The sequence below is a fragment of the Pseudomonas sp. TH49 genome (assembly GCF_016650625.1).
GTDB lineage: Bacteria > Pseudomonadota > Gammaproteobacteria > Pseudomonadales > Pseudomonadaceae > Aquipseudomonas > Aquipseudomonas fluorescens_H.
Genome location: NZ_JAEKFL010000002.1, coordinates 2,231,380 through 2,346,722, shown reverse-complemented (window position 1 = coordinate 2,346,722; position 115,343 = coordinate 2,231,380). Strand labels below are relative to the sequence as shown.

Below are 115,343 nucleotides of genomic sequence, written 5' to 3'. Positions count from 1 at the left end.
GTCTTACCACAACGCGACACGCCCACTAGTATCAGATCGGCCTTGTCGTAATAGTGGGTGCGCGCGCCGTCGTCGTTATCGAGAGCGAAGTTCACCGCCTCGATCCGCTCCATGTAATTGGAGTTGTGCCCGATCGAATGCGACTTGCCGACGGTATAGGAAGAATGCTCGGTCAGTTCCTGCTCCAGAGGGGCGAGGAAGGTCGAGAAAATGTCGATCATGAAACCATTGGAGGTCGCGAGAATCTCACGGATGTCCTGATTGACGATGGTGTCGAAGATGATCGGGCGCATGCCGTCGGTTTCAGCGGCTTTGTTGATTTGTTGTACCATGGCCCGCGCTTTGTCCGCGTTGTCGATATACGGCCGCGTGACTTTGCTGAAGGTAATGTTTTCGAACTGCGCCAGAAGGCTTTGACCCAGGGTTTCGGCAGTGATGCCGGTGCCATCGGAGATAAAGAAAGCAGATCGTTTCATTTGCACCTTGGGCCTTAAGCTAGTCATCAATCTTGGATATGATAGGCGCGATTGCCGGCCGCCAATGGCCCGCATTCTCACTTATTTTCCAGGTCCAGGCCATACAGCCGGCCAACGCTCCCCCGAGCTGCCGGTTTCTGAGCTTTTCCAACACAGTTAGTGGAGAGATCACCTTGGTAGAGTACGTAGTTTCCCTCGATAAGCTCGGCAAACACGATGTTGAGCATGTGGGGGGCAAGAACGCATCCCTGGGCGAGATGATCAGCAACCTGGCGGGTGCCGGTGTGTCGGTCCCCGGCGGCTTTGCCACCACCGCGCAGGCCTATCGCGACTTTCTCGAACTGAGCGGCCTCAACGATCAGATCCACAAGGCTCTCGACGCCCTGGACGTCGATGACGTCAATGCACTGGCCAAGACCGGTGCGCAGATCCGTCAATGGATCATGGACGCCGAATTCCCTGAAAAACTCAATGCCGAGATCCGCACCGCGTTCGCCGCGTTGTCGGTTGGTAACCCTGATGTGGCCGTGGCCGTGCGTTCTTCCGCCACCGCCGAAGACTTGCCGGACGCCTCGTTCGCCGGTCAGCAGGAAACCTTCCTGAACATCCGTGGCGTGGAAAACGTTATCCGCGCCGCCAAAGAGGTGTTCGCTTCGCTGTTCAACGACCGTGCCATCTCCTACCGCGTGCACCAGGGCTTCGACCACAAACTGGTCGCCCTGTCGGCCGGCGTGCAGCGCATGGTGCGTTCGGAAACCGGTACGGCCGGCGTAATGTTCACCCTCGATACCGAATCCGGTTTCCGTGACGTGGTGTTCATCACCGGCGCCTACGGTCTGGGCGAAACCGTCGTACAAGGCGCGGTCAACCCCGACGAATTCTATGTGCACAAGGGCACGCTGGAAGCCGGTCGTCCGGCGATCCTGCGTCGCAACCTCGGCAGCAAGGCGATCAAGATGATCTACGGCGACGAGGCCAAGGCCGGTCGTTCGGTGAAGACCGTCGATGTCGACAAGGCCGAACGCGCGCGTTTCTGCCTGACCGACGCCGAAGTCAGCGAGCTGGCCAAGCAGGCGATGATCATCGAGAAGCACTACGGCTGCCCGATGGACATCGAGTGGGCCAAGGACGGTGACGACGGCAAGCTGTACATCGTGCAGGCCCGTCCGGAAACCGTGAAGAGCCGCACCCAGGCCAACGTCATGGAACGTTACCTGCTGAAAGAAACCGGCACCGTGCTGGTGGAAGGTCGTGCCATCGGCCAGCGCATCGGCGCCGGTAAGGTGCGGATCATCAAGGACGTCTCGGAAATGGACAAAGTCCAGGCCGGCGATGTATTGGTCTCCGACATGACCGACCCGGACTGGGAACCGGTGATGAAGCGCGCCAGCGCCATCGTCACCAACCGTGGCGGGCGTACCTGCCACGCGGCGATCATCGCCCGTGAGCTGGGGATTCCGGCGGTTGTGGGTTGCGGCAACGCCACCCAACTGCTGAAGGATGGCCAGGGCGTGACCGTGTCCTGCGCTGAGGGTGACACCGGTTACATCTTCGAAGGCGAGCTGGGCTTCGACGTCAAGAAGAACTCCGTGGACGCCATGCCGGAGCTGCCGTTCAAGATCATGATGAACGTCGGCAACCCGGACCGCGCCTTCGACTTCGCGCAACTGCCGAACGCCGGTGTCGGCCTGGCCCGTCTGGAATTCATCATCAACCGCATGATCGGCGTGCACCCGAAAGCACTGCTGAACTACGACGGCCTGCCGCAAGAAATCAAGGACAGCGTCGACAAGCGCATCGCCGGTTACGACGATCCGGTCGGCTTCTACGTCGAAAAACTGGTTGAAGGCATCAGCACCCTCGCTGCTGCGTTCTGGCCGAAGAAGGTCATCGTGCGGCTGTCGGACTTCAAGTCCAACGAGTACGCCAACCTGATCGGCGGCAAGCTCTACGAGCCGGAAGAAGAAAACCCGATGCTGGGCTTCCGTGGCGCTTCGCGTTACATCAGCGAAGCGTTCCGCGATTGCTTCGAACTCGAGTGTCGCGCACTGAAACGCGTGCGCAACGAGATGGGCCTGACCAACGTCGAAATCATGGTGCCGTTCGTCCGTACCCTCGGCGAAGCCAGCCAGGTGGTCGATCTGCTTGCCGAAAACGGCCTGGCCCGTGGCGACAACGGCCTGCGCGTGATCATGATGTGCGAACTGCCATCCAACGCGATTCTCGCTGAAGAATTCCTCGAATTCTTCGACGGCTTCTCGATCGGTTCCAACGACCTGACTCAGCTGACCCTGGGGCTGGACCGTGACTCCGGGATCATCGCGCACCTGTTCGACGAGCGTAATCCGGCGGTCAAGAAGCTGCTGGCCAACGCGATTGCCGCGTGCAACAAGGCCGGCAAATACATCGGTATCTGCGGTCAGGGCCCTTCGGACCACCCGGATCTGGCCAAATGGCTGATGGAGCAGGGCATCGAAAGCGTGTCGCTGAACCCGGATTCCGTACTGGAAACCTGGTTCTTCCTCGCGGAAGGTCAGGCCCAGGCCTGATCCATATGTGAACGGCCCGTTCCCCTTGTGGGAGCGAGCTTGCTCGCGAAGACGGAATAAGATCCGCCACAAATGTTGGCTGATACACCGCTTTCGCGAGCAAGCCCGCTCCCACAAAGGTCGGGGGCTTTGAGATTGAAGTAGGGCGGGCTCCTGTAGATGCCGCCCTTTTTTGTGCAAGAGCATTATGCAAAGCAGCAGCAACCTGTTTCCTGTCGCCCTGATCAGCGCCGAACGTCGCGGTGATCTGAGCGAAGATGTGTATCGATTGAAACCCGGCAACAGTCCCGACTGGTCCGTGGAAATCGCCGTGACCCGTCTGGGCATGGCCGATGACACCACGCCGCGCGGCGTGCCGGTGATTTTGCTGCACGGCAGTTTTTCCAATCGACGCTTCTGGTTTTCCCCCAAGGGCCTTGGGCTGGGCGCGTACCTGACGCGTCTGGGTTTTGATGTATGGATTCCGGAGATGCGCGGCCATGGCCTGTCGCAGCGCAACCAGGACTACCGCCGCAACCGCGTGGCTGACTACGCCCGGTACGATCTGCCGGCGATTGCCGCGTTCGTGCGCGAGCAGAGCGGGCAGGTGCCACACTGGATCGGCCATTCGCTGGGCGGCATTACCCTGGCGGCGGCGCTGGGTGGCGAATACCTTGGCGAGCCAGCCGTGGCTTCCGCGGCGTTTTTCGGCACGCAGGTCAGTCGCACGTACTGGCCGCTGAAGATTCCACCGGTGGAGTGGAGCGGGCGCTTCATTCTCAAGCGTTTCGCGCAGTTGTCCGGCTCACGCCTCAAGCGCGGCCCGGAAGACGAGCCGATCGGGCTGGCGCTGGAAAGCATGCGCTGGTACGGCTTGTTCGGGCGTTTTGGCGACAAGGACAAGGACTGGTGGGCTGGCCTGGCCGAGGTGCAGGTGCCGGTGCTGGCCGTGACGGCGGCGGGCGATCATCAGGATCCGGCGTGGGCCTGTCGCAAGCTGTTCGAGCAGATCGGCTCCGAGCACAAGCAATTCGTCAATCTGGGGCGTGAGCAGGGTTTCAGTGACAATTTCGGTCACGTCGAGATGCTGGTGAGCAAGGCTGCACAGGCCGAAGTCTGGCCGCTGGTGGCGCGCTGGCTGCAGGATCAGCAGACGCCATTGCTCGGCGACAAGCCGGATCTGGCGGCCGCGGGTTGAGGACAAGGGGCTGAAAAGGGCATTTCGCTCAGGTCGGCTTGCGGCTAAGATATGACGCATTGTGCGGTTCTGGTCATAAATGGTGGCTGTTTAGCTATTACGTTTCAGCGTATGTTCAGGTTCATTCAGCGAACATTGCATGAATCAGGGTAAACAGCGACTGCCGGAGCTCGTCTCAAAAGAATGCGGCATCCTAGATCGTCTTCCTTTAACAGGAGTTTCTCGATGAACCATTACCTCACGCCTGACCTGTGTGACGCCTATCCGGAGCTGGTGCAGGTGCTGGAACCGATGTTCAGCAATTTCGGCGGCCGTGATTCTTTCGGCGGCGAAATCGTGACCATCAAATGTTTCGAAGATAACTCGCTGGTCAAAGAGCAAGCCGAACTCAAGGGTGACGGCAAGGTACTGGTGGTCGATGGCGGCGGTTCGCTGCGTCGCGCGCTGTTGGGCGACATGATCGCCGAGAAAGCTGCGAAAAACGGTTGGGAAGGGCTGGTGATCTACGGTTGCATTCGTGACGTTGACGTCATCGCCCAGACCGATCTCGGAGTTCAGGCCCTGGCCAGCCATCCAATGAAGACCGAAAAACGCGGTCTCGGCGACCTTAACGTACCGGTGACTTTCGCCGGCGTGACGTTCCACCCGGGCCACTACATTTATGCGGATAACAACGGCGTGATCATCTCGCCGAGCCCGCTGAAGATGCCTGAATAAACAGCGGCAGAACAAAGGGATGCGGATGTTCGAGGAAGAAAACGCGCAGTGGGGGCTGGTGCATGCCCTGGTGCTGGACGGTAAGGGCGGTGCGCGTTCGATAGCCAGGACCGAGCTCGACGATCTGCAGCTACAGGCCCATGAGAGTCTGTGGCTGCATTGGGATCGTAGTCATCCGCAAACCCAGACCTGGCTGCGCAAATCCAGCGGCCTTAATGAATTCGCCTGCGACCTGCTGCTGGAAGAGAACACTCGGCCGCGCCTGTTGCCATTGCCCGATGCCGAACTGCTGCTGTTTCTGCGCGGGGTCAACCTGAATCCAGGTGCCGAGCCGGAAGACATGGTTTCGGTGCGGATTTTCGCCTCGGCGCAACGGGTCATCTCCCTGCGTCTGCGCCCGCTGCGCGCCACCGATGAGTTGTTGGCGCTGTTGAGCGAGGGCAAAGGTCCGAAAACGTCCTCCGAACTGATCCTGTATCTGGCGCAATTCCTCACCCACAAGGTGCAGGATCTGGTCACGTGCCTGTCGGAACTGGTCGATGAAGAGGAAGAGCGGCTGGATGCCGACGAACGGTATACCCCCGAGCATGGCTCGATTTTGCACATCCGCCGCCGGGCTGCCGGACTGAAGCGTTTCCTCGCGCCGCAGCGGGATATTTTCGGACAGCTGACGCGGATAAAACTGCCGTGGTTTGTCGACGATGACGCCGACTACTGGAACGAATTGAACAACAGCCTGACCCGCTATCTCGAAGAGCTCGAATTGACTCGAGAGCGCATGGGGCTTGTGCTGGAGGCTGAAGACCGGCGTTTGAACGTGCGCATGAATCGCACGATGTATCGCTTCGGCATCATCACCTGTATTTTTTTGCCGATGAGTTTTCTCACCGGTCTGTTGGGCATAAACGTGGGCGGAATTCCGTTCTCGAGCAGCCCTTACGGCTTCCTGATCGCCTGTCTGACGGTGTTGGCGATGGCCTTTGGTCAATGGTGGTTATTCCGCCGTTTGCGCTGGGTATGAATATGCAATATGTGACCCGACCAAATTTGCCCGCGTCTTTCACAGACATCACGAGAGGTGCGTATGCACGATCCGTTTGAACAGTCTTTGCGCGACATGCTCAACGCCTCGCCGTCCAGCCGTGACGACGATGCATGCCTGGGTCGCGTGCTCAAAACCGCCAACCGCCAGGTTGGCGCCGGTGATCTGTTCAGCCTGCTGGGCCGCTGGCTGCCCGCGCTGATGATCGCCCTGAATAATGGATCGGCCCACGTTTCGCCGGTTTCCCGTCTTCGTAAAACTACCGCTCGCACTGCTGATAAGGCTGATTGAATATGGAACTTGATCTCTGGACTCAGAGCCTCGTCACTGCAATGACTGCGTTGTGGACCAAAGTCGCTAATTTCATTCCGAACCTGTTCGGCGCATTGGTGGTGCTGCTGTTGGGTTTCGTGGTGGCCAAGCTGCTCGATACCTTGCTCTCCAAATTGCTCGCCAAACTGGGCCTTGATCGCCTGATGGGCGGCACCGGACTGACCAAGTTGATGTCGCGCGCCGGGCTTCAGGTGCCGATCTCGACCTTGATCGGCAAGATCGTCTACTGGTTCGTTTTGCTGATTTTTCTGGTTTCCGCGGCAGAGTCCCTTGGGCTTGAGCGAGTTTCAGCTACGCTGGACATGCTGGCGCTGTATTTGCCGAAAGTTTTCGGCGCCGCGCTGGTGTTGCTGGTGGGCGTATTGCTTGCGCAACTGGCCAACGGGCTGGTGCGCGGCGCGGCAGAAGGCGTAGGGCTGGACTACGCTTCAGGTTTGGGCCGAATTGCCCAGGGGCTGGTGATCATCATCAGCATCTCGGTCGCGATCAGTCAGCTTGAAGTCAAGACCGACCTGCTGAACCATGTGATTGTCATTGTATTGATTACCGTTGGTCTGGCGGTTGCGCTGGCGATGGGATTGGGAAGCCGGGAAATTGCCGGTCAGATTCTTGCGGGAATCTATGTGCGTGAGTTGTATCAGGTTGGGCAACAAGTGCGTGTTGGCGAGGTCGAAGGCCAGATCGAAGAGATCGGCACGGTTAAAACCACATTGCTGACCGATGACGGTGAGCTAGTCTCACTCTCCAATCGGATCCTGCTGGAACAGCATGTGAGTAGCCGCTAACCCGGCAAACCCTGCTAATGTATGCCGCCGCAAAATGCCCTGAGAGGGTAGCGGCGGACATTGACCTGACTGTCGGCACGACTTGTTTTGAATAAAGCCCAAACGCTATCCACGCGCTATGACCCCCGTGAGCTCTCTGATGAGGAGTTGGTCGCGCGCTCGCATACCGAGCTGTTTCACGTAACGCGCGCCTATGAAGAGCTGATGCGGCGTTACCAGCGAACATTATTTAACGTTTGTGCGAGATATCTTGGGAACGATCGCGACGCAGACGATGTCTGTCAGGAAGTGATGCTGAAGGTGCTGTACGGCCTGAAGAATTTCGAGGGGAAATCGAAGTTCAAAACCTGGCTGTACAGCATCACTTACAACGAATGCATCACGCAGTATCGGAAAGAACGGCGAAAGCGTCGCTTGATGGACGCCTTGAGTCTGGACCCCCTGGAAGAAGCGTCGGAAGAAAAGGCGCCGAAACCCGAGGAGAAGGGCGGACTCGATCGCTGGCTGGTGTATGTGAACCCGATTGACCGTGAAATTCTGGTGCTACGATTTGTCGCAGAGCTTGAATTTCAGGAAATCGCAGACATCATGCACATGGGTTTGAGTGCGACAAAAATGCGGTACAAACGTGCTCTAGACAAATTACGTGAGAAATTTGCAGGCATTGCTGAAACTTAGTTCAGCGCAAATATCTCTTACGTGTAGGCAAGTTCTGATAGACTTGCTGCCGAGTTGTCCCCCGGTTTGCGGGACTGCTTCACAATCACCAGATGGGGATTTAACGGATGAAACTGAAAAACACCTTGGGCTTGGCCATTGGTTCTCTTATTGCCGCTACTTCGTTCGGCGCATTGGCACAAGGCCAAGGCGCAGTTGAAGGCGAGATCAACTACAAGAAGCAGTACAACGACAGCGTTGACCATGTCGAAGACGGCTTCAACCCAGGCGCCAAAATCGGTTACTTCCTGACCGACGACGTCTCGATCAACTTCGGCTGGGATCGTAACAACCACACCCGTTCGAACGACGGTACCGGTAGCCAGAAACTGCGCGGCGACAACTTCGGTCTGACCGCTCAGTACCACTTCAACAACGCTGGCGACGCTCTGCGTCCATACGTTGAAGGTGGCGTTAAGCACGGCACCCTGACCAACGTTGCAGACGACGGTCACACTGGTCGTGACCAGTCGACTTTCCTGACTGCTGGCGCTGGCGTTAAGTACTACTTCGCCGAAAACTTCTTCGCCCGTGCTGGCGTAGAAGCTGACTACAAACTGGACAACGGCCGTTGGGACTACGCTCCATCGGTTGGTCTGGGTGTGAACTTCGGCGGTGGCGGCAAGCCAGCTCCTGCTCCAGTTCCAGCTCCAGAGCCAGTTGCAGAAGCTCCAGTTGAAGCTCCAGTTGCTGAAGTTGTTCGTGTTGAGCTGGACGTCAAGTTCGACTTCGACAAGTCGGTCGTCAAGCCTAACAGCTACGCTGACATCAAGAACCTGGCTGACTTCATGAAGCAGTACCCAGCGACCCACACCACTGTTGAAGGTCACACTGACTCCGTCGGTCCTGACGCTTACAACCAGAAACTGTCTCAGCGTCGTGCAGACGCTGTTAAGAAAGTTCTGACTCAGCAGTATCAAGTTGATCCGTCCCGCATCAACTCGGTTGGCTACGGCAAAACCCGCCCAGTTGCTGACAACAGCACTGAAGCTGGCCGCGCTGTAAACCGTCGCGTAGAAGCGCAGGTTGAAGCTCAAGCTAAGTAATTAGCTCGCCGCTTTGAGAAAAGCCCGGCCTAGGCCGGGCTTTTCTTTGTCTGCGATTTGGTGTTGAAGCCATAAGCCCGGCTATAATCGCCACCTCTTTTCGCCGCCCGAGTCATCGCCGCCCATGTACACCCTGGCCCGTCAGCTGTTGTTCAAACTTTCCCCGGAAACTTCCCACGATCTGTCGCTTGATCTGATCGGCGCGGGTGGGCGTTTGGGCCTCAACGGCTTGCTGTGCAAGAAGCCGGCGAACGTGCCGGTGACGGTCATGGGCCTGGACTTCCCTAACCCGGTGGGTCTGGCGGCCGGTCTGGACAAGAACGGCGCGGCCATCGACGGCTTCTCGCAGCTTGGTTTCGGTTTCGTCGAAATCGGCACCGTGACCCCGCGTCCGCAGCCGGGCAACCCGAAACCACGGATCTTCCGCCTGCCGGAAGCCGAGGCGATCATCAACCGCATGGGCTTCAACAACCTGGGTGTGGATAACCTGCTGGCGCGGGTCGCCGCGGCCAAATACACGGGCGTGCTGGGGATCAACATCGGCAAGAACTTCGACACCCCGGTCGAGCGTGCAGTGGATGACTACCTGATCTGCCTGGACAAGGTGTATGCCCACGCCAGCTATGTCACGGTCAACGTCAGCTCGCCGAACACCCCGGGCCTGCGCAGCCTGCAGTTCGGTGATTCGCTCAAGCAGTTGCTGGCGGATCTGGCCACGCGCCGCGCCGAACTGGCCCTGCGCCACGGCAAGCACGTACCGCTGGCGATCAAGATTGCCCCGGACATGACCGACGAAGAAACCGCGCAGGTTGCCCAGGCATTGATCGAAACCGGGATGGACGCGGTGATCGCTACCAACACCACCCTGAGCCGCGTTGGCGTCGAAGGCATGGAGCATGGTGACGAGGCGGGCGGTCTGTCCGGCGCTCCGGTGCGCGACAAGAGCACGCATACCGTGAAGGTGTTGGCGGCTGAGCTGGGTGGTCGTTTGCCGATCATCGCGGCGGGCGGGATCACTGAAGGCAAGCATGCGGCGGAGAAGATCACCGCGGGTGCGAGTCTGGTGCAGATTTACTCGGGCTTCATCTATAAAGGCCCGGCGCTGATTCGCGAATCGGTCGACGCCATCGCCGCCCTGCGCTGAGGTTTTCTGAGGGCTCTGTGGCGAGGGGATTCATCCCCGATCGGCTGCGCAGCAGTCGTAAAATTTGCTTCCGCCGTTCGCCTGGCACACTGGGGTGGATGGATTCGGGGCCGCTTCGCAGCCCATCGGGGATGAATCCCCTCGCCACAGGGAGCTGTATCGTCCGGGGCAGGCATAAAAAAGGGCTCCTCGAAGGAGCCCCTGGGCCGCAGCCCGCCGTCCGGGAAGGACGTGCATGGTAAGTCGCTATAAATTCAGATTGTCGTATTGCAATAAGTGCCCTGTGTTAGCCGACGGCGTGAAGTTCGTTGAGTCTGTGGATCCCCGCAGTGCCGGTCATACCGTCCCAGTTGTCGCCGCGTCCTTCTCGCCAGCCGTTGATCCAGGCTTGGCGTACCGACGGTAGAGTAAATGGGCAAAGCTCGCGGGATTTGCCACCAACGCCATATTGATATCCGCGCAAAAATGCTCTTTCCAACGGATCACGCTTAAGTCTTCTCATAGGGTGTTTCCCTCACTTGTTGACTGTTTTTGTCGCGTTGACCTCAACCGAGGTCTGGCAGAAAAAACTCTGCCGTTGGGCGGCTCGCTGCCGGCGTGGCGAGCCAAGGTGTTGACGCCGTTGCGACGTCAACCTGTGTCCAGTTCTAACCAATGAGTCACATTGAGGGAATGATCGTTTTGTCATAAGGACGTAACGAAAATAGTGCTACAGCCATAAGTAACGAGTGGTTTCATGAACGAATTTTCACCAAACCCCGGTATGATCGGCCCCGCGCTGGATGATGGGGTTAATCCTTTAGTGAGAATGACCCACGTTTACGCTCGGTTACTAAGCGACGAAGGGTCGCTTTAAGACTTTTTGTTTCATCAACTTTTTTATCTGTCCCGGCATCTAAGCTCTTTTAACCCGAGCAGCGGGGATGGAACGGCACACCTTCGTGCCACGCGGGCGCTCTTTTAGAAAAGCGCCTGATTGAAAACCGGATCGGCAATGCGTTGCCGATTCACTAGCCAAAGGCTCTGGAAATACCATGTCCGATCGTTTCGAACTCTTCCTCACTTGCCCCAAAGGCCTTGAAGGCCTGCTTATCGAGGAAGCCGTCGGGCTTGGCCTTGAAGAAGCTCGCGAGCACACCTCCGCCGTGCGTGGCATGGCCACCATGGAAACCGCTTATCGCCTGTGCCTGTGGTCGCGTCTGGCCAACCGGGTGCTGCTGGTGCTCAAGCGCTTCCCGATGAAAGACGCTGAAGACCTGTATCACGGCGTGCTCGACGTCGAGTGGCAGGATCACATGCTCTCCGACGGCACCTTGGCTGTTGAATTCAGCGGCCACGGTTCGGGTATCGACAACACCCACTTCGGCGCACTGAAAGTCAAAGACGCCATCGTCGACAAACTGCGTACCCCGCAGGGCGACCGCCCAAGCATCGACAAGCTCAACCCGGATCTGCGCATTCACCTGCGCCTGGATCGCGGCGAAGCGATCCTGTCCCTCGACCTTTCCGGCCACAGCCTGCATCAGCGCGGTTACCGCCTGCAGCAGGGCGCGGCGCCGCTGAAGGAAAACCTCGCGGCAGCGATCCTGATCCGTTCCGGCTGGCCGCGCATTGCGGCCGAAGGTGGCGCGCTGGCTGACCCGATGTGCGGTGTCGGTACGTTCCTCGTCGAAGCCGGGATGATCGCCGCCGACATGGCGCCGAACCTGCGCCGTGAGCAGTGGGGCTTCACCGCATGGCTGGGCCACGTCCCGGCGCTGTGGAAAAAACTCCATGAAGAAGCGGTTGAGCGCGCCGCTGCCGGTCTGGCCAAGCCACCGCTGTGGATTCGTGGTTACGAAGCCGATCCGCGCCTGATTCAACCGGGCCGCAACAACGTCGAGCGCGCCGGTCTGAGCGAGTGGATCAAGATCTATCAGGGCGAAGTCGCGACCTTCGAGCCGCGTCCGGATCAGAACCAGAAAGGTCTGGTGATCTGCAACCCGCCGTACGGCGAGCGTCTGGGCGACGAAGCCAGCCTGCTTTACCTCTACCAGAACCTTGGCGAGCGTCTGCGTCAGGCCTGCCTGAACTGGGAAGCGGCGGTGTTCACTGGCGCGCCGGATCTGGGCAAGCGCATGGGCATTCGCAGCCACAAGCAGTATTCGTTCTGGAACGGCGCGCTGCCGTGCAAGCTGCTGTTGATCAAGGTGCTGCCGGATCAGTTCGTCACGGGCGAGCGGCGTACCCCGGAACAGCGTCAGGCCGAGCGTGAGCAAGCGGCTTACGATCAGACCCCGAACGAGCCGCAAGAGCGCAAGTTCAACAAGAACGGCAACCCGATCAAACCGACGCCCGCCCCGGCGCCAGTGATCGAGCAGCCGCGCCTGAGCGAAGGCGGGCAGATGTTTGCCAACCGCCTGCAAAAGAACCTCAAGGCGCTGAGCAAGTGGGTCAAGCGCGAAGGCATCGACTGCTACCGCGTCTACGATGCCGACATGCCGGAATACGCCATGGCCATCGACCTGTATCACGACTGGGTGCACGTGCAGGAGTACGCGGCGCCGAAGTCGATTGATCCGGAAAAGGCCTCGGCGCGCATGTTCGACGCGTTGGCGGCGATCCCGCAGGCGCTGAACGTCGACAAGAGCCGCGTGGTGGTCAAGCGCCGCGAGCGTCAGAGCGGTACCAAGCAGTACGAGCGTCAGGCGGCGCAGGGCAAGTTCAATGAGGTCAGCGAAGGCGGCGTCAAGCTGCTGGTGAACCTCACCGACTACCTCGACACCGGTCTGTTCCTCGACCACCGGCCGATCCGCATGCGCATTCAGAAAGAGGCTGCCGGCAAGCGCTTCCTCAATCTGTTCTGCTACACCGCGACCGCCAGCGTGCACGCGGCCAAGGGCGGTGCGCGCAGCACCACCAGCGTCGACCTGTCGAAGACTTATCTGGACTGGGCGCGACGCAACCTGTCGCTGAACGGTTTCTCCGACAAGAACCGTCTGGAGCAGGGCGACGTGATGGCGTGGCTGGAAAGCTGCCGTGAAGAGTACGACCTGATCTTCATCGACCCGCCGACCTTCTCCAACTCCAAGCGCATGGAAGGCATCTTCGACGTGCAGCGTGATCAGGTGCAGTTGATCGATCTGGCCATGGCGCGCCTGGCTCCGGGGGGCGTGCTGTACTTCTCGAACAACTTCCGCAAGTTCCAGTTGGAGGAGAACCTGGCCGAGCGTTACGCGGTCGAGGAAATCAGCGCGCAGACCATCGATCCGGATTTTGCCCGCAACACCAAGATTCACCGCGCCTGGAAAATCACGGCTCGTTGACGCTTGATCTGGTTGGATCCACAGAGCCTTGATTTTAAAAGGCTCTTGGATCCGATCAGAGCTAGCCAAATTAATGGCTAATAGCTATAACTCAACTCATGGCCAATGGGGTTTTTCCCTGAAACAGTGGCGTCGTGAGTTGCCCCTATGTCGTTGCACCCCGTGCGCCCAAAGATACTGGGTTTTATCAGCGAAGAAGTCTCGGCCTGGCTGGTCGCGCTGCTGGTATTGCTCGCCGGCGGGATTCTCACGGGGCTGCTCGCCTGGGCCACCCTCACTCAGTTTCATCATCAACTGCATCAACGCTTTCAGCTGCTGGCCAATGAGCGTTACAGCCGCATCGAAGAACGTTTCCAGGATCAGGAGCAGCGCCTCGACGGCCTGCGCCGCTTCTTCGCCAACTCCGATTCGGTCTCCCGCAGCGAATTCGATGGCTATGCCAAACCTCTTTTATTACGCACCCAGGCCTATTCCTATGCGCCGCGGGTCAGCCGTGCCCAGCGCCCGGCGGTTGAGCAAGCGGTGCGCAACGAAGGTTTCAGCACCTTTACCTTTCGTGAACTGACCGCTGACGACCAACTGCAGGTAGCCGGTGATCGCCCCGAATATGTGCCGGTGATCTACACCCAGAGTCAGAGCCACTTGCCTACGCCACTGGGTTACGACCTGCTGGCGCAACCCCTGCGCCGGGCGACACTGGAGCGCGCCGACCGTACCGGGCACATGGTGGTGTCCCAGCCGTTACATCTGGTGGGCGTTGATCCGGCGTATGCCCGGGGCGTATTGCTGGTGGCGCCGGTCACTCGCGAAGGGGCACCGAAAAGTCCGCCGGAAGGCTATGTAATGGCGGTGATCAGCATGCAGCAGTTGCTGGCCGATGGGTTGCCCGAAGACAACCAGGATTTCCTCAGCGTACGCATTCTCGACCTGTCCACCGACGACCGGCATGAAGTGCTTTACGAGTCGGCCAACAAGGCGGGGGCCAGTGATCTGTCGGCCACGCAGTTGTTGCGCATGGCCGACCATGACTATCAGGTGGACATACAGCCCAGCGAAGCCTTTCTGCAGGCCAACCATTCGTCAATCAGCAGCCTGGTGGTGCTGGGCGCGCTGCTGAGTGTGTTGCTCAGCGCATTGCTCTATGTGTTGGTGAGCCAGCGTCAACGCGCCTTACGCATGGTCGAACTGCGCACACAGGAACTGCACGCCCGGGAGCAGGAATTGCGCGGCACCCACGGCCAGTTGCGCGGCGTGCTGAATGCCGCGACGCAGGTGGCGATCATTGCCACCGACCTGCGCGGGGTGATCAACACCTTCAACCCTGGCGCCGAACAGATGCTCGGCTACAGCAGCGCTGACGTGGTCGGCCATATGACGCTGGAAAACCTGCATCTGCCGCGAGAGCTGGCCGCGCGTTCGGCGGAGTTGAGTGCGCGTTACGGCAAGAGCATTCCGACCTGCCACGCGATGCTGGTCGAGGGCGGCGAGGTCGGCGGTCATGAGGCGCGCGAGTGGACGCTGGTACGCAGCGACGGCAGCCATCTGCCGGTGAACATGCTTGCCACCCCGGTGCTCGATGAGCAAGGACTGTGGGTCGGTCATCTGGCGATCTGCATCGACATCACCGAGCGCAAGCGTGTGCACGAAGCACTGGCGGCGCGCGATGTACTGCTGAAAAAACTCAGCGCCCACGTGCCCGGCGGCATCTATCAATTCAAGATGGAATTCGACGGGCGCTTCAGCGTGATCTACGCCAGTGACGGCATTCGCGAGATCTACGAGCTGGAGCCGGACGTGCTGCTGCTCAATGCCGAGGCGATTTTCACCCGTATCCATCCGCAGGACATCACCCGCGTGCGCACCTCGATCCGCGCCTCGGCGGACAATCTCAGCCCGTGGCGCGAGGAGTACCGCGTGCAGTTGCCCGAGCGCGGCCTGCGCTGGGTGCGCGGCGAGGCGACGCCGGAAGAACTGCCGGGCGGCGGCGTGCTGTGGCACGGCTACATCTCCGACATTTCCGATCTGAAGCGGGTTGAAGAGGAGCTGCGGGCGCTGTCGGTCACCGACTCACTGACCGGCATTCACAACCGCCGCTACTTCCAGGAACGCCTGACAACCGAGATGGCCCGGGTCGAACGTGGCGGCGGCGAGCTGTCGGTGATCATGCTCGACATCGATCACTTCAAGCGCATCAACGACCAGTACGGCCATGCCGTGGGCGACCGGGTGCTGCAGGCGGTGTGCGAACGCATCGCTCATCGCTTGCGCCGAACCGATGTGTTCTGCCGCCTGGGTGGTGAAGAGTTCATGGTGTTGTGCCCGGACATCGACGGCGAGCACGCGTACATCCTCGCCATGGAGCTATGGCAAGGCCTGCGCAGTGCGCCGGTGGATGTGGTCGGGGTGGTGACGGCCAGTTTCGGCATCGCCAGCTGGCGCCCGGAGGAGGGTGCGGATGCGCTGCTGCTGCGGGCGGATTCGGGGGTGTATGCGGCAAAGCAGGGCGGGCGCGATCGGGTCGAGCAGATGAGCTGAGCCTTGGCACGATCTACCTGTGGGAGCGGGCTTGCTCGCGAAAGCGGTGTGTCAGCCAGCAAAAATACTGACTGATCTGACGCCTTCGCGAGCAAGCCCGCTCCCACATTAGAGCGGCTGTGTTTTTACAGCGCCGAAGCCGTCTGCGGCAGGCGCGGCTGCTTGTACAGATCCAGCAGCACCTGATCCAGCACCGACGACGCGCCGAACGGGGCCTTGTCGTTGAGGATCGCCACCACCGCCCAGGTGTTGCCGTTGACGTCGCGGCTGAAGCCGGCAATTGCCCGTACGGTGTTCAGGGTACCGGTCTTGACGTGGGCTTCGCCGCGCATCGCGGTGGTCTTCAGGCGTTTGCGCATGGTGCCGTCCATGCCGGCAATCGGCAGCGAGCTGATGTACTCGGCGGCGTACGGGCTATGCCAGGCGGCTTGCAGCATGTTGGCCATCTCGCGGGCGCTGACGCGTTCGGCGCGCGACAGCCCGGAGCCGTTCTCCATCACCAGGTGCGGCGCGGTGATGCCTTTCTTCGCCAGCCACTGGCGAACCACGCGTTGCGCAGCCTTGGCGTCATCACCGTCGGCTTCGTTGCGGTACTTCTGACCGAGGCTCAGGAACAGCTGCTGCGCCATGGTGTTGTTACTGTATTTGTTGATGTCGCGGATGATTTCCGCCAGATCCGGCGAGTAGGCGCGGGCCAGCAGCTTGGCGCTGCTCGGGGTCGCGGCGAGGCGATCCTTGCCCTGGATGCTGCCGCCCAGTTCTTTCCAGATCGCGCGCACGGCACCGGCGGTGTAGGTCGCGTGGTCGAGCAGCGACAGATAGGTCTGCGAGCTGCAGCCCTCGCCCAATTGACCGGCGACGGTAACAGTGACGCTGCCGTCCGCCTGGGTCACCGGGTTGTAGCGCACGCCACCGGTGCACTGCTTGGAGTTGAGCGCCTTGACCGTGTTTTCGATGCGTACACTGGCAATCGGCGGTTCCACCGAGATCAGCACCCGGCCACTGTCATTACGTGCAACGAAGCGCAGGGCCTTGAGGTTGACCAGCAGCGAGTCCGGTTTGACCAGGAACGGTTTGTTCTCGTCGTTGCCGTCGTCGTTGAATTCGGGAAGTTGCGGCTGGATGAAAAAGCTGCGGTCGAGGATCAGGTCGCCGGTGACCTGGGTCACGCCGTTGGCGCGCAGGTCGCGCATCAGCAGCCAGAGTTTTTCCATGTTCAGCTTCGGATCGCCGCCACCCTTGAGGTACAGGTTGCCATTGAGGATGCCGCCGCTCAGGTCGCCGTCGGTGTAGAACTCGGTTTTCCACTGATGGTTGGGGCCAAGCATTTCCAGCGAAGCGTAGGTGGTCACCAGTTTCATGGTCGAGGCCGGGTTGACCGAGACGTCGGCGTTGTACACGGTCGGATTGCCCGGGCCGTCGAGCGGGATCATCACCAGCGACAGCGCGGTTGGTTGCAGTTTGCTGGCCTTGAGGGCTTTTTCGACGTTGGGGGTGAGGGCGGTGTTGATGGTGGCAGCGGCAACCGGCAGGGCCAGGGGCAGAAGAAGGCCGGCGAGAAAGAGAGGACGCAACGATTTGATCATATGAAATAGAACCCTGCAGAAGAGGGGGAAAATAACGAGGGCATGAATGAAAAAGCCCTCAGTGGTCATGAAAGTGTCGGCATTATGCCCCAAGGTGTAACAGCTTGTGCCTTGCCCGAGGCGGCCATTTCGTTATTTTTTTTACAGGCGGTCGGCCACCGCGCCCAGAGAGTCGGGCAATTGACCGCTTAAGCTGGTAAAGTGCCGGCCGTTATTACTTAAGAGGATTGTTCCAATGGCGACTAACCGTTCCCAGCGTCTGCGCAAAAAACTGTGCGTTGATGAATTCCAAGAGCTGGGTTTCGAACTGAACCTGGACTTCAAAGAAGACTTGTCCGAAGAAGCCATTGACGCTTTCCTCGAAGCATTCATCAAAGAAGCCATGGAAGCCAACGGTCTGGGTTATGTTGGCGGCGATGACTTCGGTCTGGTTTGCCTGCAGAAGCGTGGCTCGGTCAACGAAGAGCAGCGCGCTGCCGTTGAAGCCTGGCTGAAAAACCGTAGCGAACTGACCGGCATGACTGTCAGCCCGCTGCTGGACGTCTGGTATCCGGAAAAGCCGATCAACGCGGCTAAGTGATACTGAAAAAAACGGCGACCTGAGGGTCGCCGTTTTTTTTGGAAGATCAAAAGATCGCAGCCTGCGGCAGCTCCTACAGAGATCAGTGTAGGAGCTGCCGAAGGCTGCGATCTTTTGCTTTCAGGCTTTACGCCAATTCAGAATCAATAACGTCAAAACCCCCGCCACAATCCCCCAGAACGCCGAGCCGATGGAAAACAGCGTCAGCCCCGACGCCGTGACCATGAAGGTGATCAGCGCCGCCTCGCGTTCCTTGACCTCGGTCATGGCGATGCTCAGGCCATTGATGATCGAGCCGAACAGCGCCAGCGCGGCAATCGACAGCACCAGTTCCTTCGGCAGCGCGGCAAACAGCGCCGCCAATGTAGCGCCGAACACCCCGGCGATCCCGTAGAAAATCCCGCACCACACCGCAGCGGTGTAGCGCTTGTTGCGATCTTCATGGGCGTGCGGCCCGGTGCAGATCGCCGCGCTGATCGCCGCGAGGTTGATGCCGTGGGAACCGAACGGCGCCAGCAACAGCGAGGCGATGCCGGTGGTGGTGATCAGTGGCGAGGCCGGTACGTTGTAGCCATCAGCCCGCAGCACGGCGATGCCGGGCATGTTCTGCGAGGTCATCGCCACCACGAACAGCGGAATACCGATGCTGATGGTCGCGGCCAGCGAGAAGTGTGGAGTGGTCCACACCGGCGTCGCCACTTCCAGATGGAAACCGCTGAAATCCAGCAGCCCCATGAAACCTGACAGCGCAGTGCCGATCAGCAGCGCAGCCAGTACCGCGTAACGCGGCGACAGGCGTTTGACCACCAAATAGGTGAAGAACATCCCCAACACCAGCCCGGTGCGGTGCTGCGCGGCGACGAAGATTTCGCTGCCGATCTTGAACAGAATCCCCGCCAGCAGCGCCGCTGCCAGCGACGCCGGGATCTTTTTCACCAGGCGTTCGAAGCTGCCGGTCAGGCCGCAAATCGTCACCAGCACCGCGCAGGTGATGTAGGCGCCGATGGCCTCGCCATAGGTGACGCCGCCCAGGCTGGTGATCAACAAGGCTGCACCCGGTGTCGACCAGGCGATGGTGATCGGTGTGCGATAGCGCAACGACAGGCCGATCGAGCACACCGCCATGCCGATCGAGATCGCCCAGATCCACGAGGAAATCTGCGCGCTGCTCAAACCCGCCGCTTGCCCGGCCTGGAACATCAGCACCAGCGAACTGGTGTAGCCGGTCATCATCGCGATGAAACCGGCGACGATCGCCGAGGGCGAAGTGTCGGCGAGGGGGCGTAGGCGAGTGTAGGTGGCGTCGTTCATGACGGCGGTGTTCCTTATACAGATGGAGATGTCGTAGCAACGCTGAACCCTGTGGGAGCGGGCTTGCTCGCGAAAGCGGTGGGTCATTCAAGGCAGATGTCGCCTGACACACCGCTTTCGCGAGCAAGCCCGCTCCCACAGGGGGATTTTTGTTCTGGCAGCGGATTCTGCGATCAAGCCTAAACTCAATCGTAACGGATCGTTGCAATACAGCCGTGGACACAAACAGCCATACAGTCGTGTTGCCACCATCCATTGTGTACAATCGCGCTGTTTTTTACGCGATACTTGCCAGCGACCTACTGTGCCGTATTACAGTCACGGTCTATTCGCCGCAGTTCTCCCGACTCGAGTGCCCATGAACGAACAGTTGCAACCCCTCAAGAAACAACCGCGAGCAGGCAAAGCCGGCCGCAGCGGAACCCAGGACGATATTGTCTATGCGCATATCTTCGAGGCCATCCTCGAACAGCGTCTGGCGCCCGGCACAAAATTGAGCGAAGAAGCGCTGGGGGAAATCTTCGGGGTCAGCCGCACCATCATTCGCCGCGCGCTGTCGCGTCTGGCCCATGAAGGCGTGGTGCTGTTGCGGCCGAACCGTGGCGCGGTCGTCGCCAGCCCGAGCGTTGAAGAAGCGCGTCAGGTGTTCATGGCCCGCCGTCTGGTGGAGCGCGCGATTACCGAACTGGCCGTGCAGCACGCCACTGCCGAGCAGATCGCCGAATTGCGCCAGATGGTCAACGACGAACGCGACAGTTTTTCCCGTGGCGATCGCGGCGCCGGTATTCGTCTGTCGGGCGAATTCCACCTGAAACTGGCCGAAGCGGCGAAAAACGCGCCACTGATCAGCTTCCAGCGCAGCCTGGTCTCGCAGACCTCGCTGATCATTGCCCAGTACGAAAGCGGCAACCGCTCGCATTGCTCCTACGACGAGCACACCCAGTTGATCGACGCCATCGAAGCGCGCAATGGTGAGTTGGCGGTGGACCTGATGATGCATCACATGGACCACATCGACAGCAAGCTCAACCTCGATGAGGAAAGTGCGTCGGATGATTTGCATGCGGTGTTCTCGCATTTGTTGCAGACCAAGAAGCCTGGGCGCCCAAGCGCCAAGCTTTGACTGATACCGAGTCGCGGCCTTCGCGAGCAGGCTCGCTCCCACATTGGATCTTCAGTGAATATAAAATTTGGCATCGACTGAGATCCCCCGCGGGAGCGGGCTTGCTCGTGAATACGGTCTGACAGGCAACAAAAATCCCCCGGGGCTAACACCGCCGGGGGATTTTTTATGCCTCGGGAAAACTCAGCGCTGATGCACCAAAGCCCCTGCCGCATAAGTCTGCTGCACCGTGCGGTCATCCCCTAGCGTCATCAGCACGAACAACGTCTCGGCAATGTTGTTGGCCTGTTTCAGGCGATAGCTGAGCAGTGGCGTGGCGTTGTAATCCAGCACCAGGAAGTCCGCATCAGAACCCGGCTGCAGGTTGCCGATCTTGTCTTCCAGGCGCAGTGCCCGCGCACCGCCCAGGGTCGCCAGGTACAGCGACTTGAACGGACTCAACCGCGCGCCCTGCAGCTGCATGACTTTGTAGGCTTCGTTCAGCGTTTGCAGCAGCGAGAAACTCGTGCCGCCGCCGACGTCAGTGCCGAGGCCGACGTTGAGCTTGTGCTTCTCGGCCATCGGCAAGTTGAACAGGCCGCTGCCGAGGAAGAAGTTCGAGGTCGGGCAGAACGAAATGGCCGAGCCGGTTTCCGCCAGTCGCGCACATTCGTCGTCGCACAGGTGTACGCCGTGAGCGAACACCGAGCGCTCGCCGAGCAGTTGGTAGTGGTCGTAAACGTCGAGGTAACCCTTGCGCTCCGGGAACAGTTCCTTGACCCACTCGATTTCCTTGAGGTTTTCGCTGATGTGGGTCTGCATGTACAGATCCGGGTATTCGGTCAGCAGTTGGCCGGCGAGGGTCAGTTGCTCCGGGGTGCTGGTCGGGGCGAAGCGCGGGGTGACCGCGTAGTGCAGACGACCCTTGCCGTGCCAGCGTTCGATCAGCGCCTTGCTCTCGACGTAGCTCGATTCGGCGGTGTCGGTCAGGTAGTCCGGGGCGTTGCGGTCCATCATCACCTTGCCGGCGATCATCCGCAGATCAAGTTTCTCGGCGGCCTCGAAGAACGAATTCACAGACTGCGGGTGCACGCTGCCGAACACCAGTGCGGTGGTGGTGCCGTTGCGCAACAGTTCCTTGATGAAAATGTCCGCGACTTCATCGGCGTGGGCCTTGTCACCGAACTGGCTTTCGCACGGGAAGGTGTAGGTGTTGAGCCAGTCCAGCAGTTGCTCGCCGTAGGCGCCGACCATGCCGGTTTGCGGCAGGTGGATGTGGGTGTCGATGAAGCCCGGGGTGATCAGCGCGTCCTGATAGTGGGTGATCTCGATGTCCGCCGGCAGGGTTGGCAGCAGGTCGCTGGCGTGGCCGAGGGCGCTGATCTTGCCGCCATCGACCACCAGCAGGCCGTCCTCGAAATATTCGTAGGAGGCTTCGATCCCGACTTCGGCGGGGTCGGCGATGCTGTGCAGGATGGCGGCGCGGTAGGCTTTGCGAGTCAGAGGCATGAGGGTTCTCTAATCAGTTTGAGGCTTTGAGTTTGGCGGCCTGACTGCGCCGGGAAACGGGCAGCAGTTTGGCAATCGGTTCGGCGCTGGCGGTGTGCTGGCCGAAATTGGTGTTATAGGTGGCGATGATTTCGCCGGCGATGGAGATGGCGATTTCCACAGGCAGTTTGCCTTTGACTTCGCCGATGCCCATCGGGCAGCGCATGCGTTGCACGACGCCGCTGTCGAAACCGCGATCACGCAGGCGATGTTCGAACTTGGCCCGTTTGGTCTTCGAGCCGATCAGGCCGAAGTAGGCGAAGTCGTTGCGCTTGAGGATCGCGGCGGTGAGTTCCAGGTCCAGCTGATGGTTGTGGGTCATGACGATGCAGTAGCTGCCGACGGGCAGGTCATCGATTTCATCCACAGGCTCTTCGGCGACGATTTTACGCACGCCGTGGGGGATCTGTTCGGGGAATTCCTCTTCCCGCGAGTCGATCCAGCGCACCCGGCACGGCAGGCTGGCGAGCAACGGCACCAACGCGCGGCCGACATGCCCGGCGCCGAACACGGCGATTTGCGCTTGCACCTGGCCCATCGGTTCGAACAGCAACACGGTGGCGCCGCCGCAGCACTGGCCGAGGCTGGCGCCAAGGCTGAAACGCTCCAGATGGGTGTCCTGCTTACCGCTGGCGAGCATCTCGCGGGCGATCTGCATGGCTTTGTATTCCAGATGCCCGCCACCGATGGTGTCGAAGGTCTGTCTGGCGCTGACGACCATTTTCGAGCCGGCATTACGCGGGGTCGAGCCTAGTTCTTCGATGATCGTCACCAGAACACAGGGTTCGCCCTGGTTCTGCAGGTCGGCGAGGGCGTCGATCCAGTTGTACATGTTCACCTCGACATCTTCGTTGCCTGTTCGGGCCTCTTCGCGAGCAGGCTCGCTCCCACAAGGGAATGCATTCCAAAATGTGGGAGCGAGCCTGCTCGCGAAGGTCGCACCTCGGTCCTAGAGCGGAGCCAATTCGGTTTCAGCCTCGACCGCTTTCACAGCCTTGAGCTGACGCATCTGCTCACACCCCCACAACACCCGCTCCGGAGTCGCCGGCGCGTCGATCTTTGGCTGATGCTTATAGTCACCGAGGCTCGCCACCGCATCCTTGATCGCGCACCACGCGGCAATCCCGAGCATGAACGGCGGCTCACCCACAGCCTTGGAATGGAACACTGTGTCTTCCGGGTTCTTGCGGTTCTCGACCAGCTTCACCCGCAGGTCCAGCGGCATGTCGGCCACGGCCGGGATCTTGTAGCTGGCCGGGCCGTTGGTCATCAGCTTGCCCTTGTTGTTCCAGACCAGTTCTTCCATGGTCAGCCAGCCCATGCCCTGGACGAAACCACCCTCGACCTGACCGATGTCGATCGCCGGGTTCAGCGAGGCGCCGACGTCGTGGAGGATGTCGGTACGGAGCATCTTGTACTCGCCGGTCAGGGTGTCGACGATCACTTCACAGCACGCCGCGCCGAAGGCGAAGTAGTAAAACGGCCGACCACGGGCCTGGCTGCGGTCGTAGTAGATTTTCGGGGTCTTGTAGAAGCCGGTGCTCGACAGCGAGACCTGATTGAAATACGCCAGTTGGATCAGCGCTTCGAAGGTCATGATGTGGTCACGCACGCGCACATGGCCGTTGTGGAATTCCACATCTTCTTCGCTGACCTTGTAGTGCCGCGCAGCGAACTCCACCAGACGCTGCTTGATGATCTCGGCGGCGTTCTGCGCAGCCTTGCCGTTGAGGTCGGCACCGCTGGACGCCGCAGTCGGCGAGGTATTCGGCACTTTGTCGGTGTTGGTCGCGGTGATCTGCACCCGATCCATTTCTACCTGGAACACTTCGGCCACCACCTGTGCGACCTTGGTGTTCAGGCCCTGGCCCATTTCCGTGCCACCGTGGTTCAGGTGGATGCTGCCATCGGTGTAGACGTGGATCAGCGCGCCGGCCTGGTTGAGGAAGCTGGCGGTGAAGGAAATACCGAATTTCACCGGGGTCAGCGCCAGGCCCTTTTTCAGGATCGGGCTGTTGGCGTTATAGCGGCGGATCGCTTCGCGGCGCTCGGCGTACTGGCTGCTTTCTTCCAGTTCGGCGGTCATCTCTTCGAGCATGTTGTGCTCGACGGTCTGGTAGTAGTGGGTGACATTGCGCTCGGTCTTGCCGTAGTAGTTGGCCTTGCGCACCGCCAGCGGATCGAGGTTGAGGTGACGGGCAATCGCGTCCATCACTTCTTCGATCGCAACCATGCCCTGCGGGCCGCCGAAACCACGGTAAGCGGTGTTCGACGCGGTGTTGGTCTTGCAGCGGTGACCGTTGATGGTCGCGTCACCGAGGTAGTACGAGTTGTCCGAGTGGAACATCGCCCGGTCGACAATCGACGCCGACAGGTCTGGCGAGCAGCCGCAGTTGCCGGCCAGGTCCATGGCGATGCCGTGCAGGCGCCCGGAGCTGTCGAAACCGACGTCGTACTCGACATAGAACGGGTGGCGCTTGCCGGTCATCAGCATGTCTTCGACCCGTGGCAGACGCATCTTGGTCGGCTGACCGGTGAGGTGCGCGATCACCGCACACAGGCACGCCGGGCTGGCGGCCTGGGTTTCCTTGCCGCCGAAACCACCGCCCATGCGGCGCATGTCGACGACGATCTTGTTCATCGACACGTCGAGCACTTCGGCCACCAGTTTCTGCACTTCGGTGGGGTTCTGCGTCGAGCAGTAGACGATCATGCCGCCGTCTTCGGTGGGCATCACCGAGGAGATCTGGGTTTCCAGATAAAAGTGTTCCTGACCGCCGATGTGCAGCGTGCCTTGAATACGGTGTTCGGCGGTGGCCAATGCCGAAGCCGAATCGCCACGCTGATGGGTGTGGCTGTCGAGCACGAAGTGGCGTTTGCGCAAGGCTTCGACCACGTCCAGCACCGGTTCGAGATCCTCGTACTCGATGATCGCCGCCATCGCCGCTTTGCGCGCGGTTTCCAGGTCTTTCGCGGCCACGGCCAGCACTGGCTGACCGACGAATTGCACGTCGTCAATCGCCAGCAGCGGATCGCCCGGCAGCAGCGGGCCGATGTCTTTCAGGCCCGGTACGTCTTCGTGAGTGATCGCAATGCGCACGCCTTCGAAGGCGTAGCAGGGCTTGGTGTCGATGCTGATGATTTTCGCGTGGGCGCGGTCCGACAGCCGTGCGTAAACGTGCAGCTGATTGGGAAATTCCAGACGGTCATCGATGTACTGCGCTTCACCGGACACGTGCTTGGCGGCGCTATCGTGCTTGACGCTGCGGCCGACACCGGTGGTCAGGTCCTTGGCAAACAGTTCCGCCAATTCGGCTTGGGTCTTCTCTACGGCGTGATGGTTAGACATAAGCGGTCACCCGAGTCTCGATGTGCGGTGTTTGCAGTTCGATGAAGTATTTGCGCAGCAGGTTCTGTGCGCTGAGCAGGCGATATTCCTTGCTGGCGCGGAAGTCCGAGAGCGGCGTGAAGTCTTCGGCCAGTGCGGCGCAGGCGCGTTCGATCACGGCGTTGTTGAACGGCTGACCGAGCAGCACGGCTTCGCAATGGGCGGCGCGTTTCGGGATCGCGGCCATGCCGCCGAATGCCATGCGCGCGTCGGTGATCACGCCGTTTTCCACGCGCAGGTTGAACGCGGCGCAGACGGCGGAGATGTCATCGTCCAGACGCTTGGAGACTTTGTAGGCGCGGAAGCGCTGTTCGGCGGTGGCACGCGGGACGATGATCTTCTCGATGAACTCGCTTTCCTGGCGGGCGGTGACCTTGTAGTCGATGAAGTAATCTTCCAGGTTCAGCGTGCGCCGGGTTTCACCTTTGCACAGCACCACCTGCGCGCCGAGGGCGATCAACAGCGGTGGCGAGTCACCGATTGGCGAGGCGTTGCCGATGTTGCCGCCGAGGGTGCCCTGATTGCGGATCTGCAGCGAAGCGAAACGGTGCAGCAATTCGCCGAAGTCCGGGTATTCGGCCGTCAGTGCTTCGTAGCAGTCGGAGAGGGCGGTGGCGGCGCCGATTTCGATACGCTCTTCGAAGGTTTCGATGCGCTTCATTTCGGCGACGTTGCCGACGTAGATCATCACCGGCAGGGTGCGGTGGAACTGAGTGACTTCCAAAGCCAGATCGGTGCCGCCGGCCAGCAGTCGGGCTTGTGGGTAAGCGTCGTAGAGGTCGGCCAGATCGGCGACGGTCAGCGGCACCAGGCAGCGCTTGTCGCCACTGTTGAGTTCGCCGATATCGGTCGGGGCGATGGCTTTGAGGCGGGCGATGGTCTCGGCTTCGCGGGCATCGAACTGGTCCGGCTGCTTGCCACAGCAGGATTGCTCGGCGGCGGCGAGGATCGGCCGGTAGCCGGTGCAGCGGCAGAGGTTGCCGGCCAGCGCTTCGTGCGCCTTGGCCTGATCCGGTGCATCGCTGTTCTTTTGCAGGGCAAACAGCGACATGACGAAACCGGGAGTGCAGAAGCCGCACTGCGAGCCGTGGCACTCGACCATGGCTTTCTGCACGCTGTGCAATTCGCCTTGGTGTTTGAGGTCTTCGACGCTGATCAGTTGTTTGCCGTGCAGCGACGAAACAAAGGTCAGGCACGAGTTGAGGCTGCGATAGCGAATGTGTTCGCGGCCGTCGTCATCCGTTTGCAACTCGCCGACCACCACGGTGCAGGCGCCACAGTCGCCGCTGGCGCAGCCTTCTTTGGTGCCGGATTTGCCCACGTGTTCGCGCAGGTAATTGAGCACGGTCAGATTCGGGTCCAGGGCGTGCTCGCTACGGAGTTCCTGGTTAAGTAAAAACTGGATCACGGAAGGCCTCGCAGACTCATTATTGTTGTTAACCGACTTCAACCGAATTTAGCAGGTCTGACTTTTCGGTCAATGGTTTTCTGACTTAAAGGTCAGGAAAAGCGGTTTTGTCGATTAACCCGCACTCTATTGAGTATTGACCCTGAGCGGATCCACTGCTTTTTTGCTTGAATCGTGCCAAAAAGCGCCGTGCGGGCACTCCGCCATGTACTTGCATTTGCGCTACACTGCGCCGCTTGTGCAGATCGAAGAGTTTGAAGGACAACCATGACGTTCAAGGCGCCGGACAGCCTCGCCGAGCAAATCGCTCACCACCTCGCCGAACGCATCATTCGCGGCGAAATGAAGCCGGGAGAGCGCATTCAGGAACAGAAGGTCACGCTGGCCCTCAATGTCAGCCGCGGATCGGTCCGCGAAGCCCTGCTGATCCTCGAACGCCGCCACCTGATCGCGATCCTGCCGCGACGTGGCGCCCATGTCACCGAACTCACCGCACACAAGGTGCAGAGCCTGTGCACGCTGATGAGCGAGCTGTACATCCTGCTCGGCAATGCGGTCGCCAATGGCTGGCAGACCCAGGCCGACATGGCGCCGTTCGTGCAGATCCAGCAGCGCCTGGGCGCCAGCTACGAGCGTCAGGACATCCGCACCTTCGTCGACGACAGCTTCGCCGTGATGCGCGCTGCGTACCCGTTTGCCAACAACCCGTACCTGCAAGAGACCGTCGAGAACCTGCAGCCGGCCATGAGCCGTGCGTATTTCCTCGCCCTCGAACAGCGCAAGGCCGAAATGAGCGAGTTCCTAGAACTGTTCGAACGCCTGCTGGCCGCTGTCCTCGCCCGTGATTTGCCGCAGATCCGCATCGTGCTGACGGCTTACGCCCAGCGCAGCTGCGATCTGGTGGTTTCCGCCCTGACGGTTGCCTGAGCGTGCGGCTAAAGTGCATCAAACTGGCGGGGTTCAAGTCCTTCGTCGACCCGACCACGGTGAACTTCCCCAGTAACATGGCGGCGGTCGTCGGGCCGAACGGTTGCGGCAAGTCGAACATCATCGACGCCGTACGCTGGGTGATGGGCGAAAGTTCGGCGAAAAACCTGCGTGGCGAGTCGATGACCGACGTCATCTTCAACGGCTCGACCAGTCGCAAACCGGTGAGCCAGGCGAGCATCGAGCTGGTGTTCGACAACTCCGCCGGCACGCTGTTGGGCGAATACGCGGCTTACGCGGAGATTTCCATCCGTCGTAAGGTGACCCGCGACAGCCAGACGACTTATTACCTCAACGGCACCAAATGCCGTCGTCGCGACATTACCGATATCTTCCTCGGCACCGGTCTGGGCCCGCGCAGCTACTCGATCATCGAGCAGGGGATGATCTCCAAGCTGATCGAGTCCAAGCCTGAAGACTTGCGCAACTTCATCGAAGAAGCGGCGGGCATCTCCAAGTACAAGGAGCGCCGGCGCGAGACCGAAAACCGCATCCGCCGCACCCACGAAAACCTGGCGCGTCTGACCGACCTGCGCGAAGAGCTCGAACGCCAGCTCGAACGCTTGCACCGTCAGGCCGAATCCGCCAGGAAGTATCAGGAATACAAGAGCGAAGAGCGTCAGCTCAAGGCGCAACTGTCGGCCCTGCGCTGGCAGGATCTGAACGATCAGGTCGGCCAGCGCGAGTCGATCATCGGCACGCAGGAAGTCAGTTTCGAAGCGCTGGTCGCCGAGCAGCGCAATGCCGATGCCGCCATCGAGCGCCTGCGCGACGGGCACCATGAACTGTCCGAGCGCTTCAATCTGGTGCAGGGGCGCTTTTATTCGGTCGGCGGCGACATCGCCCGGGTCGAGCAGAGCATCCAGCACGGCCAGCAACGCTTGCGCCAGTTGCAGGACGATCTGAAAGAAGCCGAGCGCGCGCGCCTTGAAACCGAATCGCACCTGGGTCACGACCGCACACTGCTGCTGACCCTTGGCGAAGAGCTGGACATGCTCACTCCCGAGCAGGAAGTCACCAGCGCCGCCGCCGAAGAAGCTGCTGCTGCGCTGGAAGAAGCCGAGCTGACCATGCACGGCTGGCAGGAGCAGTGGGACACCTTCAACCTGACCGCCGCCGAACCCCGGCGCCAGGCCGAAGTGCAGCAGTCACGGATCCAGCAGCTGGAAACCAGCATGGAGCGTCTGGCCGATCGGCAAAAGCGTCTGGCTGAAGAGCGCGACTTGCTTTCCGCCGACCCGGAAGACGCGGCGATCATGGCGCTCAACGAGCAGCTCGCCGAATCCGAAGCGACCCTCGAAGATTTGCAGACCAGCGAAGAAGCGCAGGTCGAAAAGCTGGAACAGCTGCGTCAGGAACTGCAGCAGGCACTGACCGCGCAGCAACAGGCGCAGGGCGATTTGCAGCGCCTCAACGGGCGACTGGCCTCGCTGGAAGCCTTGCAGCAAGCCGCGCTCGATCCGGGCACCGGCACTGCCGAATGGCTGCGCGAACAGAATCTCGCCGAACGCCCGCGTCTGGCCGAAGGGCTGAAGGTCGAGGCCGGTTGGGAGCTGGCGGTGGAAACCGTGCTCGGCGCCGATCTGCAAGCGGTGCTGGTGGACGACTTCAACGGCTTCGATCTGTCCGCGTTCACCCAAGGTGATCTGCGCCTGCTCAGTCCAGCCAGTGATGGTGTGCGAGTGGCGGGCAGTTTGCTGGACAAGGTTGAGGCGCAGATCGATCTGTCGCCGTGGCTCGGCCAGGTCAAACCGGTCGACAGCCTCGAACAGGCGTTGGCCCTGCGCGGCCAGTTGAGTGCCGGGCAAAGTCTGATCAGTCGCGACGGTTACTGGGTCGGCCGACACTTTCTGCGCGTGCGTCGCGCCAGTGAAGCCGAAAGCGGCATGCTCGCCCGTGGCCAGGAAATCGAGACGCTGCAGGCCGAGCGCGAAGAGCGCGAAGCCACGGTCGAAGCCATGGAAACCCGTTTGCAGACCCTGCGTGCGCAACAGCGGCAGCAGGAAAACGGCCGTGAGCATTTGCGTCGTTTGCTGCAGGACGAAGCGCGTTCCCAAGGTGAATTGAAAGCCCAGTTGTCCGCCGGTAAAGCCAAGGCCGAACAACTGATGCTGCGCCGCACGCGGCTTGATGAGGAACTGATCGAACTCGGCGAGCAGCGCGAGCTGGAACACGAACAAGTCGGCGAAGCGCGCATGCAATTGCAGGAAGCGCTCGACGCCATGGCGCTGGACACCGAGCAGCGCGAGTTGCTGCTGGCTCAGCGCGACAGCCTGCGCGAACGCCTCGATCGCGTGCGTCAGGAAGCCCGGCAACACAAGGATCACGCCCACCAACTGGCGGTCCGCCTCGGTTCGTTGCGCGCGCAACATGATTCCACGCGCCAGGCGCTGGAGCGGCTGGAAATGCAGGCTGAGCGCCTGACCGAAAAGCGTGAGCAGTTGAGCCTGAATCTGGAGGAGGGCGAGGCACCGCTGGAAGAGCTGCGCCTGAAACTCGAAGAACTGCTCGACAAACGCATGACCGTCGACGAAGAACTGAAGACCGCGCAGATCGCGCTGGAAGACGCCGACCGCGAACTGCGCGAAGCGGAAAAGCGCCGGACCCAGGCCGAGCAGCAATCGCAAATGATCCGTGGCCAGCTCGAACAGCAACGCATGGAATGGCAAGCGCTGACCGTGCGGCGCAAGGCGCTGCAGGATCAATTGCTCGAAGACGGCTACGATCTCAATGGCGTGCTCGCGACGTTGACGCCCGAGGCCAGTGAACGCGCCGCCGAAGAAGAACTCGAACGGATCAATGCGCGGATTCAACGCCTGGGCGCGATCAACCTCGCGGCCATCGATGAATACACGCAACAGTCCGAACGTAAACGTTATCTGGATGCGCAGGACGCCGATCTGGTGGAAGCACTGGAGACCCTGGAAAACGTCATCCGCAAGATCGACAAGGAAACCCGTAATCGCTTCAAAGATACCTTTGATCAGATCAATGGCGGTTTACAGGCACTTTTCCCGAAAGTTTTCGGTGGCGGGCGCGCGTATTTGGAACTGACGGGCGAAGATCTACTCGATACAGGGGTAACGATCATGGCGCAGCCGCCAGGGAAGAAGAACAGCACCATCCATTTGCTCTCCGGCGGGGAAAAAGCCCTGACCGCGCTGGCACTGGTTTTTGCGATCTTCAAATTGAATCCGGCGCCGTTCTGCATGCTCGATGAAGTTGACGCGCCACTGGATGACGCTAACGTTGGACGCTACGCACGATTGGTTAAAGAGATGTCGCAGACCGTGCAGTTCATCTATATCACCCACAACAAGATCGCCATGGAAATGGCCGATCAACTGATGGGCGTGACGATGCACGAGCCGGGTTGTTCGCGACTGGTTGCAGTGGATGTCGAGGAGGCGATGGCGATGGTGGACGCCTGAGTCAGCGTGGTGTCGGAAGGGTATTGATGTTCTGTAGGACTTTTTTACCGACTTCGACTTGCTGGCCAATCGACATATTCGCGCAAGCCAATGTGACAGACGGTGTAAAGTTGTCTTTGGTCGTGCTAGTTTAATGTCAATTTTTCGTATACGTGGGCAAAACGCCTGTCAGAACATAGAGTTGGCGCCACGTTTTAAAGCGGTTTGCAAAATGTAAACCCCTTATTTTTCAGCATTTTTTATAGAGGCACGGGATTACATGGAAATCGGTCTGCGCGAGTGGCTGATCGTCATCGGCATCATTGTGATAGCCGGTATTCTTTTCGATGGCTGGCGCCGTATGCGCGGCGGCAAGGGAAAACTGAAATTCCGTCTTGACCGAAGTCTGTCCAACCTGCCGGACGAGGACACCAGCGCTGAGCTGTTGGGCCCGGCCCGCGTGCTGGATACGCATAAAGAACCGCAACTGGACGAACACGATCTGCCGTCGGTGAGCATGCCGGCCCGCGAAGCTCGCGAGCCTCGCGAATCCGGTTCGAAACGTGGCAAGCGCGGCAGCAACGGTCCGGCCCAGGGCGACCTGAACCTCGACCTGGACCTGGACGGCGGCCCGAGCTTCAGCAGTCGTGATGACGACTTCGTCGAAGACATCAAGCCGTCGCCAGCGGTGGTCGACAAGGATCAGCCGCAAGCCGAAGAAGTGCTGGTGATCAGCGTGATCTGCCGCGACGCCGCCGGCTTCAAAGGCCCGGCCCTGCTGCAGAACATTCTCGAAAGCGGTCTGCGTTTTGGCGAGATGGATATTTTCCACCGTCACGAAAGCATGGCCGGCAACGGTGAAGTGCTGTTCTCCATGGCCAATGCGGTCAAGCCGGGCATCTTCGATCTGGACGACATCGACCATTTCAGCACCCCGGCGGTGAGCTTCTTCCTCGGCCTGCCAGGCCCGCGCCATCCGAAGCAGGCTTTCGACGTGATGGTCGCGGCAGCGCGCAAGCTGTCGCAGGAACTGAACGGCGAGCTGAAAGATGACCAGCGCAGCGTACTGACCGCGCAGACCATCGAGCACTACCGTCAGCGCATCGTCGAATTCGAACGCCGCGCCCTGACCCAGAAGCGCTAAGGCCAGGATCAAAAGATCGCAGCCTTCAGCAGCTCCTACAGAGGAACGCGATCCCTGTAGGAGCTGTCGAGTGCAACGAGGCTGCGATCTTTGAATGATGAAACTGGAGCAGCCTCGGCTGCTCTTTTGCTTTATGAGAGAACACCCATGACCGCCGCCAAAAACCGCATCCTAGAGCTGCGCGCTGAACTTGATCAGCACAACTACCGGTACCACGTCCTCGACGAGCCGAGCATTCCGGACGCCGAGTACGACCGGTTGTTCCACGAGCTCAAGGCACTGGAAGCGGCCAATCCGGAACTGATCACCAGCGACTCGCCGACCCAACGCGTCGGCAGCGTGGCGTTGACCGCGTTCACCCAGGTGCGCCATGAAGTGCCGATGCTCAGCCTCGGCAACGCCTTCGAAGAAACCGACATGCGCGAGTTCGACCGCCGGGTGACCGAAGGTCTGGATCTGCCGGCCGGTGATCTGTTCGGTGGCGGCGCCGTGGTGGAATACAGTTGCGAGCCGAAACTCGATGGCCTGGCGGTCAGCCTGCTGTATCAGGACGGCGTGCTGGTGCGTGGCGCCACCCGCGGCGATGGCACCACCGGTGAAGACATCAGCGTCAACGTGCGCACCGTGCGCAACATCCCGTTGAAGTTGCATGGCGAGGGCTGGCCGGCGACCCTGGAAGTGCGCGGTGAAGTGTTCATGTCCAAGGCCGGTTTCGAGCGACTCAACGCCTCGCAACTGGAAGTCGGTGGCAAGACCTTCGCCAACCCGCGCAACGCCGCTGCCGGCAGCCTGCGTCAGCTGGATTCGAAGATCACCGCCAACCGCCCGCTGGAGTTCTGTTGCTACGGCATCGGTCAGGTCTCCCACGATATTTCCGACACCCACATCGGCAACCTCAAGCAATTGCAGAAGTGGGGCATGCCGATCAGCCACGAGCTGAAACTGGCCAAAGGCATCGACGAGTGCCTGGATTACTACCGCGACATCGGCGAACGGCGTAACTCGCTGGCGTACGAAATCGACGGTGTGGTGTTCAAGGTCAACAGCATCGCCGATCAGCGTGAGCTGGGCTTCCGTGCCCGCGAACCGCGTTGGGCGATCGCGCACAAATTCCCGGCCATGGAAGAACTCACCGAACTGCTCGACGTGGAATTCCAGGTCGGCCGTACCGGCGCCGTCACTCCGGTGGCACGGCTGAAACCGGTCAAGGTCGCGGGTGTCACCGTGGCCAACGCCACCCTGCACAACATGGACGAAGTGGCGCGCCTGGGCCTGATGATCGGCGACACGGTGATCATCCGCCGCGCCGGTGACGTGATCCCGCAGGTGGTGCAAGTGGTCACCGAACGCCGCCCCGAGAATGCGCGTCCTGTAGCGATTCCGGAGAACTGCCCGGTCTGCGGCTCCCATGTCGAGCGCACGCAACTGGTCAAGCGCAGCAAAGGCAAGGAAACCATCAGCGAAGGTGCGGTGTACCGCTGCGTCGGCCGTCTGGCCTGTGGTGCGCAACTGAAGCAGGCGATCATTCACTTCGTCTCGCGCCGGGCGATGGACATCGAAGGCCTCGGCGACAAGAGCGTCGAGCAACTGGTCGACGAAGGTCTGGTCAGTTCGCCGGCCGATCTGTATGCGTTGAAGTTCGACGACATTGTCGATCTGGAAGGCTTCGCCGAAGTCTCCAGCAACAAGCTGCTGGCAGCCATCGAAGACAGCAAGCAACCGGGTCTGGCGCGATTCATTTACGCCCTCGGCATTCCCGATGTCGGCGAGGAGACGGCCAAGGTTCTGGCGCGCTCGCTGGGGTCGCTGGAGCGCGTGCAGCAGGCGTTGCCGCAAGTGCTGACCTACCTGCCGGACATCGGCCTGGAAGTGGCGCACGAGATTCACAGCTTCTTTGAAGACGCGCATAACCAGCAAGTGATCACCGAGTTGTTGGGGCATGGCCTGCAGATTCAGGATCAGGGTGAACTCGGCGCCGAATTTGCCGCCAGCACCACGCTCGGCGGCTTGCTCGACAAACTGCACATCCCTTCGGTTGGCCCGGGCGGTGCACAGAAACTGGCGGACAAATTCGGCTCGCTGCAAGCGGTGATGGATGCCGACTGGCTGGACATGCGCCAGGCGTTGCCGGAGAAGCAGGCCAATTCTGTTCGCGAGTTTTTTGCTGTGCCTGAGCACCGGCAAATCGCCGAGTCTGCCGAAAAACAGCTGCGTGATTTCGGTATGCACTGGCTGAGCGAGAAGAAAGTCGTCGAAGGCCTGCCACTGTCCGGCGAGACCTGGGTGCTGACTGGCAAGGTCGAGTTGATGAGCCGCGATGTGGCCAAAGAACACCTGGAAAGCCTCGGCGCCAAAGTTGCCGGCTCGGTATCGGCCAAGACCCACTGCGTGGTGGCGGGGCCGGGGGCTGGCTCGAAGCTGACCAAGGCCAATGAGCTGGGCGTGAAGGTGATGGATGAAGAGGCGTTTATCGCGTTCCTCAAAACTCACGGTATTTCTGCCTGATACCTTTTCGGTCGGCAGTCTGTTTTTGTGGCGAGGGAGCTTGCTCCCGCTCGGCGACGAAGTCGTCGCAAAACCACCATCCTCGGTGTTTCAGGATAAATGAGGTCGCGTGGTTTTGGGGCTGCTTCGCAACCCCGGCGGGAGCAAGCTCCCTCGCCACATCGGCAGTGTCACTCAGTAGCTGCGCTGTATTCGGGAACATTGTTGTCTTCAGGATGATCTAGTCTTGGCAAGCCCCAGGGAGAGATCGCCATGTACCGCTTTTTCGAGCAGCTCAGTTCTCGCATCGTCGCGCCGTTCATGGGCGAGTCTTCACGCAACAGCAAAATCTGGCCGTGCCGCTGCGGCCAGTCGCTGTTCTTTCGCAACAGTCAGTGCCTGGTGTGCAGCGCCATGCTGGGCTATCAGCCTGAAGAAAGTCGCCTGACTTCGCTGCAGCCGGGGCCGCAGGACGGTCGCTGGACACTCGATGCCGATCCCGGCGCCGGACTGTTTCGCCGCTGCGCCAACCTCGACACGCCCGCCGCGTGCAACTGGCTGCTGCCGGATAACGGCCGCGACAGCCTGTGCATCGCCTGCAGCCTCAATCGCACCATCCCCGATCTCTCGGTGCCGGAAAACCCCGAACGCTGGCGCAAGGTCGAAATCGCCAAGCGCCGACTGGTGGCGCAACTGATCACCCTCGGCCTGCCGGTCATCCCGAAAACCGTAGACGAAGCGACCGGCTTGGCTTTCGACTTCATCGGCGTCGACCTCGAAGGCAATGCGCCGATGACCGGCCACGCCAACGGCCTGATCACCCTCGACATCAAAGAAGCCGACGACGCTCATCGCGAGCAGGTGAGGGCGGCGATGCATGAACCCTATCGCACGCTGCTCGGGCATTTCCGGCATGAGGTCGGGCATTACTACTGGGACCGTCTGATCGCCAACGGCCCGTGGCTCGAGTCGTTCCGCCAGCTGTTCGGCGACGAGCGCGCCAGTTACGCCGAAGCGCTCGACCGTCATTATCAGCAAGGTGCCCCTCTGGACTGGCCGCAACACTACGTCAGCGCCTACGCGACCATGCACCCGTGGGAAGACTGGGCCGAAACCTGGGCGCATTACCTGCACATGATGGACGCGGTGGATACCGCGCTGGGTTTCGGCATGAGCGCGCGGGAAATGGATTTCGACTACCAGCCGTTCCCGTCCAGCACGCTGTACGACCCGGAGCACCCCGGCGGCGCGGCGTTCCTGTCGTTCGTCAACGCCTGGATCGAACTGGCGGGCATGCTCAACGAGCTGTCACGCAGCATGGGTCAGCCGGATTTCTACCCGTTCGTGCTACCGGCGGCGGCGATTGCCAAGTTGCACTTCATCCATCTGGTGATCCAGCAGGCGGGCGGCAAGGCGGATGAGGTGTTGCAGGCGCAATAGCAAGTGCTTGAAGCCCTTCATATTTTTAATCTGAAACCAACGGTTGTAACTTCGCTTCAGATAGGTACAATGGCGCGGCTCGCCGACAGGTGAGTGTCGTTATGGTGACCCCATCGGTCCCCCCGCAACGATTACCCGTGAACCTGGTCAGAGCCGGAAGGCAGCAGCCACAGCGGGAACATTGTGTGCCGGGGTGTGGCTGGTGGGGTTACCACCTTAACGAACAACCAACGCTTCAACAGAACTGCATGGGTTTCGCCCACTGCGGTTTTTTTATGCCTGCGATTCAAGCTGTCACGCCAGCCCCTGTGGGAGCGAGCCTGCTCGCGAAGGCTGCCCCCGATGCCTGTTCAGTCACCAAGGCTGAACAGTGGCATACTCCACCGTCTTGCTGCGCGCGTCGTTGACAAGTTCGCGCCCTGGCTACGAGGTTGTATGCACCCGGAACATCACGATTTATCCACCGCCGTGTACTTGCCTGTGACGGACGAGACCTGCGCGAGCCTGTTGCAGCCCGAGGGCGCGAAAATCCTCGGCGAGTTGACGGATGCGCAATTGGCCGCCGTGCTGGTCATCCAGAATCTGGCCCAGGCCGCCGAAAAGGATCTCACCGCCACGGCGGCGGAGAAGGTGCTGGCGCGGCTGATCGCCTGGGCGGTCGATGGCGGGGCAGGGCTGCTGTCCGAGGCGCAGCGGCTGTTCGATCCGCGCCAGTTGTACTTCGGCCTGAACGCCATCAGGGGATTGAACCTGCGTCTGCTGTTGGCCGAAGAGGTGTCGGCGCAGGATTACCTGCTGCCCGATGGCAAGTGGGACGACGAGTTCAAGACGCGTCACCACGCGGTCAACAATCCGTTCAGTCAGCAGATGATCAGCCCGGCGCACCGCGAGCGCTGGCTCAGCGCTGCGCAAGACAAACTGGTCAGAACCTTCCGCGCCAACCTCGATGAAGACCTGCACGTTCAAGGCTACGCCGGGATCGGCAAGAGCCATCTGGTCGGCGCGTTGACCGAGTGCCTGCGCCCAGAGAAAACCCTGCTGCTGGCACGCACCCCGGAAAAACTCGCAACCCTGTGCCAGCGCATGGGCGTAGGCAGTGAGCGCAAGCCCGGCATCACCTTTGAGGCGTTCGCGCGCGGGCTGATTTACGGGCGCAAGCCGCAGCCGGCAGGCGCCGCCGGCCGAGTCGCGAGCAAGCAGAGCCTGGCGCAGGAGCTGAACATCCTCGGCTTTCGCGAACATGACGCGCAAAGGACTCTCAACGTCTGTCTGGAAACCCTCGAACGCTATTGCCACTCCCGGGATTACAGCCTGTCGGCGCATCATCTGCCGTATTTCAAACTGTCCTTGTCCAGCCTTGAGTCCAAGGTGCTGCTGGAGTATTCAAGCCGCGTGTGGACTTACCTCGAGGCCAACCCGGCGTGGGGCCGGCAGAGCGGCTTTGAAGCCTTGTTGCTGATCAAACGGGCAAGCCTTGCGGGCTGCGTGGTGCCGCCGCGTTATACCCACGTGCTGATCGACGAGAGTCAGGACATTCCCGCTTCGCTGCTGCAGATTATCGAGCGCGGCCGGCAGGTGCTGATCACGCTGGGGGATGAGTATCAGCATGCCGAGCGCGATCTGGTGAAAAGAAAGCGTGAAGTGCGCCAGAGCGATATCACCTATTCGGTGCGCTCGGGGCGCAATGTCGAGCGTCTGGTCAATCCGCTGATTTCCCGGCACTCGGAAAAGAGCAAGGTGCCTTTCGAGGGCGCACGTGAGGCGGATGTCGGCATCGAGTTTTACCCACAGGGCTTTGTCCCGCCCGAAGGTTGTGTGGTGCTGACGGCATCCCCGTGGGACACCATGAAGTGGGCCATGCAACTGCACGATGCCAATTGCCTGTTCTGCTTCGCCGACATGCAGGCGCAGCGCGACCTCGAGCACTTCATGACCAGCGCCATCGAGTTGTTCAAGGTGGATTACTACAGTTCCACGCACAGCGAGAAGGGCCCGCATCGCTATTTCAGCGACTTGCCGAAGTGGCAACAGGTGCGCGAAGCCAATCAGTTCGACGAGGCGTTTCTGTGGGTCGAGGCCGAGCTGGAGAAAGGTTTCAAGGTCGCTGACCTGACCCGGCTCAACCGGATGATCGGCGGCCGCGGCAAGAGCTGTTTGCTGATGCAGGCGCAGGAGGCGGGCGGCATGGAGTTCGACCGCGTGCTGCTGACGCCTGAACTGCTGACCAATGTGCAGTTCAAGGACGCCTACCAATTCGACCAGCGGATCTGCGCCGTGTACATCGCCATCTCCCGCGCCCGGCAGCAGCTTTACCTGCCCTACGATGTGGTCGAGTGGATCGAGTTTCACGACTACCAGAAATTCCGCGAGTCGCACGGTTACTGAATAATTCTCCGTCGGAAATGTCCTCCTGTGGGAGCGGGCTTGCTCGCGAAGGCGGTGTGCCAGTTAACGCATCAGGTGACTGACACACCGCCTTCGCGAGCAAGCCCGCTCCCACAATGGGTTATGGGATGGCTTCAGCGGACCCGGTATACAACCGGATAATGTCATCAATCTCCCCCGACATTTTCATCCGCAACAACGTGCGCAGGATCCGCTGCACCGGCACCTGCGGGTCATTCCTCACATAGCAGCCGACCTGCTGCTCCTGCAGCACCGCCACCCCGTGCAGTTGCTGCGCGGGCAGCAGGCGCTGGTTGAACCAGTCCAGCGTCCATTGATTGCTCACCGCATAGCGGTAGCGCCCGGCCAGGAGTTTTTCCAGCACTTGTTCCTGATTGCGCGCGTCGTCGCGTTGCAGGCGATCGGCGTCGAACAGCGGTTGCAGGGTCGGGTAGGTGTAGCCGAGCACGGTGCCGATCGATTGGCGTGCAAGGTTCGCCGGATCGACGCGTGGTGGTTGATCCTGGCGGCTGATCAGCAGATCGCGCTGGAACAGCAGCGGAATGCTCCAGATGTAATCGCCGGACTGATTCGGCAGCCACGATTGTGCGGCATAGCAGCGCACATCGACTTCACCGCGCTCCATGGCACTTTGTACTCGGGTGCGCGGCAGGACGTGGAATTCGGCGGGCACGCCGACCTGCGTCGCGAGGCTGAGCATGATGTCGTGGAGGATGCCCTGGGTCGGGCGGCCGTGGTCGATCTGCACCATCGGCATCGCCCAGCTGTCGGCCACGACAAAGCGCAGCGGCGGTTCGGACGCGCTCACGCTCAGACTGATCCCCAATAATGCTCCCAAGGCCCAACGCATAAATGCTCCGATGAGTCCCGATCCCGAGCCGATATTTCCCCGCCAACAGCAGCTTAGCCAGATTAGACGAGCACACCGGATGCAATTTTGCCCTTGCTCCGCTAGCATTAGCCGCTTCAGCTTCCTTCGTTGCGACGGTTTTCGATGAGTTATCAGGTTCTTGCACGTAAATGGCGTCCGCGCTCGTTCCGCGAAATGGTCGGCCAGACCCATGTGCTCAAGGCTCTGATCAATGCCTTGGACAGCCAGCGGCTGCACCACGCGTACCTGTTCACCGGTACCCGCGGGGTCGGTAAGACCACCATTGCGCGGATCATTGCCAAATGCCTGAACTGTGAAACAGGTATCACCTCCAGCCCCTGCGGCGAGTGTTCGGTGTGCCGCGAGATCGATGAAGGGCGTTTCGTCGACCTGATCGAGATCGACGCCGCGAGCCGGACCAAGGTCGAGGACACCCGCGAGCTGCTCGACAACGTGCAGTACGCGCCGAGCCGCGGGCGCTTCAAGGTCTACCTGATCGACGAAGTGCACATGCTCTCCAGCCATTCCTTCAATGCGCTGTTGAAAACCCTTGAAGAGCCGCCGCCGTACGTCAAGTTCATCCTGGCGACCACTGATCCGCAGAAACTTCCGGCAACGATTTTGTCGCGCTGCCTGCAGTTCTCCCTGAAGAACATGACGCCTGAGCGCGTGGTCGAGCATTTGACCCACGTCCTCGGCGCCGAAAACGTGCCGTTCGAAGACGACGCCCTGTGGCTGCTGGGCCGCGCTGCCGACGGCTCGATGCGTGACGCCATGAGCCTGACCGACCAGGCCATCGCCTTCGGTGAAGGCAAGGTGCTGGCCGCCGACGTGCGGGCGATGCTCGGCACGCTGGATCACGGCCAGGTCTTCGACGTGCTGCACGCGCTGATCGAGGGCGATGCCAAGGCGTTGCTCGAAGCTGTGCGTCACTTGGCGGAGCAGGGGCCGGACTGGAACGGCGTACTCTCGGAAATTCTCAATGTGCTGCACCGTGTCGCCATCGCCCAGGCATTGCCTGAAGGCGTCGACAACGGCCATGGCGACCGTGACCGCGTGTTGGCGCTGGCGCAGGCGCTACCGGCCGAAGATGTGCAGTTCTATTACCAGATGGGCCTGATCGGTCGCCGCGACTTGCCGCTGGCGCCGGACCCGCGTGGTGGGTTCGAGATGGTCTTGCTGCGGATGCTGGCCTTCCGGCCCGCGGACACGGCGGACGCCCCGAGGCAACCGCTAAAGCCAGTGGGGGTCAGCCAGGCCACAGTTGATTCCGCAAACTCAGTGGCTGCCGCGCCTGAACCTGCGCCGGTAGTCGCTGCGGCTGTTGCGCCTGCACCGGTTGTTGCGCCAGCGCCAGCCCCGGCTCCTGAGCCAGCGCCTGTGGTGTCCGCTGCGCCGGTACCTGCGCCAGAACCAGAACCTGAGCCAGTCGTCGCCGAAGCGGTAGTCGACCTGCCGTGGAACGATCCGGTCGAACCCGAGCCACAGCCCGAGCCGGTGCAACAACCAGCCGTCGAACCGGTGCTGGAAACCGCCGCCGAGCAGCCCGAGTTGCCGCCGATGCCGCTGCCGACCCCGGACAGCGTGGTGCCGGATGCACCCGAGTGGGCCGCGGCGCCGATTCCCGAGCCGTCGGTCGCCGACGTCGATGCCGCCACGCCGGGCATGGACCTCGACGACGAGCCACCGCTGGACGAAGACTACATCGAGCCGGACATGGATTCGGCCTACAGCTACCTCGACGACCTGGCCAGCGAACACACCGCTGAGCCGGCCCCGGAACCCGAGCCGGAGCCTGCCGCTGCACCGGCCACCGGTCTGGCGTTGCAATGGCTGGAGCTGTTCCCGCAACTGCCGATTTCCGGCATGACCGGCAGCATCGCCGCCAACTGCACGCTGATCGCGGTCGATGGCGACCATTGGCTGATGCACCTGGACCCGGCGCACAGCGCGCTGTTCAACGCCACGCAACAGCGGCGCCTGAACGATGCGTTGAACCAGTTCCACGGTCGCACGCTGACCCTGACCATCGAGCTGATCAAGCCCGAGCAGGAAACCCCGGCGCAGGCCGCGTCGCGGCGCCGGGCCAACCGTCAGCGCGAGGCGGAGGAATCGATCCACGGTGATCCGTTCATCCAGCAGATGGTCCAGCAGTTCGGTGCGGTCGTGCGACACGATACTATTGAACCTGTCGATGCCTTGGTCGCCCAAGGTTAATAACTGAGGGCGTTCGGCGTTAGGCGCCGGGCGCTGTTTTGATCCAAGTACTTTTGAGGTGATTCCCATGATGAAAGGTGGCATGGCCGGCCTGATGAAGCAGGCACAGCAGATGCAGGAAAAAATGGCCAAGATGCAGGAAGAACTGGCCAACGCCGAAGTCACCGGCAAGGCCGGTGGCGATATGGTCACCGTGGTGATGACCGGTCGTCACGACGTGAAAAGCGTCAGCATCGACCCAAGCCTGGTTGAAGGCCTGAGCGAAGATGACAAGGAAATGCTCGAAGCCGTGGTTGCTGCCGCCGTCAACGACGCCGTGCGCAAGATCGAAGCCAACAGCCAGGAAAAAATGGGCAGCATGACCGCCGGCATGAACCTGCCAGCGGGTATGAAACTGCCATTCTGATTCGCCTTCGCGGGTTGGATGAGCTACACAAAATGCCAGGCATTGCGCCTGGCATTTTTGTTTCTGCCTGATTGTCATGTGCTGGCAGGGCTGACGCCTTCGCGAGCAAGCCCGCTCCCACATGTTGAAATGCATTCCCCTGTGGGAGCGGGCTTGCTCGCGAAGGCGTCGACTCGGACCAACTGAAGAAACATCGAACCCACCGCCGCCGCCAAAGGTCTGCTCCCTATACCCCCGAATTCCCAATCACAGGAGACGCTGACATGTCCGACCCTCTGACCCTCAATCAACGCTTCGTCCTCGCCTCGCGCCCGGTTGGCGCGCCGACCCCGGAAAACTTCCGTCTGGAGCGCGAAGCGTTGCCGGACCTCGAAGACGGGCAGGTGCTGCTCAAAACCCTGTACCTTTCGCTGGACCCGTACATGCGCGGACGCATGAGCGACGCGCCGTCCTACGCCGCGCCGGTACAAATCGGCGAAGTGATGACCGGTGGCGCTGTCAGCCGTGTCGAGGATTCGCGTCATCCAAAATTCCACCCGGGCGATCTGGTGGTCGGCCTTACCGGCTGGCAGAGCCACAGCATCAGTGACGGGCGCAACATCATGCCGATCCCGTCCGGCCTGCCGAGCCCGTCGATGGCCCTCGGTGTGCTGGGCATGCCGGGGATGACCGCGTACATGGGGCTGATCGACATCGGTCAGCCGAAAGAAGGTGAAACCCTGGTGGTGGCTGCCGCGTCCGGTGCCGTCGGCTCGGTGGTCGGTCAGGTCGCGAAGATCAAGGGCCTGCGCGCGGTAGGCGTGGCCGGTGGCGCCGACAAATGCAAATACGTGGTCGAGGAGTTGGGTTTTGATGCCTGCATCGATCACAAGGCGCCGGACTTTGCCGAACAACTGGCCAAGGCTTGCCCAAAAGGCATCGACATCTATTACGAGAACGTCGGCGGGCATGTGTTCGATGCCGTGGTGCCGCTGCTCAACCCCAAGGCGCGGATCCCGCTGTGCGGGCTGATCGCCGGTTACAACGCCTCCGAAGCGCCGAAAGGCCCGGATCGTCTGCCGATGCTGCAACGAACGCTGCTGACCAAGCGGGTGCGAATTCAGGGCTTCATCGTTTTTGATGACTACGGCGATCGTCAGCCGGAATTCATCAGCCACATGGTGCCGTGGGTGCGCGACGGCAAGGTCAAATTCCGCGAAGACGTGGTCGAGGGCCTGGAGCAGGCGCCCGAGGCGTTTATCGGTCTGCTGGAAGGGCGCAACTTCGGCAAACTGGTGGTGAAGGTTGCCCAGGACTGAGCATTTGACGCTGGCCGGAGGCGCGGGTATAAACCGCGTCTCGTTGTTTTGTCGGACTTTTTACCCATGAGCTTCAGCCCTTTGATTCGCCAACTGATTGACGCCCTGCGCACTTTGCCGGGTGTGGGCCAGAAAACCGCCCAGCGCATGGCGTTGCAGTTGCTCGAACGTGATCGCAGCGGCGGCACGCGCCTGGCCCAGGCCCTGAGCCAGGCCATGGAAGGGGTGGGTCACTGCCGTCAGTGCCGCACGCTGACCGAAGACGATCTGTGCCCGCAATGCGCCGACACGCGCCGCGACGATACGCTGTTGTGCGTGGTGGAAGGGCCGATGGACGTGTATGCGGTGGAGCAGACCGGTTTCCGTGGTCGCTACTTCGTGCTCAAGGGCCACCTGTCGCCGCTCGACGGCCTGGGCCCGGAAGCCATCGGTATTCCGCAATTGATGGCGCGTATTGAAGAGGCGGGCACGTTTACCGAGGTCATCCTCGCCACCAACCCGACGGTGGAAGGTGAGGCGACCGCGCATTACATCGCCCAACTGCTCAGCAACAAAGGCCTGATCGCCTCGCGGATTGCCCACGGCGTACCACTGGGCGGGGAGCTGGAGTTGGTGGATGGCGGGACGCTGGCGCATTCGTTTGCCGGGCGTAAGCCGATTTCCCTCTGAGTCATAGGGTGTCTGAACAGACGCCTTCGCGAGCAAGCCCGCTCCCACAGTTGATCGAGTTCATTCAGATTGAATGCGGTCGAATGTGGGAGCGGGCTTGCTCGCGAATGGCGCACCTCGGTCTGACTGATTCACACAAACTTATTGAAAACCAAGCAAGCGCTCGGTTAACGTCGGCCAACCCTTCAGTGGAGTTCGCCGATGCCTGCCTTCCAGGAATACTTCGACCCCAGCCACCAAATGGTCCGCGACAGCGTCAGACGTTTCGTCGAGCGCGAGATCCTGCCGGACATCGATGCGTGGGAAGAAGCCGAAAGCTTTCCCCGTGAGTTGTACCTGAAGGCCGGGGCGGCGGGGATTCTCGGCATCGGTTATCCCGAAGCGCTGGGTGGCAGCCACGAAGGTGATGTGTTCGCCAAGGTTGCCGCCAGCGAAGAGCTGATGCGCTGCGGCTCCGGTGGTTTGGTCGCCGGCCTCGGTTCGCTGGATATCGGCCTGCCACCGATCGTCAAATGGGCCCGGCCCGAGGTGCGCGACCGTGTCGTGCCGTCAGTGCTCAGCGGCGAGAAAATCAGCGCACTGGCGATTACCGAACCCGGCGGCGGTTCCGACGTCGCCAACCTGCAAACCCGCGCCGTGCGTGACGGCGACGTCTACCGGGTGAGTGGCAGCAAGACCTTCATCACCAGTGGCGTACGCGCCGATTTCTACACCGTCGCAGTGCGCACCGGAGCGCCGGGTTTCGGCGGCATCAGCCTGCTGTTGATCGAGAAGAGCACCCCTGGCTTCAGCGTAGGCCGCCAGTTGAAGAAAATGGGCTGGTGGGCCTCGGACACCGCTGAACTGTTCTTCGATGATTGCAGGGTGCCTGTGGACAATCTGATCGGCGCGGAGAACATGGGCTTCGCCTGCATCATGGGCAATTTCCAGAGCGAACGGCTGGCGCTGGCGCTGATGGCCAACATGACTTCGCAGCTGGCATTGGAACAGGCGCTGAAGTGGGCGCGCGAGCGTGAGGCGTTCGGCAAACCGATCGGCAAGTTCCAGGTGATCAAGCATCGGCTGGCCGAAATGGCCACGGCACTGGAAGTATCGCGCGAGTTCACCTACCGCCAGGCGGCGAAAATGGCGGCGGGGCAGAGCGTGATCAAGGAGATTTCCATGGCCAAGAACGTTGCCACGGACACCTCCGACCGGATCACCCGCGAAGCGGTGCAGATTCTTGGCGGTCTGGGTTACATGCGCGAAAGTCTGGTGGAGCGGCTGTATCGGGATAACCGCATTCTGTCGATCGGCGGCGGGACGCGGGAGGTGATGAACGAGATCATCAGCAAGCAGATGGGGCTATAGGTTTTGCGGTGAGGCTGCAGGCCCCTTCGCGAGCAAGCCCGCTCCCACATTGGATCTGTGGCGTTCACAAATCCTCTGTGGGAGCGGGCTTGCTCGCGAAGGCGGCGGTACAGACGCCGCTTACTTGTCAGTCAAAGCAAACTGCGTCAGACAGAACGTCGGAATCCCCATGTCTTCCAGACGCTGCGACCCACCCAGCTCCGGCAGATCAATGATCGCCGCCGCTTCATGCACCCGTGCGCCCATGCGGCGGATCAGGTTGGCGGCTGCGATCAGCGTGCCACCGGTGGCAATCAGGTCATCGAACATCACCACCGAGTCGCCTTCGCACAGGCTGTCGGCGTGCACTTCGAGGAACGCTTCACCGTACTCGGTCGCATAACCCTCGGCCAACACGTCCGCCGGCAGTTTGCCCTGCTTGCGGAACAGCACCAGCGGCTTGTTCAACTGATAGGCCAGCACCGAACCGATCAGGAAACCGCGCGCATCCATCGCGCCGATGTGGGTGAAGTCGGCTTCCACATAACGGTGGGCGAAGCTGTCCATCACCAGGCGCAGGGCCTTGGGCGACTGGAACAGCGGGGTGATGTCGCGAAAGATCACGCCCGGTTTCGGGAAGTCGATCACGGGGCGGATCAGGGATTTGATGTCGAAGGAGTCGAAGACCATCGTCGAGGTGTCCTGGCAGGGCTGCAAACGGCGCAGTATACCCGCGGCTGAAACGCTTCGCTCAACCGCGGATCGAGATCAGCCTTCGAGCGAGCCGCCGGCCAGGGCGCAGAGCTGGATCGGGTCGAGGATGTGGATCTCTTTGCCCTCGGCGGCGATCAGTTCGTTCTGCTGGAACCGGGTGAACACCCGCGACACGGTTTCCACCGCGAGGCCCAGATAGTTGCCGATTTCGTTGCGCGACATGCTCAGGCGGAACTGGTTGGCCGAGAACCCGCGAGCGCGGAAACGTGCCGACAGGTTGACCAGGAACGTGGCGATGCGCTCGTCGGCGGTTTTCTTCGACAGCAGCAGCATCATTTGCTGGTCGTCGCGGATCTCGCGGCTCATCACCCGCATCAACTGACGGCGCAGCTGCGGCAGTTGCAGGGCCAGTTCGTCGAGGCGTTCGAAGGGGATTTCACAGACCGAGGTGGTTTCCAGGGCCTGGGCCGACACCGGGTGTTTCTCGGTGTCCATGCCGGACAGGCCGACCAGTTCGCTCGGCAGGTGGAAACCGGTGAGCTGTTCTTCGCCGCTGTCGCTCAGGCTGAAGGTCTTCAGGGCGCCGGAGCGTACTGCATAAACGGAATCGAAAGTGTCGCCCTGGCGGAACAGGAACTCGCCTTTTTTCAGCGGGCGGCCACGTTTAACGATTTCGTCCAGCGCATCCATGTCTTCCAGATTCAGAGAAAGTGGCAGGCAGAGAGGAGCCAGGCTGCAATCCTTGCAATGGGCCTGGTTGTGAGCGCGCAGTTTAACTGGCTCGGACATTTCTTAAATCCTTGTGGGAAAACACACATAAGCCGTAAGGGTAACCCACGGGAGGACATTCAGGCCAGTCTGCGGCGAGTTTGTCCCACGGGCGTAAAGCCGCAGGGCAAGTGGCCGATAAAGGGGTATCACCACGCATGCAAGGAATCGCTTCGATGGCTGCCATTGACACGCTGAACCCCGGTAACAGCGGCGTTGCGTCTGTGCCGAGCACCGCCAGGACGGTGTCCGGCGACGAGCAGAATGCCGACTCGGCGTCGCTGGCAACCCCGACCTTGGTCGAGGGTGTCAAAGTGTCGCTGTCCCATGCCTCGATCGAAAAATCCTTCAGCGTCGGTGGCGAGAACAGCGACATCGAAGACAGTGGCCTGCCGGAAAACGTCCAGCAATTGCTGAAGATGATCCGCAAACTGCAAAAGGAAATCGCCGAGAAGAAAGCCCGGATGGCGGCGGTCATGGCTGACAAGAGGCTGACCAACGAAGCCAAGGTCAACATGCTCGCCGCGCTGCGCGGTGCCATCGCCGCGCTGAATACCGGGCTGATCAGCGCCAATCTGGCCCTGTCCAAAGTCATGGACCAGTCCGGCCTCACCTCCGAGCAGAACCTCAAGCTCGGCTCACTGCTGACGAAAAACTAGATCACCCGCGAAAAGCGCTGCCGGTTCTGCTGTTCCAGATACGCGTCGAATACCATGCACACCGAGCGCACCAGCAGGCGTCCGGCCGGCAGCACCTCGATCCGCTCGCGTTCCAGATTGATCAGCCCATCGTTGGCCATGCCTTGCAGTTGCGGCCACAGCGCGCCGAAGTAACCCTGAAAATCGATGTTGAACGCCTGCTCGATCTCGGCGAATTCCAGGCTGAAATTGCAGATCAGTTGCTGGATCACCGCGCGGCGCAGGCGATCGTCGGCATTGCACACCAGGCCCCGGCTGGTCGCCAGTTGCGCGGCGGCAAGGGTGTTCTGGTACTGGTTCAGATCGCTGTTGTTCTGGCAGTAGAGATCGCCGATCTGGCTGATCGCCGACACCCCCAGACCAATCAGATCGCAATGGCCGTGTGTGGTGTAGCCCTGGAAGTTGCGCTGCAGGGTCTGTTCTTCCTGAGCGATTGCCAGCTCATCATCGGGCAGGGCGAAGTGGTCCATGCCGATGTAGCGGTAGCCGGCGGCGGTCAGTTGTTCGATGGTGCGCTGGAGCATTTCCAGTTTTTGCGCAGGGCTTGGCAGTTCGTGGCTGTTGATCCGCCGCTGCGGCATGAAGCGCTCCGGCAAGTGCGCGTAGTTGAACACCGAGAGCCGGTCCGGTTGCAGGCTGATGACTTCCTCGACAGTGCGCGCGAAGTTTTCCGGGGTCTGCTTGGGCAGGCCATAGATCAAGTCGATGTTGATCGAGCGAAATTGCAGGGTGCGCGCCGCGTCGATGACTGCGCGGGTCTCCTCAAGGCTTTGCAGGCGATTGACCGCGCGCTGCACCGCCGGATCGAGGTCTTGCAGGCCGATGCTGACCCGGTTGAAACCCAGTTCACGCAGCAGGCCCATGGTCGACCAGTCGGCCTCGCGCGGGTCGATCTCGATGCCGTAATCGCCGGAATCGTCATCCAGCAGATTGAAGTGTTTGCGCAGGTGCGCCATCAACTGGCGCAGTTCGTCATGGCTGAGAAAGGTCGGGGTGCCGCCGCCGAAGTGCAATTGCTCGACTTTCTGCGCCGGCTCCAGGTGGCAGGCGATCAACTGGATTTCCTGCTCCAGCCGCTGCAGATACGGTTGTGCGCGCCCGCGATCCTTGGTGATGACTTTGTTGCAGGCGCAGTAGTAGCAAATGTTCGCGCAGAACGGCACGTGCACATAAAGAGACAACGGGCGCAGCGCCTTGCGGCTGTCGCGCAGGGCATGGAACAGGTCGAAGGTGCCGACCTGGCTGTTGAATTGCACGGCCGTCGGATACGAGGTGTAGCGCGGCCCCGCCAGGTCGTAGCGGCGGATCAGATCAGTGTCCCAACGAATGGCGTCGAGCATGCGGGCATTCCCCCGGATAGGCTGGCAGTGTGGCGAGTCTATCGGGGTGCGGCGACGGGGCTCTTGATTTGCATCAACGGCGTATTGGTAATGACTGCTTTTGTGGCGAGGGGATTTATCCCCGATCGACTGCGAAGCAGTCGTAAAGCCTATGTACGCGGTGTCACTGGAGGAATGTCGGGGTGCGCTTCGCACACCATCGGGGATAAATCCCCTCACCACAATAAATCCTTCCCCACAATGAATCTTCTCAGGGCTGTGGTCAGGTCAGTGACCCATCAACCAATGTTGGTGAGGGCCAGGAAGCGTCCAGATCCCGAACAGAATCACCAGCAAGCCCCCGGCCATGCGCACGCTGCGTTTGCGCAGCAACGCCGTCACCCGCTCGGCCGCCAGCCCTGTGGCGAGCAGCACTGGCCATGTCCCCAGCCCGAACGCCAGCATCAACAGCGCACTGTCCAGCGCATTGCCCTGGCTCGCCGACCACAGCAGCGTGCTGTAAACCAGTCCGCAGGGTAGCCAGCCCCACAGCGCGCCGAGCAGCAACGCGCGGGGCAAACTCGACACCGGCAGCAGTCGATTGGCCACCGGCTGAATGTAACGCCACAAACCGCGACCCAGGCTTTCGAGGCGGGTCAGGCCGCTCCACCAGCCGGCCAGATACAGGCCCATCGCAATCAGCAGCAACCCGGCGAGGATGCGCATGAACATCGCCGCCGGGCTGTTCGCCACTGCCCAGCCAGCCAGGCCGATCAGCAAACCGGCGGTCGCGTAACTGAGGATGCGCCCCAGGTTGTAGGCCACCAGCAAACGAAACCGCCGGCTGCGCTGTTCCTTGGGAATCGCCAGCGTCAGTGCGCCCATCAGGCCGCCGCACATGCCCAGGCAATGCCCGCCACCGAGCAAACCGAGGATCAGCGCCGAGACCAGCAGGGGCGCCAGCTCAAGCATGGGGTGGGGCCTTGTCGTCCGGTTTGTCGGATTTGGCTTCGTCCACGGCGGCGGTGTGGTTCGGGTCCTGATCGTCGAACAGGATGCTGTGGGCCGGGCCGTCGAGGTCGTCGTACTGCCCGCTGTCCACCGCCCAGAAGAAGATGTACACGGCGATGGCCACGATCAGCAGGGCGGCCGGGATCATCACGTAAAGAGCTGGCATCGGTACTCCAGGGCCGTGCGGCTCAGGCCGGCAACGGGCGGGTTTCTGAACGGGTGCCGGCAACTGGCGCGCTCGGCAGGCGAGTCAGGCGCAGGGCGTTGAGCACCACGGTCAACGAACTGATCGACATGCCGACAGCGGCCCACACCGGAGTGATCCAGCCGAGGGCGGCGAACGGCAACATGAGGCCATTGTACAGCGCCGCCCACAGCAGGTTCTCGATGATTACCCGACGGGTTCTGCGCGCTAGCGTGAAGGCTTGCACCAGCGCGTCGAGACGGTTGGACAGCAGCACCGCGTCGGCACTGGTTTTCGCCAGATCCGTGGCCGAACCCATGGCCACGCTGATGTCGGCAGCGGCCAGCACCGGTACGTCGTTCACGCCATCGCCGAGCATCAACACCTTGCGTCCTTCTTGATGCAACTGTTGCAGCACCTGCAATTTGTCGTCCGGGCGCAGACCGCCACGGGCCTCGTCGATACCCAGTTCCGCGGCGACGCTGGCGACCATCGGCGAGCTGTCGCCGGACAGCAGCAATGTGCGCCAGCCACGGGCCTTGCACGCGGCGAGCAGGGCGGGTGCGTCGTCGCGCAGGCGGTCGTCGAGAACGAACCATGCCAGCGGCCCTTGATCGTCTCCAAGCAGCAGCCATTGGCCCGGTTCATCCGGCATCGCCGGCACAGGTGCGCCGCTGAGGGCGCAGACAAATTCTGCCTGACCGATGCGCAAGCGCTGTGCGTCGATCAATCCTTCCAGCCCAAGCCCCGGCGTGCTGTGCACTTCCTCGGCGGCCAGTGGCGCACGCCCGAAGGCGCGGGCTATCGGGTGTTCCGAACGGTTTTCCAGAGCGGCGGCCAGGCTCAGGCACTGGTCGCTGTTCAACGTGCCCAGTGGGCGAATCGAACGCAAAACCAGTCGCCCTTCGGTGAGGGTGCCGGTCTTGTCGAAGATCACCGTGTCGATCTGGTTGAGGCCTTCCAGCACGTGGCCGCGCGTCAGCAACAGGCCGAGTTTGTGCAGGGTGCCAGTGGCAGCGGTCAACGCCGTCGGGGTCGCCAGCGATAGCGCGCAAGGGCAGGTCGCGACCAGCATCGCCAGGACGATCCAGAACGCCCGTGACGAGTCCAGCTGCCACCACAACAGGCCGATGGCCGCCGCTGCAATCAGCGACAACAGCAGGAACCATTGCGCGGCACGGTCGGCGATTTCCGCCAGCCGCGGTTTCTCGGCCTGGGCGCGATCAAGCAGGCGGACGATGGCCGACAGGCGTGTGTCCTGACCCAGCGCCAGCACCTCGACGGTCAACGCGCCTTCGACGTTCAGCGTACCGGCGGTGACCGCATCGCCGAGGGTGCGCGGTTGTGGCAGGTACTCACCGGTCAGCAGCGATTCGTCGATGCTCGACTGGCCGTCGAGGATCTTGCCATCCGCCGGCAGGATCGAACCCGGTTGCACCAGCACCCGGTCACCCAGGCGCAATTCGCTGAGCAGAATGCGTTCGCTCTGGCCATTGGCGTCGAGGCGCAGGCACGAGGCTGGCAGCAGGTTCACAAGCTGCGCGGTGGCAGCGGCGGTGCGCTCGCGGGCGCGACGCTCCAGATAGCGCCCGGCGAGGAGAAACAGCGCGAACATCCCGACCGCATCGAAGTACAGCTCGCCGACCCCGGTGATCGAGGTCCAGATCCCGGCGATGTAGGCACTGCCGATCGCCAGCGACACCGAGACGTCCATGGTCAGATGCCGGGTGCGCAAATCGCGCATGGCGCCCTTGAAGAACGGCGCGCAGCTGTAGAACACGATCGGCGTGGTGAGGAACAGCGCGACCCAGCGCAGGATCGTGTGCAGTTCGGGGCTGAGGTCGATGTTGAATTCCGGCCAGGTCGCCATGGTCGCCATCATTGCCTGGAACCACAGCAATCCGGCGACGCCGAGTTGGCGCAGCGCCAGACGGTTTTCGCTGGCCAGTTGTTCGCTGGCGCGGTCGGCCTGATACGGGTGGGCGGCGTAACCGATGTGGCGCAGTTCGGCGAGGATCTGGCTCAGTGGCAATTGCGCATCCGCCCATTGCACATGCAGGCGATGGTTCGACAGATTGAGCCGCGCCTCGGCCACGGCCGGCAGAGTGCGCAGGTGTTTCTCGATCAGCCAGCCGCAGGCGGCGCAACTGATGCCTTCCATCAACAGGGTGGTTTCGGCGAGTTCGCCCTCATGACGGACGAAAGGTTTTTGCACGTCGGCGCGGTCGTACAGCGCCAGTTCATCGGTCAATTGCACCGGCAGTGCTTCGGGGTTGGCCGAAGCTTCGCTGCGATGCTGGTAATAGCTTTCCAGACCACCGGCGACGATGGCTTCGGCCACAGCCTGACAGCCGGGGCAGCAGAACTCGCGGGACTCCCCGAGCACGACGGCGGTGAAGCGGCTGCCCGACGGGACGGGCAGAGCGCAGTGGTAGCAGGGGAGTGGGGTGGTCATCAAATTTTCACTAGTACCGCTGAATCAACACCATCCCTGTAGGAGCTGCCGAAGGCTGCGATCTTTTGATCTTGCTTCTAAAAAACAAAGTCAAAAGATCGCAGCCTGCGGCAGCTCCTACACAGGATTATCGGTTTACTTCTTCAGGTCTTCGGCGCCCTGCAGCGGTTCGTCACCGAGCAGCAGATCCTTGTCATGGCTGACCTGTTCCTCTTCAAACATGCGCCACACGTGGTCGTCCTGAGTGCCCAGCAATTCGACAAAACGCCGGCCATCGACCTTGTCGCCCAACTGACCGATGTAACGGCCGGTTTCGGTTTCGCTGCGGGTCAGGACGATCTTGCGATCCTTCTCCGGCTGGGTCGGCGAGATCAGGTTCAGTTCCAGGGTTTTCGGCTGGCTGTCACCGCTCAGGCGCAGATCGACTTCGCCAGTGACGTCATCCAGATGCACGTTGGCGCGCATTTTCAGATTCTGCGCCAGCAGTTCGCGATCCAGTGAACGATTGATGCCTTTGCCGGCCTCGTAGTAGTTGTCGTTGACCAGGTTGTCCGGGTTGTTCACCGCAATGGTCACCATCGACAGGGTCAAGGTCACCGAACAGGTCAGGATCCCGATGATGATCCATGGCCAAAGGTGCTTGTACCAAGGGCTTGCGGCGTTTGCTGCGGGCATGTTCAGTTCTCTCAACGGGTTTGTGGGCCGATGAATCGGCTCTTGGCTTCAACGTGGACGCTATCATCGTCGGCATCCTTGAGGATGAATTTCACCTCGTTGGTACTCGACGGCAATTGTTCCGGTGCGCTCGACAGCTCCACCGGCATGCTGAAGATTTCGCCGGCCGGCACCTTGATCTCGCGTTTGCCTTGCAGGCGCAGATCCGGCAGACCGGCGGCCTCCAGCACGTAGGTGTGGTCGCGCTGATCCTTGTTCATGATCTTCAGGCTGTAGACGTTTTCGATCCGGCCTTCGGCGTTTTCGCGGTACAGCACGCGGTCCTTGCTGACGTCGAACCCGACCAGTGAGCGCATGAAGAACGCGGTGACCAAAAGACTGATCATCGCCAGCAGCACTACCGCATAGCCGATCAGGCGTGGCCGCAGTTTATGGGTTTTCTGTCCGGAGAGGTTGTGTTCGGTGGTGTAGCTGATGAGGCCGCGCGGGTAGTCCATCTTGTCCATGATGGCGTCGCAGGCGTCGATGCACGCGGCGCAACCGATGCACTCGATCTGCAGACCGTCACGAATGTCGATGCCGGTCGGGCACACCTGAACGCACATGGTGCAATCGATGCAATCGCCCAGCCCCAGGGCCTTGTAGTCGACACCTTTCTTGCGCGGGCCACGGCTTTCGCCGCGACGCGGATCGTAGGAAACGATCAGCGTGTCCTTGTCGAACATCACGCTCTGGAAGCGTGCGTACGGGCACATGTAGATACACACCTGTTCACGCAGCCAGCCGGCATTGCCGTAGGTGGCGAGGGTGAAGAACCCGACCCAGAAATACGACCAGCCATCGGCCTGGCCGGTGAAGAACTCGAACACCAGTTCGCGGATCGGCGAGAAGTAGCCGACGAAGGTCATGCCGGTGACGAAACCGATCAGCAGCCAAAGCGAATGCTTGGCGAGTTTGCGCAAAAACTTGTTGCCGCTCATCGGCGCTTTATCGAGCTTGATGCGCTGGTTGCGGTCGCCTTCGGTGACCTTCTCGCACCACATGAATATCCATGTCCACACGCTTTGCGGGCAGGTATAGCCGCACCAGACGCGGCCTGCGTAGACGGTGATAAAGAACAGGCCGAACGCCGCGATGATCAGCAGGCCGGACAGCAGGATGAAATCCTGCGGCCAGAAGGTCGCACCAAAGATGAAGAATTTACGCTCCGGCAGGTTCCACCACACCGCCTGATGCCCGCCCCAGTTCAGCCACACCGTACCGAAATACAGCAGGAACAGCGCGGCGCCGCCCACCATCCGCAGATTGCGGAACAGGCCGGTGAAGGCACGGGTGTAGATTTTTTCTCGGGAGGCGTAAAGATCGACGCTGTTGTTCGCGTTTTTGCTCGGTGGTGTGACGTCGTGTACCGGAATCTGGTTGCTCATCATTGCATCCCACGGCAGTGGAAAAATGCCTCGGTCGATACGTGCCGACCGCGGTCAGAAAGGGGTGTTGCAGTGGCGCAATGATACGCCTGTCGCTCTGGCTCAAGGGTGCGACCTTTGGTCGCGTTGGGAAAAAAGCGTTATTGGTGTAGCGAATGCAGCAAAGCCTGATGCAGATCAATTGACTTGATGAGTATGGACAGTTTTCGCGCTGTCGCTCGCTCATTGTTCCCACGGATTGATCAGAGCGACACCGCTCGACTGGAAATCGCCGACGTTACGAGTGACGACCGTGAGCCCGTGCACCAGGGCAGTGGCGGCGATCAATGCATCGCTTTCATTGGTCTGGTCGGGCACATGCAGGCTGGCGCAGCGTAGTGCAACCGCAGCATCGACCGGCAGGATTCGTGCTTCGAAGGCCGGCATGACGTGACGCGTCAGCCAGCTGCGCAACAGCTTTCCTTGAGCAGGATCACGCCGTTCCATTCGTAGTACCCCGGTTTCCAGTTCTTTCAAGGTAATGGCCGAGATGTACAGGCGCGGTGCGATGACGCTTTTGGCCCAACTGACGACATTGGCATCGGCTTGCGGCTTGCGAAGTTCGGAAATCACATTGGTGTCGAGTAAATACATCAGGAAAGATCCACAGGACGATGAATGATGACTGCGCGCTCGGTTTCGAAATCGATGTCGGCAGCCTCCGGCATGACCAGCAAGTCGACAATGCTGGCGTGTGCACCGCTCAGTTTCTGAAATTCCTCAATGCTCAACAGTACGTGAGAGGCCTTGCCACGGTCGGTGATGATCACTGGACCCAGACGTGCAGCCTTTTTGGCGCCGCTGGTGTCCTGATTGAATTCACGGCTTGAGATGGTGGTGATTGCCATCATGGTAGACCTCTCGCAATACAGGTGTAGCAACGTTACTACTTCGCCTTCGGTGCGGCAATCGAGGAGGACCGGGCTCAGCCGTCCGTTGGTCGGTCCCTGGCTGGCGTCAGTCGAGCCGGCCTCGCCAAAGGTGGAGACCGGCTCGGGTTTATTCAGACCTGGCTTCAAGACTCAGGGAAGCCTGCCGCCGCCCAGACTGTCGAGGCTGCCGGTATTTCTGTGGGGTTTTGTGGTGTGGCGGGATTCGGGTTGCAACGGATTGCCCAGTGTCACGGCAATCGATTCCGCGGGGTGATCTGATGCTTCGATTGCGTGATTGTTATCAGCGAGGTTCTGATCATCCGAGAGACGGTTCTTGTCGTCATTCAACATAGTGGCTTCATCCTTGAAGTTGCTCCGATGCGGATCATCGGGCTGTGGAAGACCCTACAGAGCATTGTTGATCGAGTCCATCAGGCATGTGTCTCAAAGTATTAATCTCAATGACTTTACCGATGTTGCGGAAATATCATTAGTTAATTGAAGGCTTTTAATTTTTTATTGTTTTCGAATAGCTTTGCGGCTGTTCTGCAACGTATTAGTTGCAGGTTCATGTTTTGATGGTTAACTAAATATTGGAGTGTTATGAGAATCAAGGAAGTTAAAAAGCTTTTCGCGTGTCTGTGCCTGTTGTCACTGACTTCTTTGGCCAGTGCCAACGAAAGTGCGCCGCAACACATGGTATTCGCCTCGGATCCGCAATACCCGTGGACGGAAAAATCGGACAGTGGTGAAGATGAATCGAGCGCGGATTTCGAAAAGCGCGCGAAATGGTTGGTGGAAACCCAGTTCGCGAGTATTGCCCAGTTCCGCAACGAAATGGGCGGGCAGGCTGCAGTACCATTGATGATCAATGGTGACATGACCGCGTTCGGCCATGGCTGGCAGCGTTCTTATGTCGGATCGATGCTGAAGAAATACTTTGGCGATCACGTGCTCTACGGATTGGGTAATCATGATTATCAGAACAATGTGAATGACTGTTTCAGTGAGAACTGCGCCGCGGGCAGTATTGTTGATTACCGTGATCATCATGTCGATAAAGTCGACCAGTTCGATCTGGAAGTGAGCGGCAGTTTTCTGAACAAGCACTATCTGGGTAGTCTGGCTTATTCAAAGAATATCGGTGAAGTGCATCTGGTGCAGTTGAACAATGAGCCGACTTATGCGGTGAAGATTTCTCACGCGTTGAATCCGACCACATTCGACATCAGGGCGTCGCTGGACTGGCTGGAGAATGATTTGCGAATAGCGCGAGCGCAGGGCTACGCGATCATTATCAACATGCACAAACCCTATGAATGGAAAGGCAGTTGGGATCAGCAGAAGCGCTTTCGTGAAATGATTGAAAAGTATCAGGTGACGGCGATGTTCGCCGGCCACTTCCACGACGAGGGTGGTAGCCAGACCTATATGGGGAGCGTGCCGATGTTTCTCAGCGGTTCAGCTTCTCAGCAGACGTACCTGACCGCCACTTTTTCCAAGGATCGCAAGCAATTGGAGGTAAGTCTGGTCGAGGACAATCAGTGGCGCAAACGTACACCGGTGGCCACCGTGCCGGTGAAGTCGATCTGGGCCAGTGCCCCATAAAAAATCCCCCGCCAGAGCACTGGCGGGGGATTCTTCATTACATCAAGCCCTGGCTTTACTGCGCCTCGGCTTCCGGCGCTTTTTCACCGTGGGACAGGCTGTAAACGTAAGCCGCCAGCAGGTGCACCTTGTCGTTGCCTTGCAGTTGTTCCTGCGCAGGCATCTGGCCCTGACGGCCGTAACGGATGGTCTGCTGCAGTTGCGCGAAGCTCGAACCGTAGATGAACGCGGCCGGGTGGGTCAGGTTAGGCGCGCCCATCGCCGGGGTGCCTTTGCCTTCGGGACCGTGGCAGGCCACGCAGTTGGCGGCGAAGAGTTTCTGGCCGTTGGCCGGGTCAGCCTTGGTGCCTTCCGGCAGTTTGCGGCCATCGAGCTGGGTCACCACGAAGGCTGCGACGTCGGCTACGCCTTGTTCGCCAATGACTTCGGCCCAGGCCGGCATCACTGCGTGACGACCGCCCATGATGGTGGTCTTGATGGTTTCCGGCTCGCCGCCCCAACGCCAGTCGGCGTCGGTCAGGTTCGGGAAGCCATAGGCGCCCTTGGCGTCGGAACCGTGGCAGACCGAGCAGTTGGAGGCGAACAGACGGCCACCCATCTTCAAGGCTTGTGGGTCCTTGGCGACTTCCTCGATCGGCATTGCCGCGAACTTGGCGAAGATCGGACCGAACTTGGCGTCCGAGCGGGCCATTTCCTTTTCCCATTCGTGCACGCCGGTCCAGCCGGTCTTGCCGTTGGCGAACGCGGTCTGCTTGTCGTTATCGAGGTAGTTGTAGCCCGGCAGCAGGCCTTTCCAGTTGCCCAGGCCCGGGTACAGCACCAGATAACCCAAGGCGAACACGATGGTGCCCACGAACAGCATGAACCACCATTTCGGCAGTGGGTTGTCGTACTCCTCGATCCCGTCGAAGGAGTGGCCGACCGTTTCGTCCGTCTGTTCGCTGCGCTGGCCCTTGCGGGTCGACAGCAGCAGCCAGGTCAGGGCGAAGATCGTACCGAGACTGAGGACTGTGACGTACAGACTCCAGAATGTAGTCATTCTTTGTTACTCCTAGAAGCTTGCTCGACGTGCTTGATGGCTTCGGGATCATCCGCAAAAGGCAGCAAGGTTGCGTCTTCAAACTCCGACTTGCGCTTGGGGCTGAACACCCACAACGCCAAACCGATGAAGGCCACCATCACGACAACGGTGCCCAGGCCTCGAATCATCCCGATATCCATTAAGAATCACCGTTTGCTTTTGATGATGGTGCCCAGGCCCTGAAGGTAGGCCACCAGCGCGTCCATTTCGGTTTTGCCCTTCACGGCATCTTTTGCACCGGCGATGTCTTCGTCGGTGTAAGGGACGCCGAGCGTGCGCAACACTTCCATTTTCTTGGCCGTGTCTTTGCCGTCGAGCTTGTTTTCCACGAGGAACGGGTAAGCCGGCATTTTCGACTCAGGCACCACGTTGCGCGGGTTGTACAGGTGCGCACGGTGCCAGTCATCGGAGTAACGACCGCCGACACGAGCCAGATCCGGGCCGGTACGCTTGGAACCCCACAGGAACGGATGGTCCCAGACGCTTTCACCGGCGACCGAGTAGTGGCCGTAGCGTTCGGTTTCAGCGCGGAACGGACGGATCATCTGCGAGTGGCAGCCGACACAACCGTTGGCGATGTAGACGTCGCGGCCTTCCAGTTCCAGCGCCGAGCGCGGCTTCATGCCTTCGACCGGCTTGTTGGTGACGTCCTGGAAGAACAGCGGAACAATCTGGGTCAGGCCGCCAATGCTGACGGCGATGACCATGAAGAAGGCCAGCAGGCCAATATTCTTCTCGACAGCTTCATGCTTCATCAGTGAGCTCCAACGACAGCGATCTGGGCAGCGGCTTCGGCTTCAGCCGGGTTCGAGGCGCGCACGGTGCGCCAGACGTTGTAAGCCATCAACAACATGCCGCTGGCGAAGAATGCACCGCCCAGGGCACGGACGATGTAGCCCGGGTGGCTGGCCTGCAGCGCTTCGACGAACGAGTAGGTGAGGGTGCCGTCATCGTTGATTGCACGCCACATCAGACCCTGAGTGATGCCGTTGACCCACATCGAAGCGATGTACAGCACGGTACCGATGGTCGCGAGCCAGAAGTGCGCGTTGATCAGGCCGACGCTGTGCATCTGCGCACGACCGAACAGTTTCGGGATCATGTGGTAGATCGCGCCGATCGAAATCATCGCCACCCAGCCCAAAGCGCCGGCGTGTACGTGGCCGATGGTCCAGTCGGTGTAGTGCGAGAGCGAGTTGACGGTCTTGATCGCCATCATCGGACCTTCGAAGGTCGACATGCCGTAGAACGCCAGCGACACCACGAGGAAGCGCAGGATCGGGTCGGTGCGCAGCTTATGCCAGGCGCCCGAGAGGGTCATCATGCCGTTGATCATGCCGCCCCAGCTTGGCGCCAGGAGGATGATCGACATCGCCATGCCCAGAGATTGTGCCCAATCCGGCAGTGCGGTGTAGTGCAGGTGGTGCGGGCCGGCCCAGATGTACAGGGTGATCAGCGCCCAGAAGTGCACGATCGACAGGCGATAGGAGTAGATCGGACGTTCGGCCTGTTTCGGCACGAAGTAGTACATCATCCCGAGGAAGCCGGTGGTCAGGAAGAAGCCCACGGCGTTGTGGCCGTACCACCACTGGATCATCGCGTCGGTCGCACCGGCATAGGCCGAGTAGGACTTGAAGAAGCTGACCGGCAGGGACGCGTGGTTGACGATGTGCAGCATCGCGGTCACGACGATGAACGCGCCGTAGAACCAGTTACCGACATAGATGTGCTTGGTCTTGCGCTTGGTGATGGTGCCGAAGAACACCAGCCCGTAGGAGACCCAGACAATGGCCAGCAGAATGGCGAGCGGCCATTCCAGCTCTGCATATTCCTTGGTGGTGGTGTAACCCAGCGGCAAGGTAATGATTGCGCCGACGATCACCGCTTGCCAGCCCCAGAAGGTGAAGGCGGCGAGGCTGTCGGAGATCAGTCGCGTCTGGCAGGTTCGCTGCACGACATAGTAGGAAGTGGCAAACAGTGCACAACCACCGAAGGCGAAAATCACCAGGTTTGTGTGCAACGGGCGCAGGCGTCCAAAGCTCGTCCACGGCAGACCGAAGTTCAACTCCGGCCAGACCAGTTGCGAGGCGATGAAGACACCGAGCCCCATGCCAAGGATCCCCCAGACCACCGTCATGATGGCGAACTGGCGGACTACCTTATAGTTATAAGCAGTCGGACTGATTGCTGTGCTCATTCTAAGGTTCCACGGTTTGGGTGTTTTATTAGGATTAAAATCGGCCGCAAGTATGCAGAGAGCAGGGGGTCATTGCAACGCGCCATGACCTGGGTCAATGCTTTCCAACGCTGATTCTGCGGCCTTTCCATACGCCGCGTAAGGACAAAATTGGCCTCGGACAAAATGTCGCAGCGGACGAAAAAAGCGAGGGGTTCAGGTCAGTTGTAACGGGGTGTGTTCGAACGCGCTGATCGGGTGACGGACGGTCATCGACGCGACAGCCGGTATCTACCGGGCTTTGCGCCCTGTCAGTCAGGCGATTTGTCGAACACATCGCTCAAGGTCGACCTGGAACCGGCACGGGCCAGTCCGCATCGAGCAAGCGTAGACCCGAATCGGTGGATTCGAAAGGAGAGGGTGTGAAGGGGTGCGACAATGCGTCGCAAAGGGGCGGGATGCTGCCGCACCGAGAACGGTGCGGCAGATATGTACGCAATGCTTATTGCTTGTTGTCTTCAGTAATCAGTTTTTCTGTATTCAATCCATGGCTCAGGCTGTACACATAAGCGGCGAGCAGTTGCACTTTATCGTTGCCCAACAGTTCGTTCTGTGCCGGCATGTGGCCTTGGCGACCGTGGCGGATGGTCTGCTCAAGCTGCGTCAGACTCGTGCCATAAATAAATCCGGCCGGGTGCGTCAGATTCGGCGCACCCATGGCTTCAGTGCCGTGGCCGGTTGCCCCATGACAGGCTACGCAGGTGGTGCTGAACGCTTGCTGTCCGGCTTGCAGGTCAGCCTTGCTGTCGGCGGGCAGTGGCAGGCCGGCCAGTTCGTGACGCACATACGCCGCGACGTTCTTCACCCCGGCTTCACCCAGCACGTCGCCCCAGGCTGGCATTGCCGCCATCCGGCCACCCATGATGGTGGTCTTGATAGTCTCGGCATCGCCGCCCCAGCGCCAATCGCTGTCGGCCAGGTTAGGGAAGCCGAAAGCGCCCTTGGCGTCGGAACCGTGACACACCGAGCAGTTGGAAGCGAACAGCCGGCCACCCATTTTCAGCGCCTGCGGATCCTTCGCCACTTCTTCCACCGGCATGGCGGCGAATTTGGCGAAGATCGGCCCGAATTTGGCGTCGGCCTTGCTCATTTCCTTTTCCCACTCGTGGACGCCGGTCCAGCCGTCCTCGTAGCCGGGCAGGATGCCTTTCCAGTTGCCCAGGCCCGGATACAGGATCAGATAGCCCACGGAGAACACCAGCGTGCCGGCGAACAGCATGAACCACCACTGCGGCAGCGGGTTGTCGTACTCCTCGATGCCGTCGAAGCTGTGGCCCATGGTCTGGTCGACGCTGCCCTTGGTCTCGCCCCGACGCGTGCCGATCAGCAGCCAGGTCAGGCCGATCAGGCTGCCGATGGTCAGTACGCAGATCCACGTACTCCAGAAGGTGGTCATGGCCGGGTACTCCTTGGTTCAGATACTGGTTGGGTGTCGGGTTGCGGCTCGTCGGCGAACGGCAGCAGGCGCGCTTCGGCAAACTCCGGGGTGCGCTTGCGGTTGAACACCCAGATCGTCAGGCCGACGAAGGCGACGAACACCACGACGGTGCCGAGGCCGCGAATCAGCCCTGCACTCATTTCAATGATCATCGTGCTCACCTCTTGCTCTTGATCGCAGTGCCGAGCACTTGCAGGTAGGAGACGAGGGCGTCCATTTCGGTCTTGCCCTTGAGGCTGGCGACCGCGCCGCTGATGTCGTCGTCGGTGTACGGCACGCCGAGGGTGCGCATGGTCTTGAGCTTGGTTTCGGTGTGGCTGCTGTCGACCGCTTGCGTCACCAGCCACGGGTAGGCCGGCATTTTCGACTCAGGCACGACGTTGCGCGGGTTGTACAAGTGCGCGCGGTGCCAGTCATCCGAGTAACGCGCGCCGACCCGCGCCAGGTCCGGCCCGGTACGCTTGGAACCCCACAGGAACGGGTGATCCCACACGCTCTCACCGGCCACCGAGTAGTGCCCGTAGCGTTCGGTTTCGGCGCGGAACGGCCGGATCATCTGCGAGTGGCAACCGACGCAGCCTTCGCGGATATAGATGTCGCGGCCTTCCAGTTGCAGCGCGGTGTAGGGCTTCATGCCTTCCACCGGTTTGTTGGTGACGTCCTGGAAAAACAGCGGGACGATCTGGGTCAGGCCGCCGATGCTCACGGCGAACACCATCAGCAGCATCAGCAGGCCGACGTTCTTTTCAATTGTTTCGTGTTTCATGGCGGACTCCTCAGGCCATCTGCGCGGCAGCAACGACGTCAGCAGGCTGCGAGGCCCGCACGGTGCGCCAGGTGTTGTAAGCCATCAGCAACATGCCGCTGAGGAAGATCGCCCCACCCACCAGACGCACGATGAAGCCTGGGTGGCTGGCCACCAGGGTTTCGACGAAGGAGTAAGTCAGCGTGCCGTCCTCGTTGACTGCGCGCCACATCAGGCCCTGGGCGATGCCGTTGACCCACATCGAGGCGATGTACAGCACGGTGCCGATGGTCGCGAGCCAGAAGTGCGCGTTGATCAGGCCGATGCTGTGCATCTGCTCTTTGCCGAAGACTTTCGGGATCATGTGGTACAGCGCGCCGATCGAGATCATCGCCACCCAGCCGAGCGCGCCGGCGTGTACGTGGCCGATGGTCCAGTCGGTGTAGTGGGAGAGCGCATTGACCGTTTTGATCGCCATCATCGGCCCTTCGAAGGTCGACATGCCGTAGAACGCCAGCGACACCACGAGGAAGCGCAGGATCGGGTCGCTGCGCAACTTATGCCACGCGCCCGAGAGAGTCATCATGCCGTTGATCATGCCGCCCCAGCTCGGTGCCAGCAGAATCAGCGACATCACCATGCCCAGCGACTGCGCCCAGTCCGGCAGCGCGGTGTAGTGCAGGTGGTGCGGGCCGGCCCAGATGTACAGGGTGATCAGCGCCCAGAAGTGCACGATCGACAGGCGATACGAATACACCGGACGTTCGGCCTGTTTCGGCACGAAGTAGTACATCATCCCGAGGAAACCGGCGGTGAGGAAAAAGCCTACGGCGTTGTGGCCGTACCACCATTGCACCATCGCGTCGGTCGCACCGGCGTACACCGAGTAGGACTTGGTGAAACTCACCGGCAACTCAAGGTTGTTGACGATGTGCAGAATCGCCACGGTGATGATGAACGCGCCGAAGAACCAGTTGCCGACGTAGATGTGCTTGGTCTTGCGCTGCATGATCGTGCCGAAGAACACGATGGCGTAGGCGACCCAGACGATGGTGATCAGGATGTCGATCGGCCATTCCAGCTCGGCGTATTCCTTGGAACTGGTGTAACCCAGTGGCAGGCTGATCGCTGCCAATAGAATCACAAGCTGCCAGCCCCAGAAGCAGAACGCGGCGATTTTCGGCGCGAACAATTGCGTCTGGCAGGTGCGTTGCACCGAGTAGAACGAACTGGCGAACAGCGCACAGCCGCCGAAGGCGAAGATCACCGCGTTGGTGTGCAGCGGGCGCAGACGGCCGAAACTGGTCCAGGGCAAATTGAAGTTGAGTTCGGGCCAGACCAATTGGGCCGCGAGAAAAACCCCGAGCCCCATGCCGACGATGCCCCATACCACCGTCATAATGGCGAATTGGCGGACCACCTTGTAGTTGTAGGCGGTACTGATAGAAGTGTTCATGGTTCCCCATCCACGGTTCAGCCGAAGTGAGCGCGCGCAAGACGCCGCGAATCCTTCGCCTGGAGTTATAGGCAGACTAAAAGCGAGGCAAGCATGGACAAACAGCACAAGGCCAGTATTGACGGGGATCAATGGGCGCAGTGCGTGCGGGCTCATGGGTGGTTGTGGGATGCCGCTGTTGGCGAGGCTTCGGCGACTCTGATCCTGGCGCATGGGGCGGGGGCGCCGATGGACAGTGAGTGGATGGCGGATATGGCTGGGCGCCTTGCTGCATTGGGCGTGAACGTGTTGCGGTTTGAGTTTCCTTACATGGCGCAGCGGCGGGTGGATGGCAGTAAACGGCCGCCGAATCCGGCGCCGAAGTTGCTTGAATGCTGGCGCGAAGTGTTCACTGAAGTGCGACGTCATGTCGCTGGGGCTTTGGCCATCGGTGGTAAGTCCATGGGCGGGCGGATGGCCAGTCTTTTGGCTGATGAGTTGGGTGTTGATGCGCTGGTTTGTCTGGGGTATCCGTTTTATGCGGTGGGGAAACCCGAGAAGCCGCGGGTTGAGCATTTGGCTTCTTTGCGGACTCGGACTTTGATTGTGCAGGGGGAGCGGGATGCGCTTGGCAATCGGGACGCAGTCGAGGCTTATGATCTATCGCCGAGTATTGAGGTGTTTTGGTTGGCCTCTGGGGATCATGATTTGAAGCCGTTGAAGGTTTCGGGGTTTACGCATTCGGATCATTTGGCCAGTGCTGCGCGGAAGGTTGCTTCGTTTCTTCGATGAAATTTGGGTGTATATCCGTTGCTGCGGTCACGGCGGCTTAGGGTTCCGCCCTTACGGCGGGTCACTTTTTCCAGACGCCGAAAAAGTAACCAAAAAGGCTTGCTCCTGCGTTCGGCCCGCTCGCTGGGGCTCGGGGTCCCTTCGCTCCGGGATCGATCCGGGGGCAGCGCCTCCGGTTTGCTTCGCTGCACCTCCTCTCGCTGTGTTTGGCTGCGCCAAACGGTCGCTGCGCTCCCACCCCCGGATCAATCCCTCCACTCAGCCTTCCGACGTCGCCCGTGGATCAAGATCAAGATCAAGAGCGACAGCCGAGCTTGCGCTCATCCTGGAGTGGGGCGGCTGCGCCGCGTGCGGGTTGTACTTATCTTCCCTGTAGGAGCTGCCGCAGGCTGCGATCTTTTGATCTTGATCTTGTGGGAGCTGGCCTGTCAGAGATGACGGCCTACGACCCGACCATTCTGTTACTGATGCACCCGACCCAACTGTAGGAGTGAGCCTGCTCGCGATGGCGCCCTGACATCCAACTAATTCCTGACCAAATGCACTCAATTCATTGTGGGAGCTGGCTTGCCAGCGATGGTGGCATTACAACCGACCAATTCCTTACTGATGCGCCCGGTCCAAATGTGGGAGCGAGCCTGCTCGCGAAAACGGTCTGACAGACACCATAAAAAAACAGGGTGTTTGCGGATTTTTCTGTCGGTAAACGCAATCCTGCAGGCGCGTTTAAATCACACAAACCGTTACGCCACCGGACCTACAACACCTTGCGCCGTTACCTACGCGTACGCCAGAATCCGCCGGCTTACACGGCTATGGGCCGGGCTATATCGTTTCCCTGTCACTGAAAATCAGTGATCGGGTTTGGTAGCCCGTCTGTAATAGCTGTATGGCAACACCTATTCAGTCTCTTTCTTGAGGCTCGGTTTTATGGTGGTCATGCGTGGGGCTCATTCGTGAGCGCCGGGTTCCTATTGCAGCCGGTCTACCAACCCGCGTATGGCCGCCACCCATCGTTTGGTAGCGTGGGTGATGGCTCCTTGAAGTCTGCGATAGGAGTGACATCTATGTTCAAAGCCACGCCCAATCCACCAAAAACTGATCCAACCCCTCACCACCCAGAGTTTGAGTCGCAAAAGACAAAAGACGCCGCCGACCGCGCACTCGACTTTTACCTCGGCCCCGATATCCCGAAGTACTTCCCACCCAAGGCCCGCCTCATCTACATGGTCGATCCCACGCTCGATGACGAAACACTGCTCGTCGAAGCCAGTGAATCACTGTCATCAGCCAACGCCATGGCCGGCAATATCGCCAACTCGGTGAAAGGTCCGGAGCGCAAACCGCTGCTGGCATTGCAACAGGTGATCATGCTGAACGAGTTGTTGGTCAATCGACTGCTGGATAAGCTGAAGTTGTCTCAATAGTTTTGCTGGCCGTTATGGCCTCATCGCGAGCAGGCTCACTCCTACAGGGGATCGTCGCCGGGCACATGCTCTGTGATTACCGCAGATCAACAGTGGGAGCGAGCCTGCTCGCGAAAGCGGTCTGCCAAGCGCCATCAATTTCAAATAGGCAATAAAAAACCGGAAGCTTTCGCTAGCCGGTTTTCACGATCAAAAGATCGCAGCCTGCGGCAGCTCCTACACAGTTACTTGTAGGATCTGCCGCAGGCTGCGATCTTTTTGGATTTACTTTGTAATGGGTAGCCTGCCAGTGATCACAAATTTATCGAACACTTTCTGACCATCACGCGCGGCCTTTCGAACATCAAGGAATGTCAGTTCATCACGAACTTTCTGTTTGTGGGTTTTTTGCGTGGGGTACGTATTCATGCTGGCCGATCTACTTGATTGAGTAGCGATCGGCAAACGATAGAACTTGGCTGCACCGAGCACCAGTCGGCGCATTCTGGCGCAGTTGTAGGCAGTGTCTGCGTTGCTTGAGTGAGATCGTCGTTGGTAGAGAAGGCCTCTTCGCGAGCAGGCTCGCTCCCACAGGTGATTGTCGTCGTACGCAAAACTGTGACCCAACGCAGTTCCAATGTGGGAACGAGCCTGCTCGCGAAAGCGGTATCTCAAGCAGCATCAATTTCAGACAGACAACAAAAAGCCCGGACAGCTTTCGCTTTCCGGGCTTTGAAGATCAAAAGATCGCAGCCTTCGGCAGCTCCTACATTGGAATGCATGTTCCTGTAGGCGCTGCCGTAGGCTGCGATCTTTTGTTTTTAGCGGTTAAACCGCTCCACCAACGAGTACTGCGTGTTGGCAGTCTTGGTCAGCTCTTCACTCAGCAACGCCGAGTTATGTGCCTGTTCCGAGGTCTGATCCGCCAACTCCGAAATATTGCTGATATTGCGGCTGATTTCTTCAGCAACAGCACTTTGCTCTTCGGTCGCCGCCGCAATCTGGGTGGTCATGTCGGTGATGTTGGCCACTGCTTCGCTGATGCCGACCAGTGCCTGATCCGCCTCCAGTACCCGCGCCACGCCTTCTTCGGCCTGGCGATGCCCGGCTTCCATGGTTTGCACGGCGCTGCTCGCAGTCTGCTGCAACTTGGCGATCAGGGCATGAATCTGCCCGGTCGATTCGCTGGTGCGTTGCGCCAGTTGGCGGACTTCGTCGGCGACTACGGCAAAACCACGGCCCATTTCGCCGGCACGTGCCGCTTCGATGGCGGCGTTGAGCGCGAGCAGGTTGGTCTGGTCGGCGATGCCTTTGATCACATCGACCACGCCGCCGATTTCGTCGCTGTCCTTGGCCAGTTGAGTGACGGTCAGGCCGGTTTCACCGACCACCACCGACAGGCGCTGGATGGCCTCGCGGGTTTCCCCGGCGATGTCGCGGCCGCGGCCGGTCAGGCGATTGGCTTCCTGCGTCGCGTCGGCAGTGCGCTGCACGTGGCTCGCCACTTCTTGCGTGGTGGCAGCCATCTGGTTGACGGCGGTGGCGACCTGTTCGGTTTCCACGCGCTGGCGTTCCAGACCGCTGGAGCTGTTGTGCGCCAGGGCGTCGGACTGTTTGGCCTGATCGGTCAGGTGCTCGGCGGTGTCCTGCAGACGGGTCAGGCAGGTTTTCAGGCGGGCTTCCTGGCTGAGGATCGACATTTCCAGACGCGCCTGCGCGCCACGGCTGTCGGTGTACATCTGCGCGATCAGCGGGTCGGAGGTGGTCTGTTCGGCCAGGCGCAGCAGGCGCTTGAGCCCGCGTTGTTGCCATTGCAGGCCCATCAGGCCCAGCGGTACCGACAGGCCGGCCGCGAGGGCGAAGCCCCAGTGCGAGTTCAGGGTCGCGCCGATCACGAAGCTCAGTTGGCTGACCAGAATGAACGGCAGCCAGTCCTGCAGCACCGGCAGCCATTTGTCGCTGGAAGGAATTGCCGACTTGCCCTGGTTGATGCGTTGGTAGAGCGCTTCGGCACGGCGGATCTGTTCGGCAGTGGGTTTGATCCGCACCGACTCGTAACCGACCACCTGATTGCCGTCGAACACCGGTGTCACGTAGGCGTTGACCCAGTAGTGATCACCGTTCTTGCAGCGATTCTTGACAATGCCCATCCATGGCAAGCCTTGTTTCAGTGTGCCCCACATGTGCGAAAACACCGCCGCCGGGACGTCGGGGTGACGAACCAGGTTGTGCGGCGCACGGATCAGCTCTTCACGCGAAAACCCGCTGATTTCGACGAAAGCGTCGTTGCAGTAGGTGATCACGCCTTTGGCGTCGGTTGTGGAAATCAACCGCTGCTGAGCCGGGAAAGTCCGTTCGCGTTGTGTAATGGGCTGGTTATTACGCATGGTTTTTCAATCCGCAAGGCTTTGAAAGGTTGTCGGCGCTGTCAGGAAATTATTGAAGTTTTTTTTCAGATATAAGTACGGCGTCGCAAAACCGCTCTTGCTTCAAGCGGCCAGCATCGGATAGGTGAACAGCGCAAAATGCAGCAGGTTCAGCCCGAAATGCGTGGCGATCGCTGCCGCCAATCCACCGAAACGGTAAGCCAGACCGTAGCCGACACCCGCCAGACCCGCGAGCAACACCCAGTGCCAGCCAGCACCCGCATGTGCCAGGCCGAAGATCAGCGACGCCAGCAGCAGGGCGAGATTGTCGCCGTGGGGCAGGTGCTTGAACAGGCGGCTCAGGCCTCCCTGTATATAGCCGCGAAACAGCGCCTCCTCGACCAGGGTCACCAGCAGCAGATTGTTCAGCAACCACAACCACGCCTGATCGGGCCACTTCGGCGCCCAGGCGATCATGCCGAACAGAAGCGCGCCACCCAGCGCCATTACGGCGCTCAACGTCAGGCCCAGGACGCTGGCGAACACCGTCAGACGCAGCGAGCGTGCCGCGACGATCCACGGGCAGGCCAGCAACAGCCAGAAGCCGAGCAAGGGTTTGTCAAGATTGAGGTACATCACGAAAGGCACAGCGTCGTCGGTGAAGCGCATCCGGGCGATGGCCCGACCGTTGTCGAACCCCGGCAACCAGTGCAGCGCCAGCGACAGGGCGAGGAAGATAAACAGCGCGTGTCCCAGCAACCGCGCCACCGGCACCTGCTGTTGGCGCACGGCGAAACCGGCCACCAGCAACAATCCGACCGAGATCAGCGCGAGCCAGCCGAGGTGGCCAATGCTCAGCGCCCACCCGTAACCGAGGCTGAGAAGCGCCAGATAGACCCATGGCAACGCCTTCATCGAAAGTCCTTGTGCAGAATTTTGTGGAAGGGCTTTCTACACGGGTGGGGGCGTTGGGACAAGTAAAGGTGTGGCGGGAGGTGGGGACAGGCTCCAAGCCTTAGGCCATCCACAAAACCCATTGTGGGAGCGGGCTTGCTCGCGAAAGCGGTGTATCAGACAACATCCATGTCGCCTGACACACCCTCTTCGCGAGCAAGCCCGCTCCCACAGTAGATCTGTGCGTGGCTGAGGAATCAGCGCAAATCGAGCTTCGCCGCAGCGCGCTCGGTGATTGCAGTACGCGTCTTCAACGACGCCGCTGCACGATTACGAGCCTCTTCGACGACAGCACTCGGCGCTGTCTGCGGGCTGCCCGACTCAAACGGCGGTGCCGGCGCATATTCCAGTTGCAGCTGGATCAACTGCGCCGCCTCGGCTCCCACCAGTTCTGCGGCCAGCACCAGCGCAAAGTCGATTCCCGCGGTAATCCCGCCACCAGTAAACAGATTGCCGTCGCGCACCACCCGGTCCTGCACCGCAATCGCGCCGAGTTTCGGCAGCAGTTCGTGATAGGCCCAGTGGGTGGTCGCGCGTTTGCCTTTAAGCAGGCCCGCCGCGCCCAGCACCAGCGAACCGGTGCACACCGACGTCACATACCTGGCCTGCGCCGCCTGACGTTTGATGAAGCCCAGCGTCTGCTCATCTTCCATCAAAGGCCCGACCCCGGCGCCGCCGGGAATGCAGATCACATCCAGATTCGGGCAGTCGTCGAAGGTGGTGGTCGGTTTCAGCAGCAGGCCGGTGCTGGCGGTGACCGGCACCAGATCTTTCCAGATCAGATGCACCTGCACGTCCGGCAGCGAGGCCAGCACGTCATAGGGGCCGGTCAGGTCGAGTTGCTGCACCTGTGGAAACAACAGAAAACCGATCTGCAACGTCATGGGGGATTTCTCCATTTGAGGGGTGGACGGCTTCACTGTAGGCGCGTAGGTTCTGGCGCATACGCCAATCACCCCACGAATTACGCCAAATGCCCAAAGTCATCCATGTACTCGCGTTTGCCAACATGCAGATTCTCGACGTCACCGGCCCGCTGCAAGTGTTCGCCTCGGCCAACGACATCGCCCGCCAGCGCGGCTTGCCCGTGCCGTATACGCCGTCGGTGATTGCCTGCGAGGGCGGGGCGGTGATGTCCTCGGCGGGGCTGGCGGTGCTCGCCGAGCCGTTGCCGCAAGACGCCAGCGACACGCTGATTATCGCGGGTGGTTGGGGGATCTATCCGGCATCCGAAGATGAGTCGCTGGTGGATTGGGTACGCGAGCACGCAGCGAAATGTCGACGCGTGGCCTCGGTGTGTACGGGGGCGTTTCTACTGGCGGCGAGCGGCTGGCTCGACGGACGTCGCGTGGTCACCCACTGGACCCGTTGCGAACAACTGGCGCAGCAGCATCCGAAGCTGCAGGTCGAAGCCAATCCGATCTTCATCAACGACGGCCCGGTCTGGACTTCGGCAGGCGTCACCGCCGGCATCGATCTGGCACTGGCGATGGTCGAGGAAGATCTGGGCAGTGATATTGCTCTCGACGTCGCCCGGCATCTGGTGGTGTTCCTCAAACGGCCGGGCGGGCAATCGCAATTCAGCGTGACCCTGGCCCTGCAGAATCAGGGCAATCGCTTTGATGAACTGCACGCCTGGATCGCCGAAAACCTCACCTGCGACCTCGGCGTCCCGACCCTGGCCGAACAGGCCGGCATGAGCGAACGCAGCTTCGTCCGCCACTACCGCGCCGACACCGGCCAGACCCCGGCCCGCGCCATCGAACTGATCCGCGTCGAAACCGCCCGCCGCCTGCTCAGTGACACCGGGCTGCCAGTGAAGCGAATCGCGGCCAATTGCGGCTTTGGCAGTGAAGAAACGTTGCGCCGCAGTTTTCTGCGGGCGATTGGCGTGACGCCGCAGGCGTATCGGGAGCGGTTTTCGGTTAGTGCTCCAGCAGGGTCGCTACTGTCTTGAGTCCGAAGCTATAAGGCAATCTCGGTTTTAGCTTTGGGGACAGATGTCTGACCAGGTTTGTATCCCAGTTGGTTTTCTATTTGAGCTTGGAATTGTTGGATGCTTTCCTCAACCAGATCATAGAACTGTTTGGCATATTCCAGAGCAACGGTCGAGGGCACAGCATCATTAGTGCTTGAGTGAAGCTCAAAGTAGAAGCGTATATCCGAAACTGCGTAACAAGCGCTCTCTAGTTTTTCGCGTACTTCAGTGGGTAGCACTGCCTCATAGGCACAAAGGTAATCGATGAGGGTGTCGCGATGTTTTTTAAAGTTGTCTGCGATATGTTCAAGGGCTTCGTCCCAATCTCCATCAGGGCAGCTTTTTTCTGGAAGAATTTTGCGAAAAAGACCTCTCAGCATGCTGAGCGCTTCTAGCTGGCGAACAAAGAAAACTTCCGAGTTCTTGAGGGTCGACTTGAGGCTTTCAAGTTCTTTGCTAAGCGTGGTCTTGTAAGCTTCTAGATGTTTGTTGAAATTGAGTTCCACAGCTTTTTGTATGCCTGTAGTAACCAATTTCTTAATCATGAATGCAACTCCAAGTGTGCCAATTCCTGAGCTGACAATAATCGACGTAATAATTTCAGAGTCCATGGTTCTGTCCTGTTTTCTGATGGTGGGCAACGATAACTTCGGAATTGAGACGATCAGTTCGCCTCGGCCTCATTCACCTGATTGAAATACTTCGCCCGATCCGGGGTAAACGTCACCCGCATTTTCGTCCGCGAGCAGGTCAGCGAACGTTCCTCACCCAGATCAATATCCAGATCCTCGCCCCGCAAGCCCTGCCACTGGGCGAGGTATTTCAGTGAGCCGTATTTCTCGTTTTTCTTCAGGCTGCGGCTCACGCCTCCTTTCCAGCCGAGTACCGGCAGTTCGCCGGCGAGGCATTGTTGCGCAAGGTCGGGGAAGCGCGTGGCGCGCTGGCGGCCGATTTCCCAGCATTTGATCAGGCCTTTGTCGGCGGCTTCCCAGAGTTGGGTGCGGGTCAGGCCGGTGCGCAGGGGCGTGGCAATGGGGCGATGGACATGCAGGGTCATTCTGGTTCCTTGAATTCGGGTTTTATTGGACAGCTCCGCTGTGCCCGTTGCGGTGGATGGTAGGGGGGGATGTAACAGCTGGCAACAGGGTATTTCAGGGTGTAAGTGCAGGTTACGGGGGAGGGATTTGACTGGGAGTTGTTTAGAAGAAGTAGGAACAAACCGCACAAACTGTGGCGAGGGGATTTATCCCCGATCGGCTGCGCAGCAGGCGCAAAGCCATGCATTGCGGTGCTGCTGAAGAAATGAGCAGGCAAAGAGCGGGGCCGCTGCGCAGCCCGTCGGGGATAAATCCCCTCACCACAGGGGATCTGATTCTGTTTATTTCTGTGTAGGGGTTAGCCCGGCGAAGCGCGCTGATGCGGCATATTTCCTACAGACACTGACGAAATTACGGCTGCCAAACACTCTTCTCCCCACTCAAACGCCGATCCAGAAAACTCGCCGCGCTGATCAGCGCCAGATGCGTCAACGCCTGCGGGGTGTTGCCCAGATGCCGGCCCTTGCTGTCGAACTCTTCGGCGTACAGCCCCAGCGGGTTCGCATAGCGCAGCAGTTGTTCGAACTCCAGGTGGGCCTTTTCCACCTGACCGGCCCGGGCCAGGCATTCGACGTACCAGAACGAGCAGGCAGCAAATGCGCCTTCGGTGCCGCTCAAACCGTCGATGTTGGCGTCATCGTTGCGGTAGCGATAGACCATGCCGTCGCGCACCAGATGCTTTTCGATCGCTTCCAGGGTCGACAGCCAGCGCGGGTCCTTGGCGCTGACGAAGCGCACCAGCGGCATCAGCAGCATCGAGCCGTCGAGCGCGGTGCCGCCCTTGTACTGGACGAAATGCCCGCGCTCCTCGTCCCAGAAGTTATCCCAGATGTCGGCGTAGATCGCCTGGCGGGTCTGGTCCCACTGGGCGAACGGTGCCGGCAGCGAGCGTTTCGAGGCCAGGCGAATCGCCCGGTCCAGTGCCACCCAGCACATCAGTCGCGAGTGCAGGAAGTGATGTTGCTCACCGCGCATTTCCCAAATGCCGACATCGGTGGTCTGCCAGGTCTCACATACCTGATCGACCACTTCACGCACATGTTTCCAGCCCTGATGGGAAATCGCGTCGCCGTACTTGTTGACCAGATACACCGCGTCCATCAGTTCGCCAAAGATATCGAGCTGAATCTGGTCGTACGCGCCATTGCCGATGCGCACCGGTTGCGCGCCGCCATGACCGGAGAGGTGGGAGAGTTCGGTTTCCGGCAATTCCTGACGGCCATCGATGGCATACAGGATGTTGAGTTTGGTTGACTGCCCATGACAATCGCTGACCCGCCCGCGCAGCCAGCCCATGTAGGCGTTGGCCTCAGCGACAAAGCCCAAGCGCATGAACGCGTAAACGGTGAACGAGGCGTCGCGGATCCAGGTGTAGCGATAGTCCCAGTTGCGCTCGCCGCCGGGGGTTTCCGGCAGACCGAAGGTGGCGGCGGCGAGGATTGCACCGTGCTTGCGCGAGGTCAGCAGTTTCAGCGCCAGCGCCGAGCGGTTGACCATTTCCCGCCAGCGCCCGCGGTAGTTGGACTGGCCGATCCAGTCACGCCAGAACTTCAGCGTGCGTTCCACGCACATTTTTGCGCCGTCATCCTTGAAGCGTGGATCGTCGGCCCCCCCGAGGAGGAATTCGGCGTTCTGATCCTGGTTCAAACTGAACGATGCGACGGCCGATTCGCCATCGATCTGCAGCGCCTGATCCGCCACCAGTCGCAGCGACGGCTGACCCTCGGCGCTGAAAATCACCGATTGTTCATCCATCTGCGCCCGGGTGTTGGCGCGGGCGTAGTCATGGCGCACTGCGCAGCGCATATGAAAGGTGGCCTGGCCGCTGACCACACGCACCCGGCGCATCAGCAGCGGCAGGTCATCGACACTGTCGCCGATCGGCAGCAGGTCGGTGATCTCCACCACCGCATGTTCGCTGAGCCAGCGGGTTTGCAAAACGTTGGTGTCCGGCAGGTAGATCTGCTCGCGCCGGGCATCGGGCAGATCCGGCGCGAGCTGGAAAATCCCCGCCTCGGGCGTGTCGAGCAGCGAACAGAAGATCGACGGACTGTCGAATTCCGGCCAGCAGAAAAAATCCACGCTGCCCTTGTCGTTGACCAGTGCGGCACTGCGCAGGTCGCCGATGATGCCGTGGGCGTCGATCGGGCTTTGTCGTTCAGGATGATGCTCAGCCATTGCCACGAAACTCCGGATAAAGACTCATACCGCCGTCGATGAACAGGGTGGTGCCGACGATGTAGTCGGCAGCGTCGGAAGCGAGAAACACCACCGCGTTGGCGATGTCCTCGACATCGCCGATGCGTCCGTAGGGGATCAGATCCAGCAGTTTTTCGCCGGCTGCGCCTTCGGTGGCGTCTTGGTTGATGGCGGTGCGAATCGCTCCCGGCGCGATGCTGTTGATGCGGATGCGCTGATGGCTGACTTCCTGGGCGAGGGTCTGCATCAACTGGTCGACGCCGCCCTTGGAGGCTGCGTAGTTGACGTGCCCGGCCCATGGAATGCGCTGGTGCACCGAACTCATGTGAATGATCTTGCCGGCGGCGCGGGACACGCCTTCACGCACGCCTTGCCGGTTGAAAATCCGCAGCGCGGCGCGGGCGCAGAGGAACTGGCCGGTGAGGTTGACGCCGATCACCGTGTTCCAGTCTTCCAGCGTCATGTCCACCGCCGCGGCGTCCTTTTGCAGGCCGGAATTGGCCAGCAGAATGTCCAGCGAACCGAAGGCGTCCAGAGTCTCGGCGAACAACCGTTCGACCTCGTCCTCCTTCGACACATCGGCACCGATGGCCAGCGCCTGACCGCCATCGGCAATGATCTGCCGGGCCAGTGCTTCGGCGGGTTCCGCCTGACGGTTGTAATTGATGACGACTGCTGCACCGGCAGCGGCCAGGGCTTTGGCGGCGGCGTGGCCGATGCCGGAGCTGGCGCCGGTGATCAGGGCTACTTGTCGGGCGAGGGAAATCTGCATGCGAAGTCGTGCCTTGCGTGAGGGCCTATTTAGCTGACTGGTCGCAAGTGGAGAGAGTTCAAGAGCAAAGATCAAAAGATCGCAGCCTTCGGCAGCTCCTACATGGAAATGCGATCACCTGTAGGAGCTGCGGCACGCTGCGATCTTTTGCTCTTCAGGCCTTCACATTCCACCAACAATTCCCCGCTTCCTTGCTCATCAGCCTTTATGGCAACTTGGCGGCCCTTGATGAGGCAGTGTTCCATGGCAAACCCCTACCGCGAATTATTCACCGCCCCCGGCGCCCGGGCTTTTGTACTGGCCGGGATGGTCGCGCGCATGCCGATTTCCATGACCGGCATCGGCGTGATCACCATGCTTTCGCAACTGAAGGGCGGGTACGCGCTGGCCGGTGCGGTGGCGGCGACCTTTGCCCTGGCCACGGCGTTTTGTGCGCCGCAGGTCTCGCGTCTGGTGGATCGTTTCGGTCAGGGCAAGGTGCTGCCGCTGTCGGCATTGATCGGTGGCGGGGCGCTGCTGATGTTGTTGCTGTGCACCCGCTTGCAGGCGCCGACCTGGACGCTGTTCATCTTCGCCGCGCTGGCCGGTTGCATGCCAAGCATGTCGGCGATGGTGCGCGCGCGCTGGACCGAGATCTATCGCGGCCAGCCGCAATTGCAGACCGCTTATGCTCTGGAATCCGTACTCGATGAAGTTTGTTTCATCGTCGGCCCGCCATTGTCGGTGGGGCTGTGTGTGGTGGCGTTTCCCGAGGCCGGGCCATTGGCCGCGCTGTTGGCGCTGGCGGTCGGCGTAACGGCGTTTGTCGCCCAGCGCAGCACCGAACCGGCGGTGCACCCGCAGGAGTCGCAGCATCAAGGTTCGATCATTCGCTCGACCGACGTGCAATGGCTGCTGGCGTTGATGCTGGCCATGGGCGTCATCGTTGGCGTGATCGATGTGGTCAGCGTTGCCTTCGCCCAGCAGCAGGGTCAGCCGGCGGCGGCGAGCATCGTGTTGTCGGTGTACGCCATCGGCTCATGCCTGGCCGGTATCGCGTTTGGCGCGATGCGTTCGAAACTGCCGTTGCCGCGGCTGTTTCTGTACGGCGGTGTGGCGACGGCGGTGACCACGCTGCCGCTGTTGCTGGCGAGCAATATTTTCGGTTTGTCGCTGGCGGTGTTTGTCGCCGGGCTGTTCTTCTCGCCGACGCTGATCGTCGCCATGGCGCTGGTTGAGCGCATTGTGCCGCCGGCCAAGCTCACCGAAGGCCTGACCTGGCTGGTCACCGGTCTGAGCATCGGGGTGGCGATTGGCGCGGCCGGATCCGGCGCACTGGTGGACGCCTTCGGTGCGCGCAGCGGATTCTGGCTGGCGATCGCGGCCGGCGCGGTGGTGCTGGGTTCGGCTGTGCAGAGTTTCCGCCATTTGAAATGATCGGCATTCGGACTAATTCGCGCCACGCCTCATCCGTTCTCTTTTACAGATAACCCATTGAGGTAAACGCGGTGACAAAGCTGACACTGCTGTGCCTGCCCTATTCGGGCGCCAGCGCGATGGTCTATAGCCGCTGGCGGCGCCAACTGCCGTCATGGCTGCAATTGCAACCGGTGGAGTTGCCCGGGCGCGGTGCCCGTTTCGACGAACCCCTGCAAACTGACATGCGAGCCCTGGCCCGCCAGTTGGCCCGTGAGCACAAACCCGGCCTGCAAACGCCTTACGCCCTGTTCGGCCACAGCCTCGGCGCGCTGCTGGCGTGCGAGATGGCGCACGCCTTTCGCGAGCTCGGCGCGCCGGAACCGGTGGCGCTGTTCGCCTCCGGCACGGCGGCGCCGACCATGCGCAGCGACTACGATCGCGGGTTTGCCGAAGCGCGCAGCGATGAGGAATTGATCGATCAACTGCGCACCTTTCAGGGCACCAGCGAAGAAGTGCTGGCCAACCAGGAACTCATGAGCCTGACGCTGCCGGTGCTGCGCGCCGACTTCATGATGTGCGGACGCTTCAGTCCGGCGCAGCGGCCGCTGCTCAATTGCCCGGTGCATGTGCTGGGCGGCAAGGAAGACCGCGCGACCACCGAGCAACTGATCGGCTGGAGCAAGGAAACCCTGGGCAGTTTTTCCGTGGACATGATGACCGGTGGGCATTTCTTCATTCATGAGCACGAAGCCCGGGTGATCCGCACGATCAAGACGCATCTGGAAGTCCATCACCGGCGTCATGCGCAAGCGGCGGCACCGGCGTTTTGACGCACCGCTCACTATCGAGTGATTACAGGAGGCCAGTCATGGCTGTTGCTGTGGAATTTTCCGTTCGGCCGCTGCTGCCGCAACGAGGGCGCTTGCCGCTGTTGGTGGAGGCGACCGAGGCGGATACCGACCTGTTGGCGGTGTTCGATGAAGTGAAAGCGCTGGTCGATGAGCATCTGCTGCGCGATGGCGGGGTGCTGTTCCGCGGATTTCGTCTCGACGGCGCTGAACAGTTTCGTCAGTTCGCGGCCAGTTTCGGTCATCCGCTGTTGAACTACGAGTTCGGCTCCACGCCGCGCACCAACGTCACCCAAGGCGTATACACCTCGACCGAATACCCGGCGCACCAGAGCATTCCGCTGCACAACGAACAGGCTTACTCCCGCGACTGGCCGATGAAAATCTGGTTCTACAGCATGATTGCGGCGAAGTCCGGTGGCGAAACGCCGATTGCCGACAGTCGCGAAGTCTATCGGCGTATTCCGGTGGCCATTCGAGAGCGCTTTGTCAGCAAAGGTCTGATGTATGTGCGCAACTTCGGCAACGGTCTGGATGTGGCTTGGGAAGATGTGTTCAACACCGACGACCGCGAGGTCGTCGAGGCCTACTGCAAGGCCCATGGCATCCTTTGCGAGTGGAAGGATGACGGCGAATTGCGTACCCGTCAGACCTGTCAGGCGGTGGCGGTGCATCCGGTGACCGGCGATCACGTCTGGTTCAATCAGGCGCACTTGTTCCACATCTCCAACTTGCAGCCGGAAGTGCGCGAAAGCCTGTTGGACATCGTCGATGAGGAGGACTTGCCGCGTAACGTTTATTACGGTGACGGCTCGGCCATCGAAGACGAAGTGCTGGCGCAGATCCGGGCGGTGCTCGATGAATGCGCGATCAGTTTCCCGTGGCAGGAAGGCGATGTACTGATGCTCGACAATATGTTGTCGGCCCATGCGCGTTCGCCGTTCGAAGGGCCGCGCAAAGTCATCGTGGCCATGGCCGAGGGGCATTCCCAAGGCCCGCTCTGAGCCATTCGGGTGGTTGCCCGTGACGCTGCCGAAGCCGGTCTTGTACCGGCTTCGGCATTTTTGCGTCGGTGTGGGTAACTGCCGGGCCGCTGTTGCGCCAGTGCGCTAAATCATTGCGTTTGTCATTCGTTCTTGTTGATACGACCGGGCCTCCTGGTCACGCCGCCGATCAGCAAGGACCCAATGCATGAATGCCGCAGACGCACAGAAACTAGCCCGCCGCTTTATCGAACTGCCGCAGGACAAACGCCGTTTGTTTCTCGCCGGCATGGCCCGCGAAGGCATCGATTTTGCGCAGCTTCCCATGACCGCCTGTGACGGGATCGCCGAGCGTGAGGGCCTGTCCTACGCCCAGCAGCGGATGTGGTTTCTCTGGCAACTGGATCCGCAAAGTGCTGCCTACAACCTGCCGATGGCCGTGCGCCTGAACGGCGCGTTGCAGGTGCAAGCGCTGGAGCGGGCGTTCAGCCTGCTGGTCGCGCGGCACGAATGTCTGCGCACCACCTTCGGTCAGGTCGGCGAGCGTGCCTTCCAGCGTGTGGCCGAGCCGCAGGCGCTGCAACTGCCCCTCACCGATTTGAGCGCCGTGCCCGAACAGCAGCGCTGGCCGCTCGCGCAACAGCACATGATGGCTGAAGCCACGCAAGCGTTCGATCTGCAAAACGGCCCGCTGCTGAGCCTGCGCCTGTTGCGTCTGGCCGAGCAGGAGCATGTGCTCCTGCTGACCTTGCACCACATCATTGCCGATGGCTGGTCGATGAATATTCTCATCGACGAGTTCATGCGTACCTACGATGCGCTGGTGGCGGGGCGCGAACCATCGTTGCCGGCGCTGACCGTGCATTACCGCGATTACGCGCTGTGGCAGCGCAGCTGGCTGGAGGCGGGTGAGCGCGAACGGCAACTGGACTACTGGCGCGCACAATTGGGCGACGAGCATCCGGTCCTGGAGTTGCCGACCGACCGCGCTTATCCGGCGCAATCGAGTCACCAGGGCGCGCGTCTGGAAACGGTCATTGATGCGGCGCTGCGTCAGGAGCTGAAAAGCCTTGCCCAGCGTCAGGGCGTGACCCTGTTCGTGGTGCTGCTCGCGGCGTTCAAGACGTTGTTGCATCGCTACAGCGGGCAGACCGACATTCGCGTCGGCGGCCTGATTGCCAACCGCACCCGCAGCGAAACGGAAGGGCTGATCGGCTTCTTCGTCAACACCCAGATCCTGCGCAGCGAAGTCACCGCACAAACCCGTTTCACCGAGCTGTTGCAGCGTCTGCGCGAGGCTGCACTCGGCGCGCAGGTTCATCAAGAGCTGCCGTTCGACGCCTTGATCGAGGCCCTGCAGCCGGCGCGTAGCCAAAGCCACAATCCGCTGTTTCAGGTGATGTTCAACCATCAGCCGCTGGTGACCGACTTGCAGCATGTGCAGTTGGAATCGGGTTTGCAGGTGGGTTATCTGACGCAAGAGCAACTGGCCGGCAGCGCTCGGCAACATGCGGCCACCAGCGATTTGATGCTCGATACCCGCGAAGAAGGCGAGCAGCTGTTCGCCGCCTTCACGTACGCCACCGATATTTTTGATGCCGCGACCATCGCCGCGATGGCCGGGCATTGGCGCAACATTCTTGAATCCGTCTGCCGCGACCCGCAGCAGGTCATCGGCGAAGTCGCGCTGCTGGCAGATGCCGAGCGCGCGCAACTGATTCAGGCCACTGCTGCGGCGCCGCGTTTCGCCAGCGTGCAAAACCTGTTCGAGGCGCAAGTGGCACGTACGCCGCAGGCAACGGCCGTGATCCTCGCCACCGCGCCGTCACCGTCACTGACCTATGCCGAACTCAATGCGCGCAGCAATCGCCTGGCGCATCAGCTGCGCGCGCGCGGTGTCGGCCCGGACGAGCTGGTCGGTGTGGCGTTGGGGCGCTCGCTGGAGCTGGCGGTGGCGTTGCTGGCCGTGCTCAAGGCGGGCGGCGCCTATGTGCCGCTGGACCCGCAAACTCCGGCTGAACGGTTACGTCACGTGCTGGATGACAGTGGCTTGAAACTGCTGCTGACCGACAGCGCCAGCCTTGCCAGCCTGCCGGCGCTGGAGGCTGTCGAGTGCCTGTGCCTGGAGCAATTGTCCGGCGAGACTCCGGCCGACAACCTGTCGTTAACGGTCGCGCCGCAGAATCTTGCCTACGTGATCTACACCTCCGGTTCCACCGGGCGACCGAAAGGCGTGGCGGTCAGTCACGGTGCACTGAGTGAATTCATCGACCGCGCCATCGATTACAGCGACCTGCGCGAAGGTGACCGGGTCCTGCAGTTCGCCACCAGCAGCTTCGACGGTTTTGTCGAGCAGTTCTTCCCGCCGCTGTGCCATGGCGCCGCTGTGGTGCTGCGCGATGCGCCATTGTGGGACAGCGCAACGTTGCGTCAGGTGATTGTCGATCACGGCATCACCCTGGCAGACCTGCCGGCCGCGTACTGGTATTGGCTGGTGCAGGAATACGCGGCGCAACCGCCGGCCGGTTTTGGCGCGCTGCGACAGATCCACGTCGGTGGCGAGGCCATGGCGGTGGACGGTTTGCGTCTGTGGCAACAGGCCGGGCTGGGGCATGTGCGGTTGCTCAACACCTACGGGCCGACCGAAGCCACGGTGGTTTCGACGATTCATGATTGCAGTGCACTGACGGCAGACGCCGTGTCCTGGCGCGGCATCCCGATTGGCAAGGGGCTCGATGCCCGGCGTCTGTACGTGCTGGACGATGATTTGAACCTGCTGCCGCAAGGTGCGGTGGGCGAGTTGTACATCGGTGGCCCGGGCCTGGCCCGTGGTTATCACCGTCAGCCGATGCTCAGTGCCGAGCGCTTTATCGCCGACCCGTTCGCCGCAGGGCAGCGTCTGTACCGCACCGGAGACCGTGCCCGACTGCGCGCCGATGGCGCGCTGGAGTATGTCGGCCGAGTCGACCATCAAGTGAAGATCCGCGGTTTCCGCATCGAGCTGGGCGAAATCGAGTCGCGCCTGCAACAGTGCCCGGGCATTCGCGAGGCGGTGGTTCTGGCGGTGCCGCTCAGTGGCGGCCAGCAACTGGTGGCGTACGTGGTCGGCGAGCACGCCGTGCTGGAAAGCGCCGCCACCCAGTCGGCGTTCCGCCAGCAAATCCGCACCGCGCTGCAAGCCCATCTGCCGGACTACATGGTGCCGGGGCATTTGCTGTTGTTGCCGAATCTGCCGCTGACACCGAGCGGCAAGCTCGACCGCAAGGCCTTGCCGGCGCCGGATGCGAGCCAGTTGCAAGGCGACTATCGCGCGCCGCAAACCGACACCGAGCAGTGTCTGGCGCAAATCTGGGCCGAGGTCCTGCAAGTGTCGCGGATCGGTCTGGATGATCACTTTTTTGAACTGGGCGGCCATTCGCTGTTGGCCGCGCAGGTGATCGCACGCATCAAAACTCAATTGGGCGTGGTCTTGCCACTGCGCAGCCTGTTCGAAAAACCGTTGCTGGCCGATCTGGCGGCGGTGCTGGCGCAACAGGTGGACAGTGCAACGGATGACGACTGGTCCGACATGGATCAGTTCATGAATGCTTTGGAAGGAGAAGAAGTATGAGCGGCACCATGGCGGAGCGTATCGCTAAAAGATTCGTCGGCTTGCCGCTGGAGCAGCGTCGACAGTTTCTGGCCAGACTGCGCGAGGACGGCAAGGACTTCAGCCTGTTGCCGCTGCCGGTCAGTCGTCACGAGGTCACGCCGATTCCGTTGTCGTTCGCTCAGCAACGCCTGCTGTTTCTCTGGCAACTCGAACCGCAGAGCGCCGCGTACAACATGGCGGCCGGGCTGCGCCTGAAAGGACGTCTGGACGAATCGGCGCTGCAACGCTCTTTCGATCATCTGGTCGCGCGCCACGAAGTGCTGCGCACCGTGTTCCACACCGACGGCGATCAGCCGCAGCAGGTGATTCTCGAGCAGCAGCCGATCACTCTGGAACGCATTGACCTGACCCGCCTTGCGGCTTCGCAGCGTGAGCCGGCCTTGGCGCAACAGGTGCAGACAGTCAGCGCGCGGCCGTTCGATTTGCGCCATGGACCGCTGCTGCGTGCGAGTCTGTTTGCGCTGGCCGAAGAGGAATTCGTGCTGGTGGTGAGCATGCACCACATCGTCTCCGACGGTTGGTCGATGGACGTGATGGTCAAGGAATTCGTCCAGTGTTATCAGGCCTTCAGTCTTCAGCACGAGCCGCAGTTGCCGGCGCTGCCGTTGCAATACGCCGACTATGCGATCTGGCAGCGGCGCTGGCTGGAAGCCGGCGAGGGCGAGCGTCAACTCGATTACTGGCGTCAGCAGCTCGGTGAGGAACATCCGCTGCTGGAAGTGGCGCCGGACTTTGCCCGGCCCCTGACGCAAAGCTTCGCAGGCCAGACCCTGAGCTTTGATTTCGGTGCCCGGTTGTCCCTGCAACTCAATGCGTTTGCCCGCAGCAAGGGCATCAGTCTGTTCATGCTGGTGCTGGCGGGTTTCTCGCTGTTCCTCTCGCGTCAGGCCGGGCAGCGCGACATTCGCGTCGGCGTGCCGAATGCCAATCGTGGCCGTGCCGAAGTCGAAGGGTTGATCGGTTTCTTCGTCAACACCCAGGTGTTGCGTTGCGAGATCGATGAGTGCGGCAGTTTCGAAGACTTGCTGGCGCAGGTGCGCGAGGCGGCGTTCGGCGCGCAGGCGCATCAGGAACTGCCATTCGAGCAACTGGTGGACGAATTGGTGGCGGAACGAACCCTGGGCCACAACCCGTTGTTCCAGGCCAAGTTCAACCAGAACGTCGGTATGCAGAAACAGCGCTCGATGAACCTGCCGGGACTGAGCGTGGCCGAGTATCCGCTGGACAAGGACGGCACCCACTTTGATCTGGCGCTGGACATCACCGACGACGGCACGCTGATCCACGGCCAGTTGACCTATGCCAGCGACCTTTATCGCGTACAAACCGTCGAGGGCTTTGTGCCGGCATTACTCGGTCTGTTCAGCGAATTGCTCAAGGCACCGCAAGCGCCGTTGCACAGCGTCGCCACGCGGGCTCCGGTGGTGCTCGCAGCACCGGGCGAACCGGCGTTGTCAGTGTTGCAGCAGTGGGCTCATCAAGTGGCGCAACAGCCCGAAGCACTGGCTGCGCGCGACCTGCATCAGACCCTGAGTTTTCAGGCGCTGGACCAGGCCGCCAATCGTCTGGCCCATCATCTGCTGGCGCAGGGCATCAGCCCCGGCCAACCGGTAGCGGTGCTGATGGAGCGTTCGCTGGACTGGCTGACCTGTGTGCTGGCGATCTTCAAGGCCGCAGCGGTGTACATGCCGCTGGACGTGAAGGCGCCGAACGCGCGGTTGCAGCAGATGCTCGGCAATGCCGGCGCGCGCCTGCTGTTGTGCGCGCAAGGGGATGCGCGGGTGTCCGCGCTGGCGGTCGACGGTTGTCAGGGGCTCGCGTATGCCCCGCAACAGTGGCAGCAGGAGGCGGATCTCAGCCCGGTGGTGCCACTGTTTGCGCAGTCCCCGGCGTATGTGATTCACACCTCCGGTTCCACCGGGCAACCCAAGGGCGTGCTGGTCAGTCACGGGGCGCTGGGCAGTTACGTGCGCGCTGTGCTGGAGCGCCTGGCGCCGACGCCGGACACCAGCATGGCGCTGGTGTCGACCATTGCGGCGGATCTGGGCTTCACGGTGTTGTTCGGCGCGCTGTGTTCCGGTCGCCTGTTGCACGTATTGCCGGAAGAATTGGGTTTCGACCCGGATCGATTTGCCGAGTACATGGCTACGCATCAAGTGGGCATGCTGAAAATCGTCCCGGGGCACCTGGCGGCGTTGTTGCAGGCTGGCCGCGCCGCCGATGTGCTGCCGGCGCAGGCGCTGATCGTCGGCGGCGAAGCCTGCTCGCCGGCACTGGTGGAACGCGTGCGTCAGCTCAAGCCGGAGTGCCGCATCATCAACCACTACGGGCCGAGCGAAACCACGGTCGGTGTGCTGACCCACGAGGTCAGTGAGCTGGCGGCCGACGCGCGCAGCGTTCCGGTCGGCACCGCGCTGAGCGGTGCGCAGGTCTACATCGTCGACGATGTGCTGAACAATGTCGCCGATCAGGTGGCCGGCGAGTTGTACATCGGAGGTGACAGCGTGGCGCTGGGGTATCTCGGGCAACCGGGTCTGACTGCCGAGCGCTTCCTGCCTGATCCGTTCGGCGCCCCGGGTGCGCGGGTCTATCGCAGCGGTGACCGGGTGCGGCGCAATCGTCAGCAAGCGGTGGAGTTCATCGGTCGCGCCGACGATCAGGTCAAGGTGCGTGGTTATCGCGTCGAACCGGCGGAAGTCGCGCGGGTGCTGCTCGGCCTTGACGGCGTCAGTGAGGCGGCGGTGCTCGCCCTGGCCCTGGATGACGATCCGGCGCGCCTGCAACTGGTGGCGTGGTGTGTGCCGGCGGCCGCTGCGACCTTGCAGGCACACGCTCTGCGCGAGCAGTTGCAGGCGTGCCTGCCGGAGTACATGGTGCCGGCGCAGATTGTGCTGCTGGAGCAACTGCCGCTGACGGCCAATGGCAAACTCGACAAGCGTGCCTTGCCGGTGCCGGGCGTGGTCACGCAGCATTTCGTTGCGCCGGTGGGAGAGGTCGAGGAGAAGCTGGCGGCAATCTGGGCCGAAGTGCTCAAGCTTGAGCGCGTGGGCACCAGCGACAACTTCTTCGAGCTGGGCGGTGACTCCATCCTCAGCCTGCAGATCATTGCCCGGGCCAAGCGCCAGGGGATCAAGCTGAGCCCCAAGCAGCTGTTCGAAAAGCAGACCATTGGCCAGTTGGCTGCGGTGGCCAGGCTGATCGAAGCCAAACCGGTGGCGGCCACGGCGCCGAATCGTGGGCCGCTGCCGTTGTTGCCGATTCAGGCACGCTTCTTCGAGACCGACATTGCCCAGCGTCAACACTGGAATCAGTCGGTGATGTTGCAACCGACCAGCACCCTTGACGCCAATCACCTGCGCTCTGCGTTGGCGGCACTGGTCGAACAGCACGATGCACTCGCGCTGAATTTCCAGTGTTCGGGCGATACGTGGCAGGCACTGGCGCAGACCCAGCGTGATCCGGAGTTGTTGTGGCTGCGCGAGCTGGACAGTCTGGCGGCGTTGCCGGCACTCGCTGACGAAGCCCAGCGCAGCCTCGATCTGCAACAGGGACGCTTGCTGCGTGCGGTGCTGGTGAACCTGCCGCACGCTGAGCAACGCCTGTTGCTGGTCATTCATCACCTGGTGGTCGACGGGGTGTCCTGGCGCATTCTGCTGGAGGATCTGCAGCACGCTTACACCGCGCTCGCCGCCGGCACGCCGCTGGTTCTGGCGGGTAAAAGCACGTCGTTGCACAGCTGGGCCGAACATCTGCAGCGGTATGCGCAAAGCGAGGCACTGGCTGTCGAGAGCGACTACTGGCGCGCAACCCTGGAGGCGGGCGACGCACAACTGCCGCGAGATTTCCCGCAGGACAGTCAGACCCGTGCCGAGGCGGCCCGGGCCAGTTCGCGCCTGAGTCAGGCGCTGACCCACAAGCTGCTCAAAGTCGCTCCCGCGGCGTATCGCACGCAAATCAACGATCTGCTGCTGACCGCGCTGGCAAGGGTGTTGTGCGACTGGAGCGCACAGCCTTCGGTATTGATTCAGCTCGAAGGGCACGGGCGCGAAGATCTGTTCGACGAGGTCGATCTGAGTCGAACGGTCGGCTGGTTCAGCAGCCTGTTCCCGGTACGCCTGACCCCGGATGTGAATCCGGGTGCCTCCCTGTGTGCGATCAAGGAACAACTGCGTGCGGTGCCGGGCAAAGGCATCGGTTATGGCGTGCTGCGATATCTGAGCCGACGCGCCGAGCTGCAGGAATTGCCGCAGCCGCGCGTGACGTTCAACTATCTGGGCCAGTTCGACGGTGCCTTCAGCGCTGACGAGGGCGCGCTGTTCGTGCCAAGTGGCGAAAGCACCGGCGCCAATCAGGACGCCGCTGCACCGTTGGGCAACTGGCTGAGCGTCGATGGTCAGGTGTATGGCGGTGAGCTGGAGCTGACCTGGACCTTCGGCACGGGCATGTACCGCGCAGAAACCATCGCGGCGCTGGCCGAAGCCTATCGGTGTGAGCTGGAGCGTCTGATCGAGCACTGCTGCGACAGTGGTGAAGCAGGCGTCACGCCGTCGGACTTCAGTCTGGCGACCTTGACCCAGGCACAGCTGTCGACACTGCCAATCCCGGCCCGTGACATCGTCGATCTGTACCCGTTATCGCCGATGCAGCAAGGCATCCTGTTCCATAGCGTCAACGATCCGGACAGCCCGGCGTACACCAACCAGTTGCGTGTCGACGTGCAACAACTGGACGCCGAGCGCTTCCGTCAGGCCTGGCAGCACACCGTTGAGGCCCACGAGATTCTGCGCAGCGCATTCATCTGGCCGCAGGATGCCGCCGCGGCGGTGCAAGTGGTGCGGCATAACGTGCAAATGCCATGGCAGGTCGAGGATTGGCGTGGCCGGGCTGACCTCGGCGCAGCGCTGGAACAACTGGCCAGTGACGATCTTGCCAGCGGGTTCGACCTGACCGCCGCGCCGCTGTTGCGGGTGACACTGGTGCGCACCGACGAAGCGACGCATCACCTGATCTACACCTGTCATCACATCCTGATGGATGGCTGGAGCACCTCGCAGTTGTTCGGCGAAGTGTTGCAGCGCTACGCCGGTCTGGCCCCGGCCGCGCCCCAGGGGCGCTATCGCGACTACATCGAGTGGCTCGGCCAGCGTGATCAGCAGGCCAGCCGCGCGTTCTGGACGGCGGCGCTGGCCGACCTGGAAGAGCCGACGCGACTGGCCGGCGCCGTGTCGGGCGCGCCGCTGGCGGCAGTCGGTTACGCCGACCACGAGCATGTGTTCAGCGCGGCGTTGACCGCCGATCTGAACCGTTTCGCCCGCGAGCAGAAAGTCACTCTCAACACGCTGGTGCAGGCGGCGTGGCTGGTGCTGTTGCAGCGTTACACCGGCCAGGACAACGTGGCGTTCGGTGCCACCGTTGCCGGACGTCCCACCGACCTGCCGGGTGTCGAGCAGCAGATCGGCCTGTTCATCAACACCCTGCCGGTGGTGGCGGCGCCGTCCGCGGAAATCGTCGTCAGTCAGTGGTTGCAACAGGTGCAGGGCCTCAATCTGGCGCTGCGCGAGCACGAACATACGCCGCTCTACGACATTCAGCGTTGGGCGGGAACCGGTGCCGGGGCGTTGTTCGACAGCCTACTGGTGTTCGAAAACTACCCGATGGCCGAAGCCCTGCAACAAGGCCCGGCCACCGGTCTGACGTTCTCGGCGATTCGTCGTCAGGAACAGACCAACTACCCACTGACGCTGGTGGCGGTCACTGGTCGCGAGCTGAGTCTGGGGATCAGTTACGATCAGGCCAGTTTCGCCGCGACCACGGTCGCTGCCCTGAGTGCGCAGCTGGAAAGTCTGCTGACGCAGTTCCTCGCCGATTCCGCTCAGCCACTGGGCGGGTTGCAATTGCTCGCAGCGCCGCAGCGCGCAGAGGCGATCAATTGGGGCAAGGCTGCCGTCACCGCGCCGGACACTCGCACGGTGCTGGAACACATCGCCGCGCAACTGCAGCGGCAACCACAGGCGCAGGCTGTGGTGTTCGCCGAGCAATCGATCGATTACCAGAGCCTCGATGCCCGGGCCAATCGTCTGGCGCACAAACTGCAAACCTTGGGTGTCGGGCCGGAAGTGCGCGTGGGCGTGTGCATGCATCGCACCCCGGACATGCTCGTGGGCCTGCTGGCGATCCTCAAGGCCGGTGGCGCTTATGTGCCGCTGGATCCGGACTACCCGCAGGAACGTTTGCTGCACATGCTCGACGACAGTCACGCCGCCGTGCTGCTCACCGAACCCGCGGCGCAGGCGATGCTGCCTGAAGCGTTGAGTGCGCAGGTAGTGCTGGTGGATGAGGACGCGCTCTGCGAGTTCCCGTCTACCGCCCCGGTGGCGAAAGTGACGGCGCAGAATCTGGCGTATGTCATCTACACCTCGGGTTCCACCGGCAAGCCGAAAGGCGTGGCGATTACCCACGGCAACCTGTCGGCGCTGATTCAGTGGTCGGCGGGTGTGTATCGCGCAGAACAACTGCGCGGTGTGCTGGCGTCGACGTCGATCTGCTTCGACCTGTCGGTCTGGGAAATCTTCGTCACGCTGGCCTGCGGCGGTTGTCTGGTACTGGCGGACAACGCATTGGCACTGGCCGATCTGCCGGGCCGCGAACAGGTCACCTTGATCAACACGGTGCCGTCGGCGATTGCCGCGCTGCAACGTGCCGGGCAGATTCCGCGCTCGGTCAAGACCATCAACCTGGCCGGTGAACCGCTCAAGCAAAGTCTGGTGGATACCTTGTACGCGAGCACCTCGGTGCAGCAGGTCTACGACCTGTACGGGCCGTCGGAAGACACCACGTATTCGACCTTCACCCTGCGCACGGCACAGGGGCAGGCGAACATCGGCCGGCCGCTGGAAAACACCGTCGCGTACCTGCTCGACAGTCAGTTGCAGGTGCTGCCTGAAGGCGTGCCGGCCGAGCTGTACCTGGGCGGTGCCGGCGTGACCCGTGGCTACCTGATGAAGGCCGCGCTGACCGCCGAACGCTTTGTGCCGAACCCTTACGCCAGCAACGGCGAACGGCTGTACCGCAGCGGTGATCTAGTGCGCCAGGGCAGTGACGGCAACATCGAATACATTGGCCGCGCCGACCATCAAGTGAAGATTCGCGGGTTCCGTATCGAACTCAGCGAGATCGAGGCGCGGCTGTTGGAGCAGGCGGACATTGCTGAAGCGGTGGTGCTCGCCCAGGACGGTGCGGCCGGTAAACACCTGCACGCCTACGTCGTGCCAGCGCAGCCGGTGAGCGATCAGATCGCATTGGCGGAACGCTTGCGCAGTGCTCTGGCCGCGCGCCTGCCGGCGCACATGGTGCCGGGGCACTTGCACCTGATTGACGCCATCCCGCTGACGCCTAACGGCAAGCTGGATCGCAAGGCGCTGATGACCCTGGGCGACAGTCCGGCGCAGCAGCAGTATCAGGCGCCACAGACCGATCTGCAGTGGGAAGTGGCGACGGTCTGGCAGGAGGTGCTGGAGGTCGAGCGCGTCGGGCTGGCGGACAATTTCTTCCAGCTCGGCGGGCACTCGTTGCTGGCCACGCTGGTGGTGACCCGGATCAAGGAACGTCTGGGTGACAAGGTGCCGCTCAAGGCGTTGTTTGAAACCGATACCCTCAAGGCGTTCTGTGCGCGGATCGAGGCCCTGCGTGTCGAAATGTCGCCCGTTCAGGATGAATTGGCTAAATCCCTGGAGGCCCTCAAACGTCTATCCCTCGATGATCTGGAAAAACTGATTTCTTGAGAGGGAAAAACGCGTGCAAGAGTTAATCGAGTCGGTAGGACAACTTTCGGCTAAGCAAAGAAAGGCTCTGGCGGTTCTGCTCAAGCAGAAAGGCGTCAACCTCTTTGACATTGCCCCGGTTTTCAAGCGCACGGCTGAAGAGCCGTTGCTGCTGTCCTACGCCCAGCAACGCCAGTGGTTTCTCTGGCAGTGGGCGCCGCACAGCGCGGCCTACAACATTCCGACGGCCCTGCGTTTGCAGGGGCCGCTGGATGTATCCGCGCTGGAGCGCAGCGTCCAGGCGCTGATCGAACGACACGAAACCTTGCGCACGGTGTTCACCCAGGAAACCGGACAACCCTTGCAAGTGGTCCTGCCCGCAGGCGCCTTTGCACTGGAGATCCAGCAACTGAGCGCTGAGTCGGCGAACGACCCTGAAGCGTCCATTCAGGCGTTCGTGCAGACCCAGAGCCAGAAAACTTTCGACCTGGAGCATGGCCCGCTGTTGCGCGCGGCGTTGCTGCAGGTCACCCCGAATGACCATGTCCTGGTGCTGACCCTGCACCACATTGTTTCCGATGGCTGGTCGCTGCAAGTGATGATCGAGGAACTGGTGCAGCTGTACGCCGGTTTCAATCTCGGGCACGCCGCCGGTCTGCCGGCGTTGCCGATTCAATACGCCGATTACGCCCTGTGGCAGCGGCAGTGGATGGAGGCCGGTGAGCAAGAGCGGCAACTGGCGTACTGGCAAGAGAAGCTGGGCGGTGAGCAGCCGGTGCTGGAACTGCCGATGGATCGTCCGCGTTCCATCGAGCAAAGCTTTGCCGGGGCCAGTCACAACCTGATTCTCGATCCGGCGCTGAGCGATGCGCTCAAGGCGTTCGCCCGTCAGGAAAACGTGACCCTGTTTGTGGTGTTGCTGGCCTCGTTCCAGGCGTTGCTGCACCGCTACAGCGGGCAGGCCGACATCCGCGTCGGCGTGCCGGTGGCCAACCGTGGGCGGGTGGAAATCGAGCGTCTGATCGGCTTCTTCGTCAACACTCAGGTGCTCAAGGCCGACATCGACGGGCAGATGCCGTTTGTCGATCTGCTGCGTCAGGTCAAACAGACCGCGCAGGAAGCCCAGGCCCATCAGGACTTGCCGTTCGAGCAACTGGTCGAAGCGCTGGAGCCGGGGCGCAGCCTGAGCCACAGCCCATTGTTCCAGGTGATGTTCAACCATCAGGCCGAACGCCGCGCGAGCGTCGAAACCCGCCTCAACGGCCTGAGCATCGAACCGCTGGAATGGCAAAGCCAGACGGCGCAGTTCGACTTGACCCTGAACACCACCGAGCAGGCTCACGGCATCGAAGCCGTGCTCAAGTACGCCACGGATCTGTTCGACGCCGCGACCATCGAGCGCCTGGCGCAACACTGGAATGCGTTGTTGCGGGCGATTGTCGCCGAGCCGGGCCAGCGTATCGGGCAACTGCCGATGCTCGATGACGGCCAGCAGCAACAATTGCTCGCGCAGTGGAATCCGGCACGGCTGGAACAAACGGTCGAGCAGTGCATTCATCAAGTCATCGAAGCCCAGGCTGAACGTCATCCTGAAGCGATCGCGGTGACCTTTGACGGGCAGCGTCTGACCTACGCCGAGCTCAATCGCCGTGCCAACCAGTGGGCGCACGTGCTGATCGACCGTGGCGTCGGCCCGGACGTGCGCGTCGGTGTTGCCGTCGAGCGTTCGCTGGACATGATCGTCGCCATCCTCGCGGTGCTGAAGGCGGGTGGCGCGTATGTGCCACTGGACCCAGGTTACCCGGATGATCGGCTGAGCTACATGATCGCGGACAGCGGCATCCAATGGCTGCTGACCCAGGGTCATCTGCTGGCGCAATTGCCGGTGCCAGCGGGACTGACCTGCCTGGATCTGAACCAGCCAGTCGCAGGCAGCCGCGACAGCAACCCGGTGTGCCTGACCACGCCGGACAATCTGGCCTACGTCATCTACACCTCGGGCTCCACCGGCAAACCGAAGGGCGCTTTGTTGCCGCACAGCAACGTCATTCGTCTGTTCAGTGCCACTGAGCACTGGTTCGATTTCGGCCCGCAGGACAGCTGGACGCTGTTCCATTCCTACGCCTTCGACTTCTCGGTCTGGGAGATTTTCGGTGCGCTGCTCTACGGCGGCAAACTGGTGGTGGTGCCCCACGACGTCAGCCGTTCCCCGGAAGATTTCTACAGCCTGCTGTGCGATGAAAACGTCACCGTGCTGAACCAGACGCCATCGGCATTCAAGCCGTTGATGCAGGTGGCCAGCGAGTCGTCGCGCGATAACGCCCTGCGTTATGTGGTGTTCGGTGGCGAGGCCCTCGAAGTGCAGAGCCTGCGCCCGTGGTTCGAACGTTTCGGCGACCGCGCACCGACACTGATCAATATGTACGGCATCACCGAAACCACCGTGCACGTGACCTACCGGCCATTGTCGCTGGCCGACTTGCAGCAGAGCCACAGCAGCCCGATCGGCGAGCCGATCGTCGACCTGTCGTGGTACTTGCTCGACAACGCGCTGAACCTGGTGCCGCAAGGCTGCATCGGCGAGCTGTACATCGCCGGCGCCGGTCTGGCCCGTGGTTATCTGAATCAGGCCGGCATGAGCGCGACGCGCTTTGTTCCGGACCCGTTCAATCCGCAGGCCGGTCAACGCCTGTATCGCACCGGTGACCTGGCGCGGTTGCGCGGCGACGGTGTGATCGAATACATCGGCCGCATCGACCATCAGGTGAAGATCCGCGGTTTCCGAATCGAGCTGGGAGAAATCGAAGCGCAACTGCTCAAGCACCCTGCAGTGCGTGAAGCGGTGGTGCTGGCGGTCGATGGTCTCAGTGGTCAGCAACTGGCAACCTGGATCGTCGCCAACGAGGCGCTGGATGCCGAAGGGCAGGGCGCGCTGCGCGATTCGATCAAGGCACACTTGCGCGAATCGCTGCCCGATTACATGGTTCCGGTCAGTTGGGCGTTCCTCGAGCGTCTGCCGCTGACGGCCAACGGCAAGCTCGATCGCAAGCAACTGCCGCAGCCGGACGTCGCCCAGGTGCAGGAAGCCTACGCCGCACCGCGCAACGAACTGGAACAGCGTCTGGCCGATATCTGGCAGGACGTGTTGAAGGTCGAGCGCGTCGGCCTCAACGACAATTTCTTCGAGCTGGGCGGCGATTCGATCATTTCGATTCAGGTGGTCAGTCGCGCCCGTCAGGCGGGTATTCGCTTCACCCCCAAAGACATCTTCCAGCACCAGACCGTGCAGCGTCTGGCAACCGTCGCGCAACAGAGCGATGCGGTGCAGATGCAACAGGGCGAAGTGCTCGGCGATGCGGTTCTGACGCCGATTCAGCATTACTTCTTCACCAGCGACATCCCGGCGCGGCATCACTGGAACCAGTCGATCCTGCTGACCCCGGCCACGGCGCTGCAAGCGGCGCCGCTGGAACAGGCGCTGCTGCACCTGCAACGGCACCATGACGCGCTGCGCCTGCGTTATCGCCAGACCGGTGATGGCTGGCAGCAGAGCCATGCGCCGGCGGATCAGGCGCAAGCGTTGCTGCGCACTGTCACGCTGGATGACAGTGCGGCATTGCCGGCGCTGTGCCTGGAGTTGCAGCGCAGTCTCGATCTGCTCGACGGCCCGCTGATGCGTGCGGCGCTGGTCGATCTGCCGGACGCCAGCCAGCGCTTGCTGCTGGTGATCCATCACCTGGTAGTCGATGGCGTGTCGTGGCGGATCCTGCTGGAAGATCTGCAAACCGCCTATCAACAACTGAGCGGCGGGCAGGCTGTGGTGCTGCCGGCCAAGACCAGCGCGTTCAAGGATTGGGGGCAGCGTCTGCAAGCCCATGCCCGCAGTGCGGCGCTGGACAGTCAACTCGACTACTGGCGCGGGCAGTTGCGCGACGTCTCGGTCGAGCTGCCACTGGACAACCCGCAAGGCCAATTGAGCAACCGTTTCGAGCGCAGCGTCGACACCCGTCTGGATGCCGAACGTACCCGTCAGTTGTTGCAACAGGCCCCCGCGGTCTATCGCACCCAGGTCAATGATCTGCTGCTGACGGCACTGGCCCGTGTGCTGTGCCAGTGGACGAACTCGGACAGCGCGCTGGTGCAGCTTGAAGGTCACGGTCGTGAAGACCTGTTCGACGATGTCGACCTGAGCCGCACGGTGGGCTGGTTCACCAGCATGTTCCCGGTGCGCCTGACCCCCGGCGCCAGTCTCGAAGCGTCGATCAAGGGCATCAAGGAGCAACTGCGCGCGATCCCCGACAAAGGCATCGGTTATGGCTTGCTGCGTCATCTGGGCAGCGCCGAGGCCCAGGCGGCACTGAACGGGCTGGCGCAACCGAAAGTCACGTTCAATTACCTCGGCCAGTTCGACAACAACTTCGACGCCGACGCCCTGTGGGTACCGGCCACCGAAGACAAGGGCGCCGGTCAGGATGAAAACGCGCCGATGGCCAACTGGCTGACCATTGATGGCCGGGTCTATCAGGGCCAGCTGAGCCTGACCTGGACCTACAGCGGCGACGTGTTCGAAGAGGCGACGATCAATGCGCTGGCTCGCGCTTATGAAGTGGCGCTGGGCGAGTTGATCGACCATTGCCTGAGCCATTCGAGCGGTGGTTTGACGCCGTCCGATGTGCCGCTGGCCGGGTTGTCCCAGGCGCATCTGGACAGCCTGCCGATCGCCGCTCAGCGTATCGAAGACATCTATCCGCTGGCGCCGATGCAGCAGGGCATCCTGTTCCACAGCCTGTACGACGCCGATGCCAGCGCCTACGTCTACCAGATGCTGCTGGACATCGACGGCCTCGACGTGGCGCGTTTCCAGCAAGCCTGGCAGCGGGTGGTGGATCGCCATGAAGTGCTGCGCGCCGGGTTCATCTGGGGCCGCGACGGCCTCGATGCACCGCTGCAAGTGATCAATCGGCAGTTGACCCTGGAGATGCCGGAAGTCGATGTGCGCGGTGTGGCGGATCTGCCGGCGGTGCTTGAGGCTCGAGCGCAGGCCGACCGCGAGCGCGGTTTTGATCTGCAGAATCCGCCGCTGTTGCGCCTGTGCCTGTTGCGCACCGCGGATGAACGCCATCGATTGATTTTCACCTGCCACCACATTCTGATGGACGGCTGGAGCAACTCGCGGATGTTCGGCGAGGTGTTGCAGGATTACGCCGGTCACCCGGTGCCGAGTGCGCAGGGCCGCTACCGCGATTTCCTGGTGTGGCTGCAAGGTCAGGACAAAGCCGCCGCCCAGGATTTCTGGCGCGGGCAACTGGCTGCGCTGGAGGCGCCGACCCGTCTGGCTTCGGCCTGCCACGGTGCTACGGTGCCGGGTCCGGGCAAGCAGATGCATCGTCTGCATTTCGATGCGGCCTTCACCCGGCGTCTGAACGCGTTCTCGCGTCAGCAGCAAGTGACCCTCAACAGTCTGGTGCAAGCCGCGTGGCTGCTGGTGTTGCAGCGTTACACCGGGCAGGCCACGGTGGCCTTTGGCGCGACCGTGTCGGGGCGTCCGGTGGATCTGCCGGGCATCGAGCAGCAATTGGGGCTGTTCATCAACACCTTGCCGGTGATCGCCAGCCCGCAGGCGACAGTCAGCGTCGGCGACTGGGTGCGTAGCGTGCAGGACAAGAACCTGCTGCTGCGTGACTACGAGCAGACCCCGTTGCAGGACATCCAGCGTCTGGCCGAACTGAGCGGCGAAGCGCTGTTCGACACCTTGCTGGTGTTTGAAAACTACCCGGTCTCCGAAGCGCTGGAGGCCAATCCCGGTGGGTTGCGTTTCGGCGGTCTGGAACACCGCGAGCAAACCAACTACGGCCTGACCCTGATTGCCGGGGCCAGTGACGTGTTGAATCTGGACTTCAACTACCTCACCGAACACTTCGCCGAGCGCAGCGTGCTGGGTCTGGCGGCGCATCTGCAAGAGGTGCTGCGTCAGTTCCTCGAGGCGCCGCAGCGTTGCCTGGGCGAGATCGGTCTGTTGCCGCTGGCCGAACGTCAGACCCTGGCGCAATGGAACGACAATCACGCCGCCTATGCAGAGCAACGCCTCATTTCGCAGAGCTTCGAAGCACGGGTGGCGATGCATCCGCAAGCGCAGGCACTGAGTCATGCCGGTGTGGCGCTGAGCTATGCCGAACTCAACCGACGTGCCAATCAGTTGGCCCGTCATCTGCTGGCGCTCGGGGTCGGCCCGGAAATCCGCGTGGGCGTGGCGATGCCGCGTTCGGCGGAACTGGTGATCGGCCTGATGGCGGTGCTCAAGGCCGGCGGCACTTATGTGCCGCTGGACCCGGATTATCCGGCGGATCGGGTCGCGTACATGCTCGACGACAGCCAGGCGAAAGTCCTGCTGACGCAACAGTCGCTGCTGGCGCAATTGCCGCAGACCGATGCGCAAGTGGTGTTGGTCGAGGCCGGTGGGCAGGCGTTTGCCGGGCAGTCGCCGGACAATCTGCCGGCGCGGGGCGATAGCGCCAATCTGGCTTACGTGATCTACACCTCCGGTTCCACCGGCAAACCGAAGGGCGTGGCCATCGCCCATCGCAACGTGCAGGCGCTGATTCACTGGTCCGCCGAGGTCTATAGCGAAGACGACCTGCAAGGCGTGCTGGCCTCGACGTCGGTGTGCTTCGACCTGTCGGTGTGGGAGATTTTCGTCACCCTCGCGCGTGGCGGTTCGCTCGTCATGGCGCGCAATGCGCTGGAACTGCCGGACTTGCCGGAGCGTGATCAGGTGCGCCTGATCAACACCGTGCCGTCGGCGATTGCCGCGCTGCAACGCGCCGGGCACATCCCGCCCGGCGTGCGCATCATCAACCTCGCCGGCGAGCCGCTGAAGCAGGGCCTGGTCGACACGCTCTATGGCGAAACCTCGGTGGCCCACGTCTATGACCTGTACGGGCCGTCGGAGGACACCACCTATTCGACCTGGACCCGCCGCGAGGCCGGTGGTCAGGCGAACATCGGCCGGCCGCTGCTCAACACCTCGGCGTACATGCTCGACGGCCAATTGCAGGCGGCGCCGATTGGCGTGGCGGCCGAGCTGTATCTGGCCGGCGACGGCATCACCCGCGGCTATCTGTTCCGCCCGGGGCTGACCGCCGAACGCTTCGTGCCCAATCCGCTGTCGACCCGCGGCGAGCGCATGTACCGCACCGGCGACCTGACCCGCTTCACGGATGACGGCCGGATTGAATACGTCGGACGCATCGACCATCAGGTCAAGGTGCGTGGTTTCCGCATCGAACTGGGTGAAATCGAAGCGCGTCTGCTGGCCCAGGACAGCGTGCGCGAAGGTGTGGTGCTGGCGGTGGATGGCCATAGCGGTCAGCAACTGGTGGCGTATGTGGTGCCGAGCGACAGCGGCCTGAGCCTCAAGGAGCAGGACGATCTGAGTGAAGCGTTGCAGTTCGCACTCAAGGCGCATCTGCCGGATTACATGGTGCCTGCGCAGTGGCTGTTCCTCGAGCAGCTGCCGCTGACGCCAAACGGCAAACTTGACCGCAAGGCCCTGCCCGCGCCGGACGCCAGCCAGGCGCAACGTGAATACGTCGCAGCGTCGACGCCACTGGAGCAACAACTGGCCGACGTCTGGCAGGACATTCTCAAGATCGAACGCGTCGGCGTCACCGATAACTTCTTCGCCCTCGGCGGCGATTCGATCATCTCGATTCAACTGGTCAGCCGCGCGCGTCAGCAGGGGATTCGGTTCACCCCGAAAGACCTGTTCCAGCAGCAGACCGTGCAGAAACTCGCGGCTGTGGTCTCGGTGGATGACGACTCGGCAGGCGAGACCGCGATGGATTATCCATTGGCCCAACTGGATCAGGCGCAGCTCGACGCGCTGCCGGTACCGGCGCAGATGATCGAGGACGTTTACCCGCTGTCGCCCATGCAGGAGGGCATGCTTTTCCACACGCTGTCGGACAACGGCAGCAGCCTTTACGTCCAGCAGGTCAGCCTGCCGATCAAGGGCCTGGACGTGGAGCGCTTCCGTCAGGCGTGGGAATTCGTGATCGTCCGGCAGGCGATTCTGCGGACCAGTTTCCATTGGCAGGATGGCCTGGTGAAACCGTTGCAGGTGGTGCATCGCCACGCCCCGTTGCAGATGCAGGTGCTCGACTGGCGTGAACGGGAAACCAGCGAAGAGCTGATTGCCCAGTTCGCCAGCGATGACCGCGCGCTCGGTTTTGATCTGGCCGAGGCGCGTTTGCAGCGGATAACCCTGCTGCGCCTGAGCGACGATCAATACCAGATGATCTGGACCAGCCACCATATCCTGATGGACGGCTGGAGCAGTTCGCGCCTGTTCGGCGAGGTCTTGCAGTATTACGCCAAGGGCGAAATCATCGGCGAGAACGGTCGTTACCGTGACTTCATCGCCTGGTTGCAAGCGCAGGATCAGGATGCTCAGGAGCTGTTCTGGAAGGCGCGTCTGGCCGTGGTCAACGAGCCGACGGCGCTGAGCCAGGCGATGCATCCGCGCCACAGCGCCGATGTTTCCGGCCACGATGCGATCTACTCGAACTGGGACAAGGCGCAAACCGAACAACTGCTGCAGTTCTGCCGCGACCTGCGCATCACCCCCAACACCTTGATTCAGGGCGCGTGGCTGCTGCTGTTGCAACGCTACACCGGGCAGCAGACGGTCACCTTCGGCGCTACGGTGTCGGGACGTCCGGAAAGTCTGGCGAATGTCGGCAACATGCTCGGCCTGTTCATCAACACCTTGCCGATCATTCAGACGCCGCAAGCGCATCAGCGCGTGGCCGACTGGCTCGGCGAAGTGCAGGCCTATAACCTCGACATCCGCGATTACTCCCAGGCGCCACTGGCCGATGTACAGCGCTGGTCCAACCTCGGCGGCCAGGCCCTGTTCGACAGCATTGTGGTGTTCGAGAACTTCCCGATCGACGATCGCCTGCAAGAAGAAAACGACACCGACCTGACCTTCGGCAAATCCATCGGCCACGGCGTGACCAACGTGCCGATGGACCTCGCGGTGATGCTCGGTGACGAGTTGTCGATCGAATACCTGTATCTGCGCAGCCACTTCAGTGCCGAAGCGGTTCTGGGTATTCGCCAGACCATGGAAAACACCCTCGCGGCGATGATGGCTGCGCCGTACGAGCGCCTTGGCAACCTGCAGCGCCTGAGCCGCGAGCAATGGCAAGCGGCGCAGGCCTGGAGCGCCGAACCGGCGCACAACCATCAGGCAGCGTTGTTGCCGGAGTTGATCAGCCGCCACGCGCAACAACAGCCGCAGGCCATTGCCTTGCAATGCGCGGGGATGAGCCTGAGCTACGCCGAACTCGAGCAGCGCGCCAATCGTCTGGCTCACTGCCTGATCGAGCACGGTGCCGGCCCGGAAGTGGTGATCGGCGTCGCCTTGCCGCGCTCGCTGGAGATGGTGGTCAGCTTCCTCGCGGTGCTCAAGAGCGGTGCGGCGTACGTGCCGCTGGACATCGAGTACCCGCCGGAGCGTCTGGCGTACATGATCGAAGATTCGGGCATGGCGCTGCTGCTGACCCAGAGCAGCCTGCGTGCGACGTTGCCGGCGCCACAGGGTTTGCTGCGTCTGGAAATCGATCACCTCGATGAACGCCGCTATGCCGCTCACGCCCCCGAAAGCCGCGTTCACGAGCAGGGCCTGGCGTATCTGGTCTACACCTCCGGTTCCACCGGGCGGCCAAAAGGCGTTGCGGTGACCCAAGGCCCGCTGAGCATGCACTGCCAGGCGATTGCCGAGCTGTATGAAATGGATGCCAGCAGTTGCGAGCTGCACTTCATGTCGTTCGCTTTCGACGGCGCCCATGAGCGTTGGCTCAGCACCTTGTACAGCGGCGGTCGCCTGGTGATTCGCGACGGGTGCCTGTGGACACCGGAGCAGACCTACGAGGCGTTGCACGAATACGGCATCACCATTGCCTGCTTCCCGCCGGCCTACCTCAAACAGCTGGCGGAATACGCCGCCGCCAGTGGAATCGCGCCGCCACCGGTGCGCATCTATTGCTTTGGCGGTGACGCGGTACCGGATCAGACGTTCGAGCAGGTCAAGGCGGCGCTGCGTCCCGAATACTTCACCAACGGCTATGGTCCGACCGAAACCGTGGTCACGCCGATGCTCTGGAAAGTCCCGGTGACTCAGCATTGCGAAGCGGCGTATGCGCCGATCGGCCGCGCCGTTGGCGCGCGTTCGCTGTACGTGCTGGATGAAGACCTGAACCCGTTGCCGCCAGGTTTTGCCGGCGAGTTGTACATCGGTGGCTATGGCGTCGCCCGCGGCTATCACGGGCGTCCCGACCTGACCTGCGAGCGTTTCGTGCCGAACCCGTTCGCCGCGGGTGAGCGCCTGTATCGCAGCGGCGACCTGGTGCGCCTGCGTGCGGACGGCGTGGTCGATTACGTCGGGCGCATCGACCATCAGGTCAAGGTGCGCGGCTTCCGCATCGAACTGGGCGAAGTCGAGGCGAGTCTGCGACAGTTGCCGGCGGTCACCGATGCACTGGTGATCGCCCGGGACAATGCGTCGGGCAAACAGCTGATCGGTTACGTGGTGACCGAAGCCGGGCAGGACATGGGCGATGAACTCAAGGCCGGGCTGAGGGCGTCGTTGCCGGAATACATGGTGCCGGCGCAGATCGTCTGCCTGGACGCTTTCCCGGTCACACCCAACGGCAAACTCGATCGCAAGGCGTTGCCGGAGCCTGAGTTCAAAACCGAAGAATACGTCGCTCCGCGCAACGAGCAGGAAACCTTGCTCGCGCAAATCTGGGCTCAGGTGTTGCAGGTCGAGCAGGTGGGCATCTGCGACAACTTCTTCGAACTGGGCGGCGACTCGATTCTGAGCCTGCAGGTGATTTCCCGGGTGCGTAATCACCCGACGCTGAACATGGAGCTCAAACTGCGCGATCTGATGCGCTATCAGACCATCGCCGGCATCGTCGAACAGGAAGTGGCGAAGGAGGGTGGCCAGCCACCGGCGACGGACCTCACGCAGGTGGCAGCGGAGGGCACGTTCAACCTGCTGCCGATTCAGGAGTGGTTCTTTGCCGAGGACATGGCCGAGGCGCATCACTACAACCAGTCGCTGCTGCTGAGCGCGCGCCAGCCGCTGGATCTGGATGCGCTGGAGCAGGCGCTGGGCTGGATCGAAAAACATCACGACTCGTTGCGTCTGCGTTTCTCCCGCGAAGGCGGGCGCTGGGTGCAACGCTACTGTGAGCTCGATGAACAGGGTGAAGCGTTGCTCTGGCGTCGTGAAGCCGCGAACAGCGAGCAGGTCGAAACGCTGGCCAACCTCGCCCAGCGCAGCCTGAAACTCGACGCCGGGCCGGTCTGGCGAGTGATGCATGTCGCCATGCCCGAGGGGCAGGCGCGACTGCTGGTGGTGATCCATCACCTGGTGGTCGACACGGTGTCGTGGCGGATTCTGCTGGACGACTTGAAGGTCGCCTACGAAGCCTGCGTGCAAGGGCTGCCACCGCAGCTGCCGATTCGCACCAGCAGCTATCGCTCGTTTGCCGAGGCATTGCAGGCCCAGGCGCCAGTGATTGCCGAGCAGGAACTCGGCTGGTGGCTGGAGCAACTGGATCAGCCGGGTGTCGATCTGCCGTGCGACAACCCGCGCGGCAAAAACCTCGTGCGCCAGCAAGCGCAGGCGCGCCTCAAGCTGTCACGCGAGCACACCGAGCAACTGCTCAAACAGGCGCCAGCGGTGTACGGCACGCAGATCAACGATCTGCTGCTGTCGGCGCTCAGCCGCACTTTGTGCCGCTGGAGTCAGCAGCCGTCGGCGCTGATCCTGCTCGAAGGGCATGGTCGCGAAGACCTGTTCGAGACCCTTGACCTGAGCCGCAGTCTGGGCTGGTTCACCAGTATGTTCCCGGTACGTCTGCGTCCGGACAGCGAGGACATCGGCCGCTCGATCGTCGATGTGCAGGCGCAATTGGCAGCGGTTCCGCAGAAGGGCATCGGCTACGGCGTGTTGCGCCATCTGGCGGGGGCCGAGGTGTCTCGGCAACTGGCGGATCTGCCGCAGGCGCGCGTCACGTTCAATTACCTGGGGCAGTTCGACCAGAGTTTCGACGAGCAGGCATTGCTGGTGCCGGCACTGGAGGAGACCGGCGACAACTACAGTCTGAAGGCGAACCTGGGTAACTGGCTGGAAATTGTCGGCCAGGTCTATGACGGTCAGTTGGCCTTGCGCTGCATCTACAGCAGCCAGCGCTATCGCGCCGGGACCATGGATGCGTTGATGAACGATTACCAGCGCGAGCTGGAGGCGTTGATCGAGCATTGCATGGCACGCGCCGGCTGATCGCCGGGCACTCGGTCATTTTGGGGCGTTGCCGAGGCGCGCCCCTTTTTTGCTTATACAAGGATCTTAGCGATGTCGTTACACCCTGACCTGGAAGCCTTTCTCGACCTGGCCCAAGACAGCCAGGACGCCGGCCTGCCGGCCATGCACCAGATGACCCCGAGCGAGGCCCGTGCCACCTTCGAGCAGACCACCGCGCAACTGCGCTGGGCTGCGCCTTCGGATCTGTCGGTGACGCAGATCGACATGGCAGCCCGCAACGGCACGCCTTTGGCGTTGCGCCTGTATCGGCCGAACGGCGCCGTCACGCCGCTGCCGGTGCTGGTGTATTTCCACGGTGGCGGATTCGTCGTCGGCAGCCTCGATTCCCACGACGGTGTGTGCCGCGAGTTTTGCCAGCGCACGCCTTGCGCGGTTTTGTCGGTCGGTTATCGACTGGCGCCCGAGCATCGTTTTCCTGCGGCCCTGGAAGATGGCGAAGACGCCTTGTCGTGGCTGGCGGAAAACGCCACGAGCCTCGGCCTCGACACCACGCGCGTGGCGTTCGGCGGCGACAGCGCCGGCGCCACACTGGCCACCGTGCTGGCGATACAGGCAGTCGTACAACCGCAAACCGTAGCCATCGCGCCCAAGGCGCAGTTGCTGTGTTATCCGGTCACCGATGCTTCACGCCCCCACGATTCGCGTCTGCTGTTCGGTGAAGGTTACTTGCTGGAAAACGAAACGCTGGACTGGTTCTATCAGCACTACGCGCGCAGCCCGCACGACTGTCTGGACTGGCGTTTTTCGCCGTTGCTGACCGAGGATCTGCGTGGTGTGGCACCGGCTATTGTGCTGTTGGCCGGGTTTGATCCGTTGCTCGATGAGGGGCAGGCTTATGTCGATAAATTGCGTGATCACGGGGTGAGGGTTGAGCTCGAACATTGTCCGGGGTTGACCCATGATTTGCTGCGTATGGCTGCGGTCATGCCTGATGTGTTGCAGGTGCATGAAGATTTGAGCAGGGCGTTGGGGCGGTTGTTGGGGTGATGCTTTGGTTGGGGTGATGCCTTGGTTGGGGTGAATATCCGTTGCTGCGGTTACGGCCTCCTATGGTTCCGCCCTTACGGCGGGTCACTTTTTCCAGACGCCGAAAAAGTAACCAAAAAGGCTTTACCCTGACGTTCGGCCCTCGCCTGGGCTCGGGTTCCTTCGCTCCGGGATTCATCCGGGGGGCAGCGCCTACGGTTTGCTTCGCTGCACCTCCTCTCGCTGTGTTTGGCTGCGCCAAACGGTCGCTGCGCTCCCACCCCCGGATAAATCCCTCCACTCAGCCTGCCGACGGGCCCTGAGATCAAAAGCTTTACTCGAGCTAACGCTCATTGTGTTGAGTGGGGCGGCTTTGCCGCATGGGGTGCACGCTTTCTAAATTGTAGGAGTCAGCCTGCTGGCGATGGCGGCCTGACAGCCGACCGATCTCTTGCGGATGCACCCGGCCCAACTGTGGGAGCGGGCTTGCTCGCGAAGGCGGCCTGTCAGCCGACCAATCTCCAACTGAATACACCCAATCCCATGTAGGAACTGCCGAAGGCTGTGATCTTTTGATCCGCTTTGGCTTTGGCTTTGGCTTTGGCTTTTGATGTGGCTTTTGATCTTCAGCCCCTTCGGCAGGCCGAGCGTAGGTGTTCATCCGGGGGGTAGGCGCGCAGCGCCATGCGGCGAAGCCGCATACATCGAGAGGAGGTGCAGCGAAGCAAACCGGAGGCGATGCCCCCGGATGGGCACCGTAGCGAGGGAACACTGAGCCTCAGCGAAGTGCCGTACGCCGGGGGAAGCCTTTTTGGTTACTTTTTCGGCGTTTGGAAAAAGTGACCCGCCGTAAGGGCGGAACCGTAATCAGCAACACCCGCAGCAACGGATATGCCCCCAATCCCAACCCCCATTAATCCCAACCCCCAACACCAGACAGACAAAAAAAAGCCCCGCCAAAGCGGGGCTTTCTCACAACCAAAGCAATCAGAAGACAGCCTTGACCGACATCACGAAATTACGCGGATCACCATAAAAGTTACCGAAACCTTCGGTACCAATGGTCGAGTAATAACGCTTGTCGAACAGGTTGTTACCGTTGAGCGCGACCGACCAGGTGTCGTCGATCTTGTAGCCGATGCGACCGTTCCACACCGCATAACCGGCACCGTTGATGTTGCCACCGCCAATCGGCGAGACGCGATAGTTGCCGCTCTGCGCGTTGACGCCGGCACCGACGGTGACGCGATCCAGCGGGCCGGTCAGGCTGTAGTCACCCCAGACGCGCAACAGGTGACGTGGCACATAAGAGTTGTAGGCGGTGCCGTCCAGCGTGGTGTCGGCATCTTCCAGCACTTTGGTCTGGGTGTAGGTGTAGCCGGCCAGCAGTTGCAGACGGTCAATCACTTCACCGCTGACTTCCGCTTCGAAGCCCTGAGCGCGGACCTTGCCGGAGTTGATCGAGCAAGAGCTGTCTTCGCAGCGCAGATCATCCTGGGCCGCATCTTTCTGAATGGTGCGGAACAGGCTGAAAGAGCTGTTCAGACGACCGTCGAACCACTCACCCTTGATCCCCAATTCGTAGCTCTGGCCGATCAATGGCTTGAGGGTGCTGCCATCGATGGTCTTGTAAGCGCCTTGCGGGGTGAAGATGTCGGTGTAGCTGGCGTAGGCGGTCAGGTTGTCGTTGAGGTCGAACAGCAGACCGGCGAACGGCGTGACTTGGCCGGTTTCGGTGGACTTGGTGTTGACCGGTGTGCCTTCGCCGCGGAAGTACTGCACCGAGTCGGTGTCGGACTTGTACCAGCTCACCCGGCTGCCCAGTACGAGGGTCAGCGGATCAGCCAGTTTGAAGCGGCCGATGGAGTAAGCGCCGTATTGCTTGATGTGCATGTCCACCGGGCCACCACGGGATGCATTGGCCAGGTAATAGCTTTCATCCGGTTGCGGGATGTGGTGGTTCGGATCCAGCACGTTCTGACGTTGTGGCAACGCGGCCACTGCGTAGAAGTCGTCCTTGTTCGAACGGCTGGCGTTTACGCCGACGGTCAGTTCATGTTGCTGGCCGAACGCGTCGAATTTGCCGTCAACGTAGGTATCGAAGCCGTAGTCGACCTGGTCGTAATCGTAGGTGCTGCCCAGCATCAAGGTGCTGGACGAAGTGGCGCCGACCGGTACGGCGCCGCTCGGGAATGCGTATTCCATGTCCTGGGTGTTGCGCGAGTAGACGCCCGCGACCTTGAGCGACCAGTCGTCATTGAACTGGTGCTTGAGGTCAGTGAAGTAGGTGGCGCGTTTGCTGCGCTGGTTGTTCCAGGATGTGTTCAGGCAGGTCGAGCGCTTGAGGTGCAGGTCGGAGCCGTCGGCGTAACGCGGCAGGCCGCCCCAGCAAGGCGTGGCGTCGACGTCTTCCCAGGCGACGCCCACACCCAGGGTGGTGTCGGGGCTGAGGTCGAAGTCCAGGGCGCCGTAGTAGATCTGATCCTTGCGGCTGGCGACGTCATAGAAATATTGACGGGTCTGTTCAGTGACCACGGCGCGACCACGGATGGTGCCCGAGTCGTTCAGCGGGCCACCGGTATCGACCTGACCGCGATAGTTGTCCCAGGTGCCTGCCGACAGCGAGAGTTCAGTGTGGGCGGTATCGCCGCCGCGCTTGCGCACGAAGTTGACGCCACCGGCGGTGCCGCCGGCGCCTTTCATCATGCCGGCGGCGCCACGCAGTACTTCCACGCGGTCGTAGATTGCCATGTCGCTGTTGAAGCTGTCGGCCTGCACGTAGCTGCTGCCGATATCCAGCGGTACGCCGTCGTACTGATACTGGCCGCTCATGCGGAAACCGCGGGAGTAGAAATACTTGCCGCCCATTGGCGAGTCGTAAACGGTGATACCCGGGGTCTTCTCCATCACTTGTTCGATGGTGTTGAGGTTCTGGTCATCGAGCATCTTGCGCGTCATGACGGTGATCGACTGCGGTGTTTCTTTCAGCGAATGCGTGCCCTTGCCAATGGTCACGCCACCGGTGGTGTAGGAGTTGCTGCCTTCGGTGGTGGCGCTCATGCGTTGCGCGTTGACGTTGGTCGGCGCCAGTTCCATGGTATCGCCGGTGGCCGGGCCGAGCACGGTCACGGTGTTGCCGTCACGCTGATAGCGAATGCCGGTGCCTTTGAGGATCGCGTTAAGCGAATCATCACCCTGATAGCGCCCGCTGAGCGCGCTGGAGCGCAGACCTTGCAGGCTTTCCGGGCTGTAGATGATTTGCAGGCTGGTCTGTTGGCTGAGGGTCTGCAGAGCCTGTGCCAGTGGCTGGGCCGGAATGTTCAGTGTCCATTCCTGCGCCTGGACATACGGGGTGGCAGCAACGGTCAGTGCCAGACCGAGACCGGTGCCGGCCAGTCGCGAACGTGTGACGCCCTGCATCAACAGGGCTCGAGTCAGGGGGCGAAGCATGAAACGGGATGCGGACATGAGGTTAAGACCTTGGCAGGTATAGTTGTTAATGGTTCTTATTCATCTCATTAAGACGAGGAAGCCGCGGCAAACCGGAAAAGTATTTTTCCGGCCTGGCCGCGGCCCCGTGTTTCAAGCGCTCTGCAGTTCGCTTTTGACCTTTCCGGCCTCCATGCGCACCAGTTGGTCGGCAACGTCGAAGTAACGGTCATCGTGGGAAATCACGATGATGGTCTTGCCCAGGCGTTTGAGGTCGGGCAGCAACTCGGTGTAGAAAATCCGCCGGAACGTCGGATCCTGATCCGCCGCCCATTCATCGAATACCAGCACCGGGCGCTCTTCGAGCCAGGCATTCACCAGCGCCAGGCGTTTGCGCTGGCCGGTGGACAGATCGGTGGTGCTGAAGGCACCGTCGCGCACGCTGACCTTGTGCGCAATTTCCAGACGCTCGAGGTAGCGGGTGGCGTCCTGCGGCACCTGACGATCGCCCTGGATCAGGTCGTCGAACAGGTAGTAGTCGGCAAAGATCGTGGTGAAGTTCTGTCGGTAGTCATCGCGGTTGAGCGCAGTGATCGCTTGATCGTTGACGCGGATTTCACCCTCGGTCGGTGCGTACAGGCCGAGCAGCAATTTGATCAGCGTGGTTTTGCCACAACCGTTTTCACCGACGATGAACACGATGTCGCCTTGTTCGATGCGCAGGTTGACCGGCCCCAGACGGAACGGTTCGCTGCCTTCCACCGCCGGGAACGCGTAGCGCACGTTGCGCAGTTCCAGGCTGTTGACGGCTGCCGCTTTGCTGCCCGTGTCTTCCAGTAGCAGGTGCGGTTCCGGCGAGGAAAACTGTTCGCTCAGCTCGGCAATCCGGCGGAACGCAATCTGTGCGCGGCTGATGATCGGCAAGGTGCTGACCAGATGCTCCAGCGGGCCTTTCATGTACAGCAGCACTAGTACAAATCCACTCATGACCGCTTTGTCGCCGCTCGGCCAGAAGGATTGCAGCGCCAGAGCCATGCCGATCACCACGAAGAACAGCATCGAGCCGAACGACTTGGCGATGACGAAGGTGTTGATGGATTTGATCTGGGTGTCGCAGATCTTTTCCGCGGTTTTCTGAATGCCGGCGACAAACATGCGCTGGCGCCGCGGGCGGTGGATACGCAGCTCCTTGGCCCCTTCGGCAATCGCGTTGTAGTGCTTTTGCAGTTCGTCTTCGGAGTCGCGCGCAGCGTAGAACCCGCGCATGCCCTTGGCCCGGGCAATCGCCTGAATCGTGGTGCCGATGGCGATGGCCACCAGCATCATCAGGAACATCGGCCAGGACAGCATCGCCAGGTAACCGAGGCAGCCCAGGGTGACGGTCATGGAGATCGCCAGCGGCGCAAAGGCGAAGGCGAAGTCGCTGATGGTGTCGACGTCGTGGGTCAGCACCGGGATCAAGCGGTGACTGCGATAGCGTTCGATCTGGTCGATCGGCGCCGACAGCACTTTCTCCCCCAGTTCCTTGCGCAGCCTGGCAATGATGTGCTGGCCGACATAGTTGGTGCCGATGTCCGACAGAATCGTCGTCAGCAACGCCACGGCGCAGAGGCCGGCGAAGATCATGACCACCGTGCGGGTCAGGCCGTCATCGGAGTGCAAGGCATTGTTGATGGTCGCCAGCAGCACGGTGACGCTCAGGCCACCGATCATGCCGAGCACGATGGACACAGAGACGATCAGGCGGAAGGGCTTGAGCAGGGCGAACAATTCGTTGATCGCCCCACGCGTAGGCTTGGTCATGGAGGATTCCTGCTTCGGTGCGGAGGGAGTGCCGGTACTTAAGGAAAACGAATGGTCACGGAGTTTCTTTAAACGACCGCAGACGGGCTGCGGTCGTGGCGGGCAGGATTAGAGGTCACGCACTACGCGGAAACCGAGCCAGTCACCCTTGCTGGTCGGCCAGCTGCTGTTGCGGTTGCCGGAGCGGGAGAACACTGGCGCTTCGCCCCAGTCGTTGCCGCGCATGACCTGCCGTTCACAGTGTTCCTGCACCCACGGGCGCCCGTCGTCGGGTACCCCGGAATAGTCCTTGTGATAGCAATCGGCGGTCCACTCATAGACGTTGCCGTGGGCGTCGTAGACGCCGAAAGCGTTGGCCGGAAAGGTCCCGGCCGGCGAGGTGAAGTTGTAGCCGTCGGCGGCGCCATAGGTGTTGGCGTGTTTGGAAATCTGGTAGTTGTTGCCTTCATCGAACGGGAACGGGAAGGGCCCGGTGCTGCCGCCACGGGCGGCGTATTCGCGGATCGATTCGCTTTGCAGGCGATAGCTGTGGCCGGTCTTTTTCGACAGCCAATCGATATAGCCCTGAGCTTCGGCCACGTTCATGCACACCGCCGGGTCGCGCGCGGTCTGCTTGAACTCCGGTTTGCCGGCGGTGCAGCGGCGGCCCGGGCGATCATCGAAGTCGTAGGGCTTGTTGCCGGTATCGCGCACGTACGCGTCCCATTCGCCGACCAGTACCTGGAAACGGCTGATGGCGAACGGTTTGCTGAAGGTCACCACGTGGCGCGGACCTTCATCCGGCTCGCGGCCGACTTCGTCCTCCGGGGTGCCCATGGTGAAGCTGCCAGTGGGCAGCACCACCATTTCCGGGCAGTCCTTACAGTCCTTGAACACTTTGCCCGGAGCGGGCGGGGTCGCAGCCTGGGCGGCACCGGGCAACAGGCCGGCGCAGAGCGCGGTCAGGACCAGTGCGGGGAGGGCCTTGAAGGTGAATGGGGCGTGAGGCTTTTTCATGAGTCGTCTCTGTGAAAGGAAACCGGGGGCGAGCGCTCAGGCGCGCAGTTTTTTGCCGAGGATGTCCATGAACCGGTCGACTTCGGCTTCGCTGTTGAGCAGCCCGGGGGCGGTGCGGATCACCGGGCCGACATCGCGGCTGACGGCGTCGCAGATCACCCGCTGGTTCATCAGGTAGGCGGCGACCTCGTCGCTGTCCTGGCCCTTGACCCGGAAGAACGTGAAACCGGCAGAAAACTGCGGATCGAGCGGGGTCACTAATTCGATGTTCGCGTGCTCCCGCAAGCGCTCTTTCAGATAGCTGTTGAGCTGATGAATGCGTGCCTGAACGTCGGCCTTGCCCAGTTGCAGATGCAGCTTGAAGGCCTCGTCCAGTGCCCAGCGGTGTTCGAAAGCGTGGTAGCCGCCCGGGGTCATGGTGGTGGCGAACGTCGTGGCTTCGGAGAACGTCGGCACGCTCGGGCTGACGTATTTCACTTCTTCACTGCGGCTGCAGACGATGCCGGTGCCGCGCGGGCCGAACATCCATTTGTGGGTGCCGGCAATGAAAAAGTCGCAGTTCATCTGCGGGAAACTCAGATCATCGACGCCGAAGCCGTGCACACCGTCGACCACGTAAATCAATCGGTCCTGATCCTCGCGCTGACGGTTATGCTCATCGACCAGCCGCGAAATGTCGCCGATCGGCAACTTCACGCCACTGCCCGAATGCACCCAGGTCATCCCCAGTACGCGGGTTTCAGGGCGGATGTTGCGGTTGATGGTGTCGAGCACCTGATCCAGCGAAATGCTTTGCGGGTTTTCGAACAGCTTGAGTTTTCGCACCCGGGTGCCATCGCGGCGGGTGCGAAAATCGAGGATGTTGCGGGTCGAATAGTGCTCGTGCTCGGTGGTGAGGATTTCCTGATCCGGGCGCACATGCACGCCACCGTAAATCATCGCCAGGCCTTCGGTGGTGCTGCCGGTGAGGGCGATCTGGCTCGGTTTGGCCTGCAGGTATTTGCCGGCCCAGACCCGCACATTATCTTCGCGCTTTTCGGTGACGCCCAAATCCCAGTCCATGGCCAGGCCCGGGTTCAGATCCAGCGCTGCACGATGGCGTGCGATGGCCTCGCGCACGGGTTTGGGGTGGGAGGTGACCAGAAAGTTGGCGAAGTGAATCGCCTGCGGATCCTGATCGAACAACTGGCGCAGCTGCGTCCATTTGCTCCCGGAAGGCACGGCGGCGGGTGCGGCCATTGCTGGCGTAGCGAGCGTTGCGCCAAACGGCAGGGCGGCGGCAACCACGCCTGCCTGTTTCAGAAACGTGCGGCGGTCGGTCATGGCTGGGCGCTGTCCTGGCGGGAGATCAACGCAGGTTTGGCCGCTTTCTGCACCTGATCCCAGACGCGCATGAAGTTGCCGCCCCACAGTTTGGCGATGTCTGCTTCGGAGTAGCCGCGCTGGATCAGTTCGGCGGTGACGTTGCGGATCTCCCCGACGTTTTCCCAACCCTTGATACCGCCGCCGTCGTTGAAGTCCGAAGCGATACCGACATGGTCGATGCCGATTTTGCGCACGGTGTAATCGATGGCGTCACCGAGGTCCTTGAGGGTCGCTTTCGGTTCTTCTTCAAGGATCGCGTAGAGGCCGCTGGCGTACTGGCCGAGTTTCTGTTCGGACCAGGCAGTGATGATCGGATCGCCCGGCATCAGCGCCATGGCCAAGTTCGGCAACGGCGGCAGGTCGAAGCGCGCGCGCAGTGCGTTGAGTTTGTCCTGGGTGCCTTGGGTCAGCGGTTTGAGGTATTGCGAGAACCCGACCACCTGCACCACGCCGCCGCTGTTCTTGATCAGCTGCAATTCCTTGTCGCTGAGGTTGCGCGGAATATCCACCGCTGCCCGTGGCGCCGAGTGCGAAGCCACCAGCGGTGTGCGGCTCAGTTGCGCGACCTGTTCCAGGCCCTTGGTCGACATCTGCGAGACGTCGATGATCACGCCCAGATCGTTCAAGCGGTGCACCGCTTGCTTGCCAATGTCCGAGAGACCGTCGAGGGCATCGGGGGAGTCATTGAAAAACGGTAGCGGGCGCGACGAGTCGGCCCAGCTGTTGTTGCCGATGTAGCTGAAGCCGAACATGCGCATGCCGCGCCCGGCCCACAGGTCCAGTTTGCTCAGGTCGTTGCCCAGCGGGTAGGCGTTGAGCATGCTGATGAAAATCGCAAACTTGCCTTCGCCGTGCAGGCGGCGGAAATCATCCGGGGTGTAGGCGATGCCAACCTGATTGGGAAAGTCGCGGACCATCCCGGAAATGATTTTGTAGCGCACTTCCTGCTGGTTGCGCGCTTCCTCGACAAAGCCCTCGGTCGGGCGATGCGGCGCATTCGGGCCGTTCCACATTTCCGGCCAGCCGAACACGGTCAGTGCCGCGCCGGACAAGCGACCGCGATTGGCCTTGATCAGGTCGAACTGGCCCGAGCCGTCCTTGTCGGCTTCGTTGCCGTGCGCGCCGAAACTCAGGGGCACGGTGATGTGGCTGTCGAACGAGAGGATGCGATCCTGCAGCTCGGTTGCCTGTTTCATCACTTTGACCGGATAGCCGGGGTTGTCCCGAAACCAGTAATCCCAGGCCAGAAACCCTGCGCCGGCGCTGATCGCCAAGGCCAGCGGCAGGCCGATAAATAGAGCCTTTTTCGAACGCGGTTTTGTCATTGCCATCTCATTCAGGTTCGCCGTCGAAGTGCAGGCGCAGGGGCCTTTGCTATCTGGGAGGAACGAGTGACCGGACGGGTAATTTAGTGGTGCGGGTGAAAAGCGTTGATGGCGTGCTGCGATCTTTTGCCAGGGCCATAAATTTCCCCGGCGAGCAAACGTTCTAGCTTGGATAAAGCCTGCTTCATGGCTGACACAGGTAGGGCAATGACGATCTCTCGACGCTGGTTCATGGCGGGCATGGCACTTACGGGCGCCGCGCTGCCTGCCGCTTTTTATGCACATCGTGAGCTGACCCGTGAGGAGTTTCCGATCACACCGGGAGAGGCCACAGTGGATCTGGCCGACACGGCGGGTCAGCAGTTGGCGGACAACCTGCGCGGCGTGTGGGATATCCGTTTCAGCGGAGCCGCCGCAGGGCTGGACGGCCTGCCACACGAAGGTCTGGAATTGTTTCTCGACATTGCCCGTCGTGGCCGCGGCTTGCGCGGATTCCTCGATACCGGGGCCAATCTGCGTTCTGACGCGCCGGCGCGCTATCAGGTGGTTGGCGATCTGGCGCCGGGCAATGGCGCCGAGATGTACTGGCGGCTGCTGCGCACCGATGCGCCGCAAGCGCCGCCAGTCTATGAATTCAAAGTCAAACTGGACGAAGTCTGGGCGGCGTTCGGCAATGCCGGCAGCGGCACGCTTACCGGGCAGGTGTTGCGCCTGGATCGACCGTTGGGCTTGCCCGAGCTCGACAACCATTTCATCGCCATCAAACGACGCTTTCCCGAGGCTCGCGAGCGCACTGGATTGAACCCGACACTGTTGGCGTGGCTGGTCGCTCCGGAACATCGCTTGTTCCACCAGCTCTGGCATGCGACCCGTGACAAGTGGCACAAACTCTCGGAGAAAAAACGCGAGGCCCTACGCGGAATCGGCTGGCAACCCGGGCCGCGCGACAAGGAACGGGATGCCCGCGGGCCACGCAAGGATCGCAATGGTTCGGGCATCGACTTCTTCTTCATGCACCGGCACATGCTGGGTAAGGCCCGCTCGATGCAGGACTTGCCGTCGTGGCCGGCGTTCCCCATGCCGCAACCGGAACTGGAACGCGACCGTCAGGGCTTCGCCCGCTACTTCGACAACCACGACGGCAACGCCTTGCCGCCGACCTGGGTGACCGACGGCGATGATGAGTACACCCAGTGGGTCAGCGACATCAAGGCGGCCGAGACTTACCACAGCAATTTCCAGGTCTGGGAATCGCAGTACCGCGACCCGCGATACTTGTCGAAACTCACCCTTGGCCAGTTCGGCTCAGAAGTAGAGCTGGGCCTGCACGATTGGTTGCATATGCGCTGGGCGTCGGTGGCACGCGACCCGTCCAACGATATTCCGGTGCCGATGGCGCGCGATCAGGCGGATTTTGCCGCGCGTTGGTACGCCCCGGAAAACGACTTTCTCGGCGACCCGTTTTCCTCCCATGTGAACCCGGTGTTCTGGCGTTTTCACGGCTGGATCGATGATCGCCTCGAAGACTGGTTTCGCGCCCATGAGCGTTTTCACCCGGGCGAAGTCAGTCGCCTGGAGGTCAATGGCGTGCCGTGGTTTGCCCCGGGGCGCTGGGTTGAAGTCGACGATCCGTGGCTGGGGCCGGACACCCATGGCTGCAGTACCGTGCCGGGCCTGCAAATCGGCCGCTCGGTGGAGATGGACCCGGAAACCATGAAGCTCGCGCTGCGCATCACCTTTGGCGATGAAGACCACATGGCCGACCTGTTCCGCAAGGTGCCGCAGCGACCGTGGTACGCCCGACATTTGAAGGTGAAGGGGCGGCAACTCTAAGCGCAAAAAAATCGCAGCCCGGAGCTGCGATTTTTTTTGCCCTGAGGGATTGGTTGCGCCTGACCTGGCGCTTTCGCGAGCAAGCTCGCTCCCACAGAGATCTGTGACGCGCCCCATCACCCCTGTGGGAGCGAGCCTGCTCGCGAAGGCGTCGGGACAGTCGACAAGGGACGGTCAGATGACTTGCCAACCACCGCCCAACGCCTTGTACAAGGCAATGCTGGCCTGCAAACGCGACAGGCGCAGTTGCACGTTCATGTCCTGTGCCGCATACAGCGTGCGCTGGGTTTGCAGCACGGTGAGCAAGTCTTCGGCACCGGCCTGATAGCGACTTTGGGCGATGTCGAAAGCGGTTTGCGCCTGGCTCAGCTCTTCGCTTTGCCATTGCCGTTGTTCGTCGAGGCCGCGAATGCTGCTGAGGGCTTTTTCGACATCGGCGAAGCCATTGATGATTGCCCCGCGATACGTCTCCAGCAGTTCGTCCTGACGGGCCTTGGCCTTGTCGCGTTCAGCGCTCAGACGGCCATTGTTGAAGATCGGCGCGGTCAACCCGGATGACAGGTTATAGAACGTCGTGCGCAGCAGGTCCGCCGCCAGATCGGCGCCGGTGCCGAGGCTGGCGGTGAGGGTGACTTTAGGCAGCATGGCCGCCCTGGCCACGGTGACATCGGCTTGCGCGGCCGCGAGTCTGGCTTCGGCGCTGGCGATGTCCGGGCGCCGGCTCAGCAGATCGCTGGGCACGCCACTGGCGATGTTCGGCCACTGCAATTGTTCGAATGACTGTTGAGGTGAGGACAGCGTCTGCACCGGTTGGCCGAGCAGGGCGGCGAGGCTGATCAGTGCTTCGCGTGCCTGTTGCTGCACCAGCGGCAACTTGCGCTGTTGTTCGGCCACCAGGCTTTTCTG

At 61.4% G+C, this 115,343-nt stretch carries 79 protein-coding genes and 1 other RNA gene (2 of these 80 only partly in view); 39 read left to right on the top strand and 41 right to left on the bottom strand.

Translation table 11 applies throughout. The features are described 5' to 3' along the window. On the bottom strand, positions 1-476 hold the 5' portion of the coding sequence (ppsR, locus tag JFU48_RS27570; protein WP_003223283.1) for a posphoenolpyruvate synthetase regulatory kinase/phosphorylase PpsR. The gene continues 343 nt to the left of window position 1, outside the view; only the first 476 of its 819 coding nucleotides appear in the window; the start codon lies at positions 474-476; its stop codon lies off the left edge, out of view. A 173-nt stretch (positions 477-649) separates the two neighbouring features. Between ppsR and ppsA the strand changes: the two genes are divergently transcribed. The 9 genes from ppsA (at position 650) to JFU48_RS27525 (ending at position 9,986) form a co-directional block, all read left to right on the top strand. Next, positions 650-3,025 carry a phosphoenolpyruvate synthase gene (ppsA, locus tag JFU48_RS27565; protein ID WP_201138285.1) on the top strand — a complete coding sequence of 792 codons (2,376 nt, stop codon included), beginning with the start codon at positions 650-652 and terminating at the stop codon, positions 3,023-3,025. Positions 3,026-3,212: 187 nt separating this feature from the next. After that, positions 3,213-4,202: an alpha/beta fold hydrolase gene (locus JFU48_RS27560; RefSeq protein ID WP_201138284.1), complete on the top strand. Its 990-nt coding sequence runs from the start codon at positions 3,213-3,215 to the stop codon at positions 4,200-4,202. A gap of 225 nt (positions 4,203-4,427) precedes the next feature. Then, the gene (gene rraA, locus JFU48_RS27555) at positions 4,428-4,919 is read left to right on the top strand and encodes a ribonuclease E activity regulator RraA (RefSeq protein WP_003223289.1); all 492 of its coding nucleotides are present in this window, start codon (positions 4,428-4,430) and stop codon (positions 4,917-4,919) included. Positions 4,920-4,944: 25 nt separating this feature from the next. Next, positions 4,945-5,940 (top strand): zinc transporter ZntB, encoded by a 996-nt coding sequence (locus JFU48_RS27550; protein ID WP_003223291.1) that lies wholly within the window; start codon positions 4,945-4,947, stop codon positions 5,938-5,940. Between the two features lie 63 nt (positions 5,941-6,003). After that, on the top strand, positions 6,004-6,252 hold the full coding sequence (locus JFU48_RS27545) for a hypothetical protein (RefSeq protein ID WP_003223293.1): 249 nt from the start codon (positions 6,004-6,006) through the stop codon (positions 6,250-6,252). Positions 6,253-6,254: 2 nt separating this feature from the next. Beyond that, a complete protein-coding gene (locus JFU48_RS27540; protein WP_003223294.1) occupies positions 6,255-7,079 on the top strand; it encodes a mechanosensitive ion channel family protein in 825 nt (274 codons plus the stop codon). 87 nt (positions 7,080-7,166) lie between these two features. Further along, a complete protein-coding gene (sigX, locus tag JFU48_RS27535) occupies positions 7,167-7,757 on the top strand; it encodes an RNA polymerase sigma factor SigX (protein WP_011333251.1) in 591 nt (196 codons plus the stop codon). Between the two features lie 107 nt (positions 7,758-7,864). After that, on the top strand, positions 7,865-8,842 hold the full coding sequence (locus tag JFU48_RS27530) for an OmpA family protein (protein ID WP_201138283.1): 978 nt from the start codon (positions 7,865-7,867) through the stop codon (positions 8,840-8,842). A gap of 124 nt (positions 8,843-8,966) precedes the next feature. Beyond that, positions 8,967-9,986 carry a quinone-dependent dihydroorotate dehydrogenase gene (locus JFU48_RS27525; RefSeq protein ID WP_003223297.1) on the top strand — a complete coding sequence of 340 codons (1,020 nt, stop codon included), beginning with the start codon at positions 8,967-8,969 and terminating at the stop codon, positions 9,984-9,986. A gap of 286 nt (positions 9,987-10,272) precedes the next feature. Here the strand turns inward: JFU48_RS27525 and rmf are convergent, their stop codons facing one another. After that, entirely contained in the window at positions 10,273-10,488 is a 216-nt protein-coding gene (rmf, locus tag JFU48_RS27520) for a ribosome modulation factor (RefSeq protein WP_003223300.1), read from the bottom strand. 532 nt (positions 10,489-11,020) lie between these two features. Between rmf and rlmKL the strand changes: the two genes are divergently transcribed. Both rlmKL and JFU48_RS27510 read left to right on the top strand, forming a co-directional pair. Further along, positions 11,021-13,291, top strand: a complete 2,271-nt coding sequence (rlmKL, locus tag JFU48_RS27515; protein ID WP_103519957.1) for a bifunctional 23S rRNA (guanine(2069)-N(7))-methyltransferase RlmK/23S rRNA (guanine(2445)-N(2))-methyltransferase RlmL — start codon at positions 11,021-11,023, stop codon at positions 13,289-13,291. A 147-nt stretch (positions 13,292-13,438) separates the two neighbouring features. Further along, positions 13,439-15,826 (top strand): sensor domain-containing diguanylate cyclase, encoded by a 2,388-nt coding sequence (locus JFU48_RS27510; protein ID WP_201138282.1) that lies wholly within the window; start codon positions 13,439-13,441, stop codon positions 15,824-15,826. Positions 15,827-15,951: 125 nt separating this feature from the next. Here the strand turns inward: JFU48_RS27510 and dacB are convergent, their stop codons facing one another. After that, entirely contained in the window at positions 15,952-17,412 is a 1,461-nt protein-coding gene (gene dacB, locus JFU48_RS27505; RefSeq protein ID WP_103484611.1) for a D-alanyl-D-alanine carboxypeptidase/D-alanyl-D-alanine endopeptidase, read from the bottom strand. Between the two features lie 42 nt (positions 17,413-17,454). Here dacB and JFU48_RS27500 point away from each other — a divergent pair, with 42 nt between their 5' ends. Together JFU48_RS27500 and JFU48_RS27495 are read left to right on the top strand one after the other, a co-directional pair. Further along, positions 17,455-17,604 (top strand): hypothetical protein, encoded by a 150-nt coding sequence (locus JFU48_RS27500; RefSeq protein WP_158547265.1) that lies wholly within the window; start codon positions 17,455-17,457, stop codon positions 17,602-17,604. A gap of 43 nt (positions 17,605-17,647) precedes the next feature. Beyond that, positions 17,648-17,992 (top strand): YggL family protein, encoded by a 345-nt coding sequence (locus JFU48_RS27495; protein WP_003223308.1) that lies wholly within the window; start codon positions 17,648-17,650, stop codon positions 17,990-17,992. A gap of 120 nt (positions 17,993-18,112) precedes the next feature. Here the strand turns inward: JFU48_RS27495 and JFU48_RS27490 are convergent, their stop codons facing one another. Further along, complete coding sequence (locus JFU48_RS27490; protein WP_201138281.1) at positions 18,113-19,303, bottom strand: benzoate/H(+) symporter BenE family transporter; 1,191 nt, start codon at positions 19,301-19,303, stop codon at positions 18,113-18,115. A 358-nt stretch (positions 19,304-19,661) separates the two neighbouring features. Here JFU48_RS27490 and JFU48_RS27485 point away from each other — a divergent pair, with 358 nt between their 5' ends. After that, positions 19,662-20,426: a GntR family transcriptional regulator gene (locus tag JFU48_RS27485; protein ID WP_083366480.1), complete on the top strand. Its 765-nt coding sequence runs from the start codon at positions 19,662-19,664 to the stop codon at positions 20,424-20,426. A gap of 183 nt (positions 20,427-20,609) precedes the next feature. On the opposite strand, the gene guaD is transcribed toward JFU48_RS27485, so the two are convergent. The 4 genes from guaD to xdhA all read right to left on the bottom strand — a co-directional run bounded on the left by guaD (position 20,610) and on the right by xdhA (position 26,749). Beyond that, the gene (gene guaD / locus JFU48_RS27480) at positions 20,610-21,914 is read right to left on the bottom strand and encodes a guanine deaminase (protein WP_201138280.1); all 1,305 of its coding nucleotides are present in this window, start codon (positions 21,912-21,914) and stop codon (positions 20,610-20,612) included. Between the two features lie 13 nt (positions 21,915-21,927). Beyond that, positions 21,928-22,785, bottom strand: a complete 858-nt coding sequence (xdhC, locus tag JFU48_RS27475; protein ID WP_201138279.1) for a xanthine dehydrogenase accessory protein XdhC — start codon at positions 22,783-22,785, stop codon at positions 21,928-21,930. A 117-nt stretch (positions 22,786-22,902) separates the two neighbouring features. Continuing rightward, complete coding sequence (gene xdhB / locus JFU48_RS27470) at positions 22,903-25,302, bottom strand: xanthine dehydrogenase molybdopterin binding subunit (protein ID WP_201138278.1); 2,400 nt, start codon at positions 25,300-25,302, stop codon at positions 22,903-22,905. Then, on the bottom strand, positions 25,295-26,749 hold the full coding sequence (gene xdhA / locus JFU48_RS27465; protein ID WP_201138277.1) for a xanthine dehydrogenase small subunit: 1,455 nt from the start codon (positions 26,747-26,749) through the stop codon (positions 25,295-25,297). The genes xdhB and xdhA overlap by 8 nt, the downstream gene beginning before the upstream one ends. A gap of 267 nt (positions 26,750-27,016) precedes the next feature. Between xdhA and JFU48_RS27460 the strand changes: the two genes are divergently transcribed. The 7 genes from JFU48_RS27460 to JFU48_RS27430 all read left to right on the top strand — a co-directional run bounded on the left by JFU48_RS27460 (position 27,017) and on the right by JFU48_RS27430 (position 38,599). After that, positions 27,017-27,676, top strand: a complete 660-nt coding sequence (locus tag JFU48_RS27460; protein WP_045122360.1) for a GntR family transcriptional regulator — start codon at positions 27,017-27,019, stop codon at positions 27,674-27,676. Positions 27,677-27,678: 2 nt separating this feature from the next. After that, positions 27,679-31,167 (top strand): chromosome segregation protein SMC, encoded by a 3,489-nt coding sequence (gene smc / locus JFU48_RS27455; protein WP_003223321.1) that lies wholly within the window; start codon positions 27,679-27,681, stop codon positions 31,165-31,167. Between the two features lie 259 nt (positions 31,168-31,426). Continuing rightward, positions 31,427-32,290 (top strand): cell division protein ZipA, encoded by an 864-nt coding sequence (gene zipA, locus JFU48_RS27450; protein WP_103484605.1) that lies wholly within the window; start codon positions 31,427-31,429, stop codon positions 32,288-32,290. A 147-nt stretch (positions 32,291-32,437) separates the two neighbouring features. After that, positions 32,438-34,795, top strand: coding sequence for an NAD-dependent DNA ligase LigA (gene ligA, locus JFU48_RS27445; RefSeq protein ID WP_201138276.1), 2,358 nt, complete (start codon positions 32,438-32,440; stop codon positions 34,793-34,795). 252 nt (positions 34,796-35,047) lie between these two features. Further along, positions 35,048-36,214, top strand: a complete 1,167-nt coding sequence (locus JFU48_RS27440; protein WP_201138275.1) for a zinc-binding metallopeptidase family protein — start codon at positions 35,048-35,050, stop codon at positions 36,212-36,214. Positions 36,215-36,325: 111 nt separating this feature from the next. Further along, positions 36,326-36,422, top strand: an RNA gene (ffs, locus tag JFU48_RS27435) — signal recognition particle sRNA small type. Positions 36,423-36,649: 227 nt separating this feature from the next. After that, positions 36,650-38,599 carry a hypothetical protein gene (locus JFU48_RS27430; RefSeq protein WP_003223330.1) on the top strand — a complete coding sequence of 650 codons (1,950 nt, stop codon included), beginning with the start codon at positions 36,650-36,652 and terminating at the stop codon, positions 38,597-38,599. Between the two features lie 121 nt (positions 38,600-38,720). Here the strand turns inward: JFU48_RS27430 and JFU48_RS27425 are convergent, their stop codons facing one another. Beyond that, positions 38,721-39,470: a substrate-binding periplasmic protein gene (locus tag JFU48_RS27425; protein WP_201138274.1), complete on the bottom strand. Its 750-nt coding sequence runs from the start codon at positions 39,468-39,470 to the stop codon at positions 38,721-38,723. A 144-nt stretch (positions 39,471-39,614) separates the two neighbouring features. Between JFU48_RS27425 and dnaX the strand changes: the two genes are divergently transcribed. From dnaX to JFU48_RS27400, 5 genes are all read left to right on the top strand, one after another. Beyond that, entirely contained in the window at positions 39,615-41,708 is a 2,094-nt protein-coding gene (gene dnaX / locus JFU48_RS27420; protein ID WP_201138273.1) for a DNA polymerase III subunit gamma/tau, read from the top strand. Positions 41,709-41,775: 67 nt separating this feature from the next. After that, the gene (locus JFU48_RS27415; RefSeq protein ID WP_003223337.1) at positions 41,776-42,114 is read left to right on the top strand and encodes a YbaB/EbfC family nucleoid-associated protein; all 339 of its coding nucleotides are present in this window, start codon (positions 41,776-41,778) and stop codon (positions 42,112-42,114) included. Between the two features lie 263 nt (positions 42,115-42,377). Next, a complete protein-coding gene (locus JFU48_RS27410) occupies positions 42,378-43,412 on the top strand; it encodes an NADP-dependent oxidoreductase (protein ID WP_103484599.1) in 1,035 nt (344 codons plus the stop codon). Positions 43,413-43,478: 66 nt separating this feature from the next. Continuing rightward, positions 43,479-44,081 carry a recombination mediator RecR gene (gene recR, locus JFU48_RS27405; protein ID WP_003223341.1) on the top strand — a complete coding sequence of 201 codons (603 nt, stop codon included), beginning with the start codon at positions 43,479-43,481 and terminating at the stop codon, positions 44,079-44,081. 201 nt (positions 44,082-44,282) lie between these two features. Then, positions 44,283-45,431, top strand: a complete 1,149-nt coding sequence (locus JFU48_RS27400) for an acyl-CoA dehydrogenase family protein (protein WP_201138272.1) — start codon at positions 44,283-44,285, stop codon at positions 45,429-45,431. Positions 45,432-45,551: 120 nt separating this feature from the next. Here JFU48_RS27400 and JFU48_RS27395 read toward each other — a convergent pair whose 3' ends face one another. Continuing rightward, positions 45,552-46,100, bottom strand: a complete 549-nt coding sequence (locus JFU48_RS27395) for an adenine phosphoribosyltransferase (protein ID WP_003223345.1) — start codon at positions 46,098-46,100, stop codon at positions 45,552-45,554. Between the two features lie 78 nt (positions 46,101-46,178). Then, on the bottom strand, positions 46,179-46,913 hold the full coding sequence (gene fnr / locus JFU48_RS27390; protein WP_003223347.1) for a fumarate/nitrate reduction transcriptional regulator Fnr: 735 nt from the start codon (positions 46,911-46,913) through the stop codon (positions 46,179-46,181). Positions 46,914-47,068: 155 nt separating this feature from the next. Here fnr and JFU48_RS27385 point away from each other — a divergent pair, with 155 nt between their 5' ends. Further along, the gene (locus tag JFU48_RS27385; protein ID WP_201138271.1) at positions 47,069-47,551 is read left to right on the top strand and encodes a hypothetical protein; all 483 of its coding nucleotides are present in this window, start codon (positions 47,069-47,071) and stop codon (positions 47,549-47,551) included. Here JFU48_RS27385 and hemN read toward each other — a convergent pair. The 9 genes from hemN to JFU48_RS27340 all read right to left on the bottom strand — a co-directional run bounded on the left by hemN (position 47,548) and on the right by JFU48_RS27340 (position 55,923). Further along, a complete protein-coding gene (gene hemN, locus JFU48_RS27380) occupies positions 47,548-48,930 on the bottom strand; it encodes an oxygen-independent coproporphyrinogen III oxidase (RefSeq protein ID WP_003223350.1) in 1,383 nt (460 codons plus the stop codon). The two genes, JFU48_RS27385 and hemN, sit on opposite strands and share 4 nt — an antisense overlap. Positions 48,931-49,197: 267 nt before the next feature. Continuing rightward, on the bottom strand, positions 49,198-49,881 hold the full coding sequence (locus JFU48_RS27375) for a sulfite exporter TauE/SafE family protein (protein WP_201138270.1): 684 nt from the start codon (positions 49,879-49,881) through the stop codon (positions 49,198-49,200). Beyond that, on the bottom strand, positions 49,874-50,086 hold the full coding sequence (gene ccoS / locus JFU48_RS27370; RefSeq protein ID WP_103521523.1) for a cbb3-type cytochrome oxidase assembly protein CcoS: 213 nt from the start codon (positions 50,084-50,086) through the stop codon (positions 49,874-49,876). The genes JFU48_RS27375 and ccoS overlap by 8 nt, the downstream gene beginning before the upstream one ends. A 22-nt stretch (positions 50,087-50,108) precedes the next feature. Then, positions 50,109-52,559 (bottom strand): heavy metal translocating P-type ATPase, encoded by a 2,451-nt coding sequence (locus JFU48_RS27365; RefSeq protein ID WP_201138269.1) that lies wholly within the window; start codon positions 52,557-52,559, stop codon positions 50,109-50,111. Positions 52,560-52,694: 135 nt separating this feature from the next. Further along, positions 52,695-53,234 (bottom strand): FixH family protein, encoded by a 540-nt coding sequence (locus JFU48_RS27360; protein WP_201138268.1) that lies wholly within the window; start codon positions 53,232-53,234, stop codon positions 52,695-52,697. An 11-nt stretch (positions 53,235-53,245) separates the two neighbouring features. After that, positions 53,246-54,661 (bottom strand): cytochrome c oxidase accessory protein CcoG, encoded by a 1,416-nt coding sequence (gene ccoG / locus JFU48_RS27355; RefSeq protein ID WP_003223360.1) that lies wholly within the window; start codon positions 54,659-54,661, stop codon positions 53,246-53,248. Between the two features lie 222 nt (positions 54,662-54,883). Continuing rightward, the gene (locus JFU48_RS27350) at positions 54,884-55,294 is read right to left on the bottom strand and encodes a type II toxin-antitoxin system VapC family toxin (RefSeq protein WP_003223364.1); all 411 of its coding nucleotides are present in this window, start codon (positions 55,292-55,294) and stop codon (positions 54,884-54,886) included. Further along, entirely contained in the window at positions 55,294-55,548 is a 255-nt protein-coding gene (locus JFU48_RS27345; protein ID WP_177434682.1) for a type II toxin-antitoxin system Phd/YefM family antitoxin, read from the bottom strand. The genes JFU48_RS27350 and JFU48_RS27345 overlap by 1 nt, the downstream gene beginning before the upstream one ends. Before the next feature lie 174 nt (positions 55,549-55,722). Next, positions 55,723-55,923, bottom strand: coding sequence for a hypothetical protein (locus JFU48_RS27340; RefSeq protein ID WP_103485061.1), 201 nt, complete (start codon positions 55,921-55,923; stop codon positions 55,723-55,725). A gap of 252 nt (positions 55,924-56,175) precedes the next feature. Here JFU48_RS27340 and JFU48_RS27335 point away from each other — a divergent pair, with 252 nt between their 5' ends. Then, a complete protein-coding gene (locus tag JFU48_RS27335) occupies positions 56,176-57,180 on the top strand; it encodes a metallophosphoesterase family protein (protein ID WP_003223370.1) in 1,005 nt (334 codons plus the stop codon). A 55-nt stretch (positions 57,181-57,235) separates the two neighbouring features. Here the strand turns inward: JFU48_RS27335 and ccoP (JFU48_RS27330) are convergent, their stop codons facing one another. The 8 genes from ccoP (JFU48_RS27330) to ccoN (JFU48_RS27295) all read right to left on the bottom strand — a co-directional run bounded on the left by ccoP (JFU48_RS27330) (position 57,236) and on the right by ccoN (JFU48_RS27295) (position 64,136). Continuing rightward, positions 57,236-58,219 (bottom strand): cytochrome-c oxidase, cbb3-type subunit III, encoded by a 984-nt coding sequence (ccoP, locus tag JFU48_RS27330; protein ID WP_003223372.1) that lies wholly within the window; start codon positions 58,217-58,219, stop codon positions 57,236-57,238. Then, complete coding sequence (locus JFU48_RS27325; protein ID WP_003175465.1) at positions 58,216-58,401, bottom strand: CcoQ/FixQ family Cbb3-type cytochrome c oxidase assembly chaperone; 186 nt, start codon at positions 58,399-58,401, stop codon at positions 58,216-58,218. Before JFU48_RS27325 ends, ccoP (JFU48_RS27330) begins: the two co-directional genes overlap by 4 nt. Before the next feature lie 6 nt (positions 58,402-58,407). Then, the gene (ccoO, locus tag JFU48_RS27320; protein ID WP_003223378.1) at positions 58,408-59,016 is read right to left on the bottom strand and encodes a cytochrome-c oxidase, cbb3-type subunit II; all 609 of its coding nucleotides are present in this window, start codon (positions 59,014-59,016) and stop codon (positions 58,408-58,410) included. Then, positions 59,016-60,458, bottom strand: a complete 1,443-nt coding sequence (ccoN, locus tag JFU48_RS27315) for a cytochrome-c oxidase, cbb3-type subunit I (RefSeq protein ID WP_003223381.1) — start codon at positions 60,456-60,458, stop codon at positions 59,016-59,018. The genes ccoO (JFU48_RS27320) and ccoN (JFU48_RS27315) overlap by 1 nt, the downstream gene beginning before the upstream one ends. A gap of 481 nt (positions 60,459-60,939) precedes the next feature. Beyond that, positions 60,940-61,893 (bottom strand): cytochrome-c oxidase, cbb3-type subunit III, encoded by a 954-nt coding sequence (gene ccoP / locus JFU48_RS27310; RefSeq protein WP_003223384.1) that lies wholly within the window; start codon positions 61,891-61,893, stop codon positions 60,940-60,942. Further along, positions 61,890-62,087 (bottom strand): cbb3-type cytochrome oxidase subunit 3, encoded by a 198-nt coding sequence (locus tag JFU48_RS27305; RefSeq protein WP_095138674.1) that lies wholly within the window; start codon positions 62,085-62,087, stop codon positions 61,890-61,892. Before JFU48_RS27305 ends, ccoP (JFU48_RS27310) begins: the two co-directional genes overlap by 4 nt. 5 nt (positions 62,088-62,092) lie before the next feature. Beyond that, the gene (ccoO, locus tag JFU48_RS27300) at positions 62,093-62,701 is read right to left on the bottom strand and encodes a cytochrome-c oxidase, cbb3-type subunit II (RefSeq protein WP_003223389.1); all 609 of its coding nucleotides are present in this window, start codon (positions 62,699-62,701) and stop codon (positions 62,093-62,095) included. 10 nt (positions 62,702-62,711) lie between these two features. After that, positions 62,712-64,136, bottom strand: coding sequence for a cytochrome-c oxidase, cbb3-type subunit I (gene ccoN / locus JFU48_RS27295; RefSeq protein ID WP_201138267.1), 1,425 nt, complete (start codon positions 64,134-64,136; stop codon positions 62,712-62,714). 93 nt (positions 64,137-64,229) lie between these two features. On the opposite strand from ccoN (JFU48_RS27295), the gene JFU48_RS27290 reads away from it, so the two are divergent. Further along, positions 64,230-64,907, top strand: a complete 678-nt coding sequence (locus tag JFU48_RS27290) for an alpha/beta family hydrolase (protein ID WP_201138266.1) — start codon at positions 64,230-64,232, stop codon at positions 64,905-64,907. Positions 64,908-65,974: 1,067 nt separating this feature from the next. Further along, a complete protein-coding gene (locus JFU48_RS27285) occupies positions 65,975-66,334 on the top strand; it encodes a DUF6124 family protein (RefSeq protein ID WP_201138265.1) in 360 nt (119 codons plus the stop codon). A gap of 800 nt (positions 66,335-67,134) precedes the next feature. On the opposite strand, the gene JFU48_RS27280 is transcribed toward JFU48_RS27285, so the two are convergent. The 3 genes from JFU48_RS27280 to inhA all read right to left on the bottom strand — a co-directional run bounded on the left by JFU48_RS27280 (position 67,135) and on the right by inhA (position 70,517). After that, positions 67,135-68,700 (bottom strand): methyl-accepting chemotaxis protein, encoded by a 1,566-nt coding sequence (locus JFU48_RS27280; protein ID WP_201138264.1) that lies wholly within the window; start codon positions 68,698-68,700, stop codon positions 67,135-67,137. Between the two features lie 102 nt (positions 68,701-68,802). Further along, the gene (locus JFU48_RS27275; RefSeq protein ID WP_201138263.1) at positions 68,803-69,594 is read right to left on the bottom strand and encodes a CPBP family intramembrane glutamic endopeptidase; all 792 of its coding nucleotides are present in this window, start codon (positions 69,592-69,594) and stop codon (positions 68,803-68,805) included. Between the two features lie 236 nt (positions 69,595-69,830). Beyond that, positions 69,831-70,517, bottom strand: coding sequence for an isonitrile hydratase (gene inhA, locus JFU48_RS27270; RefSeq protein WP_201138262.1), 687 nt, complete (start codon positions 70,515-70,517; stop codon positions 69,831-69,833). An 89-nt stretch (positions 70,518-70,606) separates the two neighbouring features. Here inhA and JFU48_RS27265 point away from each other — a divergent pair, with 89 nt between their 5' ends. Then, positions 70,607-71,590: a GlxA family transcriptional regulator gene (locus JFU48_RS27265; protein ID WP_201138261.1), complete on the top strand. Its 984-nt coding sequence runs from the start codon at positions 70,607-70,609 to the stop codon at positions 71,588-71,590. An 8-nt stretch (positions 71,591-71,598) separates the two neighbouring features. Here JFU48_RS27265 and JFU48_RS27260 read toward each other — a convergent pair whose 3' ends face one another. The 4 genes from JFU48_RS27260 to JFU48_RS27245 all read right to left on the bottom strand — a co-directional run bounded on the left by JFU48_RS27260 (position 71,599) and on the right by JFU48_RS27245 (position 75,679). Further along, positions 71,599-72,222: a hypothetical protein gene (locus JFU48_RS27260; protein WP_201138260.1), complete on the bottom strand. Its 624-nt coding sequence runs from the start codon at positions 72,220-72,222 to the stop codon at positions 71,599-71,601. Between the two features lie 53 nt (positions 72,223-72,275). After that, a complete protein-coding gene (locus JFU48_RS27255; RefSeq protein WP_201138259.1) occupies positions 72,276-72,668 on the bottom strand; it encodes a hypothetical protein in 393 nt (130 codons plus the stop codon). Between the two features lie 391 nt (positions 72,669-73,059). After that, positions 73,060-74,886: a glycoside hydrolase family 15 protein gene (locus tag JFU48_RS27250; RefSeq protein WP_201138258.1), complete on the bottom strand. Its 1,827-nt coding sequence runs from the start codon at positions 74,884-74,886 to the stop codon at positions 73,060-73,062. Then, a complete protein-coding gene (locus JFU48_RS27245) occupies positions 74,879-75,679 on the bottom strand; it encodes a glucose 1-dehydrogenase (RefSeq protein WP_103484097.1) in 801 nt (266 codons plus the stop codon). The genes JFU48_RS27250 and JFU48_RS27245 overlap by 8 nt, the downstream gene beginning before the upstream one ends. A 243-nt stretch (positions 75,680-75,922) precedes the next feature. On the opposite strand from JFU48_RS27245, the gene JFU48_RS27240 reads away from it, so the two are divergent. The 7 genes from JFU48_RS27240 to JFU48_RS27210 all read left to right on the top strand — a co-directional run bounded on the left by JFU48_RS27240 (position 75,923) and on the right by JFU48_RS27210 (position 103,707). Continuing rightward, positions 75,923-77,095 carry an MFS transporter gene (locus JFU48_RS27240; protein ID WP_201138257.1) on the top strand — a complete coding sequence of 391 codons (1,173 nt, stop codon included), beginning with the start codon at positions 75,923-75,925 and terminating at the stop codon, positions 77,093-77,095. Positions 77,096-77,166: 71 nt separating this feature from the next. Beyond that, a complete protein-coding gene (locus tag JFU48_RS27235; protein WP_003223420.1) occupies positions 77,167-77,907 on the top strand; it encodes a thioesterase II family protein in 741 nt (246 codons plus the stop codon). Between the two features lie 38 nt (positions 77,908-77,945). Further along, positions 77,946-78,929, top strand: a complete 984-nt coding sequence (locus JFU48_RS27230) for a TauD/TfdA family dioxygenase (protein ID WP_103484099.1) — start codon at positions 77,946-77,948, stop codon at positions 78,927-78,929. Between the two features lie 187 nt (positions 78,930-79,116). Then, positions 79,117-82,518 (top strand): non-ribosomal peptide synthetase, encoded by a 3,402-nt coding sequence (locus tag JFU48_RS27225; RefSeq protein WP_201138256.1) that lies wholly within the window; start codon positions 79,117-79,119, stop codon positions 82,516-82,518. Further along, positions 82,515-90,341 carry a non-ribosomal peptide synthetase gene (locus JFU48_RS27220; protein ID WP_201138255.1) on the top strand — a complete coding sequence of 2,609 codons (7,827 nt, stop codon included), beginning with the start codon at positions 82,515-82,517 and terminating at the stop codon, positions 90,339-90,341. Before JFU48_RS27225 ends, JFU48_RS27220 begins: the two co-directional genes overlap by 4 nt. A gap of 13 nt (positions 90,342-90,354) precedes the next feature. Beyond that, the gene (locus JFU48_RS27215) at positions 90,355-102,678 is read left to right on the top strand and encodes a non-ribosomal peptide synthase/polyketide synthase (RefSeq protein WP_201138254.1); all 12,324 of its coding nucleotides are present in this window, start codon (positions 90,355-90,357) and stop codon (positions 102,676-102,678) included. Between the two features lie 72 nt (positions 102,679-102,750). Further along, entirely contained in the window at positions 102,751-103,707 is a 957-nt protein-coding gene (locus JFU48_RS27210) for an alpha/beta hydrolase (RefSeq protein ID WP_201138253.1), read from the top strand. A gap of 966 nt (positions 103,708-104,673) precedes the next feature. Here the strand turns inward: JFU48_RS27210 and JFU48_RS27205 are convergent. From JFU48_RS27205 to pvdM, 5 genes are all read right to left on the bottom strand, one after another. After that, positions 104,674-107,154 (bottom strand): TonB-dependent siderophore receptor, encoded by a 2,481-nt coding sequence (locus JFU48_RS27205; RefSeq protein ID WP_177434675.1) that lies wholly within the window; start codon positions 107,152-107,154, stop codon positions 104,674-104,676. Between the two features lie 114 nt (positions 107,155-107,268). After that, on the bottom strand, positions 107,269-108,918 hold the full coding sequence (locus tag JFU48_RS27200; RefSeq protein WP_003223435.1) for a cyclic peptide export ABC transporter: 1,650 nt from the start codon (positions 108,916-108,918) through the stop codon (positions 107,269-107,271). A gap of 108 nt (positions 108,919-109,026) precedes the next feature. Further along, positions 109,027-109,914: a dihydropyoverdine dehydrogenase gene (gene pvdO, locus JFU48_RS27195; protein WP_201138252.1), complete on the bottom strand. Its 888-nt coding sequence runs from the start codon at positions 109,912-109,914 to the stop codon at positions 109,027-109,029. A 36-nt stretch (positions 109,915-109,950) separates the two neighbouring features. Continuing rightward, positions 109,951-111,237, bottom strand: coding sequence for a pyoverdine-tailoring periplasmic protein PvdN (pvdN, locus tag JFU48_RS27190; RefSeq protein WP_201138251.1), 1,287 nt, complete (start codon positions 111,235-111,237; stop codon positions 109,951-109,953). Further along, the gene (pvdM, locus tag JFU48_RS27185) at positions 111,234-112,604 is read right to left on the bottom strand and encodes a pyoverdine-tailoring dipeptidase-like protein PvdM (protein ID WP_003223442.1); all 1,371 of its coding nucleotides are present in this window, start codon (positions 112,602-112,604) and stop codon (positions 111,234-111,236) included. The genes pvdN and pvdM overlap by 4 nt, the downstream gene beginning before the upstream one ends. Positions 112,605-112,811: 207 nt before the next feature. On the opposite strand from pvdM, the gene pvdP reads away from it, so the two are divergent. Continuing rightward, the gene (gene pvdP, locus JFU48_RS27180) at positions 112,812-114,437 is read left to right on the top strand and encodes a pyoverdine maturation tyrosinase PvdP (RefSeq protein WP_201138250.1); all 1,626 of its coding nucleotides are present in this window, start codon (positions 112,812-112,814) and stop codon (positions 114,435-114,437) included. 174 nt (positions 114,438-114,611) lie between these two features. On the opposite strand, the gene JFU48_RS27175 is transcribed toward pvdP, so the two are convergent. After that, positions 114,612-115,343: the 3' portion of an efflux transporter outer membrane subunit gene (locus JFU48_RS27175; RefSeq protein ID WP_201138249.1), read on the bottom strand. Its footprint extends 663 nt past the window's final position; only the last 732 of its 1,395 coding nucleotides appear in the window; its start codon lies off the right edge, out of view — the gene reads right to left on this strand; it ends in the stop codon at positions 114,612-114,614.

Coding starts and splice junctions, on each gene's coding strand:
- JFU48_RS27560 (WP_201138284.1), top strand. CDS start 3,213: ATGCAAAGCAGCAGCAACCTGTTTCCTGTCGCCCTGATCAGCGCCGAA.
- rraA (WP_003223289.1), top strand. CDS start 4,428: ATGAACCATTACCTCACGCCTGACCTGTGTGACGCCTATCCGGAGCTG.
- JFU48_RS27550 (WP_003223291.1), top strand. CDS start 4,945: ATGTTCGAGGAAGAAAACGCGCAGTGGGGGCTGGTGCATGCCCTGGTG.
- JFU48_RS27545 (WP_003223293.1), top strand. CDS start 6,004: ATGCACGATCCGTTTGAACAGTCTTTGCGCGACATGCTCAACGCCTCG.
- JFU48_RS27540 (WP_003223294.1), top strand. CDS start 6,255: ATGGAACTTGATCTCTGGACTCAGAGCCTCGTCACTGCAATGACTGCG.
- JFU48_RS27530 (WP_201138283.1), top strand. CDS start 7,865: ATGAAACTGAAAAACACCTTGGGCTTGGCCATTGGTTCTCTTATTGCC.
- JFU48_RS27525 (WP_003223297.1), top strand. CDS start 8,967: ATGTACACCCTGGCCCGTCAGCTGTTGTTCAAACTTTCCCCGGAAACT.
- rmf (WP_003223300.1), bottom strand. CDS start 10,488: ATGAGAAGACTTAAGCGTGATCCGTTGGAAAGAGCATTTTTGCGCGGA.
- rlmKL (WP_103519957.1), top strand. CDS start 11,021: ATGTCCGATCGTTTCGAACTCTTCCTCACTTGCCCCAAAGGCCTTGAA.
- JFU48_RS27510 (WP_201138282.1), top strand. CDS start 13,439: ATGTCGTTGCACCCCGTGCGCCCAAAGATACTGGGTTTTATCAGCGAA.
- dacB (WP_103484611.1), bottom strand. CDS start 17,412: ATGATCAAATCGTTGCGTCCTCTCTTTCTCGCCGGCCTTCTTCTGCCC.
- JFU48_RS27500 (WP_158547265.1), top strand. CDS start 17,455: ATGAATGAAAAAGCCCTCAGTGGTCATGAAAGTGTCGGCATTATGCCC.
- JFU48_RS27495 (WP_003223308.1), top strand. CDS start 17,648: ATGGCGACTAACCGTTCCCAGCGTCTGCGCAAAAAACTGTGCGTTGAT.
- JFU48_RS27490 (WP_201138281.1), bottom strand. CDS start 19,303: ATGAACGACGCCACCTACACTCGCCTACGCCCCCTCGCCGACACTTCG.
- JFU48_RS27485 (WP_083366480.1), top strand. CDS start 19,662: ATGAACGAACAGTTGCAACCCCTCAAGAAACAACCGCGAGCAGGCAAA.
- guaD (WP_201138280.1), bottom strand. CDS start 21,914: ATGCCTCTGACTCGCAAAGCCTACCGCGCCGCCATCCTGCACAGCATC.
- xdhC (WP_201138279.1), bottom strand. CDS start 22,785: ATGTACAACTGGATCGACGCCCTCGCCGACCTGCAGAACCAGGGCGAA.
- xdhB (WP_201138278.1), bottom strand. CDS start 25,302: ATGTCTAACCATCACGCCGTAGAGAAGACCCAAGCCGAATTGGCGGAA.
- JFU48_RS27460 (WP_045122360.1), top strand. CDS start 27,017: ATGACGTTCAAGGCGCCGGACAGCCTCGCCGAGCAAATCGCTCACCAC.
- zipA (WP_103484605.1), top strand. CDS start 31,427: ATGGAAATCGGTCTGCGCGAGTGGCTGATCGTCATCGGCATCATTGTG.
- ligA (WP_201138276.1), top strand. CDS start 32,438: ATGACCGCCGCCAAAAACCGCATCCTAGAGCTGCGCGCTGAACTTGAT.
- JFU48_RS27440 (WP_201138275.1), top strand. CDS start 35,048: ATGTACCGCTTTTTCGAGCAGCTCAGTTCTCGCATCGTCGCGCCGTTC.
- JFU48_RS27430 (WP_003223330.1), top strand. CDS start 36,650: ATGCACCCGGAACATCACGATTTATCCACCGCCGTGTACTTGCCTGTG.
- JFU48_RS27425 (WP_201138274.1), bottom strand. CDS start 39,470: ATGCGTTGGGCCTTGGGAGCATTATTGGGGATCAGTCTGAGCGTGAGC.
- dnaX (WP_201138273.1), top strand. CDS start 39,615: ATGAGTTATCAGGTTCTTGCACGTAAATGGCGTCCGCGCTCGTTCCGC.
- JFU48_RS27415 (WP_003223337.1), top strand. CDS start 41,776: ATGATGAAAGGTGGCATGGCCGGCCTGATGAAGCAGGCACAGCAGATG.
- JFU48_RS27410 (WP_103484599.1), top strand. CDS start 42,378: ATGTCCGACCCTCTGACCCTCAATCAACGCTTCGTCCTCGCCTCGCGC.
- recR (WP_003223341.1), top strand. CDS start 43,479: ATGAGCTTCAGCCCTTTGATTCGCCAACTGATTGACGCCCTGCGCACT.
- JFU48_RS27400 (WP_201138272.1), top strand. CDS start 44,283: ATGCCTGCCTTCCAGGAATACTTCGACCCCAGCCACCAAATGGTCCGC.
- JFU48_RS27395 (WP_003223345.1), bottom strand. CDS start 46,100: ATGGTCTTCGACTCCTTCGACATCAAATCCCTGATCCGCCCCGTGATC.
- fnr (WP_003223347.1), bottom strand. CDS start 46,913: ATGTCCGAGCCAGTTAAACTGCGCGCTCACAACCAGGCCCATTGCAAG.
- JFU48_RS27385 (WP_201138271.1), top strand. CDS start 47,069: ATGGCTGCCATTGACACGCTGAACCCCGGTAACAGCGGCGTTGCGTCT.
- hemN (WP_003223350.1), bottom strand. CDS start 48,930: ATGCTCGACGCCATTCGTTGGGACACTGATCTGATCCGCCGCTACGAC.
- JFU48_RS27375 (WP_201138270.1), bottom strand. CDS start 49,881: ATGCTTGAGCTGGCGCCCCTGCTGGTCTCGGCGCTGATCCTCGGTTTG.
- ccoS (WP_103521523.1), bottom strand. CDS start 50,086: ATGCCAGCTCTTTACGTGATGATCCCGGCCGCCCTGCTGATCGTGGCC.
- JFU48_RS27365 (WP_201138269.1), bottom strand. CDS start 52,559: ATGACCACCCCACTCCCCTGCTACCACTGCGCTCTGCCCGTCCCGTCG.
- JFU48_RS27360 (WP_201138268.1), bottom strand. CDS start 53,234: ATGCCCGCAGCAAACGCCGCAAGCCCTTGGTACAAGCACCTTTGGCCA.
- ccoG (WP_003223360.1), bottom strand. CDS start 54,661: ATGAGCAACCAGATTCCGGTACACGACGTCACACCACCGAGCAAAAAC.
- JFU48_RS27350 (WP_003223364.1), bottom strand. CDS start 55,294: ATGTATTTACTCGACACCAATGTGATTTCCGAACTTCGCAAGCCGCAA.
- JFU48_RS27345 (WP_177434682.1), bottom strand. CDS start 55,548: ATGGCAATCACCACCATCTCAAGCCGTGAATTCAATCAGGACACCAGC.
- JFU48_RS27340 (WP_103485061.1), bottom strand. CDS start 55,923: ATGTTGAATGACGACAAGAACCGTCTCTCGGATGATCAGAACCTCGCT.
- JFU48_RS27335 (WP_003223370.1), top strand. CDS start 56,176: ATGAGAATCAAGGAAGTTAAAAAGCTTTTCGCGTGTCTGTGCCTGTTG.
- ccoP (WP_003223372.1), bottom strand. CDS start 58,219: ATGACTACATTCTGGAGTCTGTACGTCACAGTCCTCAGTCTCGGTACG.
- JFU48_RS27325 (WP_003175465.1), bottom strand. CDS start 58,401: ATGGATATCGGGATGATTCGAGGCCTGGGCACCGTTGTCGTGATGGTG.
- ccoO (WP_003223378.1), bottom strand. CDS start 59,016: ATGAAGCATGAAGCTGTCGAGAAGAATATTGGCCTGCTGGCCTTCTTC.
- ccoN (WP_003223381.1), bottom strand. CDS start 60,458: ATGAGCACAGCAATCAGTCCGACTGCTTATAACTATAAGGTAGTCCGC.
- ccoP (WP_003223384.1), bottom strand. CDS start 61,893: ATGACCACCTTCTGGAGTACGTGGATCTGCGTACTGACCATCGGCAGC.
- JFU48_RS27305 (WP_095138674.1), bottom strand. CDS start 62,087: ATGATCATTGAAATGAGTGCAGGGCTGATTCGCGGCCTCGGCACCGTC.
- ccoO (WP_003223389.1), bottom strand. CDS start 62,701: ATGAAACACGAAACAATTGAAAAGAACGTCGGCCTGCTGATGCTGCTG.
- ccoN (WP_201138267.1), bottom strand. CDS start 64,136: ATGAACACTTCTATCAGTACCGCCTACAACTACAAGGTGGTCCGCCAA.
- JFU48_RS27290 (WP_201138266.1), top strand. CDS start 64,230: ATGGACAAACAGCACAAGGCCAGTATTGACGGGGATCAATGGGCGCAG.
- JFU48_RS27285 (WP_201138265.1), top strand. CDS start 65,975: ATGTTCAAAGCCACGCCCAATCCACCAAAAACTGATCCAACCCCTCAC.
- JFU48_RS27280 (WP_201138264.1), bottom strand. CDS start 68,700: ATGCGTAATAACCAGCCCATTACACAACGCGAACGGACTTTCCCGGCT.
- JFU48_RS27275 (WP_201138263.1), bottom strand. CDS start 69,594: ATGAAGGCGTTGCCATGGGTCTATCTGGCGCTTCTCAGCCTCGGTTAC.
- inhA (WP_201138262.1), bottom strand. CDS start 70,517: ATGACGTTGCAGATCGGTTTTCTGTTGTTTCCACAGGTGCAGCAACTC.
- JFU48_RS27265 (WP_201138261.1), top strand. CDS start 70,607: ATGCCCAAAGTCATCCATGTACTCGCGTTTGCCAACATGCAGATTCTC.
- JFU48_RS27260 (WP_201138260.1), bottom strand. CDS start 72,222: ATGGACTCTGAAATTATTACGTCGATTATTGTCAGCTCAGGAATTGGC.
- JFU48_RS27255 (WP_201138259.1), bottom strand. CDS start 72,668: ATGACCCTGCATGTCCATCGCCCCATTGCCACGCCCCTGCGCACCGGC.
- JFU48_RS27250 (WP_201138258.1), bottom strand. CDS start 74,886: ATGGCTGAGCATCATCCTGAACGACAAAGCCCGATCGACGCCCACGGC.
- JFU48_RS27245 (WP_103484097.1), bottom strand. CDS start 75,679: ATGCAGATTTCCCTCGCCCGACAAGTAGCCCTGATCACCGGCGCCAGC.
- JFU48_RS27240 (WP_201138257.1), top strand. CDS start 75,923: ATGGCAAACCCCTACCGCGAATTATTCACCGCCCCCGGCGCCCGGGCT.
- JFU48_RS27230 (WP_103484099.1), top strand. CDS start 77,946: ATGGCTGTTGCTGTGGAATTTTCCGTTCGGCCGCTGCTGCCGCAACGA.
- JFU48_RS27225 (WP_201138256.1), top strand. CDS start 79,117: ATGAATGCCGCAGACGCACAGAAACTAGCCCGCCGCTTTATCGAACTG.
- JFU48_RS27220 (WP_201138255.1), top strand. CDS start 82,515: ATGAGCGGCACCATGGCGGAGCGTATCGCTAAAAGATTCGTCGGCTTG.
- JFU48_RS27210 (WP_201138253.1), top strand. CDS start 102,751: ATGTCGTTACACCCTGACCTGGAAGCCTTTCTCGACCTGGCCCAAGAC.
- JFU48_RS27205 (WP_177434675.1), bottom strand. CDS start 107,154: ATGTCCGCATCCCGTTTCATGCTTCGCCCCCTGACTCGAGCCCTGTTG.
- JFU48_RS27200 (WP_003223435.1), bottom strand. CDS start 108,918: ATGACCAAGCCTACGCGTGGGGCGATCAACGAATTGTTCGCCCTGCTC.
- pvdO (WP_201138252.1), bottom strand. CDS start 109,914: ATGAAAAAGCCTCACGCCCCATTCACCTTCAAGGCCCTCCCCGCACTG.
- pvdN (WP_201138251.1), bottom strand. CDS start 111,237: ATGACCGACCGCCGCACGTTTCTGAAACAGGCAGGCGTGGTTGCCGCC.
- pvdM (WP_003223442.1), bottom strand. CDS start 112,604: ATGACAAAACCGCGTTCGAAAAAGGCTCTATTTATCGGCCTGCCGCTG.
- pvdP (WP_201138250.1), top strand. CDS start 112,812: ATGACGATCTCTCGACGCTGGTTCATGGCGGGCATGGCACTTACGGGC.